This is a genomic window from Mesorhizobium wenxiniae, from assembly GCF_002284535.1.
Classification (GTDB): Bacteria; Pseudomonadota; Alphaproteobacteria; order Rhizobiales; family Rhizobiaceae; genus Mesorhizobium; species Mesorhizobium wenxiniae.
The window spans coordinates 327688-439107 of record NZ_NPKH01000014.1 but is presented as its reverse complement, the minus strand read 5'-3'; the positions used below and the strand labels follow the sequence as shown (position 1 = coordinate 439107).

Here is a 111420-nt window from a genome sequence, read left to right as displayed (position 1 = left end):
GCCAATCTTTCAAGTATCGGCATAGCGATATTTTCGGTGGTGCTCGTTGTTCCCTTTGCGCATCGTGGTACGTGCAAGGACTTTCGGTTCTGGTGCTGGCCTTTCTGGCCTCGTGTCTGGCTGCGTTTGCGATCCGGTCGTTCCTGTTTCAGCCATTCTCAATACCGGCGAGCAGCATGGTGCCAACGCTTGAGGTCGGCGACTATCTGTTCGCGTCCAAATTTGCTTACGGCTACAGCCGCCACAGCGTCCCCTTTGGCTTGCTGCCGATCGAAGGGCGGACGTTCGATACGACGCCGGCGCCAGGCGATATCGCAGTCTTCAGGCGGCCGTCTGATCCGTACCGACTACATCAAGCGCATTGTCGGCCTTCCTGGCGACAAGATCCAGATGACGACGGCGTCCTTCACATTAACGACCAGGCGGTGAAGCTTGAAGAGACCGGTTCTTACTCCTCCGATGAAATCCGGTCGGCCAAAGTGCAGTGCGAAACATTGCAGAACGGCGTCTCCTACTCGGTCCTCGACGTGATCGACGGATCGACGGGCGACAACACCCAGCCTGTTGTCGTTCCGGCCGGCCGCTACTTCATGCTTGCCGACAATCGCGACAGTTCCGCGATAGCCGTTTTGATATGGGCACTATTCCGTATGAGAATTTGGTCGGCAAGGGCGTTCGCCTGTTTTGGAACTCCAGAGGAGTCGACTACTCGTCACGGCACACCTTGGACGGTCTGACAGGCAAATAGCTTCAAGTCGTCGCCGCCTCCACCGCACGCACGACGGCGCGCGGTTCTGCCTCATGTTTTCGCACACTGTATGCCCAGCGCTGTGAAAGCGGCAGCCACGCCGCCCTGGCGCAAGCGTTCGAGATGGGCGCCCGCGAGGTCGATCAGCGTCAGGCGCTCAGCACCGCCCTTGGCGAAGCCGGCCAGGTCGAACACCGCCGCCACCGTTTCGCCCGCCGACAGATGCCGAGTGTCGAGTGCAGCCAGGGCCAAGTCGAGCGGGTCGGTGAAATGGCTTTCCGGCAAGGCTTCGCCGCGCGCCTCGCAAGCGCCGATCCAGGCGGCTACCACCAGCATCAGATGCGCGGGCGGCGCACCGGCACTCATCCGCTCCATTGCCGCGGCAACGATGCGCTGCGGCAGTTTCTGGCTGCCGTCATTGGCGATCTGCGCCGTCCGATGGGCGAGCGCGGTGTTCGAATAGCGCTTGGCAAGCTGGGCCGTGTAGTCGGCCGTGTCGAGCCCGGCGTCTTTCGGTAGCGTTGTGATGGCTTCGGCCCACAATCCGTCGACGAATTGCCGGATCGCCGGATCGGCGAAGGCGCGGTCGACTGTCTCGTAGCCGCTGAGCAGGCCGAGATAGGCGATGGCCGAATGCGAACCGTTGAGCAGGCGCAACTTCATGTCCTCGAACGGCCCGACATCACCGACCATAGTAACGCCGAACTTTTCCCAGTCCGGCCTGCCCGCCGGGAAATCATCTTCGACCACCCATTGGCAGAACGGCTCGGTCATCACAGGCCAGGCGTCCTCGATGCCGAGTTGGTCTGATATCCGTGCCCGGTCGGCATCGGTGGTCGCCGGCACGATGCGATCCACCATGCTCGACGGAAACGCCACCTCGTCGGCGATATGGCGGGCGAGATCGGTGCCGCGCAACGCGGCGAATTCGACCAGCAGCCGGTGCAGCGTGGCGCCATTGGCCGGGAGGTTATCGCAGCACAGCACGGTGAATGGCTGGATACCGGCGGCGCGGCGGCGCGCAAGCGATTCGACCAGAAAACCATGCGCCGTTCGCGGCGTGCGCGGGTTGGCCAGATCGAGGACAATGTCGGGATGGGCTGTGTCCAGTCCGCCACCCGCCGCCCTGAGATAGGCCTTTTCGGTGATCGTCAGCGTGACGATGGAGGTGCGCGGGTCAGTCAGCGCGGCCAGCACCGCACCCGGACTTTCCGGGGCCACCAGCATCGACACGATCGAGCCTACGACGCGCAAGCTTTCGCTGTCGCTGCTCCTGACCGCCAGCGTGTAGAGCCCGTCCTGCGGCGCCAGCGCGTCGCGTGTCTCGGTGCTGCGCAGCGAGACGCCGACAATGCCCCAATCTATCTCTCCCGCCGCCAGGCAATCGTCGACATAGGCTGCCTGATGGGCGCGGTGGAATGCGCCGACGCCGAGATGGACGATGCCGGGTAGGACACGGTTGCGGTCGTATCCTGGGACCGCGACCGAGGCCGGCAATGCCTGCCGCGTAGTGTTGGAAAGGCGTCTGTCTGTCATCGTGCGATGGGTCTGATCGAGCTGGTGCCGGGGTTGGCCAGCATGCGGCGTAACATCCGTTTCCTTCCCGCACAATGGGCTGACGTTGCGTAAAAGTCATCATACAACAATCTATTTTTTGTATGTTGACATAATTTCTTTCCGATCCTACCGATGGCCGGGTTGGGAGGAACGACGTGGCCGCATTGACCGATCCGGATTTGCTGTTTCCCGCGGAGGCGCGTCCGCGTTCGGTTGCCCGCGAGCTTTATGCCGGGGTGAAGGACCTGCCGATCGTCAGCCCGCATGGTCACACCGATCCGCGCTGGTATGCGCTCAACGCGGCGTTTCCCGATCCGGCGCAATTGTTGATCGTGCCGGACCATTACATCTTCCGCATGCTGTTCAGCCAGGGCGTCCGGCTCGAGGACCTTGGTGTGCCGACGCTCGACGGCTCACCGGTGGAGACCGACGGCAGGACGATCTGGCGGCGCTTCGCCGAGCACTATTATCTGTTCCGCGGCACGCCGACGCGCCTGTGGTTCGACCATGTGCTTGCCCATCTGTTCGGCATTGAAGAGCCGCTGAACGCGGCGACGGCCGACCGCCACTACGATATAATTGCGACGCTGCTGCAGTGGGAGAATTTTCGCCCGCGAGCACTGTTCGAGCGCTTCAACATCGAGGTCATCGCGACGACTGAAGGCGCGCTCGACGATCTCAGATGGCACCAGATGATCCGCGACAGCGGCTGGGAGGGCCGCGTCGTCACCGCCTACCGGCCGGATGCAGTCGTCGATCCCGACTTCGAAGGCTTTTCGGCCAATCTCGATCGGCTCGGCGACATCACCGGCTGCGACACCGGCACCTGGGCCGGCTATCTCGATGCGCATCGCCAGAGAAGGGCCTTCTTCAAAAGTTTTGGCGCGACCGCGTCGGATCACGGCCATCCGACAGCGGAGACCGCCAATCTGTCGGATGCCGCCGCACAGGAGCTGTTCAACCGCATCCGCCGGGGCTCGGACGACGAGCGCGAGCGAAAGCTGTTTCGTGCCCAGATGCTGACCGAAATGGCCAAGATGAGCCGCGACGATGGGTTGGTCCTGCAGATCCATCCCGGCTCCTGGCGCAATCATTCGCCTGCCGTCTTCCAGAGGTTCGGCAGGGACAAGGGGTTCGATATCCCGATCCGAACCGACTATGTGACGGCGCTGAGGCCGCTGCTCGACTGCGTCGGGCTGGAGCGCGACCTCACCATCATCCTCTTCACGCTCGACGAGACCAGCTATGCGCGCGAACTGGCGCCGCTCGCCGGCGTCTACCCGGCGCTGAAGCTCGGGCCGGCCTGGTGGTTCCACGACAGCCCTGAGGGCATGCGCCGGTTTCGCGAGATGACCACCGAGACGGCCGGCTTCTACAACACCGTCGGCTTCAACGACGACACCCGCGCCTTTCCATCCATCCCGGCTCGCCACGAGGTGGCGCGTCGGGTCGATTGCGCCTTTCTTGCGCGTCTCGTCGCCGAGCATCGGCTCCGCGAAGACGAGGCGCACGAGCTGGCGCAGGAACTTGCCTATACGCTCGCAAAAAAGGCGTACCGACTCTAAGGGCGCTTGCCGCCATCGTTCAACGGGAGGAAACCAATGCTGCATTTTTCTAGACTGGCGGGAGCTACGCTACTGGCCGCCGCGCTGATGGCCGGAACGGCAAGCGCCCAGACGGTTCTGCGCTCGTCCGACACGCACCCGGACGGCTATCCGACGGTCGAGGCGGTCAAATATTTTGGCGAGCTTGTCAAAGAGCGCACGGCCGGCCGCTATTCGGTCGATGTCTATCATTCCGCGCAGCTCGGCGAGGAAAAGGACACGATCGAGCAGGTGCGCTCCGGCGTGATCGACCTCAACCGCGTCTCGATGGCGCCGTTCAACGGACTCATCCCGGAAACCACCGTGCCCTCGCTGCCCTACATCTTCCGCTCGGAAGACCATATGCACAAGGTCATGGACGGGCCGGTCGGCGACCAGATTGCGGCGGCGTTCGAACAGGTCGGGCTGGTGCTGCTCGCTTTTTATGACGGCGGCGCGCGCTCCTTCTACAATTCGAAGAAGCCGATCAACACTGTAGCCGATCTGGCCGGCATGAAGTTCCGCGTCATCCAGTCCGACATCTTCGTCGACATGGTGGCTGCACTCGGCGCCAACGCGACGCCGATGCCGTATGGCGAAGTGTATTCGGCGATCGAGACCGGGGTCATCGACGGCGCGGAGAACAATTTTCCGAGCTACGACACCGCTAAGCATGCGGAAGTCGCCAAGTTCTATTCGCTCGACGAGCACACGATGGTGCCGGAAGCCTTCGTCATGGCGAAGTCGAGCTGGGACAAGCTGACGCCGGAAGACCAGGCGATCCTCAAGGCGGCCGCCAAGGAAAGCGTCGCCAAGCAGCGTGAGCTGTGGGCCGCCAAGGTCAAGGAATCGCGTGCCAAGGTCGAGGCGGCCGGTTCGCAGATCACGACACCGGACAAGCAGCCCTTCATCGACGCGATGGGTCCGGTCTACGAAAAGCACGTCAAGGACGACAAGCTGAAGGCGATGGTCGAGGCCATCAAAGCCGTGCAGTGATCAAGCGGCGGCGCGGGCATTCCGCGCCGCCATCCTCTTGCGGAGAGAACCGGTGACCTCCAGCTCAGAACAGAGACTGCCCCCGCCCGGCATCGCGCGGGTGATGTCGCGTGTCAGCACGGCGGCGCTGTGGATTGCCGGCGTCGGGCTGGTGCTGATGACCGGCTTCGTCGCCTGGCAGGTGTTCGGCCGCTATGTTCTGAACCGGTCGCCGAGCTGGACCGAGCAGGGCTCGGTGATGCTGATGAGCTGGTTCATTTTCCTCGGCGCTGCCGTCGGGGTGCGCGAGAACTATCACCTCGGCTTCGACGTCCTGCTCTACGTCCTGCCGAAAGGCGGCAAGCGTTGGCTGAGGATGATCTCGGACCTCGTCGCGCTCGCCTTCGGCATCGGCATGATCTGGTATGGCAGCCAGCTGGTTGCATTGACCTGGGGTGCCACCTTGCCGTCGCTCGGCATATCAGGAGGCTGGGACTACGTCCCGCTTGTCGCGGGAGGCGCGCTCATCGTGCTCTTCACGCTGGAGCGCATCGTGCTTCGCCTTTCCGGTGCGCCGATCGACGATGCGCTCGATGAACTGCCGCCGGCGGAAGTCGCAGCCGAACTCGACACAGCGAACGTGAAGGTCTGACGCCATGGAACTCTGGATACTCTTCGGCGTCTTCACCGTTCTGATGCTCATCGGCACGCCGATCGCTTTCTGCCTCGGCGTCGCAAGCTTTGCCACCGTCCTCTACATGGGCCTGCCGCCGCTCATCGTGTTCCAGCGTCTGAATTCCGGCATGAGCGTCTTTTCGCTGCTGGCCATTCCGTTTTTCATCTACGCCGGCGACTTGATGGTGCGCGGCGGCATCGCCAGCAAGATCGTTGCCTTCGCCGGCTCGCTCGTCGGCCACATGCGCGGCGGCCTCGGGCAGGTCAACATCGCGACCGCTACACTGTTCGGCGGCATTTCGGGCTCCGCGGTGGCGGAGGCAGCGGCGGTAGGCGGCTTGATGATCCCGCAGATGAAGGCGCGTGGATATGGAGCGGATTACGCCGTCAACGTCACCTCGATGGCGGCGCTGATCGCGCTGCTCCTGCCGCCGTCGCACAACATGATCATCTACTCGATCTCGGCAGGCGGAAAGATTTCGATCGCCGACCTGTTCACCGCCGGCATTATCCCGGGGCTGCTATTGGCTCTCGCACTGATGATCACCGCCTATTTCGTGGCGCGCTCCCGCGGTTATCCGACCGAGCCGTTTCCGGGCTTCGCCGCCGTCGCGCATCTCTTCGCTATCGCGGTGCCCGGCCTGCTGCTGATCGCGATCATCTTCGGCGGCGTGCGATCGGGCGTGTTCACGGCCACCGAGAGTTCCTGCATCGCCGTCATCTATGCGTTGCTCGTGACGGTCCTGGTTTACCGGCAGATGACCTGGGAAGGTTTCGTTCATGCCACCCATGGCGCGGTGCGCACCACGGCCATGGTGCTGCTTATCATCGGCATGGCGGCGGCGTTTTCGTGGTTGATGGCCTTCCTGAAAGTGCCGGCAGCGCTGATAGCCTCGATGAACGCGATCTCAGAGGATCCGCTGGTCGTGCTTCTCCTGCTCAATCTCTTGATGCTGTTCCTCGGCACGTTCATGGACATGGGGCCGACGATCATCATCTGCACGCCGATCTTCCTGCCCGTGGCGCAGGCCTACGGCGTCGATCCGGTGCATTTCGGCGTCATCATGATCCTCAACTTCGGCATCGGGCTGAACACGCCGCCGGTGGGCGCGGTGCAGTTCGTGGCGTGCGCAGTGGGCAAGATATCCGTCTGGGAAGCGATGCGCTCGATCTGGCCATTCTATGGCGCAGGCCTCGTGGTGTTGGGGCTCGTCACCTACATTCCGGCCATCTCGCTATGGCTGCCGAGCGTCTTCAAATAGGGGTTGGCAATGGCATCGGATACGGCGATCAGCCTGAAGGTCGAACGCAAGCCCAAGCTGTCGGAGACCGTGGTCGCGTCGATCCGCAAGCAGTTGCAGGCGGGCGAGATCCAGCCGGGCCAAAAGCTGCCGACCGAGGGCCAGCTGACCGAAACTTTCGGGGTCAGCCGCACCGTCATCCGCGAAGCGCTGGCCAAGCTTGCCGCCGACGGTCTGGTCGAGCCGCGGCAAGGCGCCGGGGTCTTCGTCACCGAGCATATCTCGACGATGTTCGGCACGCTGGCCGCGGATATGGGCATCAAGGATTCGATCGCCCTCAACGTGCTCGAGGTGCGCCTGGCGATCGAGATCGAGTCCGCCGGGCTCGCCGCTATCCGTCGCAATGCCGCGCAGGAAGCAGCGATCCAGGAGGCGTTCTTCGAGTTCGAGCGGCTGCTCTTGAACAGCGAGCCGACAGGTCCGGCCGACCTTGCCTTCCACCGCGCGATCGCCAGCGCCACCAACAATCCGTTCTATGTCGAGATGCTCGACGTGCTCGGACGGCGCGCCATTCCTTGCGACGTGACGTCGCCGTGGTCCACCGAGCTCGCCCAGTCGGACGCCTATCAGCGCGGGCTGCAAGGCGAGCATCTGGTGATCCTGAATGCCATTATGACAGGCGATGCCGAGTCCGCTCGCGAAGCCATGCGCGCCCATCTCACCGCGAGCCAGCAGCGCTATCGCGAGCGCCTGCACGCACGTCAGAATTTTTATGCCGACTCGGTCAAGGCCGCGGCAACCGAATGACCAATGAGGCAGCCCAATGGGACAGCAATGAATCACACTGACAATCACACCGACTTCACTTCGCGTTTCGCCATCGACCCTGTTACTGCCGCGGCGATGGGGACGGACGAGCTTCGTCTTAATTTCCTGATCGAAGGCCTGTTCCAGCTCGGCCGCATCGGCCTGACCTACACACATTACGACCGCATGATCGTCGGCGGCGCCATGCCCGCGGGCATCCCGCTGCCGCTGGAAGCGATCAAGCCGACCGGGACAAAGAATTTTCTCGATCGCCGCGAACTGATCGCCGTCAACATCGGCGGCGCCGGCATCGTGAAAGCTGGCGGCCGATCCTACGAGCTGCAGCCGCGCGACATGCTATATCTCGGCATGGGCGCCAATGAGGTGTCGTTCGCCTCAGTCAACCCAGCCGAGCCGGCTAAATTCTATCTGCTCAGCGCGCCGGCGCATCAGAGCCATCCCAGCCAGCTGATCCGCATCGGCGATGCCAAGCGGCTCGATCTCGGCAGCCAGGCCACCTGCAACGAGCGCTCGATCTTCCAGTTCATCCATGCCGAAGGCGTCAAAACCTGCCAACTCGTCGTCGGCATGACCCGGCTTGCGTCGGGCTCGGTCTGGAACACCATGCCGTGCCATGTGCATGACCGGCGCATGGAGGCCTACTTATATTTCGACCTGCCGGAAGCGGCGCGTGTGTTTCATTTCATGGGCGAACCGGATGAGACACGCCATCTCGTCATGCGCAATGAAGAAGCGGTGCTGTCGCCGGGTTGGTCGATCCATTCGGGCGCCGGTACGTCCAACTATGCCTTCATCTGGGCGATGGCCGGCGACAATGTCGACTATACCGACGTCGATCCAGTCGCGATGGAAGAGTTGCGGTGAGCGACCTTTCCGCTTTTAGCCTAGCCGGCAAGCGCATCCTCGTCACCGGCGCCAACACCGGCATCGGCCAGGGTATCGCCCTGTCGATCGCCCGCGCCGGTGGTGCGGTGGTCGGCGTCGGCCGTTCGGCGATGGACGAGACGGCGGAAAAGGTCGCTGCGTCGGGCGGACGCTTCGAGGCGGTGCGCTGCGATCTTGCCGACCATGCCGCTGCCCAGGCGATGCTCGATCGCATCTGGGACGAAACCGGACCGCTCGACGGACTGGTCAACAATGCCGGCATCATCCGGCGCGCCGACGCCGTCGATCTGACGCAAGCCGATTGGGACGACGTCATGGACGTCAATCTGAAGACAGTCTTTTTTCTCAGCCAGAGCTTCGCCACGCGCGTGCTTGCCGATCCGGAACGGCGCGGCAAGATCGTCAACATCGCGTCGGTGCTGAGCTTCCAGGGCGGCATCCGCGTCGCCTCCTATACGGCGTCGAAGCATGGCGTGCTCGGCATCACCCGGTTGCTCGCCTGCGAATGGGCGTCGAAAGGCATCAACGTCAACAGCATTGCGCCCGGCTACATCGAAACCAACAATACCGAGGCGCTGCGTGCCGATCCAGACCGCAGCGCCGCCATTCTGGCGCGCATTCCAGCCGGGCGTTGGGGCGGGCCGGAAGATATCGGCGATGCGGCCGTCTTCCTGCTGGCGCCAGCGTCAAACTACATGCATGGCGCAGTGGTGCCGGTGGACGGCGGCTGGTTGGCGCGATGAGGCCAGATGAGGATTTGGCGATGACTGGAACGAAGATATTTTCGCACGCCGGCGAGGGCGCATGGACGCCGACCCCGGATGGCAATCGCAGGCGCGTGCTGCTGCACACGGACGAGTTGATGATGGTCGAGTTCGGTTTCGACAAGGGCGGTGTCGGTGCGCTGCATTCGCACCCGCATGTCCAGGCGAGCTACGTCGCCGAAGGTCGCTTCGAGGTCACCATCGACGGCAGGACCGAGATCCTGGAAACGGGGAGCAGCTTCATTGTCCCATCCAACTTGGTCCATGGCGTCAAGGCGCTCGAGGCCGGGCGCCTGGTCGACAGCTTTACGCCGCACCGCGCCGATTTCCTCGCCTGACGTTACAAGAACGAACGCAGGTCACTACGCAGCGGCAGCTATCTTCGCAAACGAAAAGCCCGCGCCTCCGGAGAGACGCGGGCGTGTTGCCTGGGCGCTTGTGGCGCCGCGGTACTCAAAACATCACCGCAGAACCTGAACCTGCCGAATTATGATGAAGATAGGATTAACCGGCCCGAGCCGACGCGATATTCACAGGCAAAGCGAATAGGGCTGGAATCACCGTCCCATATCCGCCAATGAGGGGATATTCTTTCAGACGGCGCCGACGGAGACAGGACTTGAGGGATGATCAAGTATTCGAATCCGTGGTCAAGCCAGTCACCTGGGGATTAGCCAGGGAGCTTTGGCAAGTCATGTCGCCGCAGTTCCTGGCCGTTCCCACGCTGCCTTTTCAGGCGGCGCCGATCGTAGAAATTCCCTGATGCAGGTATCGGCGGCGAGCGTCCGGGCGGAGGATTCCAAGCGGCGTGTCCTGAAGGATGTGTTCGGCTTCGACGATTTTCGTCCCGGCCAGGATGCTGTGACGGAGGCACTGCTGGCCGGGCGTCATGTGCTGGCTGTGATGCCGACCGGCGCTGGCAAATCGCTCTGCTACCAGGTCCCGGCGCTGGTCCTTGGCGGGCTCACCATAGTCGTTTCGCCGCTGGTGGCGCTGATGCAGGACCAGGTCGCCGCATTGCGCCTTGCCGGCGTGGCGGCCGATACGATCAATTCCTCGCTCGATCGGGATGCCAATGTCGCCGCATGGCGCCGTGTTGCGGCGGGCCAAACGCGCCTGCTCTATCTTGCGCCGGAGCGGCTCATGACCACACGGATGCTCGAGGCGCTGGCAAGGCTCGACATCCGGCTGATCGCTGTCGACGAGGCGCATTGCATCTCCCAATGGGGTCCGGCGTTCCGGCGCGAATATGAAGAGTTGTCGCGCCTGCGCGGCATCTTTCCTGATGTGCCGATCATTGCGCTGACGGCGACAGCGGACGAGACGACGCGCACCGACATCGCCGCACAGCTGTTCGCTGGCTGCGTCGAAACCCTGGTGCTGGGCTTCGACCGGCCGAACATCAAGCTTGGCATCGAGGCCAAGCAGGACGGCAAGCGTCAATTGCTGAGCTTCGTGCAGCGTCATGCCGGCCGCAGCGGCATCGTCTATTGCCTGTCGCGCAAGAAGACGGAAGAGATGGCAGGGTTCCTCGACCGCAACGGCGTGCGCGCCCTGGCCTATCATGCCGGCATGAGCAAGGACGCGCGTGAAGCGAATCAAAACGCATTCATGACCTTGTCCGGCGTCGTGATGGTGGCGACCATCGCCTTCGGCATGGGGATCGACAAGCCTGACGTCGCCTATGTCTTCCATACCGATCTGCCGGGCAGCCTCGAAGCCTATTATCAGGAAATCGGCCGTGCTGGCCGCGACGGGCGGGCTGCCGAGGCACATATGCTCTTCGGTCTCGGTGATATCCGCATGCGGCGGCTTTTCATCGACGACGAGGACGCACCGGCGGAGCATAAAAGACGCGCGCATGGCCGGCTCGACACGCTGATCGGTTATTGCGAAACGGCCCAGTGCCGTCGCCAGATCCTGCTTGGCTACTTCGGCGAAACAGCAATGCCTTGCGGCAATTGCGACAACTGCCTTGACCAGACGCCGCAAGCGGATGGCGAGGCAGAGGCGCGGATCGTCTTCGCGGCCATCGCGCAGACCGGCGAGCGCTTTGGCGCTGCCCATATCGTCGACGTTCTGCTCGGCCATGAAACCGAGAAGGTCCTGGCCAGGAACCACCACAGGCTTGCCAGCTTCGGGACCGGTGTGGCGCACAAGAAGGATGTCTGGCTGTCCTTGGTCCGCCAACTCGTCGCGGGAGGATTTCTGACACTGGACTCAGGCGGCCATGGCGGCCTCGCCATCGCCGAAAAAGGTCGTGAGCTGGCCCGTGGTGACGTCTCGTTCCGCTATCGCGTCGAGGTGCGGAGCCGCGCGTCGCGTGGTAAGACGCGTCCCGCTGCTGCGGGTACGGAAGACCTGGATACCGCCCTCTTGGCCACGCTCAAGGCGGTACGGCTGCGTCTTGCCCGGGAGCGCCAGGTGCCGGCGTTCGTGATCTTCTCCGATCGTACACTGATCGATATGGCCGAACGCTGCCCGCGCGACCTCGACGCCTTCGCCGCAGTCAATGGCGTCGGCGCCGCGAAGCTCAGGGAATTCGGCCAGATATTCCTTGGCGCAATCGCCGCGCACCAGTCGGGGGTGTCGGTCTGAAGATTGCATCAAGGCGATCGCGCCGACGGGTAGCCACTTAGACCACTGCGGCGGCGCAATCAGCACTTGCTTCGTCTCACCGCCGCGATCGCAGCCTCCTGCTGCCGCAGCTGCTCGATTTTTGCGCTCTGGCGGGCAGTGACGGCAGAGGCGACACGCCGGGCGCCCCATAGCCAGTCCGGAATATTGCTTTTCGCGACTTTGCCCCGAGTGATCGCTGTCGCCGACATCTCCTTGGCGACTTCGCCCATGGCCACGTTGAGTTCGACGCAGCTCATCTTGTCGTATTTCGCGGCATCAAAGGATGCGTGGAAGGGCGATGCGCAACCTCCGATAAATACGAGGCTGCAAATCAGGGGCGTGGCTGCAGTGATCGCCTTCATTTTTTATCAAGCAGGTTTGACGCCGACCGGGCGAGTATCAGAGGGTTCTCGATCTCGGGCCGCGGAGCGTTCCCGAGGTTTTGCGTAACGGAAGCATGTGACCTCTACAATACTCTGTTCGACGCGTCATTCCCCCTATTATCGTCGAAGAACTTCGAGAGAGCCGCTCCGGTCTGGTGAGGGTGCTCTTCGGGAAAGAAGTGCCCGCCCGGAACAGGGCGTCCTTCAACCCTGTCGGCCCATTCTCTCCAAATAGCCAGCGGTCCGCCTTCCCTTGCATACCAGGTCTCAAGGCCGCCTTCGCTACTCCACAGTGCCAGTAGCGGGCACTCAATGCGACGACCATTTGCCTGGTCCGCCGCGTCATGCTCACGATCGATCGTGGCAGCGGCCCGATACTCTTCGCAAATCGCATGAATATGAACGGGATCGCGAAGCGCCTCGACATAGGCGTCCCTGACCTCCGTAGAGAACATTTCTGCCGGCGACCCCCACTGCACAATCGCATTGTCGACGATGGCATCCGGCGCGGCGCCTATCAGTCGCTCCGGCAGAGGCTCCGGTTGCGCAAGAAGGCTCCAGGGCCAGAAGCCGAGAGCCAGTCTGGCGTCCGCCCTATCCCAAGCGGCGGCGGTGGGGATGACGTCGAGGACCGCGATCTTGGAGATTTCATCGGGGTGATCGAGCGCCAGGCGATAGGCGACCCGCCCGCCACGATCATGTCCAGCAACCATGAACTGCTTAAATCCCAGCTGTTTCATGACTTGAACCATGTCGCCGGCCATGGCGCGCTTGGCGTATGGGCTATGATCGGCAGAGGAGACCGGGCACCCGCTTTGCCCATAGCCTCGAAGATCGGCGGCGATCACCGTAAAGTCGCGCGCCAAGGCCACGGCGATATCCCTCCACATCAGATGCGTTTCGGGAAAACCATGAAGCAGCAGCAGCGGCGGACCGGTTCCGCCGACCCTTGCGAAAATGGTCGTGTCGTCCAGTTGCAAGCTGGTGGCTCTGAAACCTGCAAACACCGTTCGTCTCCTCGGTGTGCCTCAGGCGACAACGCACAAGGTGGCAGAAGGATCACGGTCGGCTGCCGTGGCTGGAGTCGAGGCGGCCCCGGAATTCTCCTCAATGGCTGAATATGGAGGGTGGGCCCACTGATATTTCGATCGGCGCACCCCATATGAGCGCGAAGAGTATCGCCTAGGGATTTGCCATGATGATTTCGCGTTCGAGCCGGTTTGCAGTTTTGTTTGCAGGACTGTTCCTGGCATTGTCCATGGTCACGGCCGATTACGCTGAGGCGCGGCGTGGCGGCAGCTTCGGCAGCCGCGGCACGCGCACTTTCCAGTCGGTCCCGCCGACCAGGACGGCGCCACAGCCGGCCGCGCCCGTCGAGCGCTCAATGACGCCCAATACCGCAACGAACAATGCGGCCCGCCAGACACAGGCACCCCAACGACCAGGGCTCTTCAACGGCCTCGGCGGTTCGATGATGCGCGGCCTGCTGCTCGGCGGTCTGATCGGACTTCTTTTGGGCCAAGGGTTCGGCGGCTTGGCCGGCATGTTGGGCCTGCTGCTTCAAGGGCTGCTGATCGGCGGCGCGATCATGTTGGCCATCCGCTTTTTCCGGTCGCAATCGGCACGCAACCAAGCGCCCGCCATGGCCGGTGTTCCGCGGAGCATGGGGAACTTTGGGCGAAACGCGGCAGCCCAGCCCGAGTCGGACAACGTCTCATCTTTCGCCATTCCAGGCATCGGATCCGGATTTCGCCGGACGGCTCAAGCCTCCGATGAAATTACAATGACGCAGGCCGACCTCGATATATTCCAGCAGCGGTTGACGGAGGTTCAGGAAGCATTCGGGCGCGAAGATCATGCTGGCTTGCGCCGGCTGGCAACCCCCGAGATGGTGTCATACCTGTCCGAAGAACTTGCCGACAATGCCAAAAAGGGCATCAGGAATGATGTCTCGAATGTCAGCCTGTTGGAGGCCGACATTGCGGAGAGCTGGCGGGAAGATGATCGCGACTACGCGACGGCTGCCTTGCGCTACGAGTCTCACGACGTGATGCGCGATCGCGCCAGCGGCAAGATCGTCGCGGGCGAAGCCGATCGACCGACGGAAACAACCGAACTGTGGACCTTCACGCGCCAGAACGGTGGCGACTGGAAGCTTGCAGCAATACAGCAACCCTGACTGATACCCTGCAGCCGCGGCCGTTCAGGTCCTCTTGCGCGCCACGATGTAGGGACGATTGTCGTTGCCCTTCGTTGCGTGGCTTTCAGTGGCAAGGACGTCGAAGCCCGCGGCAGATATATGCTGGCTCAGGTCTGCAGCGCGAAAGACGCCAGCATAGGGTGCTTTGCCGATCGCGCGCATCGCGGGCAACAAGGCAAGCCGGATGAGTGGGTTCATATCGCCGACGCAAGGTGTCTTGGAGATAAACAGGCCCTCCGCTGCAAGCAAGGCGTGGATGTGGCGCAGCGTGCCAGGCAGGTCGCGGACCAGATGGAGATAGTTGAATCCCAGAACCGCGTTGAAAGGCGCCGCGTCAGGCCTAAGCGCTTCTACGGTCGCGGTGCGGAAGACAAGGCCCGGGATGAGGCCAGCGGCGTGTTTCTCGTTGGCAATCGCGATCATTCCAGCGGAAATATCCGTCGCAAGATAGTCTTGAACATCGCACGCGAGCCGGAGCGCGGTCGTTCCTGTTCCACAGCCCAGTTCCAACACTCTGTCGCCTGATCCCAACAGGGCGCGGGTCCGGTCCAGCGTGCGCTCATAGCCGGCCTGATCTGCAATCGCACCCATGGCGTACTTCCGTGAACTCCGGTCCCAGAAACGGGCGTCGCTCGCTATGCTCATGGTAGTTGCTCCTCAGATCGCGACCTTGCCTATTCGGCATTAAGAATGGTCGGAGGCGAGTCATGTCCGCTCAAGTCACGCCCCGCAGAAGCTCGTACGGCTATCGGCGGTGATTGGGTAGCTATCTCGCAGAATAGCCTAGAATCGGCGGAATGGCGGAGAGGGAGGGATTCGAACCCCCGATGGGCTTGCACCCATGCCGCATTTCGAGTGCGGTGCATTCGACCACTCTGCCACCTCTCCGCGGTCATGGTCCGCCGTTGCCGGCGCGGCGCACTAGATAACGGCTGGGCGGACAGGTTACAAGGGCCAATCTGCCTGATATCAGGCTTCTCTGAGGGCCGTATGGCTCGTTCTTCGACACCTTCGCCGCCTGCGCCACGGCGGCGGCTTGCTTTCGGTTTGCTTCGGCCGTTTGCCTTGACTCGCGCCGCACCTTCGGCTAGGGACAGCGCGCAATCGGCGTGGAGGGTTCTTCCGCGCCGCTTGCTTTTTGAAACCCGCAGACTGACAAAAAGACGGCCGAACCGCCTGAAGCGGTTCATCAAGGCCGACCGAACAGCGAAAGGCAAAAAATGTTCGCAGTCATCAAAACGGGCGGCAAGCAGTATCGCGTCGCCGCCAACGATCTCCTGAAGATCGAAAAAGTCGAAGGCCAGGTCGGCGATATCGTCGAGATCGGCCACGTGCTAGCGCATGGCGAGGGCGAGAATGTGACGTTCGGCGCGCCCTTCGTCGACGGCGCCTTGGTCACCGCCGAGGTCGTCGAACAGGGCAAGAACCGCACCGTCATTGCCTTCAAGAAGCGCCGTCGGCAGAATTCGCGCCGCAAGATAGGCCATCGCCAGCTTTTGACCACCGTGCGGATCGCCGAGATCCTGCTGGATGGTGCCAAGCCGACGAAGAAGGCTGCGGCCAAGACCGAGGCAAAGGCTGCTCCGAAGAAGGAAGCCAAGGCAGAGGCTGCGCCGAAGGAAACCGAAGCCAAGGCAAGCGAAACCGCCGCGCCGCTGTTCAAGGCGCCGAAAGGCGAGCCGGACGATCTGACCGTGATCAAGGGCATCGGCCCGGTTGCGGCCGGCCAGTTGAACGAGCAGGGCATCACGACCTTCGCCCAGCTCGCCAAGCTGTCCGACAAGGATGTCGCCAAGATCGACGAGCATATGCCGTTCAGCACCGACCAGATCACGGACTGGCGCGAGCAGGCCAAGGAATTGGCGAAGAAGTAAAGCGAGCCGGCGCAATCGTCGCCGGATCGGACTTGAAACGGAACGCGAACGCGTTCATAAGACCTTTTAAGCGCCCTTGCGGCGCATCGGAGTTAGTTAGATGGCACACAAGAAAGCTGGCGGTTCGTCGCGCAATGGTCGCGACTCCCATTCCAAGCGGCTCGGCGTGAAGAAGTTCGGCGGCGAAGCCGTGATTCCGGGCAACATCATCATTCGTCAGCGCGGCACGACGTGGCATCCCGGCACCAACGTCGGCATTGGCACGGATCACACGCTGTTTGCGCTCGAAGCTGGCGCAGTCACCTTCAACAAAAAAGCCAATGGCCGAACCTACGTATCGGTGAACCCGATGACGAAGGCCGCGGAGTAGCCGGTTCCGTACGAGAACACCGGCACCCATCTCGGGAACCGGTGTCTGGCCAAGCCAGGAAATGGATCAGGGGAGATGGGTTTCCATCTCCCCTTTTTCTTGTGCCTGGAGGACTGACATGGTTGCCGAAGCGGAAGACACAGACGGTGAAAGTTACGCGATAGATTGCCCGGTCCTGGTGACCGAGCGGCTGGTCCTGCGGGCGCCGCGCGAAAGCGATATCGAGCAACTGGTGGTGCTCGCCGACAACCGCCACGTCGCCGAAATGCTGGCCCGCATGCCCCACCCCTATGGCGAGGCCGAGGCACGCGCCTTCCTGGCAATGACGGCATCGCGCCGGGCCGGGATTGCCTATGCCTTGACGCTGGCCGGTACCGAAACCTTCGTCGGCTGCGCCGGCCTCAACACCACCGATCGCGGGCTGGAGCTCGGCTACTGGATCGGCGAGCCCTACTGGAAGCGCGGCTATGCGACGGAGGCAGCACATGCGCTCGTCGACCTCGCCTTTCAGAAGACGGCGATTCAGGTGCTGCATGCCTCGACGCGGGTCATCAATCCGGCCTCACGCCGGGTCATCCACAAATGCGGCTTCCAATATGCCGGCCAGGGCATGCTGAACTCGATCGTCGCCGGCCAGGTGCCGGTCGAGCGCTACCGCCTCGATCGCAGGACCTGGACCAGCCTGCGAAACTGGGTGCATTTCTGATGGACGCCGGTCAGGCCATCTCGACCCAGACCGGCAGGTGGTCCGAGCCGACCGCTTGCCGGTCGACCCAAAGGCGCTTCAGCGATTTGGCGACCGAGGCGCTGGTGAAGACATAGTCGATGCGCTTGTAGCGGCTGGCGTCGTCAGGTCGCTTGGGGTCGATCCAGGAGACGAGATCGGCGCCTGCGGCGGCAAGGCGCAGGGCCACATCGACGGCAAGGTCGGCGGTCATGGGTATACCGAATTCGTGATCCAGGCGGCCGGCGAGTTCGACATATTCCGGCGATCCGGCCAGCATGTTGAAGTCGCCCATGACGACGAAGGCTTCGGGATAGGGCAGGTCCGGCAGGCCGACCTCGGCAAGCCCCGACAGCGCGCCCCCCTCGATCCCATAGTTCAACAGGCGCTGGCGCAGAAACCGGATCTGGCTGGCGCGTTCGACCGGGCTGCGATGGTCGAGATGGGTGGAATAGAAGCGGATGAAACCAAGCGGCGTCTCGATCAGCGCCTCCAGCGCGCCGCGCTGGAAATTCATCACTTCCAAACTGCGGCTGCGCGGCAAGAGGAGATTGCGCGACAGATGAACGGGCGTTTTCGACAGCACCATGTTGCCGAGCTGAAAGGTGGTGGTGATGGCGCGGCCGTTTTCCAGGCGCGAGCCGACATTGGCCTCGAAATTGCTGCCATAGACGGCGAAGTATTCGGGCAGCGCCTCGCCGAGCTCGGCCACCATGTCGCGGCCGCCATTGTTGGGGTTGTTGCGCGAGACCTCCTGCAGCGCGATCACGTCGGCGCCGCGCACGGCATCGGCGATGCGGCCGACATCGTAGCGGCCGTCGAGGCCGACGCCGTAGTGAATGTTGTAGGTTACGAGCTTCATTGCGACTCCGGCCATGTTCATAAACAGCCCTCGCCCTTCGCCCCGCCTTGGTTTAGAGCAGTGCCGAACATTTAGAGCAATGCCGCAAGGCCACGAGCAGAAACTCAGCAATCCGATGAAATTTCTCGATCAAGCCAAGGTCTACATCCGCTCCGGCGACGGCGGCGCCGGCTCGGTGTCGTTCCGGCGCGAAAAATTCATCGAGTTCGGCGGTCCCGATGGCGGCGACGGCGGCCGCGGTGGCGATGTCTGGGTGGAGGCGGTCGATGGGCTGAACACGCTGATCGATTATCGCTATCAGCAGCATTTCAAGGCCAAGACCGGTACGCACGGGATGGGCCGTAACATGACCGGCGCCAAAGGTGCCGACGTCACGCTGAAAGTGCCGGCGGGAACGCAGATTTTTGCCGAGGACAACGAGACGCTGATTTGCGACCTGACCGTGGTCGGCCAACGCTTCCTGCTTGCCAGGGGCGGCAATGGCGGCTTCGGCAACCAGCATTTCAAGACCTCGACCAACCAGGCGCCGCGCCGCGCCAATCCCGGCCAGCCGGGCGAAGAGCTCAACATCTGGCTCAGGCTCAAGCTGATTGCCGACGCCGGCCTGGTTGGCCTTCCCAATGCCGGCAAGTCGACCTTCCTGGCCGCCGTCACCGCGGCTAAGCCGAAGATTGCCGATTATCCCTTCACTACGTTGCATCCTGGCCTCGGTGTGGCCCGCATCGATGGGCGCGAGTTCGTCATCGCCGACGTTCCCGGCCTGATCGAAGGTGCGCATGAGGGCGTCGGCATCGGCGACCGTTTCCTCGGACATGTCGAACGCACGCGCGTCCTTCTGCACCTCGTCTCCGCGCAGGAAGAAAATCCGGGGAAGGCCTACAAGACCGTGCGCACCGAACTCGACGCCTATGGCCATGGGCTGGTCGAGAAGGTCGAGATCGTAGCACTTTCCCAGGTCGACACGCTCGATGCCGACGCACGCAAGAAGAAGGTGGCTTCGCTGAAACGCGCCGCCGGCCGTGCGCCGATGCTTTTGTCCGCAGTCACCGGCGAAGGCGTCGAAGCCGTTCTGCGCGCACTGATGGCGGTTGTGGCCGAGGCTCGCGAAGCTGTCGCCACGCCGGTCGAGACGCGCTGGAACAAATAGCGATGGCCGCGCAGTCGCTGAGAAAATACCGGCGTATTACCGTCAAGATCGGCTCGGCGCTGCTTGTCGACCGCACGATGGGCCTGAAGCGCGACTGGCTGGCCTCGCTTGCTGACGACATCGCCGTGCTGGCCAAAGGTGGCGCCGAGATCCTCGTCGTGTCGTCCGGCGCCATCGCGCTTGGTCGCACGATTTTAGGCCTCGGCAAGCGGGCGCTGAAGCTCGAGGAGAGCCAGGCGGCGGCGGCCGTCGGGCAGATCGCGCTGGCCGGCGCCTGGTCGGATGCGCTCGGCAAGGGCGGCCTGAAATCGGGCCAGATCCTGTTGACGCTCGGCGACACTGAAGAGCGGCGCCGCTATCTCAACGCGCGGGCGACGATCTCGACGCTGCTGAAGATGAAGGCGGTGCCGGTCATCAACGAGAACGACACGGTGGCGACCTCCGAAATCCGCTATGGCGACAATGACCGGCTGGCCGCGCGGGTGGCGACGATGATGAGCGCGGATCTGCTGGTGCTGCTTTCGGACATTGACGGGCTCTACACGGCGCCGCCGGCCAGGGATCCTGCCGCCAAGTTCATTCCGGTCGTTGACCGCATCACCCCCGAGATCGAGGCAATGGCAGGTGCGGCCGCTTCGGAGCTTTCGCGCGGCGGCATGCGCACCAAGCTCGACGCCGGAAAGATCGCCACCGCCGCCGGCACCGCCATGATCATCACATCAGGCACAAGGCTGTCGCCGCTGATGGCGATCGAGCGTGGCGAGCGGGCGACGTTCTTCCGGCCGAGCGCCAATCCGGTCAAAGGCTATAAGACGTGGATCGCCGGGCAGCTCGAACCGGCTGGCCGGCTGACCGTCGATGCCGGCGCCATCGGTGCGCTGCTGTCGGGCAAGTCGCTGCTGCCGGCCGGCGTCAAACTGGTCAGCGGCAATTTCTCGCGCGGCGACACGGTGGCGATCCTGTCGCCCGAAGGCCGCGAGATCGCGCGCGGACTGGTTGCCTACGATGCCGCCGATGCCGTAAGGATCGCAGGGTTGAAGACAGCCGAGATCGAAACGGTGCTCGGCTACGAGGCGCGATCGGCGATGATCCACCGCGACGACCTTGTGGTGAGCCGTCCCGCAGACCAAGTATGGGCCGGTGACCAAGTAACCAGCGGAGGATGAGCCATGCTGAAGCTGCATGAAAAATCCCGGGACGACACTGCCGCGCTGATGGCCGATATCGGCCGCCGCGCCCGCGCTGCTGCCCGCCCGCTGGCCATCGCCACGACCGCCGCCAAGGACGCTGCACTTATCGCCATGGCCGAGGCGATTATCCGCCGCGAGCAGGATATTCTCGACGCCAATGCCATCGACATCTCGAACGGCCACGAGTCGGGGCTTTCCGCCTCGTCCATGGACCGGCTGAAGCTCGATCCTGCCCGCATTCGCGCAATGGCCGACGGCATCCGCGAAATCGCCGAATTGCGCGATCCGGTCGGCGATGTCATTGCCGCATGGGACCGGCCGAACGGCCTGCATATCGAGCGCGTGCGCACGCCGCTCGGCGTTGTCGGCGTGATCTACGAAAGCCGGCCGAACGTGACCGCCGATGCCGGCGCGCTGTGCCTCAAGGCCGGCAATCCGGTGATCTTGCGCGGCGGCTCGGATTCGCTCAACTCCTCGGCGGCGATCCATGCCTGCCTGATCGAAGGGCTGAAGGCGGCCAATTTGCCGGAGGATGCCGTCCAACTGGTGCCGACCGCCGACCGCGCCGCCGTCGGCGAGATGCTGAAAGGGCTTTCCGGCAACATTGACGTCATCATTCCGCGTGGCGGCAAGAACCTGGTCGAACGCGTCCAGAACGAGGCGCGGGTGCCGGTCTTTGCTCATCTCGAAGGCATCTGCCATCTCTACATCGACCGCTCAGCCAAGCTCGACATGGCGGTCAGGATCGCTGTCAACGCCAAGATGCGGCGCACCGGCGTCTGCGGCGCGACCGAGACGCTGCTGGTCGACCGCGCTGTGGCCTCCACCCATCTGGTGCCGATCCTGGGGGCATTGCGCGCGGCAGGGTGCGAAATCCATGCCGATGCCGAGGTCTTGAAGGTGTTTTTCGACGCGAGGCCGGCCACCGACGCCGACTGGGTGACCGAATATCTCGACGCCATCATCGCGGTGAAGCTGGTCGATGGCGTTGCCGGCGCGATCGAGCATATCGAGACCTTCTCCTCTCATCACACCGAGGCGATTGTGGCCGAGGATCGGGGTACTGTCGAACGCTTCTTCAACGAGATTGATTCGGCGATCCTTCTGCACAACGCCTCGACCCAGTTCGCCGATGGCGGCGAATTCGGCATGGGCGCCGAGATCGGCATCGCCACCGGCAAGATGCATGCGCGCGGCCCGGTCGGTGTCGAGCAACTGACCTCGTTCAAGTACCGCGTGCGCGGGACGGGACAGGTGAGGCCTTGAGCACTGATCTTACCCTCCCCGTTGTGGGGAGGGTGGCGAGCATTGCGAGCCGGGTGGGGGTACGACGCTGAACACTGCAACACCCCCACCCCGCTCTGCTTCGCGGATCGACCCTCCCCACAGGGGGGAGGGTAAGGAGCTCGTTCCCTCCCACTATCTGAAGATGCCGCATGCCGAAAAGGGCCTGGCCGTCGGGCTGTTCGGCGGCTCGTTCAATCCTGCCCATGCCGGCCATGCACTGGTCGCCGAGATCGCGCTCAGACGTCTGGCGCTCGATCAGCTGTGGTGGATGGTGACGCCGGGCAATCCGCTCAAGAGCGCGCGGGAATTGGCGCCGCTGGCCGAGCGGCTGCGCCTGTCCGAGCAGATCGCCCGGAACCCGAAGGTCAAGGTCACCGCCTTCGAAGCGACCCATCATGTCCGCTTCACCGCCGACACGCTGGCCCTGGTCAAGGCCCGCAACCCAGGCGTCGACTTCGTCTGGATCATGGGCGCCGATTCGCTTCGCGATTTCCACCGCTGGCAGCGCTGGCGCCAGATCGTGATGACGTTTCCGATCGCGGTTGTCGACCGCCCTGGCGCGACGCTGTCGTTCCTGTCGTCGGTCATCGCCAAGACCTTCGATTATGCGCGTGTCGACGAGGGCGACGCGCCGCGGCTAGCCCGCATGAAGGCGCCGGCCTGGACCTTCATTCACGGCCCGCGCTCGTCGCTGTCGTCGACTGCGATCCGCAAAATGGGGCAGGACTGAGCCTGCACGCACTGGGTTCTCCCGCAAGAAGGGGAGAAGGCAAGTCCGGCCATGTCGCATTTGCGGCTGCTTTTCGCCGATCCGTAGGCGATCCTGCGCGGGCATGGCGATTCTCGAGCGAAACCAGACCAGACGCGACCCGGCGCAGGGCAGCCCGCCAGCCCCGGCGATCGCCATTGCCAGCGTCGTCCTATCGATGGCGCTGGTTGCGGTCGGCAACGGACTGATGTTCGCCTATATCCCGGTCCGGCTCGGCGCCGACGGCTTCGATCCGACCTGGGCCGGGCTGATCGTCACCGGCCTTTCGGCCGGCGGCCTGGCAGGCTGCATCTTGACCGGTCCGCTGGTGCGGCGCGTCGGCCATGCTCGCGCGTTCATGGTGCTGTCGGCGCTGATCGTGCTGTCGAACGCCGCCGTCGGGGCCGGGCCGCACCCGCTGTCGTGGATCGCGGCCCGCGCGCTCTATGGCTTTGCCATATGCGGCCTGTTCATCGTCGCGCAAAGCTGGCTAAACGACGTCGTCGCCAACGCCATACGCGGCAGGGTCATGGCCTTCTTCTACGTCGCCTATGTCGCCGGGCTCGGTGTCGGCTACTCCACACTGGCGCTGATCGATATAAGGGCTGCGGACGCGCCACTGATCGGCATCGCCTTCACCGCGCTGTCGATCCTCCCCGTCGGGTTGACGCGGCTGGCCCAGCCACCGCCGCCGCAGGCGGCGTCGGTGGCGCTTGGCCGGGCCTGGCGGATTTCGCCGGTGGGCGTCGCCGGCATGCTTGCCGTCGGCGGCCTGTCGATGACGATTTCGGGCTTCGCGCCGATCCATGCCACGGCCAAGGGCTACAGCCAGGCAGATGTGGCACTGCTTTTGTCGGCGATGCCGGTCGGCACATTGATCCTGCAGATCCCGCTCGGATGGATTTCCGACCGCACCGACCGGCGATTTGTGCTGGTCGCCGCTTCGGCGCTTGCCATGGTGGCGGGCCTGTTCGCCCTCGGCTTCGACGGTGGTGCGCTGGCGGCGCTGGTCGTCATCTACGTGGTCTGGGACGGTGCGTCGGAATCGATCTATTCGCTGGCCAGCGCGCATGCCGCCGACCGCGCCGGTAAGGACGACATGGTGGCGCTGTCCAGTTCGCTTCTTTTTGCGTGGTCACTGTCCGGCTTCATCGTGCCCGGCATCGTGACCGGGCTTTCCGCCATCTATGGAACGCAGGCTTTCATCTATGTGGCCATCGTCATTGCCACCGGTTTTTGCCTGTTCGTGCTGTGGCGTGTGGTGGCGATGTCACCTGTCCCCGCCGCCGAGACCGGCAACTTCGCGCCGATGACGGCGCAGGCACCGCTGCCGGTAGACCTCGCTTTCCCATCCGAAGAACAGCGTCGCGCGGACAAGTAGACCTACGCCGGCAATTGATCATATCACTGTCTGGTGGTGGCTTCCTGCCGTGGCGCTTCCGGTGGTGGCGCGGGTATTGAAACGCCTTCGCTGTCGAAAGCCTGCTTGGCGCGTTTGGTGAGATCGATCTGGGTGGCGAAGAAATCCGCAGCCGAGGTCCAGTAGCGCAAGGTGATGGCGACGTTGCTGTCGCCGACGGTCGCTACAAAGGCAATCGGCGTCGCCGGCTCCCGCCTGACGCGTCGGTCGGCGGCGGCGACGCCCAGCATGGTCTTTTGAGCGAAATCGATGTCGTTCCAGGAGCCGATGGTCAGTGTGATGTCGCCACGTCGGGCACCGTTGCGCGTATAGTTGCGGACAGGCTGGTTCCACAGCGTCGAATTGGGGGCGAGGATGTAGACGCCGTCGACGGTTCTCAACGTGGTGGCGAACAGGCCGATTTCCTCGATGGTCCCGGCGATGGGGCCGACCTCGACATATTCGCCGAGGCGGAATGGCCGCAGCGCCAGCAGCATGATGCCAGCGGCAATGTTCTGCAGCGTGCCCTGCAGCGCCAGGCCGATGGCCAGGCCGATGGCACCAATGGCGGCAATGATCGAGGTCGTCTGGACGCCGATCTGGCCGAGCACCATGACGACGACGAGGATCAGGATGGCGTAACGGACGATCCTCGAGAAGAAGTGGCGCAGCGTCGTGTCGAAGCCATGGATATGGCCGAGGCCGGCATAGATCGAGCGCTGGGCAAGGCCGGCGACGGTATAGCCGAGGACCAGCAGGATGACAGCGCCGATGGCCGAGAAGGAGTACGAGACTATCAGCGCGCTGAGCTGCGCAAGGCCGGACTGCACGGTGAGGAGAGCGTTCTGAGGGTCGATAGGCATGAGGGGGATCCGGTTGGTCAATGCGCCGATAACCCAGGCCTGGCGACAAGAGTTCCGATTTTTCTTCAACTGCGGAACCGGAAGAACGGTTCTTCGTTGGCTACGGCAGGGCCGCCGTCTTGAAACTGCAACGCAACTCTGCCTATCTAAGGGGTGTCACCTGCTTTCAAGGGTGATTTGGTTGTTCTTGCTGCGAAAGGAAATACACTGAGAACAGCACTTTGGAAGAAGGCCGACATCGTGCCTTCGCCGGCCGGGATCAGCGTAAACGACGCCGTGTCCCGCGCCATCAAGACAGTCCTTGCCAGTCTGGAAGACTCCAAGGCCGAAAACATCGTCTCAATCGACATTCAGGGAAAATCGAGCCTCGGTGACTATATGGTCATCGCGTCCGGCCGATCGCACCGTCATGTCTCGGCTGTCGCCGATCATCTCCTCAAGGCGCTCAAGGATGCCGGGCTCGGCACGGCGCGCGTCGAGGGACTGGCCGGTGCCGACTGGGTCCTGATCGATTCGGGCGACATCATCGTCCATGTCTTCCGTCCCGAAGTCCGCGACTTCTACAATCTCGAAAAGATGTGGCAAGCGCCGGACCTCGAGGAAGAGACCCTCCACTGAGCCGTATTTGATTGATGCATGTCGTTTCCCAAAACCGGTGACCACTATTGGTGACATGCATTAACGGCTCTTCGAGGCAGGGATGAAAATTGCCGTTCATGCCGTGGGCCGGATGAAAGCCGGCCCCGAGAAGCAGCTCGCCGACCGGTATTTCGAGCGCTTCGCCAAGAGCGGGCAGGCCGTGGGACTCGAATTCTCAGGGGTTGTCGAGATTCCGGAGGGCCGCGCCCAGACCGCCAACGAGCGTCGCCGCGAAGAAGGCCAGAAGCTGCAGACGCAGTTGCAGCCCGGTACCGCGCTGATGCTGCTCGACGAGCGAGGCAAGAACTTTTCCTCCGAGGATTTCGCCGGGCGCATCGGCCTGTTGCGTGATGGCGGCCGCAAGGCGCTTGTCATCGCTATCGGCGGTGCCGACGGTCACGACCAGTCGCTGCGCGATCAGGCCGATCTGATGGTGTCGTTCGGCGCGCTGACATGGCCGCACCAGCTGGTCCGTGTCATGTTGGGCGAGCAGCTTTACCGGGCCGTCACTATTCTTTCGGGTCATCCCTATCATCGCTCGTGAGTCCTTGCCCGCAAATCCAGGGGCAGGTTGCAACCCAAAACCGGTGGATTGGCGTGAGCGCCCGGATTTTCGCCTCAATGCGTCACGAGACTGTTTGTGGTCGGCAGGGCTCTCGAACATGGTTGATGGTTCGTTAACGAAGCCACGCATAGAGTCGGGCTTCAATGTCTGAAGATTGGAAATCGCGAACGGGCTTTTGGCGCGCACGCTGCGGCTTGGCAGCCGCGCTGCTTATGCTGTCGCTCGGTGCGGCGCGGGCTGAGAACAGGCTCGACATGGCGCCTGATCCGGACCAGAGCCGTGCCGAATACGAACGGGTGTCGAAGGAGATCACGCTGTCGTCGGAGCGGTTGGCCAAGCTCGCCGCCGACATGGCGACGGTCAAGAAGGACCATGCCTCGATCACCGCGGCACTGATCCAGTCGGCGATGACCGAACAGAAGCTCGGCCAGGACATCGAGGACATCGGTGCCAAGCTGGAAGGGCTGAAGGGCGAGGAGCAGAAAATCCGCGCCTCGCTGGCCGCCAGACGCGACGTTCTGGCCGAGGTGCTGGCCGCGCTGCAGCGCATGGGGCTCAATCCGCCGCCGGCCATCCTGGTCAAGCCGGAGGACGCGCTGTCGTCGGTGCGCAGCGCCATTCTGCTCGGCGCCGTGGTGCCGGAACTGCGCCAGCAGACCGAGATATTGCTGGCGGACCTCAAGGAGCAGTCGCGGGTGACGGCCTCGATCGAGGCGGAGCGGGCGCGGCTGACGGCGGCAGTCGGCGAGCAGACGGCGGAAAAGAAGCGGCTCGGCATGCTGCTCGAAGCCAAGCAGAAGCTCGAGGCCGAGACGCAAACGGCACTGGCGGCGGAAAAACAGCGATCCGCAGGACTGGCGGCCAAGGCCGGCAGCCTGAAGGAACTGATCGCCTCGCTCGAGGCCGACAAGGCCCGCAAGGCGGCGGACGCGGCGAAGGCAGCCGAGCAGAAGGCCGCGGATGCCGACAAGGCTCCGGCACAGAAGGCCCCGGCACAGACGGAACTGGCGGCCCTGCCGGTCCCGGAAGCCAACCGGCTCACCGCCGCTGCACCGTTTTCGGCGCTTCAGGGGCAGATCGCGCTGCCCGTCACCGGCAAGATCAAGCGGCGGTTCGGGGCCAGCGACGGTAACGGCGCAGTGATGCTCGGTGACATGGTTGCGACACAATCGGGAGCCATCGTCACCGCGCCAGCGGACGGAAATGTGCTTTATGCGGGACCTTTTCGCTCCTATGGTCAACTCTTGATCCTGAACGCGGGTGACGGCTATCATGTCGTTCTCGCGGGGATGAGCAGAATCAGCGTCGCGTCTGGCCAGTCGGTGCTCGCAGGAGAGCCGGTCGGCGCGATGGGAGAGGCCCGGGTGGCGAGCACCTCGGCATCGAAGAATGGAAATGCCACGCCGGAACTCTATGTTGAGTTCCGCAAGGATGGAAAACCCGTCGATCCGACCCCATGGTGGGCGGACCGTTTCTCTGGAAGGACGTGAGATGATGCGGAAACTTTCGCTTCTGTTTGCCGGTGCGCTGATGGGCGCATCCGCGATGAGCCTGGTCTATGGCGCACCCGGCTCGACGGCGAACGCTGCGGGCTCCGAGACCTATAAGCAGCTGGCGATCTTCGGTGACATCTTCGAGCGGGTGCGGGCGCAATATGTGACGCCGCCCGACGACAAGTCGCTGGTCGAAAACGCCATCAACGGCATGCTTACCTCGCTCGACCCGCACTCCTCGTATATGAACGCCGAAGAGGCGCAGGACATGCGCGTGCAGACCAAGGGCGAGTTCGGCGGCCTCGGCATCGAGGTCACCATGGAGAACGACCTGGTCAAGGTGATCACGCCGATCGACGATACGCCGGCCGCCAAGGCGGGCGTGCTTGCCGGCGACTATATTGCCAAGATCGACGGCGAGGAGGTTCGCGGCCTGAGCCTCAACGACGCGGTCGAGAAGATGCGCGGGCTGGTCAACACGCCGATCAAGCTCACTATCCTGCGCCAGGGCGCCGACAAGCCGATCGAGCTGACGGTGGTGCGCGACATCATCAAGGTCAAGGCGGTCAAGTTCCGGGTCGAGAACGACATCGGTTACATGAAGATCACCTCCTTCACCGAAAAGACCCATGACGACCTCGAGAACGCCATCGATACCATCAAGAAGCAGGTGCCGAACGAAAAGCTCAAGGGCTACGTGCTCGATCTGCGCCTCAATCCGGGCGGGTTGCTCGACCAGGCGGTGAGCGTGTCCGACGCCTTCCTCACCCGTGGCGAGATCGTCTCGACGCGCGGCCGCGATCCGAAGGACGTCACCCGCTTCGACGCGCGGCCGGGCGACGACATCGACGGCAAGCCGCTGGTCGTGCTCGTCAATGGCGGCTCGGCCAGTGCGTCCGAAATCGTCGCCGGCGCGCTGCAGGATCTGCGCCGCGCCACGGTGGTCGGCACGCAGTCCTTCGGCAAGGGTTCGGTGCAGACCATCGTCCCGCTCGGCGAGAACGGCGCGCTGCGCCTGACCACGGCGCTCTATTACACGCCGTCCGGCAAGTCGATCCAGGGCAAGGGCATCACGCCCGACATCAAGGTCGACCAGCCGTTGCCGCCGGACCTGCAGGGCAGGGATCTGACGCGCGGCGAGTCGGACCTCAAGGGCCACATCAAGGGCAGCGACGAGGGCGATACCGGTTCGGGCTCAGCAGCCTATGTGCCGCCGGAGCCGAAGGACGACCTGCAACTCATCTTTGCCGAGCAGTTGCTGCGCGGCGAGAAGACCGATCCGGCGTTCCCGCCGAATCCCGATAAGGCCGTGCTGAACCAGTAGGGGCCGTGCTGAACCAGTAGGGGTCGTGCTGAACCAGTAAAGGTCGATCAGCCGGACAACAGGTCTGGCTGCCTGATCGAAGCGATGTAATGCTGCCGGGGCCGCAAGGCCTCGGCAGTTTGATTCGGGGGAACCGCGGCTGGGGATGCGGCTTGGCTGACATCGGCAACGACATCGAACGCCCACTCGGGCAGGCCGTCCGGCCGCCGCGCGCGCCCCGCAGGATCAGCGCGGGTGTGGTCGCGGCCACGCTCCTGGTGCTGGCCGTAGTCGGCGTCTCCGGCGCGATTGCGCTGCGCGAAAGGCCGTTTCGAAAGCCGGGAGAAGTCGCCGTTTCGACGCCGAAGACGACAGCAGTGGTCGAATCCGCAGCGCCGACCACTGAGCCGGCATTGAAGGCGGAAGCAGCATCCAAGACGAGCGGATCCAAGATGGGCAGGCCCAAGACGGGCGAGCCGCAGATCATCCACATGCAGACCGAAGAGGGCAATGGTTCGCCCAGGGCGGCCATTGTCATTCGCGACCCTTCGACGATCGGCCAAAATCTGAGGATCGCGCATATTCCCGACAGGGCGCTGGTCGAGGCCGGCGAAACCGGCCCATTGCCGGTTCGTGCCGCTGACGGCAGGCGGCCGTTCGATCTCTATGCGCGACCGTGGTCCGGTTCACGCGGTGCGCGCGTGGCGATTGTCATCGGCGGGCTTGCCGTGTCGCAGACCGGCACGCAGGCGGCCATCGCAAAGCTGCCGGCCGAAGTGACCCTGGGCTTCGCGGCGCAGGGCAACAGCATCGGCCGATGGATGCAGGCGGCGCGGCAGAGCGGCCATGAGATCGTCATGCAGGTGCCGCTCGAACCGTTCGACTATCCGAACGTCAATCCCGGTCGCAACACGCTGACGGTCGCTGCGACGGCGGACGAGAATTTGAAGAATTTGCGCTGGGCGCTGTCGCGGACGACCAACTACACCGGCGTCATGAACTATATGGGCGCACGTTTTTCGGCCGATGCGGCGGCGATGGGGCCGCTGATGGCAGAGCTCGGCAGGCGCGGCCTGGCCTATGTTGACGACGGTTCGTCGGCGCGTAGCCTGGCACCCGACCTGGCGTTGAAAAACGGCGTCCCGTTCGTTGCCGGCGACACGTCGATCGACGCGGTGCGGGACCGCGGCGCCATTTTGAAGAAGCTGGACGAACTGGAAGCCACCGCGCGGGCGAAAGGCTTTGCCGTCGGCATCGGCTCGGCCTTCGACCTGACGGTCGACACCGTGTCGGCCTGGGTGGTCGAGGCCAAGAAGCGCGGCATCGAGATCGTGCCGATTTCGGCAGTGGCGGTGGATCCGGAAAAAGGTTGAGCATGACGAAGAAAGAACCGGTCGATCCCGAGACGCTGCCTTATCGTCGCTGTGTCGGACTGATGATCCTCAACGGCGACGGGCTGGTCTGGGTCGGGCATCGCATTGCCGAGCCGGACAGCGAATTCGCCGGCACGACGCAGCTCTGGCAGATGCCGCAGGGCGGCATCGACAAGGGCGAAGAGCCGCTGCAGGCGGCACAGCGGGAACTCTACGAAGAAACCGGCATGCGCAGCGTCTCGTTGCTGGATGAGGCGCCGAACTGGATATATTACGATCTGCCGGCCCATCTGGTCGGCATCGCCTTCAAGGGGAAATATCGCGGCCAGACGCAAAAATGGTTCGCCTTCCGCTTTCACGGCGACGTGAGCGAGATTGAGATCAATCCGCCGCCGGGCGGCCACACCGCCGAGTTCGACAAATGGGATTGGCGGCCAATGGAGGAATTGCCCGACCTGATCGTGCCGTTCAAGCGTCAGGTCTATGAGGATGTGGTTGCGGCGTTCCGGCATCTGGTTGCGTAGCTTGGCGCTGGCCGCGCTCGCACCGACCACGGTTGCCGCGTCAGCGCGGTGGCCTTATTGATGGCCAATCCGCTGCAGACGGGGTTGGCATGAACGGCGCTTCCAAAAAATCTCTTTCTGAAAGGGTCGCCGTCAAAGCCGCGCCGATCAGCGAAGCGGCGGCCGGCGCCATATTGACTGTCGATCTCGGCGCCATCCGCGAAAATTATCGGCGGCTCAAGGCGCGTTTAGGCGATGTTGGCTGCGCGGGTGTCGTCAAGGCCGACGGCTACGGGCTCGGCGGGGCCCAGGTGGCGGCGGCGCTGGCGGCCGAGGGCTGCGCTACTTTTTTCGTCGCGCATCTGGCCGAAGGTGTCTTGCTGCGCCAGGCGCTCGGCGCACGGCCGGCGATCTATGTGCTGAACGGCATTCAGCCGGGCGCTGAAAGCGAAGCCGTCGAAGCGGAGCTGGGCGTGGTCATCAACAGCGCCGGCCAACTCGCCGCCTGGCGCTCGGCGGCGCAGCGGGCCGGCCGCAAGCTCAAGGCTGGAATCCAGGTCGACAGCGGCATGTCGCGGCTCGGCATGGCGGCAGCCGAGGTGGAGGCCGTCACTGCCGATCCGCGGGCTTTCGACGGCATCAACGCCACCTTCGTGATGAGCCATCTCGCTCGCGCCGACGAGCCCGAGCATCCGGCCAACGAGCAGCAGCGGCTGGAATTCGAGCGGCTGCGGAGGATGCTGCCACCGGTGCCGGCCTCGCTGGCCAACTCCTCCGGCATTTTTCTTGGGCAGCCCTTTCACTACGACCTCGCCCGGCCCGGTGCGGCGCTCTACGGCATCAATCCGACGCCAGCCGAGGAAAATCCGATGCTGCCGGTGGTGCGGCTTCAGGCAAAGGTCATCCAGACGCGCAGCCTCGATAGGGGCGCCGGCGTCGGCTATGGCCATATTTTTCACGTGACCGATTCGCTGGTCGCCGCAACGATCTCGCTTGGCTATGCCGATGGCTGGCATCGTCGCGCGGCTTCCGCCGCCTGGTTCGAAAATGTGCGTTTGCCGTTCCTGGGCCGTGTATCGATGGATTCGATCGTTCTCGACATTTCGGCCCTGCCGCCCGACAGGCTGAAGGCGGGCGACCTCGTCGAACTGATCGGACCGTCGCAGACGGTGGATCAGGCGGCCGGCCATGCCGGCACCATCGGCTATGAAATCTTGACCAGCCTCGGACACCGTTTTCACCGGCGCTATGTGAATGGATAGCGCGCGGGCTTTTTTACGCATCTCGATGTCCCAAACCGCTGCGTACTTTTGGGCGACATGCTTGGGCACTTGGCGGACGGCGTAAAATCCGGCAGACAGATGTCCACGATGCCCCGCCCCCAAAATCCCTGACAAGACGTCGTTCTGGAGAACTATGCGATGAAGATCTTCGTGCTGGGCGGCGGCGTCATCGGGGTCACCACCGCCTATTATCTGGCCGAGGCCGGCCATGAAGTGACGGTGATCGACCGCCAGAAGGGTCCGGCGCTGGAAACCAGCTTTGCCAATGCCGGCGAGATTTCGCCCGGCTACGCCTCGCCCTGGGCCGGTCCCGGCGTCCCGCTGAAGGCGATCAAATGGCTGTTGATGAAGCATGGTCCGCTGGTGGTGCGGCCGACTCTCGATCCGCATATGTGGGTATGGCTGGTCAGGATGCTGCGCAACTGCACGGCTGAGCGCTATGCGGTGAACAAGGCGCGGATGGTGCCTTTGGCCGAATACAGCCGCGACACGCTGAAAGCGTTGCGCGAGGCGAGCGGTATCGCGTATGACGAGCGCGCCAAGGGAACGCTGCAGCTTTTTCGCACTCAACAGCAGCTCGACGGCACTGCCGGCGATGTCGAAGTGCTGAAGACATATGGCGTTCCCTACGAGATTCTCGATCCCGACGGCTGCATCTCAGCCGAGCCGGGGCTGGCAGGGGTGCGTGAAAAATTCGTCGGAGGCCTGCGACTGCCGGGCGACGAAACCGGTGACTGCAAGATGTTCACCGACCGTCTGGCCGAGCTCTGCGTGGCGCGTGGCGTCACCTTCGAATACGACACGGAGATACGGCGCGTCGTCAAGAAGCGCAACCGTATCGCCAACCTCAGTACGAGCAAAGGTTGGAAGGCTGCCGACGCCTATGTGATGGCGATGGGCAGCTATTCGGCCAAGTTCATGCGCACGCTGAAACGACCCGTCCCGGTCTATCCGGTCAAGGGCTATTCGATCACTGTGCCGATTAAGGATGCTGCCGCAGCACCGGTGTCGACGGTGATGGACGAGACCTACAAGGTGGCGATCACCAGGCTCGGCGACCGCATCCGGGTCGGTGGCACGGCGGAGATTTCCGGCTTCGACCTGACGCTGCATGAATCGCGGCGGCGCACGCTCGAACATTCGCTTGGCGACCTTTTTCCGGGCAGCGGCGATATGAAGTCGGCGACCTTCTGGTGCGGGTTGCGGCCGATGACGCCGGACGGGCCGCCGCTGATCGGCCGCACCGAGTTCTCCAACCTCTATCTCAACACCGGCCATGGCACGCTCGGCTGGACGATGGCCTGCGGCTCGGCCAAGGTCCTGGCCGACATCATTTCAAGCCGGGTGCCGGACATCAATGTCCGCGACCTCGGACCGGAGCGATACCAGCGGTAGGATCGAAAGTGTCCTTCACGCATTCGAGCGCGGTGAGCAACTTGCCCCGCGACTTGGATCAAGCTTCAACACACTTCGCCGCGTCAGATGAATATCATCAGACGAACAGGCTTCGCTCCCGTTCCACCGCCTTGGTGATGAAGCTCGCGACGATCTGGACGCGGCGCAGCGGCCTGACTGATTCGTGATAGACCAACCAGTAGGCGCGGCGGATGGGCGCGACAATGTCGACAGCCACCAGTTCCGGCATCGAACGGGCGACGAAGGTGTGCAGAATGCCGATGCCGGCGCCGGAGCGCACCGCTTCGGCCTGGCCGAGCGCCGAGGAGATGGCGAAGCTCGTGCGCCAGTCGGCGCTGAACTCGGCCGCATAGTCGAGCGAGGGGCTGACGATGAGGTCCGGCACATAGCCGATCAGCGTGTGCCGGCCGAGCTCGGCGGGCGTCTGGGGCAGGCCATGCGTTTCGGTATAGGCGCGGGACGCGAACAGTCCGAGCGTGTAGTCGACCAGCTTCCCCGCCACCAGCCTGCCTTCGGTCGGCCGCTCCACGGTGATGGCGATGTCGGCTTCGCGCCTGGACAGCGAGAAGGAACGCGGCACCGGCACCAGCTGGATGGTGAGTTCGCGGTGAAGCGCCGTCAGTGCGCCGAGGCGTTTGGCCAGGAAGGCGACGCCGAAACCATCAGGCGCGCCGATGCGCACCGTGCCCGAAACATCGTCGCCTTCGCCCGCCACGGTCGAGCGCGCAGCGATCATGTCGCCTTCCATGCGTTCGGCGATGTCGAGAAAGCGCTCGCCAGCCGGCGTCAGCTCACTGCCGGTGGTCAGCCGACGAAAAAGTTTTGTGCGTAGCACATCCTCGAGTGCGGCGACGCGGCGCGAGACGGTGGCGTGGTTGAGCTCCAGCCGCTTGGCCGCGCCAAGGATCTGGCCGGCACGCGCCACCGCAAGAAAGATGCGGACGTCATCCCAGTTCATGAGGATGATCCGTATGACGACGATTACGGCAGCGCTCTACGGCGCCCGCCTCTGTCCTGCCGGACATCTCCCCCACTTGGGGGGAGATCGGCCGGCCGCTCCGGCGGCGACTTCCTTGCAACGTTGCGGGTTGGCGAAAGCCGGGATGACTGCCAATCTCCCCACTCGTGGGGGAGATGTCCGGCAGGACAGAGGGGGGCGCCGTGGAACTCAGTTTCTCAATCCTTGCTGCTAGGGACCTGCATTCTTACCATTTGCGGCAATTGATGCACAGTCGCGCACCGCTATATACTTTCTGCACAACGGTTGCGTTTTCGCTCGCGTTGCCATCGGCCGCGCAAAGGCGGACAATGCTGCATCACAATACAGGGAGAGAAACCATGATCGAATACGGTCATTTTATCGGCGGCAAGCGTGTCGCTGGGACCAGCGGCCGCAAGCAGGACGTCATGCAGCCGATGGACGGCACGGTGCGCGGCACGGTGGCGCTGGCTTCGCAGGCCGAACTGCGCGCAGCGGTGGAAAACGCCAAGGCGGCGCAGCCCGGCTGGGCGGCGACCAATCCGCAGCGGCGCGTGCGCGTCTTGATGAAGTTTCTCGAACTGGTCACCGGGGAGTATGATGCGCTGGCCGACATTCTGGCGCGCGAACACGGCAAGACCATCGCCGACGCCAAGGGCGACATCCAGCGCGGCCTGGAAGTGGTCGAGGTCTGCATCGGCGCGCCGCATATGATGAAGGGCGAGTTCACCGACGGCGCCGGCCCCGGCATCGACGTCTATTCGATGCGCCAGCCGCTCGGCGTCGTTGCCGGCATCACGCCGTTCAATTTTCCGGCGATGATCCCATTGTGGAAGATCGCACCGGCTATCGCTTGCGGCAACGCCTTCATCCTGAAGCCTTCGGAGCGCGACCCCGGCGTGCCGATGCGCATCGCCGAGCTGTTCATCGAGGCCGGCCTGCCGGCGGGCATCCTCAATGTCGTCAACGGCGACAAGGACGTGGTCGACGCCATCCTCGACGATCCCGACATCAAGGCCATCGGCTTTGTCGGCTCGACGCCGATCGCCCAGTACATCTATTCGCGCGGCTGCGCGGCCGGCAAGCGCGTGCAGTGCTTCGGCGGCGCTAAGAACCACATGATCATCATGCCCGACGCCGACATGGACCAGACCGTCGACGCGCTGATCGGCGCCGGCTACGGCTCGGCCGGCGAGCGCTGCATGGCGATCTCGGTGGCTGTCCCGGTCGGCAACGATACCGCCAACCGGCTGATGGAAAAGCTGGTGCCGCGCGTCGAAAGCCTGAAGGTCGGCCCGTCGACGGATTCGTCCGCCGATTTCGGCCCGCTGGTGACGGCGCAGGCGCTGGAGCGGGTCAAGGGCTATGTCGATACCGGCGTCAGGGAAGGCGCCAAGCTGGTCGTCGACGGCCGCGGCTTTTCCATGCAGGGCTACGAGAACGGCTACTATATGGGCGGCTGCCTGTTCGACAACGTGACCGCCGACATGCGCATCTACAAGGAAGAGATCTTTGGGCCGGTGCTCTCCGTAGTGCGCGCGCCGACTTACGAGAACGCGATCAAGCTCGCCAACGACCACGAAATGGGCAACGGCGTCGCCATCTTCACCCGCGACGGCGATGCCGCCCGCGACTTCGCCTCGCGAGTCCAGGTCGGCATGGTCGGTATCAACGTGCCGATCCCGGTGCCGATCGCCTATTATACGTTCGGCGGCTGGAAAGCGTCTTCCTTCGGCGACCTCAACCAGCACGGACCGGACGCGTTCCGTTTCTACACCAAGACTAAGACGGTGACCTCGCGCTGGCCGTCCGGCGTCAAGGACGGCGCCGAATTCGTCATCCCGACGATGAACTAGCCGGACGGTTGCTTGTTTGCGCGTCCTCGCCCTCGGCCGCGCGGGCGGGCGTCAAGGACGGGGCCGAATTCGTCATCCCGACGATGAGGTAGCCGGACGGTTGCTTGTTTGCGCGTCCTCGCCTTCGGCTGCGGGCGCGCGGGCAGGCGTCAAGGACGGCGCCGAATTCGTCGGTTCCGGGCCCAGATCTAAGATTGAACGAAAAGGCCTGGCCAGCGACCGGGCCTTTTTGTTGACCGGTCGCGGCCCGCATCTGCGTGAACGCTAATGTGATGGAACCAGGCGGCGGCAGAAACCTTAATCTGCAATCCTGCCGCGAAGAAGGCGCGGCAGATCGACCAACGGCGCTGGCGACAGCTTCGGGGACATCGGCCGGCGCAAGGAGGTGTCAGATGAGGCGTCTTATGGTGTCGATAGTTGGCGCGGCGGCTGCCGCGTTTTCCGCCGCCCCGGCAACAGCGGCCGAACAATGCGCGCCACGAGCCGACATGATCAAGGCGCTCGGCGAGAAGTTCCGGGAAAATCCGACCGCGCTCGGCGTTGTCAATCCGAATGTGATTGTTGAAGTCTTCGTTTCCGATAAAGGCACCTGGACCATCCTCGCCAGCGACACACGCGGTCAAAGCTGCGTGGTTTCGGTGGGTGAAGGCTGGGAGAGCGCGGTGACGACAGCCGCACTGCCAGGCACCTGAGCCGCTTAGCGCGTGACAGCCGGCCGCGATTCTCGGCGACGATCTTGAACGGATCCACAGGCGTCCCAGCGGGCGCCTGCTTGCGCTTTTTCGTTGCCGACACCAAATACAGAACATAGTGGGAACATCTGGAATCGTCCCCGCTAATGACAGACCGGAACACGGAAAGGAACGACGCGATGGTGACGACGTCGGAACCGGCCTGGATCGTTCCGGCAACATGACGCCTCTTTGCCGGACGTGATGGCAAAGGAGGTGCCCTATGGCACGCAAATCGCTGTTAGTCTGGGTGAAAACCCTGGTTCTTGCCGGCGTATTGGCGGTGGGTACGAACGCCGCAAGCGCCCAATATCATTACTGCGTTGAACATGGCGATCTCGTCGCCCACCTGAGCGAGAAGTTCCAGGAAAGACAGTTTGCTTTCGGGCTGATCGGTCATATGGCGATTATGGAAGTCTATGTCGCCGACACCGGAAGCTGGACGATCATCGTTACCGATGTCGCCGGCAGAAGCTGCATCGTCGCGGCCGGCGAACATTGGGAAAACGTGATGATCCCGGCCGATCAGGACGCATGACGGAAATTAGGCGATGCTCGGCACCTGGCAGCAGCCTCCGGGGCGCTTTGCGGTCTTTTGCTCTTTCTTTTCCCGTCAGACCAGGCGCGCTCGATGCCTTTTGAGATGGGCGGGACACAAAAAGCCTGCCGAAGCTTTGATGCCGACCTGCTAGCGCGTGGCAGCCGCCTCGGCATGGCCGCGCAGCAGCGCCATCAGGCGCTTGGCATCCTTGGCGGCGGCGTCTTCGTCGCCATCGAGGATCGAGCGGATCAGCGCGACATGGTGCTCGGCCGATTCGGCGAGCCCGGTATCGGCCTTGTAGCGGAACCAGAAGCGGCGGCTGTGGGTCTGCAAGGGAGCAGCCAGCCGCGCGGCGAACGGGTTGTCGGCCGCCAGTGCCAGCGCCTCGTCGAGCGCCTTGTCGGCCTGAATGAAGGCTAGCACATTGCCTGATATCACCGCCTTCTGCATGGCAAGCGCGGCATCGTGAAACAGGTCGGCGGCCTCACGGGTGACGAAGCGGGCGGCGGAGCGGGCAAGAACCACCTCGACGCCACGCCGTGCATCGAGAACGCGCAACCAGTCGCCGGGATGGAGCGGGGCAATGGCGATGCCGGCACGCGGCCGGACATCCAGCAGTCCCTCCCACGCCAGTCGCTGGATCGCCTCGCGCACCGGCGTGCGGCCAAGTCCCAGCCTGTCGATCACGGCGCCCTCGGTGATGAAGCTAGAAGGCGCCAGTTCGAGCGTTACGATCATGTGCTCGAGCACCCGGTAGGCTTTCACCGCCACTGGCTCGGACGCCGGGCCTGTTTCATTGAATATCAAACGTGAACTCCTGATATATTTTTGATATATCATAGCGAAATCCGTGTTGACAGTCCGTTTCTTGATAAATATACGACTGATATATCAGATGGAGCGACCGCCATGTGGACTGGAGTTTTCCCCGCCGTCACGACCAAATTCACCGAGGACGACCGCCTCGACCACGCCGAGATGGAGCGCTGCTATGCGCTGCAGATGGAGGCCGGCTGCGACGGCATCATCGTCTGCGGTTCGCTCGGCGAGGGGCCGATGCTCTCGCATAACGAAAAGATCGACGTGCTGAAGACCGCGCAGAAGATCGCTGGCAACAAGCCGGTTCTGCTGACGGTCAACGAACCCGGCACGCGCGAGGCGGCCGCGATCGCGCGCCGCGCCGCCAAGGAGGGCGCCAACGGGCTGATGGTGGTGCCGAGCCCGATCTACCACACCAATGCGGAGGAGACGGTCGCCGCGCTGCGCGCTGTCGCCGAGGCCGGCGACCTGCCGGTGATGATCTATTCCAACCGGCTTGCCTACCGCGTCGACGTCACCGTCGATCAGATGGAGGAACTGGCGAAGGACAAGCGTTTCGTCGCCATCAAGGAATCCTCCGACGACATCCGCCGCTCGACCGAAATCATCAACCGCTTCGGCGACCGTTACGACCTGTTCACCGGCGTCGACAATCTTGCGTTCGAGGCGCTGTCGGTCGGTGCCATCGGCTGGGTGGCGGGACTGGTCACCGCGTTCCCCCGCGAGACGGTCGCGATCTATCAGTTGATGAAGCAGGGCCGCCGCGAGGAGGCGCTAAAAATCTACCGCTGGTTCCGGCCGCTGCTCGACCTCGACGTGTCGACCTATCTGGTGCAGAACATCAAGCTCGCGGAAGTCCTGGCGATCAACACCAACGACCGCGTGCGTATGCCGCGCCAGCCGCTGTCGGGCGAGCGCCGCAAGACGGTCGAAAAGATCGTCAGGGATGCACTGGCGGTGCGGCCGGTACTGCCCCAATTCTAAGGGTGGCAATGTCGCGGACCCCCTCATCCGGCCGCGGAGCCTGTCCTCGGGCTTGCCGGAGGCAAGACGCGAGGGCGGCCACCTTCTCCCCGAGGCGAGAAGAGGTCGCAAACGCTGGCGTCAGCCTCTTCTCCCCGACGGGGAGAAGGCGGCCCGAAGGGCCGGATGAGGAGGCTGGCACCGAGGTGCGGAGCGAGGCGGAGGCCGAGCCATGCAGCGCGGCGCGCAGCCATGAATAGCGATGCGACGCTCGACATCGCCATTATCGGTGGCGGCATCATCGGCATCTGTGTCGCTGCCTATCTGGCCGAGGCGGGGCGAAACGTCACGATCTTCGATCGGACGGGCATCTGCGAGGAAACGAGTTCCGGCAATGCCGCTGCCTTGGCCTTTTCCGATGTGCTGCCGCTGGCCCACAAGGGCATGATCAGGCATCTGCCGAAATGGCTTGCCGACCCGCTCGGCCCGTTCAGCATCCCGCCCCCCTACCTGCCGAAGCTGCTGCCCTGGCTTATCCGCTTCTGGCGCGCCGGACGAAACGACCGCTACGAGGCCAGCCTCGGTGCGCAGGCCCGGATGATGCGGCTCGCCGAGGCCGAATGGGCAGGGCTGATGGCGCGCTCGGGCGCCGGAAACATGCTGCGCGAGGACGGCTCGCTCGAACTTTACGAGAGCGAGGCCGAGTTCAAGGCGTCGCTGCCCGGATGGGCGGCCAGGCAACGCTTCGGCATCGGCTTCAGCCATGTCGAGGGCGATGCTCTCGTCGCCTTGCAGCCCGGCCTGTCGCCGCGTTTCGTCAAAGGCACTTTCGTGCCGGGATGGAAGACCGTTACGGATCCGAAATTATTGGGCAAGGCGATCTGGACCTTTGCTGAGAAGAACGGCGCGCGTTTCGAAAAGGCTCGGATCGACCATGTCGGAGCGGCGCAGCATGGCGCGACGCTGACACTGGCCGACGGTACGGTGCGGCAAGCAAAACGCCTCGTCATCGCCGCCGGCGCGTGGTCGCATCTGCTGGCGAAACAGATCGGCGACCGCATCCCGCTCGAAACCGAGCGCGGCTACAACACGACCCTGCCGAAAACCGCCTTCGACGTGAAGCGGCAACTGATCTTCCCCGGCCACGGCTTCGTCATCACGCCGCTCGAAACAGGTGTGCGCGTCGGCGGCGCGGTCGAGCTCGGCGGGATCGAGCGGCCGCCCAACTACGCCCGCTCGAAAGCGCTGCTCGACAAGGCACAAAAATTTCTGCCGGGGCTTGACCCGGCCGGCGGCCGCGAATGGATGGGGTTTCGGCCGTCCCTGCCGGATTCGCTGCCGGTGATCGGTGGCGCCAGGCATGCCGGCACGATAGTCTATGCCTTCGGCCACGGCCATCTCGGCCTGACCCAGGCAGCTGCCACCGGGCGCCTGGTCCGCGATCTCATTCTCGGCCAAAATCCGGTGTTTGATCTTTCTCCGTTTTCCCCGAACCGCTTCTGACGGGATCTAGACATGGCGCGCCACTCCTTCTTCTGCATCGACGGTCACACCTGCGGCAATCCGGTGCGGCTGGTCGCCGGCGGCGGACCGCTGCTCCAGGGCGCGACGATGATGGAGCGGCGCGCGCATTTCCTGGCCGAATATGACTGGATCCGCACCGGGCTGATGTTCGAGCCGCGCGGCCATGACGTGATGTCCGGCTCGATCCTCTATCCGCCGACGCGGCCCGATTGTGACATCGCCATCCTGTTCATCGAAACCTCGGGGTGTCTGCCAATGTGCGGTCATGGCACCATCGGCACGGTGACGATGGCCATCGAGCACGGGCTGAGCAAGCCGAAGACGCCGGGTTTGCTCAGGCTGGACACACCGGCCGGCCTGGTCACCGCCGAATACAAACAGGTCGGCGAATATGTCGAGGAGGTGCGAATCACCAACGTGCCGTCCTTCCTCCATGCCGAGGGACTGACGGTGGAATGTCCGCAGCTCGGCGAGATCATCGTCGACGTCGCCTATGGCGGCAATTTCTACGCCATCGTCGAGCCGCAGAAGAACTATCGCGACATGGCCGACCATTCCGCCGGCGACCTCATCGCCTGGAGCCCGGTGGTGCGGCAGCGGCTCAACGAGAAGTACGCCTTCGTGCATCCCGAGAATCCTGGCATCGACCGGCTTTCGCATATGCTGTGGACGGGTGCGCCGACCGACAGCCAGGCGGATGCGCGCAACGCCGTCTTCTACGGCGACAAGGCGATCGACCGCTCGCCTTGCGGCACCGGCACCTCGGCGCGGATGGCGCAGCTTCACGCCAAGGGCAAGCTTAGGACTGGCGACGATTTCGTCCACGAATCGATCATCGGCTCGCTGTTCAAAGGCAGGGTCGAGAAGGAAGTCACGGTGGCGGACAAGCCGGCGATCATACCCTCGATCGGCGGCTGGGCGCGCATGACCGGATTGAACACGATCTTCATCGACGACCGCGACCCGTTCGCGCACGGATTCGTCGTCAAATAGAGAGCATCCTGACACAGGGAAATGAAAGGGAACGCAAAGATCGATTTCTCAGGCGGCGCAACGATCCCGCTCATCAACTTATTTTGACGGCGATTCCTTCGAAACGGCGTGCATTTTGACGACGAATCGCCAAAGACATTGTGTTATGCCAATGATAGGGTCCGCGATAGTCCAGAGGCCGGGAAGCGAAGAACGGGCAATCCGATTGCGTGCTTCAAAATCACGCATGCCGATTAAAAAATGACGTTGCAATCCGGGCTCGAAACTTTACGACTAGGGTAAATACGAAAAGGAATGCGTCTGCATGGGCGACATTCCAGGGGAGCCACGACAGCATGCAGTATTTTGTCCAGCAGCTTATCAATGGGCTGACGCTGGGATCGATCTATGGACTGATAGCGATCGGCTATACGATGGTGTACGGCATCATCGGCATGATCAATTTCGCCCATGGCGACATCTTCATGATCGGGGCTTTCGCCGCCCTCATCGTTTTCCTTATCCTCGGCGCGTTGTTCTATTCGGTACCGGTGGTGATCGCGCTCCTGGTCATGATGATCGTCGCAATGCTGTTGACCAGCATGTACAATTGGACGATCGAGAAGGTGGCCTACCGGCCTTTGCGCGGTTCGTTCCGGCTGGCGCCGCTGATCACCGCGATCGGCATGTCGATTGCGCTGTCCAATTTCGTCCAGGTGACGCAAGGGCCGCGCAACAAGCCGGTCCCGCCGATGGTGTCCAAGGTCTACAACATCGAAGGCATCAGCGTGTCGCTGAAGCAGATCATCATCGTCCTGGTCACCATAGTCCTGCTGGCGCTGTTCTGGTACCTGGTCAACAAGACCTCGCTGGGTCGAGCCCAAAGGGCGTGCGAGCAGGACCGCAAGATGGCCGCACTGCTCGGCATCGACGTCGATCGCACCATCTCGATCACCTTCATCATGGGCGCCGCCCTTGCCGCCGTCGCCGGCACGTTGTTCCTGATGTATTACGGTGTGGTGGTGTTTTCCGATGGCTTTACGCCCGGTGTGAAGGCATTTACTGCCGCGGTGCTCGGCGGCATCGGCTCGTTGCCCGGCGCCGTGCTCGGCGGGCTGATGATCGGCTTCATCGAAAGCATGTGGTCGGCTTATTTCTCGATCGATTACAAGGACGTCGCTGCCTTCTCCATCCTGGCGATCGTGCTGATCTTCCTGCCTTCCGGCATTCTCGGCCGGCCAGAAGTCGAAAAGGTCTGAGACAATGGCGGTCACCGCATCTCCGGAGCGCGACATCGTCGCCACCCCCATGCAGCGCGCCACCCGCGAAGCGCTCTATGCCGGCGCCATTGCGCTCGGCCTGTTCGTGCTGTTCATCGGCCTGAGGACCGATCAGAACATCTCCAACGAACTGATCCTTGTACAGCGCTGGTTGCTTCTTGCCGTCGTGGTTGTGCTGACCATGGCCGGGCGTTTTCTCTACGTCGCCTACGGACAGCCCTTCCTGGCAAATCAGCAGATCGTCGACGTCGCCACCGGCCTGCTGCCGGAGAGCGTGGCGACGCGGTTCTTCCGCCTGCCCTATTTCATCGCTGCCATCGCCACAGTGGCCGTGCTGGTTTTCCTTGCCGGCTCCCTTGACGGATTGCTGGGACCCGGTCTGGCCGGTTATGCACGGTTCCTGAGGGCGCTGGCAATCATCTACGCCCTCGCCTCTGTGCTGTTTTATTTCCGAACCTTCATCCATGCCCATTTTTCGGCGCTGGGCATAACGGCACTGGCGCTCTACCCGGTCATTGTCGTGCTGGTGCTTGCTTTGTACGGAGGATCGGTGGCCGCCGGGTTCCAGGGTTCTCTGAAATGGGTCGACAATTTCGGCATCCAGATCCTGATCTACGTGATGCTGGCCTGGGGGTTGAACATCGTCGTTGGCCTCGCCGGCCTGCTCGATCTTGGTTATGTCGCCTTCTACGCCGTCGGTGCCTATGCCTATGCGCTGCTCGGCACGCAATACGGCCTGTCGTTCTGGATCCTGCTGCCTGCCGCCGGCGCCATGGCTGCCTTCTGGGGCGTGCTGCTGGGTTTTCCGGTGCTACGCCTGCGTGGCGACTATCTGGCGATCGTGACGCTGGCCTTCGGCGAGATCATTCGTCTCGTGCTGATCAATTGGCGTGAGGTTACCAACGGCTCGGCCGGTATCTCCGGCATCCCCAAGGTCACCTTTTTCGGCCTGATGACGTTCAATGTCTCGGATCCGAACTATATCGCCAAGGTTTTCGACATCGCCACGTCGAGCGCCTACTACAAGATCTTCCTCTACTACCTGATCCTGGGACTCTGCCTGCTGACCGCCTTCGTCACCATAAGGCTTAGGCGCATGCCCGTCGGTCGCGCCTGGGAAGCGCTGCGCGAGGACGAGATCGCCTGCCGCTCGCTCGGGATCAACACCACCACCACCAAGCTCACCGCCTTTGCCACCGGCGCCATGTTCGGCGGCTTCGCCGGCTCGTTCTTCGCCGCGCGGCAAGGTTTCGTCAGCCCCGAATCCTTCATCTTCCTGGAATCGGCGATCATCCTCGCCATCGTCGTGCTCGGCGGCATGGGTTCGCTGGTCGGCATTGCCGTCGCTGCCATGGTGATGATTGGCGGCACCGAGGTGCTGCGTGAGCTCGATTTCCTGAAGCAGGTTTTCGGTCCCGACTTCACGCCGGAGCTTTATCGCATGCTGTTGTTCGGCATGGCCATGGTCATCGTCATGCTGTGGAAGCCGCGCGGCTTCGTCGGCAGTCGTGAGCCGACAGCCTTTCTCAAAGAGAGCAGGGCCGTATCCGGCTCCTTCACCAAGGAGGGCCACGGCTGATGAGCGATGCGAGCCCATCCATGAACGATGCCATCCTGCAGGTCGAGCATCTGTCGATGAAGTTTGGCGGTCTGGTCGCCATCGGCGACCTGTCCTTCCAGGCCAGGCGCGGCGAGATCACCGCGCTGATCGGGCCGAACGGTGCCGGCAAGACCACGGTGTTCAACTGCATCACCGGCTTCTATAAGCCGTCGGAAGGCATGATCACGCTCAGCCGGCGCGACGGCTCGAGCTTCTTGCTCGAACGCCTGCCGAACCACGAGATTCCGGCGCGCGCCAAGGTGGCGCGCACCTTCCAGAACATTCGTCTGTTCTCGGGCATGACGCTGCTCGAGAACCTGCTGGTGGCGCAGCACAACAAGCTGATGAAGGCTTCCGGCTACACCGTCCTCGGCCTGTTCGGCTTCAGCGGCTACCGGACGGCGTCGGCCGAGTCGATCGACCTCGCCAGGCACTGGCTGGAAAAGGCCGACCTCGTCGATCGAGCCGACGATCCGGCCGGCGACCTGCCCTACGGCGCGCAACGGCGCCTGGAGATCGCGCGGGCGATGTGCACGGGTCCGGAGCTGCTCTGCCTCGACGAACCGGCGGCCGGACTCAATCCGAAGGAATCGATGGCGCTCAACGCGCTTCTGATGGATATCAAGGACAACACCGGCACCTCGATCCTGCTGATCGAGCACGACATGGCGGTGGTCATGCAGATTTCCGACCATGTCGTGGTGCTCGAATACGGGCGCAAGATCTCGGATGGCAGCCCGCATGCGGTACGCACCGACCCGCGTGTCATTGCCGCCTATCTCGGGGTCGAAGACGAGGACGTCGAGACGGTGCTGACCGAGGTCGGCGACGAAGACGTCATCGAGCAACTGGACACGGGCCCGGATTCGGCGCACGGCCCGGGCACATCATCTTCGTATCTCGCCGGACCTGTGACCGACACGGTCGGGCACAGCGAGGGCGAACGGGTCACGGTGTCGAAGGGCGCCTCGAAAGCCGGGCAGGTTGACGCAAGGTCGAGCGCCGCGGCAGCCTCCCCGGCGGCAGCCAAGCAACCCTCTGCGGCCAAATCCTCAGCGGCAAAGCCGGCCACCAAGGCTCAGGTAAAGCCGAATACACCAGGCGTCTCCAAACGGCGCGGAGGGCGTAAATAATGGCCGGCACGACGCTGCTCGATATCAAGGGCGTCCAGACCTACTACGGCAACATCAGGGCGCTGAACGGCGTCGATGTCACCGTCAAGCAGGGCGAGATCGTGGCGCTGATCGGCGCTAACGGCGCCGGCAAGTCGACGCTGATGATGACCATTTTTGGTGCTCCACGGGCGCGGGCGGGGACCATCACCTTCGCCGGCATCGACATCACCCAATTGCCGACCCATGAGATCGCGCGCATGCGAATCGCCCAGTCGCCGGAGGGACGGCGCATCTTCCCGCGCATGACGGTGATGGAAAACCTGCAGATGGGCGCCAGCCTCGACAACCTCCAGCATTACGACGAGGATGTCGAGAAGGTGTTCACGCTGTTTCCGCGCCTGAAGGAACGCATTGCCCAACGCGGCGGCACGCTGTCGGGCGGCGAGCAGCAGATGCTGTCGATCGGACGTGCGCTGATGGCGCGGCCGAAGCTGCTCCTGCTCGACGAGCCGTCGCTGGGCCTGGCGCCGCTGGTCGTCAAGCAGATATTCGACGCCATCCGCGAGTTGAACCGCACGCAGGGGCTGACCGTGTTCCTGGTCGAGCAGAACGCCTTCGGCGCGCTGAAACTCGCCACGCGCGGCTATGTCATGGTCAACGGCAATGTGACGATGAGCGGCACCGGCAAGGAGTTGCTCGCCGATCCGGACGTGCGCGCCGCCTATCTCGAAGGCGGCCATCACTGAGTTCAGGAGTCTTCATCATGCAAGGCATTCTCTATGAGGAACCCTCGGTCTGGCAGTTCTTCTTTGTCACCTGCCTACTTGGCGGCTGGGCGGCATGGATGACAGGCAAGGCCTGCGCCCAAACATGGCGCAGCTTCGTCCAATTGTTCGCTTACATGCTCGGCCTCGGCATCGCCGTAAGGTTCATCCATCACGCACTGTTCGACGGCACGATGTTCTCGCTGCAGTACTACATCGTCGACACCATTGTCCTGATGATATTGGGCTTCATCGGCTATCAATACACGCGTACCAACCAGATGGTGACACAGTATAACTGGCTCTACGAAAGAGCATCGCTTTTGAGCTGGAAACCAAAAGGTTGACGTTCACCATTAACGCCGTTCCGGGGATGAATCGGCGTGACAAGTGCCTGAAAATCGGCAAAGTACGTTTTCTGCGAGTAAAAGTGGGCATCGCATGAAAGCATCATCCACGCCCACTCTGTAAATGGGAGCGTTTTACATGAGAAAATCACTTTTGTCCGCCGTCGCCCTGACCGCGCTCGTCGCGTTCAGCGGAAGCGCGTGGGCTGACATCCTGGTCGGCGTTGCCGGTCCGATCACCGGTCCGAACGCCGCCTTCGGCGCGCAGCTGCAAAAGGGCGCCGAACAGGCTGTCGCCGACATCAATGCGGCCGGCGGCATCAACGGCGAGCAGGTCAAGCTCACGGTCGGCGACGACGTCTCCGATCCGAAGCAGGGCATCTCGGTCGCCAACAAGTTCGTCGCCGACGGCGTCAAGTACGTGGTCGGCCACTTCAACTCGGGCGTTTCGATCCCGGCATCGGAAGTCTATGCCGAGAACGGTATCCTCGAGATCACCCCGGCTGCGACCAATCCGAAGTTCACCGAACGCGGCATGTGGAACACCTTCCGCACCTGCGGACGCGACGATCAGCAGGGCAAGGTTGCTGGCGACTATCTCGCCGCGAACTTCAAGGATGCCAAGATCGCTGTCATCCATGACAAGACGCCTTATGGCCAAGGCCTCGCCGACGAAACCAAGAAGGCGCTTGCAGCCAATGGCGTGACCGAGGCCATGTATGAAGGCATCAATGTCGGCGACAAGGATTTCTCGGCCCTCATCGCCAAGATGAAGGACGCGGGCGTCTCCGTCGTCTACTATGGCGGCCTGCACACCGAAGCCGGCTTGATCATACGCCAGCTCGCCGACCAGGGCCTTAAGGCAACCTTCATGTCCGGCGACGGCATCGTGTCAAACGAATTGGCCTCTATCGCCGGCGACGCCGTCGACGGCACGCTGATGACGTTCGCTCCGGATCCGCGCAAGAATCCGAACGCCAAGGAGCTCGTCGAGAAGTTCCGCGCGGCCGGCTTCGAGCCTGAGGCCTATACCCTCTACTCCTACGCGGCGATGGAAATCATCGCGGCCGCCATCGCCAAGACCGGTTCAGCCGATGACGCTCAGAAGGTAGCTGAGACCATCAAGTCGGCCGGCCCTTGGAAGACCACGATCGGCGAGATCGGATATGATGCGAAAGGCGACATCACCCGTCCGGATTACGTCATGTACACCTGGAAGAAGGGCGACGACGGCAAGTACACCTATGTCGAGAACGCACCCGGCAAATAACCGGACGTTGCTACATAAAATGCCCGGCGCCTCGCGCCGGGCATTTTTCATGGGAGTTTCCCGAAAGCCTGGATCGGGACTGCGGGGCGTCGTCCGGACGGACTCGCAATGTGTCAACGCGATAGATCAAACTAAATCGGTTTAATTGCTTCCTTCGATTTTGTTTGCACTGCAGCATTTTCGCGTTAATCATGGCGCCAGTTCCCTTCCCGTCAGCGTCCGGAGCCTTGTCCTTGGCCATTTCGAAGATCCTTGTCGCCAATCGCTCCGAAATCGCCATCCGCGTCTTCCGCGCGGCCAACGAACTCGGCCTCAAAACCGTTGCGATCTGGGCCGAGGAAGACAAATACTCGCTGCACCGCTTCAAGGCCGACGAAAGCTACCAGGTCGGGCGCGGGCCGCATCTGACCAAGGATATGGGGCCGATCGAAAGCTATCTGTCGATCGGGGAAGTGATCCGCGTCGCCAGGCTGTCGGGCGCCGATGCCATCCATCCGGGCTACGGGCTGCTGTCGGAAAGCCCTGAATTTGCCGAAGCCTGCGCCAAGGCCGGCATCATCTTCATCGGACCCAAGCCGGATACGATGCGCAGGCTCGGCAACAAGGTCGCCGCACGCAACCTGGCGATCGAAGTTGGCGTGCCCGTAATTCCCGCCACCGACCCGTTGCCCGAGGACATTGAGGCGGTGAAGGCACTCGCCAAGACGATCGGCTATCCGGTGATGCTGAAGGCATCGTGGGGCGGCGGCGGCCGCGGCATGCGCGCCATCCGCTCGGAAGCCGATCTCGCCCGCGAGGTGACGGAGGGCAAGCGCGAAGCGAAAGCCGCCTTCGGCAAGGACGAGGTCTATCTCGAAAAGCTGATCGAGCGCGCCCGCCATGTCGAGGTGCAGGTGCTGGGCGACACACACGGCAATGCCGTGCACCTGTTCGAGCGCGATTGCTCGATCCAGCGCCGCAACCAGAAGGTGGTCGAGCGCGCGCCGGCGCCGTATCTCGAGATGTCACGGCGCGAGGAGCTCTGCGATTATGCACTGAAGATCGCTCGCGAGACCAGCTATATCGGCGCCGGCACGGTCGAGTTCCTGCAGGATGCCGACACCGGCAAATTCTATTTCATCGAGGTCAACCCGCGCATCCAGGTCGAGCACACCGTCACCGAGCAGGTGACCGGCATCGACATCGTCAAGGCGCAGATCCACATCCTCGACGGTTTCGCCATCGGTACGCCGGAATCGGGTGTGCCGGCGCAGAAGGATATCAGGCTCAACGGCCACGCGCTGCAGTGCCGCATCACCACTGAGGACCCCGAGCATAATTTCATTCCCGACTATGGCCGCATCACCGCCTATCGCGGCGCCACCGGTTTTGGCATCCGCCTCGATGGCGGCACCGCCTATTCCGGTGCGGTCATCACCCGTTTTTATGACCCGCTGCTGGAGAAGGTGACGGCCTGGGCACCGACGCCGGCCGAAACCATCGCCCGCATGAACCGCGCGCTGCGCGAGTTCCGCATCCGCGGCGTGGCGACCAACCTCACCTTCCTCGAGGCGATCATCAATCATCCGAGTTTCGCCGACAATTCCTACACGACCAAGTTCATCGACACGACGCCGGAACTGTTCGCGAGCGTGAAGCGACAGGATCGCGCGACCAAGCTGCTCAACTACCTGGCCGATGTCAGCGTCAACGGCCATCCCGAGACGCGCGGCCGGCCGCAGCCGAAGGCGGATGCGGCGGCACCCATGGTGCCCTATCTCAACGGCAATGTGCCCGACGGCAGCAAGCAGAAGCTCGAGGCACTTGGGCCGGAGAAATTCGCGGCCTGGATGCGCGCGCAAAAGCAAGTGCTCGTCACCGACACGACGATGCGCGACGGACACCAATCCCTGCTCGCGACGCGCGTGCGCACATATGACATCGCCGGCATTGCCGGCACCTATGCGCGCGCGCTGCCGCAGCTGTTATCGCTCGAATGCTGGGGCGGGGCGACGTTCGACGTCGCCATGCGCTTCCTCACCGAAGACCCGTGGGAACGGCTGTCGCTGGTGCGCGAGGCGGCGCCCAATTTGTTGCTGCAGATGCTGTTGCGCGGCGCCAACGGCGTCGGCTACACCAACTATCCCGACAATGTCGTCGAGCATTTCGTCAAACAGGCAGCCGCCGGCGGCATCGACCTGTTCCGTGTCTTCGACTGTTTGAACTGGGTCGACAACATGCGCGTCGCCATGGACGCGGTCGGCGCCGAGGGCAAGCTGATCGAAGCGGCGATCTGCTATACCGGCGACATACTCGATCCGGCCCGAGCCAAATACGACCTCAAATACTACGTCGCGCTGGCCAGGGAGTTGCGGGCGGCAGGCGCCCATATCATCGCGGTCAAGGACATGGCCGGCCTCCTGAAGCCCGCGGCGGCACGAGTGCTGTTCAAGGCGCTGCGCGAGGCGACCGATCTGCCGATCCATTTCCACACGCACGACACGTCGGGCCTGTCGGCCGCGACGGTGCTGGCGGCGGTGGACAGCGGCGTCGACGCCATCGACGCGGCGATGGATTCCTTGTCGGGCAACACCTCGCAGCCTTGCCTGGGCTCGATCATCGAAGCGCTGAAGGGCACCGAGCGGGATCCGGGTCTCGATCCGCAATGGATCAGGAACATCTCGTTCTACTGGGAGGCGGTGCGCAACCAGTATGCCGCCTTCGAGAGCGACCTGAAGGGGCCAGCTTCGGAAGTCTACCTGCACGAAATGCCAGGCGGGCAGTTCACCAATCTCAAGGAACAGGCGCGCTCGCTCGGTCTGGAGACACGCTGGCACGAAGTGGCACAGACCTATCACGACGTCAATCTGATGTTCGGTGACATCGTCAAGGTGACACCGTCGTCCAAGGTCGTCGGCGACATGGCGCTGATGATGGTAAGCCAGGACCTGACGGTTGCCGATGTCGAAAATCCGGCCAGGGATATCGCCTTCCCGGATTCAGTGGTGTCGATGCTGCGCGGCGATCTCGGCCAGTCGCCCGGCGGTTGGCCGGAGGCACTGCAGAAGAAGGTGCTTAAGGGCGACAAACCGATCACCGTGCGACCTGGCTCGCTGTTGAAACCGGCCAATCTCAAGGCCAGCCGCAAGGAGATCGAAGACAAGCTCGAGCGCAAGCTCAGCGAATTCGAATTCGCCTCTTGGCTGATGTACCCGAAGGTCTTCTCCGACTTTACCGCAGCGCAGGAAACCTACGGGCCGGTCAGTGTGCTGCCGACGCCGACCTATTTCTACGGCATGAAGCCGGAAGACGAGATCTTTGTCGACATCGAGAAGGGCAAGACGCTGGTGGTGCGCTGCCTGGCCATCGGCGATGTCGATGAGAAGGGCATGGTCACCGTCTTCTTCGAGCTCAACGGCCAGCCGCGCCGGGTCAAAGTGCCGGACCGCGCGCATGGCGCTTCCGCCGCCAAGGCGCGGCGCAAGGCTGAGCCGGGCAACGAGGCGCATGTCGGCGCGCCGATGCCCGGCGTCGTCTCGGCGCTTGCCGTTGCCGCCGGCCAGGCGGTCAAGGCCGGCGACGTGCTTTTGTCCATCGAGGCAATGAAGATGGAGACGGCACTGCATGCCGAGCGCGATGGGGTTGTCGCCGAAGTGCTGGTCAAGGCCGGCGATCAGATCGACGCCAAGGATTTGCTGATCGCCTTCAGATGAGACAGAAATGTTGCCCAGGCAGAGTTGTCTGCGTCTGGCGGCAGCCCTCCATGCCGCATCGATAACAGCTTGACCGGTCGCCCCCGGTCGGGCATCGAACCGCTGCAAATTCGCCGCGACAGTTCCTGAGTCGCGGCATGGAAAACGACGCGGAGAAAAAATGGCCGACGACATCACCGAAACCAGCCAGACTGTTGCCGCCGGCCAGCTGCGAGCCTTCATCGAGCGCATCGAGCGGCTCGAGGAAGAGAAGAAGACGATCGCCGACGACATCAAGGAAGTGTTCGCCGAGGCCAAAGGCACCGGCTTCGACACCAAGGCGATGCGGTCGATCATCCGGCTGCGCAAGAAGGATCAGGCCGAGCGGCAAGAGGAGGAAACCATCCTCGACCTCTACAAAGCCGCTCTCGGCATGGTGTAAGGCTGGTAATAGCCCTGGGCGCCGGTTGCGGCGCCCTCAACGGGTCGAACCATGAGCGAATTCGACTTTGGCGTCCGCCGCGCCTCTGAATTCCGCCAACGCGGCTTCTGGACGCTGTTTTTGGAACGGCATCCGGAAGAAAGGGCTCTGATGGCGCGATGCGGACCCTGGTTCTGGCAGCGCGGGCTGCCCGACTTCGCCTTGGTCCTTTCGATGTATGTCGCGCCGGCGCAGAACCATGTCGGCGTCTTCTTCGGCCGCAACGAGAAGTTCGGTGCCACGGAAGCCTGGTCGCGGTTGAAGCCGTTCCAGCCGGCGATCGAAGACAGGTTGAAGCTCAGGCCGGAACAGAGTTGCGAGGGCCTAGGCATCAATTCGCTGTGGCGGGTGAACTGCTTTGCCGAGGACAATTGGCCGGCCATGGCTGACTGGCTGGTGACGGAAGCATCGCGCTTCGAGCGCGCCGTTGCCGAGATTCTCGGCGAGGGTGGCGAGGCCGGTTCGTGAATTCGCCTGCCTGTCAGCGGCTTGAGCTTAAAGCGCGTCGCGTCTGAAGCGATTCGTGCAACGCGCTTTATTTTTGTTTTTATGCAATGTCGTTACCCCAAAACCGCTGCGCACTTTTGGGCGACATGCATTAGTTCGGCTTCGCCGTATCCCGGCCGATCGCATCGAGATGCTGTTGCAGCGCCAGATGGTCGAGTGCATCCACCCGCAGACTGGTGAACAGCGAAATGCGGTTGTTGAGCATGCGATAGGCATCGGCAAAGGCAAGGTGCAGTTCGGCTTCGGTGCCGTCCGCCTTGGCTGGGTCCGGTATAGACCAGAGCGCGGTCATCGGATGACCCGGCCAGATCGGACAAGATTCGTTTGCGGTGCTGTCGCAAAGCGTGAAGATGAGTTCATTTCCGGCGCGTCGGGCTCGGCAAACTCGTCCCAGCCTTTCGAACGCGCGAAGCTCGTATCGTAATTGAGGCTTTCGAGCAGCTGCAGTGCGAAGGGATTGACCTCGCCCTTCGGCTGCGAACCGGCGGAAAAGGCCTTGAACCTGCCGGCACCGATCCGATTGAGGATGGCTTCCGCCATGATGGATCGCGCCGAATTGGCGTTGCAAAGAAACAGCACGTTGTAGACATTATCGCTCATCTCAAGACCTCCCTGTCAGGCGACTGGATGATGGAGGCGGCAAATTCCGGTAAGATACCCTTGCCGAGATGCCGACAAGGGCGACGTAGAAAGGTTTCACGACCGTTTGATGACAATCTGTCAGATCATACGCTTGCGTGCCGATGATCGAGTTGCGTTGACAGGCTTGCTGCTTTGGACATCTCTGCCATCGAATGAGAGAAAGCCGCATCGATGAGTGCGCCAGAGACCTTCGAAGGCGAAGACGGCGAGGCAGGCCGCGCGGCGGGTTTCTTCCGCTCGCGCTGGCAAGGCACGGCCCCGCTCGATCGGCTGTTCTGGCGCGATCTTGTCCTTGTCGGCACGGCGATCAACATCGCAGTGTCGGTGCTGGCGCTCATCCTCCTCGGGCTGAAGCTGCCGCTCGCTCTCGTTCTGGCGGTGCATTTCGCGCCGGTGCCGTATAATTTCTTCCTGACTTTTGCGGTGTGGCGGACCGCCGAAAAATCCGGTGGCGTCAAGGCTTCGCTGATGACGCTGGGGGCTGTGCTGTGGCTGATCCTGGTGGTGGTGATCTGACAGGAAAGTGCTGCCCGGCAAAGGGCGGCCGCAGCCGTCCTTTGCCACCGTCGAATTCCTATCAGGCGGCCGGCTCGAATTTCAGCGCGACGCCATTGATACAATAGCGCAGGCCGGTCGGCGGCGGCCCGTCCTCGAAGACATGGCCAAGATGGCTGCCGCAGCGGGCGCAATGGCATTCGGTGCGGACCATGCCATAGCTGCGGTCGACGGTCGTCTCGACCGAACCGGGCACCGGATCGTTGAAGCTCGGCCACCCGGTGCCGCTCTCGAACTTCAGCTTGGATTCGAACAAAGGCTGGTCGCAGCCGGCACAGGAAAAGGTGCCGGCGCGCTTCTCGTGAAGCAGGGCGCAGCTGCCCGGCCGCTCGGTGCCGTGGTTGCGCATCACCGCATATTGCTCCGGCGTAAGCCGGGCGCGCCATTCGGCATCGGTGCGGGTTACGGGGTAGGTGTGACTATCCATTTTTGCCTCTTAGCTCATGCCGCTATTGGGGTTGTCTTCCCCCAGTTCGCTTAAAATAGGCATTTGTTACGGCGTTTGCCGGTATTTCCGATCCTGCCGCGAAGAATTCCTCAGGCGATCGCCGCGAGATACCGCGCAACCGACGCTGCAAATCCCGTCTTTGCATCTCCGATGACGTTCTGGTTCCACCATGCGCCATAGATATGGTCGAACGCGAAAGGCTCCAGCGCAGCCTCGATGCCGAGCACTTTCGCCGCATTGAGCGGGATGTAGTTGGGGTAGCTGTACATAAAGCTGACATGGCGGCGAGTCGGCGTTACCTGCAAGATGTCGCCGGCCAGGATGGCGTCGCCGCCCTCGCGTTTCCAGTGCAGCACCTGGCCACCGGCAAAGTGACCGCCGCAACGGATAAGTGTCAGCGCGGGGCTTAGGACGCGGGTCTCACCTTCCCAACTGACAACAGCCGGATGCGGCCGCATGATCCACTTGCGATCATCGGCGTGCAGGTAGATCGGCACGCCGCCAAACGCCTCGCTCCACTCGACCATTGCCGCATAATAATGGCAGTGCGAAATGGCGATCGCGGCCAGGCCGCCCCGTCGGTTGATTTCGGCCACCGCCTCGTCGCTGACCATCGAGATGCAGTCCCACAGGACATTGCCATACGCCGTTTGCGCCAGCAGCGCCCGCTGACCGATGGCGAAGCGCGGCTCGACGCCGAAGCCTAGCAGACCGGCGTCGTCCTTGATCACGATCCGATGCCCGGCGGCGAGCTCTTCCGGCGTGATCCAGGCCTGGCCGTCCCAGCGCACATATTGCCGCTCGTCCTCGCAGATCGGGCAATGGTCCGGCGGCGCGGCTGCCGCCGTGAACTGGACGCCACATTGCAGGCAGAGGAAACAGGTCATCGGCCTTCCTGTCTTGCTTGCCGGAAATCCATTCAGTGCTTCCTTGAAAGTTGCTTCGTCGCGGCTTCGAGCCCGGCGAGCGTCAGCGGAAACATGCGGCCGCCAAAGATATCGCGGATCATGGCGATCGAATGGGTGAAACCCCAGTCCTTCTGGTTTTCCGGGTTGAGCCATACCGCGTTCGGCCATTGCTGCAGCAGACGGCCGAGCCAGACGACGCCGGCCTCCGGATTCCAGTGCTCGACCGAGCCGCCGGGATGCGCGATCTCGTAAGGGCTCATCGAAGCATCGCCGACGACGATCACCTTGTAGTCCGGGCCGTATTTGTGGAGGAGGTCGAAGGTCGGGATCACCTCCGCATGGCGGCGGCGATTGTCCTTCCAAACGCCTTCGTAAAGGCAGTTGTGGAAGTAAAAGTATTCGAGCTGGCGGAATTCGGCACGGGCAGCCGAAAACAGCTCCTCGACGCTTTTGATGTGGTCGTCCATCGAACCGCCGACGTCGAAGAACATCAGCAGCTTCACGGCATTGCGTCGCTCAGGTCGCGTCTGCACGTCGAGATAGCCATGTTCGGCCGTGGCGTGGATGGTGCCGGGCAGGTCGAACTCCTCCTCGGCGCCTTCGCGCACCCAGCGGCGCAGCCGCTTCAGCGCGACTTTGATGTTGCGGGTGCCGAGTTCGACGGCATCGTCGAAATTCCTGAACTCGCGCTTGTCCCAGACTTTGACCGCGCGGCGGTTGCGGCTTTCATGCTGGCCGATGCGAACGCCTTGGGGATTATAGCCATAGGCGCCGAAGGGTGAGGTGCCGCCGGTGCCGATCCATTTCGAACCGCCCTGGTGGCGGCCCTTCTGTTCCTCCAGCCGCTTCTTCAGCGTTTCCATCAGCTTTTCGAAACCGCCGAGCGCTTCGACCAGCTTTTTCTCCTCGTCGGTCAGGTGCTTTTCGGCGAGCCGGCGCAGCCATTCCTCCGGAATGTTTTCGACATCGACCGCGTTTTCGCCAGCCAGCGCTTCGACGCCCTTGAAAACGTGCGAAAAGACCTGATCGAAACGGTCGATGTGGCGCTCGTCCTTCACCAGCGCTGAGCGGGCGAGATAGTAAAATCCCTCGACGTCATAGTCGACCAGCCCCGCCTCCAACCCCTCAAGCAGCGACAGATATTCCCGGAGCGAGACCGGAACCCGCGCTGCCTTCAGTTCGAGGAAGAAGGGGATGAACATCGCATTGCCTATAGCAGATCATACTCGATGAAGCCGGTCCGCCGCGCCACGTGGTCGTAGAGCTTGCGCGCTGTGGTGTTGGTTTCGTGGGTCATCCAGTAGACGTTCTTGACGCCGACCTTGCCGGCTTCCTGCTTGACCGCTTCGATCAGGGCCGCGCCGACGCCCTTGCCGCGCACATCCGGGTCGGCGAACAGGTCCTGCAGATAGCAATTGTTCGCCTGCGACCAGCAGGAGCGATGATAGAGATAGTGCGTCAGGCCGACCGCCTTGCCGTCGAGGGTGGCGATGAACCCCTTCGGTTCGAACTCACCCGCCGTGAACAGGCGCTTCCAGGTGACGGCGTAGACCTCCTCCGGCAGTCTGGTTTCGTAGAAGTTGAGGTAGGCAGTCCACAGACGCTGCCAGTCGGCGTGGTCGGATTGTGCCATTGGGCGGACGGTAATCCCGGTCATTTCATTTCCCTCCGAAGCTTTATGCCTAGGCTGCCTCGGTGCCCGGCCGGCGGCAACGGTCCAGCAACGGGAAAGCGCTGTCCGACGCGTATGCCCGGCCTTCGCTATGGCTCCGGGCGTTCGTCGCTCCAAAAGCCAAATCGTTGGCTTTTCGTCGGCCTTTGGCCAACCGCTCCTCACCCCTGCCTTCTCGCCATAAATGCCAGGCGCTCGAACAAATGCACGTCCTGTTCGTTCTTCAAAAGCGCACCATGCAATTTCGGCAGCGCATTCTTCGGATCGGCGCGCAGATCCTCGGGCGCGATGTCATCGGCGACCAAGAGTCTGATCCAATCGAGCGCCTCGGAGGTCGACGGCTTCTTCTTCAGGCCAGGCACGTCGCGGATCTCGTAGAACTGGGTCAATGCGGCGCGCACCAGGTTCTGCTTGATGCCGGGATAGTGCACGTCGACTATCCTGTGCAGCGTCTCGACGTCGGGGAAGCGGATATAGTGGAAGAAGCAGCGGCGCAGGAAGGCGTCCGGCAGTTCCTTCTCGTTGTTGGAGGTGATGATGACGATCGGGCGCACGGCGGCGCGGATCGTTTCGCCGGTCTCGTAGACGAAGAACTCCATCCTATCGAGTTCCTGCAACAGGTCGTTGGGGAACTCGATATCTGCCTTGTCGATCTCGTCGATCAGAAGCACGACCTTCTTGCCTGCGGCGAAGGCGTCCCACAGCTTGCCGCGGTTGATATAGTTCCTGATGTCGTTGAAGCGCTCGTCGCCGAGCTGGCTGTCGCGCAGCCGCGAGACGGCGTCATACTCGTAGAGGCCCTGCTGCGCCCTTGTCGTCGACTTGACGTGCCATTCGATCAGCTCGACGCCGAGCGCCGCCGCCACTTGCCTGGCCAGTTCGGTCTTGCCGGTGCCGGGCTCGCCCTTGACCAGCAATGGCCGCTCCAGCGCGATCGCCGCATTGACTGCCACCATCAGATCCTTGTCGGCGACATAGGCCGCCGTGCCTTCGAAACGCATTCTTACTCCTCGGTTTTGATGGGCAACCGTAAGGAGACAGTCCAGCCTGTGCAAGGCACCGCGGCGAGGCGCGGTGAAACCTCGTGTCGCGCAGGTCCCAGGCAGGGCTTTGTGACGAATTAAGCCGGCGAACATGGCCATCTCTCTGGCGCTTGGTCAATCGTCAGCCTATATTGGTCGTGACGGTCTGCGCTTCCCGGCAGGAGAACATTTTCCCCGGGGCCTTAATGATCCCTAGGGAGCTGTCCCTGGGAAGACCCGTGGGTTTTCTCATACGGCGCCCACCTACTTTGTAGGTTCCCGGGATCGCTCTCTCCACCGGTTGTGTGGATCGTCACCCATCAAAAAGGCCATCTTTGGCGGATTTTGTCGCACCGCTTTGTGCGGTGCTCACGAACGAAAAGTTCGATCCGCTGATCTCATTTCGCATGATCCTTTCACCGAACCGCTGACACTTCGGTGGATCATGCGGTAGAAAACGTCGCTCCTAAAACTCCATCCAAATCTGATCTTTTCTACACGTCCGCGCATGACAACCCCGAAAGACCTGAAAAGACACTTGCGACGCGAAGCACTCGGGCGCCGCGACGCGCTCGATCCATTCTGGCGGGTGGAGGCAGCGCTCGAAATGGCCGAGACGGCGCGGGACAGCATTGCGATGGAGCCTGGCCAGATCGTCTCCGGCTTCTGGCCGATGCGCTCGGAAGTCGATATCCGGCCGCTGATGTTCGCCTTGCGCGAAAAGGGAGCAAGGCTTTGCCTGCCGGCAATTCTCGACAAGACCACCATCGTCTTTCGCGAACTGGTGCGTGGCGCACCGATGGTCGACATGGGGTTCGGCACCGTCGGACCACATGAGGAGGCGGAGGTGCTCGATCCCCAGGTGATGCTCGTGCCGCTCGCGGCTTTCGACGCGCGCGGCCACCGGATTGGCTACGGCGCCGGTTATTACGACCGCGCGATCGCGCGGCTGGTCGACAAGGGGCAACCGCCGCGACTGATCGGCATTGCTTTCGACTGCCAGGAGGTGGCGCTGGTGCCGGACGAGCCGCATGACGTGATCATCTCGGAAATACTCACCGAGAACGGGTTGCGCCGGTTCGCGCCGAAATTGTAGATAAGTTCCTGGACGCATGGTCTTTTCCGAAAGTCATGCAGCTTTTTGGTTCGCTGACCTTCGGTTCGGGATCATTCTTATATGAGACTTCTCTTCCTCGGCGATATGGTCGGCAAGACGGGACGCACGGCGGTGTGGGAACAACTGCCCGGCCTGATCTCGGATTTCAAACTCGACTTCGTCATCGTCAATGGTGAGAACGCCGCCGGCGGTTTCGGCATCACCGAAGAGATCTTTCGCGAGACGATCTCGGCGGGTGCCGATGTCGTCACCACCGGGAACCATGTCTGGGACCAGCGCGACGCGCTGGTTTTCGCCCCGCGCGAGGAGCGGTTCCTGCGCCCGTCCAATTTCCCCAAGGGCACGCCGGGGCGCGGCTCCGGCGTCTACATTGCCAGGAATAGCGCGCGCGTTCTGGTCGCCAACATCATGGGCCGGGTGTTCATGCATCCCGAACTCGACGATCCGTTCCAGGCCGGTGAGCGCGAGCTTGCCGCCTGCCCGCTCGGCGAGCAGGCCGATGCGGTGGTCATCGATTTCCATGCCGAGGCGACCTCCGAAAAAATGTGCTTTGCGCATTTCGTCGACGGCCGCGTCAGCCTGGTCGTCGGCACCCACACGCACCAGCCGACCGGCGACCACCAAATCCTCAATGGCGGCACCGGCTACATTTCCGACGCCGGCATGTGCGGCGACTATGATTCCTCGCTCGGCATGGACAAGGAGGAGCCGCTCAACCGGTTTCTGTCGAAGGTGCCGAAAGGACGCTTCGAGGCGGCGACCGGCCCGGCGACATTGTGCGGCGTCGGTGTCGACATTTCGGATCGCAGCGGCCTGACCGAGCGGATTGCGCCGTTTCGCCGCGGACCGCGGCTCGAGGAAACCGCGCCATCTTTCTGGTCGTGACATTGATATCAACGCCTGCGATACCTAACTGCCGGCGACACTGCTCTAGATCGTAAGAGGGGACGACCTCCATGCAGCTCATCGAATTCCTGGCGCCGCATTTCGCCTTTGTCTCCGATCCGACCGCGTGGGTCGCGTTGCTGACGCTGATTGTGCTGGAGGTTGTGCTCGGCATCGACAATCTGATCTTCATCTCGATCCTGACCAACAAATTGCCGGAGGCACAAAGGGCCCGCGCCCGGCGGCTCGGCATTTCCGCCGCGCTGATCATGCGGCTGGTGCTGCTTGCCACCATCTCGATCATCGTCCAGTTGACGGCGCCGGTATTCACCGCTTTCGGCCATGGCTTTTCCTGGCGCGATCTGATCCTGATCGCCGGCGGCCTATTCCTCGTCTGGAAAGCGACCAAGGAGATACACCACACGGTCGATCTCGAGGATCACCAGGACACGATGATGGGCGAGACGCTGCAGCTTTCGATGGCCGGCGCCATCTTCCAGATCCTGCTGCTCGACCTCGTCTTCTCGATCGATTCGATCATCACTGCGGTCGGCATGACCGACGAGATCGCCATCATGTACATCGCCGTTATCGTGGCAGTCACCGTGATGATGCTGGCGGCCGGGCCGCTCGCCAACTTCATCGCCAAGAACCCGAGCATCGTCATGCTGGCGCTGAGTTTCCTGCTGATGATCGGCATGACGCTGATCGCCGACGGCATGGGCTTCCATGTGCCGAAGGGCTACATCTACGCCGCCATGGGTTTTTCCGCCCTTGTCGAGGGCCTCAACATGCTGGCGCGACGTCGCAGAAAGGCAAAGGCCGGCGGGCACTAAGGTTGGCGCGCCGGTCTGGCGAAGCCGGTGCGTTCTAAGTCGCCGGAACACCCTTCGGATGACGGTCGCCGATCAGACCAAGCGTCAGCCCTTGCTCCAGCCACGCCTTGGCGCCGGCGAGCACGAGCGCGAAGCCATCGGTCGAGCCGATCGCCTGCTTGACCTGTTCATCGGGGCTGCCGGCAAAACCGAAATTGCGAACCTCGACAAAGGTCGTGCCGCCCGGCATCTCGGTAAAAGTCCAGACCACCGTGGTCGGCGGATCGCTCCATTGTATGACGATCTTTTCGTTCCTGACGATCTCGCTGACCGTGACCGGCGCCGAGACGTCGTACATGCGCCATTCCCAGCGAACCTCCTTGCCGCTGTCGAGTCTGTCGCTGCCATGAGTGAACCAGAATTTCCGGGTGATCGCCGGATCGACGATGGCTTCGAACACTTCTGCGACCGGCCGCCGGATCAGCATGCCGGCTTCGGCGGTAGGTGTCTCGCGGATTTCCATTTCGTCCTCCTTCTCAAGTCTATGCCGCCCCTGTCGCCAGGCGTCGGGGTCACCAGGCGTCGGGTTCGCGCACCAGGTGGATAATATTGGCCGGATTGGTGATCCAGCCGCCGCGGAAATCTTCGCCGAGCGCCTCGATGGCGTCGCAGCGCACGACGCCGGCCTTGGCGAGATGATCGGCTGCGGCCGGAAAATCATCGGTGAACAGCTCCAGCCAGACCTCGGCCTGGCTCAGCATCGGCGCTTCGTCGATCCACAGGCGATTGGGGCCGAGTTCGAAACCAACGGCCGGCGCCTTGGCCGTGAACGGCTTCAGCCCGACGACATCCCGATAGAAGGCGATCGTGTCCTGATATTGGTGGGGCGGCACTTTCATGGCGATGTCGATGCCGCCGGTGATCTTCGCAGTCATTCTTTCCTCCGTCTTCTCAGATATTGTCTTCACTGGCCGGTTCGCCCTTCATCTCGCTGCGGTAATAGCCGTCGCGCAAATTGATCCCGTATTCGACATAGGCCTTCATGCAGGCCAGCATCTGCGACCAGCCCTCGCAATTGAGGTAGGACTTCTTCAGGCCGACCGCGTCCTCGTGCCAGCCGGCCTCGGCGATGGTGACGAAGGTGCCGCCGTCGTCCAGCGGCTCGAAATTCATCTCGATGCGCGTCTTGTAAGCCGGCTTGCCGTCGGCGTCGGTGGCATCCCAGCGCAGCACGATGCGGTTGTTTTTCTCCACCTCGTCGACCTCGACCGGGACCTTGCCCCACCAGACGACCTTGGCGCCGGCCACCAGCGGGGCGCTGGCGCCGCCGATGGTGGTGAAATAGCCGCTGAGCTTCTTCGGATTGACGACCGCGTCGAAGACTTCGGCGACCGGTTTGCCGATGCGGCCCGAAACGCTGAATCCAAGAGACATATCCACAGCTCCTTCCTTGATTGGGTCGGTATTATGTTATAAAAGTATAACATGTCAAGCAAAGCGCAGGATGACAATGTTTTCAAGGCGCTGGCGCATCCGCGCCGGCGTGCGCTGCTGGACGAGCTGAAGGACGCGCCGCGCACCACCGGCATGCTGTGCGATGCCTTTCCCGACATGGACCGCTGCACCGTCATGCTGCATCTGAAAGTGCTGGAGGAAGCCGATCTGGTCGTCGCGCGGCGCGAGGGGCGCGAACGCTGGAATCATCTCAATGCGCTGCCGATCAAGCAGATCCACGATCGCTGGATCAGCCAGTACGCCACGCATGCGATCAGCATTCTCGACCGGCTGAAATCCGATCTGGACGGGTGAATGGCCGCAGGAATGCAGCTGGCGGACGTGTTGCGCACCACCGTTACGGCGCGGCTGGACGAATTGAGCCGATTTATCTATAAGCCGGCCATTCCGACATAGAGCGCCGTACGTCCATCCGGACGCACCAGGAACGTTCTGAAATTATGAATTCGAGCATTTTGGCAAAAGGCGAGGTCTCGCTGCAGGATGCTCTGCCAAGAAGACGACAGGGGTGCCATGGCTGGCCATTCACAGTTCAAGAACATCATGCACCGCAAGGGCCGCCAGGACGCGGTGCGGTCGAAAATGTTTTCCAAGCTGGCGCGCGAAATAACCGTCGCCGCCAAGAGCGGCACGCCGGATCCGTCGATGAACCCGCGCCTGCGTCTTGCCGTGCAGAACGCCAAAGCGGTGTCGATGCCGAAGGACAACATCCAGCGAGCCATCAACAAGGCGTCGATGGGCGACGCCGAGACTTACGAAGCCGTGCGCTACGAAGGCTACGGGCCGGGTGGCGTTGCGCTGATCGTCGAGGCGCTGACCGACAACCGCAACCGCTCGGCGTCGAATGTGCGCGCCGCCTTCACCAAGGCCGGTGGGGCGATGGGCGAAACCGGCTCGGTGTCGTTCATGTGGGACCGTGTCGGCGAGATCTTTTATCCGGCGTCAGTCGGCAGTGCCGAGAAGGTCATGGACGCGGCGATCGAAGCCGGTGCCGACGACGTCCAGTCGGACGAGGAAGGGCACACGATCTATTGCGCCTTCGAGAACCTCGGCGAAGTGTCAAAGGCGCTGGAAGGCGCGCTCGGCGAGGCTGAATCGGTGAAGCCGATCTGGAAGCCGCAAACCAACATCGCGGTCGACGAGGAGCGGGCACAATCGCTGATGAAGCTGGTCGCGACGCTTGAGGACGATGACGACGTGCAGAGTGTCTACGCCAATTTCGAGGTCGACGACGAGACCATGGCGAAGCTCAGCGCCGCATGAGCACAGCTCAGCCCAGACATGAGCGAGCTCAGCCCAGACATGAGCGAGCTCAGCCCAGACATGAGCGAGCTCAGCCCGAAGACATGAGCAAAGCTCAGTCTGACATGAGCGAGCTCAGTCCGAGATGACCCCACAGGCGCTGCCTCAGGTCCGCATCACCTATTGCACGCAGTGCCAGTGGCTGCTGCGGGCCGGCTGGATGGCGCAGGAGCTGCTCTCGACTTTCGGAACGGATCTGGGCGAGGTCACGCTGGTGCCGGGCACCGGCGGTATTTTCACCATTTCCTGCAACGACACGCTGGTCTGGGACCGCAAGCGCGACGGCGGCTTTCCCGACGCTGCAAGGCTTAAGCAACTGGTTCGCGACGTGATCGATCCGGATCGCCATCTCGGTCATGCCGATCGTAAGGGCCACAAGTCAAAAGACCCTGCCTGACGCAAGGTCTTTTAGATTTCTGGCCTCATTCACCGCCACGCCACGATGAAGCAGCCCAGCGCCACGATGGCGGTAATGGTGCGGACGTGGTTCCACATCACCCAGTCCCTGAGATAGGTGGCCCACACGGCGGCGCCGTTGGCGCTTGCCGGATCGACGGCGGCCAGCGCGTTGTTGAGCGGCACGTTGAAGATCATGGTCACGATCAGGTTGCCGACGACATAGATCAGGGCGCCGGCGAGAAGCCAGAACGAACCCGGCTGATTCCAGCCGGGAATGGCGCCGACAACGAGGACTAGGCAGACCAGTCCGGTGCCGAAAAGCGCGGTCATGAACATCGGCGTCACCGCAGTGACGTTGATCGAATTCATGGCGGCGATGCCGCCCGCGGCAGGCAAGCGGGCGAGGCCCGGCATGACGAAGCTGGAAAAGGCGAAGAAGACACCAGCGACGACGCCCGAGCCGAGCGCGGCTACGAAGGTTAGGGTAGGGAGCAGTTTCATGATCATGTCAGTTGCTCCAGATGCCCGTAGCGGCGGTTTCGATTGCGTAGGCGGAGAAGTCCCTTGGCGCTCGGCCGAGCACGCGCTCGACGCCGTCGGCCAGCACCTCGTTGCGGCCGTCGAGCACCTCGGTGAACAGTTCGTTGAGCAGCCAGGCAAACTCGGCCGGCAGCGCGTGCGTGGCGATTGCGGCGGCGAACTCGGCATGCGAAATCTGCTTGAAGCCGATGTTGCGGCCAGCTGCCTTGCCGATCGCGGCGACCGCGTCGGCGAAACTCAGCAGCCGCGGCCCGGTTAGCTCGTAAAGCTGGCCGATATGACCTTGCCGGGTAAGCACCGTAACGGCGGCGTCGGCAATGTCCTCGGCGTCGACGAACGGTTCTCCGACATTGCCGACCGGTAGTGCCACTTCACCTGCAAGCAGCGGATCGAGCAAAAAACTCTCGCTGAAGTTCTGGGCAAACCAGGCGCAGCGCAGGATCGTCCAGTCGGCGCCTGAGGATTTCAGCATCTCTTCGGCGCGTTGCGCTTCGGTTTCGCCACGCCCCGACAGCAGCACCAGCCGGCGCACACCGCGCTCCACGGCAAGGTTGGCGAAGGCGCCGACCGCTTCGGCGGCACCCGGCACCGCAAGATCGGGATAGTAGCTGATGTAGACGGCCCCGACACCATCAAGCGCGGGTTCCCAGGTCGTGTTGTTTTCCCAGTCGAAGGGCGGCGTGCCCGAGCGCGAGCCAATCCGCACTGGCAGGCTCTGCGCCGTCAGCCGGTCTGCGAGACGACGGCCGGTCTTGCCGGTGCCGCCGACGATTAAAGTCGGTTTCCGTACTGTGTCGATCATGGGTGATTTCCTTTGTTCACAAACATGAGTAATCCTCACATTTGCAAAACGTGATAAACCCTCGTATTTTGCGAGTCAAGCCAATTTGTTGATCATTCGCTAGGAGACAGTGATGGAAGGCTCGATCGTATCGGGTTCACAGGATGGCCAGATCGCCTCGCCGCGCCGGGCGCCAAGCCAGCAACGCAGCCGCGAACGGGTCGAACGGATGCTTGCCGCCGCCTCCGCTTTGATCGCCGAGCAAGGCAGCGATGCCATGCGCATGGGCGAAGTGGCGGAACGGGCCGGCGTGTCGATCGGTTCGCTCTACCAGTTCTTCCCGGACAAGCGGGCGATCGTCTGGGCGCTGGCCGAGCGCTACACCGCCGAAGGCCAGGCCTGCATCGCGGCAGCACTTGCCGAGGTGAGCGACGCGGAAGGGCTGCGGCGGGCGTTTTCCGAGCTGGTGGATATCTATTACGGGCTGTTCCTGGCGGAGCCGGTGATGCGTGACATCTGGTCGGGCACACAGGCCGACAAGGCGCTGCGCGAACTCGAGCTTGTCGACAGCCGGGCCAACGCCGAATTCCTCACGGCGGTGCTAAAACGGCTGCGGCCTGCCGCCGATCCGGCGGCGCTGGAAACGACGGCGTTTCTCATCTGGCAGATGGGCGAGGCCACCATGCGGCTGGCAATCTCGGTCGGGCGGCAAGAAGGCGACGACCTGGTCGCCGCCTATAAGCGGATGGCGCTGCGCGAACTGGTCGGCGAATAGAGCCGGAGACTACCGGCCGAAATAATCCCGTAGCATTTCCGTGCGCTCATCTTCCGCGCACATCGCCATGCGGCCGAGGCTGAACCGGCCTCTATGAAGGGCGACAACGGCCAATGCGCAGTTTACGGTCGGGTCGTCCGCCAAAACTGCCAGATCCCGCAAGGCCAATTCGAAAAGGATTTGCCACGCAGTTTTGTAGTGTGGTTCGATCCAATCCGGAACCGGCGGGTTCCGGTCGTAGGCCAATCGCGCTTCTTCGATCGTCGCGGCCAGACCGTAAGCTCCCCAATATACGGGAGTTTCGCCTTCGGAGATGCGAGCCAGTTCCACAACCGCGGCGTAAGATGCGTCTCCAACATCGCCCTGATGATGCAGTTCGTTCCAGAGCTCGTCCCAGACCGACTTGTCATCGTAGTGAACGGCCAGCCTTCGCAAGGCCGGCCGTGGATCATAAACGACCTTGTATCCGCCCGTGAGGCCGGACCATCGTTCATCGTTGAATGCCATCATGTCGCCGCCCTTCGCCAACCAGTCGACCCTCCTGTGCCGGGTGGCTCCAGTCAACAAAAAACCCGCCACGAGGGCGGGTTCTTGATCTGCGAAAAGTCTGCGGCTTAGAGGCCGAAACCTTCGAAACGCTTCTTGAACTTCGACAAGCGGCCGCCGCGGTCGAGCAGGGTCTGCTGGCCGCCGGTCCAGGCCGGATGGGTGGTCGGGTCGATGTCGAGGTTCATCGTGTCGCCCTCCTTGCCCCAGGTCGAACGGGTCATGTATTCGGTGCCGTCGGTCATGACGATCTTGATGGTGTGGTAGTCGGGATGGATGTCGGTCTTCATTGTGCTATTCCTGGTTCGCCGGCGCTGCTGACGGGCATAAGCCTGCGTCGATGCGCCCCTTTTTAAAACTCGAAGCCGCAGCTATTGAGGAGCCACGGCTTTTAAAAACGGTCGGCGAGCCTATACATCAGCCGGAATTGAATCACAAGGCCGCGACAAGCGCATATTAAGGCGCATACAAAAAGAGCCAGAGGAAACGGTCATGGCGCACACCAGCGGCGATGCAGACGAGCGTAGGCGCTCGCTCAAGCCGCTGCGGCGCCTGTTCCCCTATATCACCCGCTACCGGAAGATGGTCATTGGCGCGGTCGTCTCGCTGACCGTAGCGGCGGCGACGACGCTGGCGCTGCCGCTGGCCGTGCGGCGCATGATCGACCACGGCTTTTCAGCTTCCGATTCCAGTTTCATCGCCGAGTATTTCGCCATGCTGGTGGTGATGGCTGCCTTGCTCGCCGCGGCGTCGGCCAGCCGCTACTATTTCGTCATCACGCTGGGCGAGCGCGTCGTCGCCGACATCCGCAACGACGTGTTCCGCCATGTCACGACGCTTTCGCCATCTTTCTTTGACACGGCCCAGTCGGGCGAGATTGTGTCGCGGCTCGCCGCCGACACAACGCAGATAAAATCGGCGGTCGGTGCCACCGCTTCGGTGGCGCTGCGCAATGTCATCCTGGGGCTCGGCGCCGTGGCGATGATGGTCTTCACCAGCCCGAAACTGTCGGGCCTCGTCATTGCCGCTATCCCGGTGATCGTGCTGCCGCTGGTCGCCTTCGGCCGCTCGGTGCGGCGCAAATCGCGGCTGGCGCAGGACACGCTGGCCGACGCGACGGCCTATGCCAGCGAGCAGGTCGGCGCGGTGCGCACGCTGCAGGCCTTCACCAACGAGAAACTGGTCACCGGGAATTTTTCATCTGCCGTGGAAGCCGCGTTCGAGGCGGCGCGATCTTCGATCTTTGCCCGATCTTTCCTCACCTTCTTCGCCATCTTCATGGTCTTTTCCTCGGTGGTGGCGGTGCTGTGGTTCGGATCGCGCGACGTGCTTGGCGGCACGCTGTCGCCGGGCACGCTCGGCCAATTCCTGCTCTATTCGGTGTTCGCCGCCGGCGCCCTCGGTGCGCTGTCGGAAGTGTGGGGCGAGCTTGCCCAGGCGGCGGGTGCTGCCGAACGGCTGACCGAGATCCTGGCCGAGAAGCCCGCGATCCAAGCCCCCCTGCATCCGAAACTGCTGCCGGCGACGGCCAGAGGCGCAATAAGTTTCGACGACGTATCCTTCTCCTATCCGGCTGGGCCCGACCGCGCCGCCGTCCACGGTCTGAGTTTCAAGGTCAAGCCCGGCGAGACGGTGGCGATCGTCGGCCCGTCGGGCGCCGGCAAGAGCACCGTCTTTTCGCTGCTTCTGCGCTTCTATGACCCCGAGATCGGCAAGATCATGATCGACGGCGTTAATGTGCGCGAGGCCGATCCCGTCGCCATACGAGAGCGCATCGCCATTGTGCCGCAGGATGTCACCATCTTCGCGGCCAGCGCGCGTGACAATATCGGCTTCGGCCGTCCGGACGCCAGCCAGGCCGAGATCGAGGCGGCGGCCAAGGATGCGCTTGCCGACGAGTTCATCCTGAAGCTCGAGAAAGGCTATGACAGCGAGGTCGGCGAGCGCGGCGTGACCCTGTCCGGCGGCCAGCGCCAGCGCATGGCGATTGCCCGCGCGATTCTGCGGGATGCGCCGATCCTTCTGCTCGACGAGGCGACCTCGGCACTCGACGCCGAAAGCGAGACGCTGGTGCAGACGGCGCTGGAGCGGCTGATGCAGGGCCGCACCACCATCGTTATCGCCCACCGGCTGGCGACGATTCTGAAGGCCGACCGGATCCTCGTCATGGATGGCGGCTGCATCGTCGAGGAAGGCACCCATCAAAGCCTCGTTGCCAAGGGCGGTATCTATGCGCGGCTGGCCAAGCTGCAGTTCGAAACCGGGTCGAATGCTTTCAGAGGTGCCGCGGAGTAGATCCTTCCACTGGCGTCAGTTCGCTTCGGCGTCCGAATAGGCGAAATTGTAGTTCCAAGCCGAGTTGTCGTTGATCTTCTTGAGGGATTTCAAATAAGGGCCGATACTCTTGGCGGGAATCCGGTCATTGAGAGTCTTGAGAAACCAGTCGACCTGAAATTCGGTGGAGGTGCTCGTCCAACGAGCCTTGAATGCAACGTAGGGCGTAATCACGTCGTCATTGTCCTCAGGGCCTACGAAGTGGGCCTTCAAATTTCTGACGGTGCACCGGTGTCGTCGAAAGATCGGGCTGCCTAGCCAGATTGGCGCGCTCCTTTCGAGGAGGTCGGGCTCCGGCAAATATCTGATGCCGACATCCGATTTCAGAGCAAAGTCCTTGGAGAGGTTATCGGCATCGAGATCGCCTGCCGACAGATCGTAGGATTCGGTTACCGAAACCAGATTCTTGTCGCGGCTGTCGTTCGTCACCAGCGGCCCCAGGCTTTTCATTCCGGGATACTGGCGATTGTAATATTTGAGATAGTCGTCCGCGATCCTTGCCGCCGATTGCGAGACAAGCTTATAGCGCATGCTATCGGCATCTGCGCCCCAATAGGTCGTGGTGACGGTCAGTTTGAGCGGCTCGCCTTTGCGTTTGGGGAAATCGAATACCTCATTCACAAAGGTGGTCGGCTGGTAGAGCTCCTTTCGTTCTATCTTTTCCATTCCCGCCTTGTCGGCGACAATGGGCAGAGCAAAGCCGTAGTCGGGCGGTATAAGATTATCTGCCCTGCCTCCCTGCAGATAGTTGGTCGCGTCTATCCAGTAGGTCTGGCTGTCGATGGCGACCTTCACGATAACATGGTCAAACGCCCTTATCGTCGGGAGTATCGTGGCGAGAGCAAGCCCTTCGTCAAGATCGGTGAGAGCCACGTCCGCGTGGATTCCCAGTCGCCGCAGGCTGGAGGCGAGAAGCAGCGCCTTGTCCTTGCAATCTCCGAAGCCGCTTGCCACCACGGTCGTCGGGCTGCGCGGGATATAGGACCCACGGCCCATGGACAGGCTGACATAGCGGATGTTGTCCTGGACCAAGCGCATCGCCTCGATCATCCTGTCTTCTGGCGCATCGTATTTCGCGGCAATGGCATCGAGCTTCGCTGCGAAATCTGCCGGCAGTTCCTGGTCGAGCCGATAATACGGAAGAACCGTGTCGACGATATCTTGCCATTTAGACGTCGAAGAGATTTCGATGGATGGGTATGTGAGAAAGTCCGGCGGCAGATATTCCTGCGATTTCACCGGCGTCGGGTTGGCGCTTTGCCAAAGATAGGTCGTCGTTTCTCCGGTAGACTGGACATGCGGCCGTATGTCCGTCCTGACCTGTCGGACATTCAGGGGCTGCACCGTTGGCCACGTCACTCTTTTGCGGATCAAAGCGATTGGTTCGTCCCAGGCCACGGCAAAGGAATGGAAAAGAAGATCCGTGCCGATGATCGGAGTTCTGACCGTGGTCTTGCCATAATCGACGATGTCTCCGACCCGGACATCGTTGATGTTCAGGTAAGCGGTCAGCCAACCATCGAAGAGGCCCTTCTCCGCATCACTCTCGCGCCGAAACACGTCGAACTCACCATCAGAAAGATGCTGGATCACCACGCCGTCGCGAATGATGTCGATCCAGTTCACGGTGACCTCGGACGTCGCAGGATCGAATTCAAAATTTATGCTGGCGCCGCGTTCCAGGCCGGTGCGGTCGACGATCTTGTAGGCATAGCGGTCGAAGACCTCCAATCCGCCGGGGCGCTTCCGGATCTGATAATCCGACAGCAGGTTGGATATGCCGTTCTTGATCTGGCTGTCGAATTGCGGATCGGCCTTGGGAAGCGCGACTGGCTTGATCCAGTCGCCAACGCTGCCCTTGTGCACGGTTGTACCGGCCATGGCCGGCCAGCAGACCATGCAAATGACAATCAATACGGTGAGTCTTGCCGTAAGACTTGCGGCCACTGTTGTCGCCGCCTGAAAGTGCCTTGCCCGCCCCATGCCCTGCACGTCCCCAGATACAGTCGAATGCCACTAGTGATAGAAAAGTAAATTGCGTCCTGCAAGGCAGGGTGGCTCGGCTAGGACCGAGAATGGTGAATCATCTTCGAGAACCCCAATGATCGGTCAGGTGGGATGGATGGGAGGGGGGTGCCGTCCTATGCGCCGTAGCGCTTCTTCAGGTGATCGGTGAAATGCGCGGCGTTGAGTTTCTCGCTGGTGGCGCGTTCGAGCAGGTCGGGCGTCGACCAGCGCGAACCTTGCGACCAAATCTTTTCACGGCGCCAGCCGTTGATCGCCGCGAAATTTCCCGTGGCGAGGTCTTCGTCGGCAGAAGGATGGTCTCTGGTCAGCGCCGCCCATTGCTGCGCCGCCATCATGGCGCCCAGCGTATAGGACGGGAAGTAGCCGAAGGCGGCACCTGGCCAGTGCACGTCCTGCATCGGCCCGTCGGCCGGGTTGTCGATGGTCGACAGGCCGAGATAGTCGCGCATCTTGGCGTCCCAAGCCTCGGGCAGATCGGCGGCCTCCAGCCGCCCCGAGACAAGCTCCTGCTCCAGCTCGTAGCGCAGGATGACGTGCAGCGGATATGTGACCTCGTCGGCGTCGACGCGGATCAGCCCGCGCTCGACCCTATGAACATGCGGCAGGATGTCGTCGATCGACCAGGTCTCGCCCAGGTGCCGTTCGACCACAGGCAGCGCCCAGCGCCAGAATTCCGGGTTGCGGCCGATCTGCTTTTCGACGAACAGGCTCTGGCTTTCATGCACGGCCATGCCGCGCGCTTTGCCAAGCGGCCAGTGCGCCCATGCCTTCGGCAGGTTCTGTTCGTAAAGCGCATGGCCGGTCTCGTGCAGCACTCCCATCAGTGCCGACAGGAAGTCGGAGGTCTTGTAGCGGGTGGTGATGCGCACGTCGCTCGGCACGCCGCCACAGAACGGATGATGCGAAACCGAAAGCGAGCCGTGGGTGAGGTCGAAGCCGACCGCCGCCATCATGGCGAGGCCAAGCTCGCGCTGCTTTTCGATCGCGTAGCTGCCCGAAAGCGGCTTCAGAGGGTTTTTCGCCAGCCGCTCTTCCTGCACGGCCAGTGCCTCCGGTACGAAATCCCTAAGGAAGGTCTTCAGCTCGGCGAAGACCGGCGTGATGTCGGCGGCGCGGTTGCCGGGATCGTACTGCTCCATCAGCGCGTCGTAGGGATCGAGGCCGAGCACGTCGGCGCGAAGTGCTGCTTCCTCGCGCACTAGCGCCACGACGCCTTCGAGCGCCGGCAAAAATCCTGCCCAGTCGTTTTTCGCCCGCAGGTCGCGCCAGAGCTGCTCGGAGCGCATGCGCGCGGTCGTTTGGCGCTCGACGAATTCAACCGGCAGGCAGGTCAGGTTGGTATACTGCCGCCGGAACTCCTTGACCGCTGCCTGCTGTTCTTCGTTCAGCGTTTCCTGCTCGGCCGCAGCGATCCAGTCGGCGATCTCCGGCGCGGTCGCTCTGGCGTGATGCATGCCGGCCAGCGCCGACATCGCCTCGGCGCGCTTTTCGCCGCCGCCCACGGCCATATGGGTCGCCTCGTCGGCGCCGAGAATGGCGAGCGCATGCTCCAGCGCTTCGAGCTTGTGACCGAGGTCGTCGAGTTTTTGAAAGGACATGATGGGTTCCGCTGAATTTGAACGGCGGGAAAAGATACCAATGCGCGGGCATTGGCAACCCTGAAGGCCGTCAGCGAAGGGCACATTGGTTGCTAGCTGAACGCCGCAATGCGTCTATCAATATCGCAAGGCGGCGCCGTGCCGCGACGGGAGATGAAGCATGATCGCCAACGTGCTGGTCGGGTTGGTGGCGCTGATCCACCTCTACATCGTCTATCTGGAGATGGTGCTGTGGAATACGCCACGCGGCCACAAGGCGTTCAAGCTGACGCCGGAATTCGCCAGCGCATCGAAAGTGCTTGCCGGCCAACCAGGGGCTTTACAACGGCTTTCTCGCAGCCGGGCTGATCTGGGGGCTTTACCTCGGCGAGGCCGGTTTCCAGATCAAGGTGTTTTTCCTGCTCTGCGTCGCCATCGCCGGCCTCTACAGCGCGGCGACGGTCGATAGGAAAATCCTCTACATCCAGACTCTACCGGCAGTGCTGGCGCTGATCGTACTTTGGCTGGGCGCATGACCCCGAAAATCGGAATCAATTTTCGGAGCACGGATCTGCTGCGGGCCTTCGGTGCGGAACGGATCTGCGCAAGAATCAAAGGATCATGCGCAAGATCGAACTGCGGCGCTGTAATGGAGGTTTCAGCCGTTTGGATATTTTGGGCCGTAGCCGTTCGGATAATATCCGCCATCGCCGCCGCTGCCGATGAGGAAGGCGCTGCCGGTGGCAGCCCGCAGCTTCTGACTCACATGATCGAGCTGCGCCAGCAACTGCTGACATTGCGTGATCGGCATCGTCCCATCTCGCGCGGCCCTCTGGGCGGCCCGATCAAGGTGAGCGACCTGCGTGCGCAAGTCACGCGCCTCGTCCGGCTTGATCCTGTTCGCCTGCATGGCGGCGCGGATACCGGTATCCACGCTCTCTATCTGGTTGATCAAGGCTGCATCACGCGGGCCGGCGTAGGCGCCAGCAAACGGAACGGTGACGAGAAGTGCGACGAGCGTTGCAGCCCTGAGGATCTTGGGAGTGAAAGAGCGCATGTTGCGTCTCCTTTTACAGGGGAGGCGGCGATTGGGGGCCACCTTCCAGCCGTGGGCCGTCGGTTCCGTCGGGCGCGATGGACGCTTCCACCGCCGGCGGTTCTCGGCCCGGTGACATAGCTAGGAGCGATCCTCGGCAAAGTGTAATCAAAAAAAGGTAATCCTTTCAGGCCTTGCCGGCACCGCATTGCCACCCTAAATGCGGCCGCCGCTTGGAGCCGGGGCGATCAGCGCTCGGTCAGTTTCAGCTCGATGCGGCGGTTCTTGTTGCGTGCATCTTCGGTGTCGGCGGGGTCGAGCGGCTGGAATTCACCGAAGCCGGCCGCAACCAGCCGGTTGGCCGGCACGCCGTTTTCGATCAGGAACTTCACCACCGAGGTCGAGCGCGCCGTCGACAATTCCCAATTGTCGCGGTAGCGGCCGGTTCCCGATAGTGGCTTGTCATCGGTGTGGCCGTCGACGCGCAGCACCCAGTTGATCTCCGGCGGGATCTCCTTCTGCAGGTCGATAATGGCGTCGGCGAGCTTCTTCATCTCGTCCTTGCCGGCATCGTTGATCACTTCGGAGCCTGTCGGGAAAAGCACTTCCGACTGGAAGACGAAGCGGTCGCCGACGATGCGGATGTTCTCGCGATCGGCGAGGATCTCGCGCAAGCGCCCGAAGAAGTCGGACCGATAGCGGTTCAGTTCCTGCACCCGTTGCGCCAGCGCGACGTTCAGGCGGCGGCCGAGATCGGCGATCTTGGTGTTGGACTCGCGGTCGCGCGTTTCGGATACGTTGAGCGCTTCTTCGAGCGCTCCGATCTGCCTGCGCAGCGCCGCGATCTGCTGGTTGAGGATTTCGACCTGGCTCAGCGCCTGCTGGCTGATCTGGCGCTGGTTGTCGAGTTCACCAGAAAGCGCCGTGGCGCGCTGGTTGGCCGCGTCGCCGGCACCGGCGCCTTGCGCCAGCAATTGCTCGAGCCGGCTCTTTTCCGCCTCCGACGCCGACAGCGACGCCTGCAAATTGGCGAGCGAATCTTCCTTGTCCTGCGTCGTCGAGCGCTCCAGCGCCAGAAGCTGGGTCAGTTCGTTTATCTGCAAGTTGAGGCGGTTGAGTACCGTGTCCTTGCCGGAGATTTCGCGGCCGAGCAGGAACTGCGCCAGCACGAAGACGGTGAGCAGGAACATGATCGCCAGCAGCAACGTCGACAGCGCGTCGACGAAGCCTGGCCAGTAATCGATACGGCGATCGGTACGCCGGCTCCTGGCGAGAGCCATGCTAATGGACTCCGGTCTTCTTCAGGGCGTCGGCGATCTTCTCCAGCGTATTGCGCATAGCCTTCTGCTCGTCCGACTGGGCCTCGACCCAGTCGCGCATGATCTGCTGCTCCGAGCGCATGTTCTTGACCAAGCCCGAAATGCCGTCGGCAAGGTTGGCCATGGCGGTGGCGACACGCGGATTGGCGCCGCCGCCGCTTTCCTGCATGCTGCGCAGTCTTTCCGACAGGACGCGGATCTCGTCGGAGGACTCGGCCTTTGGCGGTTCGGCGACGACGATGTCGGACGACAGGTCGGTGACCGAGGACAGCCAGTTTTCGAGCTCGGTGTAGAAGCGTGTCTGGGCGCGGCCAGCCTGCAGGTCGAGGAAGCCGAGCACCAGGGAACCGGACAGGCCAAACAGCGACGACGAGAAGGCGGTGCCCATGCCGGCGAGCGGCGCGGAAAGCCCCTGCTTCAGCGATTCGAGCACGGCGGCGGCATCGCCGGAGCCGGGATCGAGCGAGTCAATAGTTTCGCGGATCGAGCCGATCGTGTTGAGCAGGCCCCAGAAGGTGCCGAGCAGGCCAAGGAACACCAGCAGCCCGACAAGATAGCGCGAGGTGTCGCGGCTTTCGTCGAGGCGGGTGGCGATCGAATCGAGCATGGTGCGCATCGAGCTGGTCGAGAAGGCGATCGTCGACGAGCGGCCGATCATCGCCTTCATCGGCGCCAGCAGCACCGGTTCGGTGGTTTCGGAGCCGGCCCGAAATGAGTTGACCCAGCGCACTTCGCGAAACAGCCGGCCGACCTGCACGAAGGCCAGCAGGATGCCGACCGCAAGCACGCCGATGATCAGGCCGTTGAGACCGGGATTGGTGGCAAAGGCGTTCGAGATCTGACGGGTCAGGATGGCGGCGATGAAGGCGACGATCATCAGGAAGATGACCATGGTCAGCAGAAAAACCTGCGGGCTCGACAATTTGTGCGGGTCGTACATCAGGACGTCGGAGCGTCTGCCCACGCCGAAGGATTTGAGAAAAGCCATCCGTGCCCCGTTTCCGATGCCGTCAATTCACGTTTGACGGCGACTCTAAACGCAATTGTGACCAAATTGAATGGCGCTTGGCAATATTGCCGGCCGGACCATTGGCGTCAGAGTCGGTTGATGACCAGGCAGTCGACCATGGCGGCAAGATGCAGGCCGGCGCCGGTGACGACAAAGCCGTGCCACAGCGCATTGTGGAAGGGCAGGCCCTTCCAGGCGAAGAAGATGACGCCGCAGGAATAGACGATGCCGCCGGCAACAATCAGCGGGATCGATGTCGTCGGCAATGTCTGGACCAGCGGCTCGACAAGAACGATGCCGCTCCAGCCGATGGCGAGATAGAAGACGATCGCCAGCCGGTCGAAGCGGCCGGGAAGAAGCACTTTGATGGCGATGCCGATCGCTGCCGCGAGCCAGACCAGGACGATCATCGAGATGGCCAACGGCGAGCCGTCGAGCTGGGCGAGGAAAGGCGTGTAGGTCGCGGCGATCAGCAGATAGATCGCGGCATGATCGAAGCGCCGCAATATCCACTTGGCCGGCGACGACACCGGCCACAGGTTATAGGCCAGCGACACCGACAGCACGGTGAGCAGCGAAACCACGTAGAAAGCGGCGGCGATATATTCGCCCGGACCGGCATGGAAGGAGGCCAGCGCCAGCAGCGCCGAGCCGGCGGCAATGGCGAGCACGATGCCCACCGCATGGACGATGCCGTCGGCGATCATTTCGGCGCGCGAATAATGCCAGCGTCCCATGAAGGGGATTTCGATCCGGGATTCGGTGCCGATATGCGTCATGAATGATCCTGCATCCCCTTATCTGGGCGGATCCCGGACAGTATTTCAAGCTTTGGTTGCGATTTTGCGACTGCGGCGGTTCAGCGCGCCAAGTCTGCTAGCTAGAGCTTAGCGCGGCGTCACCGGCTTCCTGACGGTTTTCAACAGCGCGCGCTGGATGATCTCGTTGCCGGCGACGATCGAGCCGCCATCCAGCATGTTCTGCCCGCCGGCGAAGTCGGAGATGAAGCCGCCCGCCTCGCGGATCAGCAGGATGCCGGCGGCGACGTCCCAGGCCGACAGGCCGGTTTCCCAGAACCCGTCCATGCGGCCGGCAGCGACGTAGGCGAGATCGAGCGAGGCAGAGCCGAGGCGGCGCACGCCCGAGACTTCGGCCATCACGTTGCGCAGCTCGACCAGGAAATTGCCATGCTGGCCGCGCCCGAGATGCGGCACGCCGCAGCCGATCACCGCGTCGATCAGCTTGGTGCGGCCGGCGACCCGCAACCGGCGGTCGTTCATAAAGGCGCCGCCGCCGCGCTCGGCAGTGTAGAGTTCGTCCATCGCCGGATTGTAGACGACGCCGGCGACGATCTGGCCCTGACGCTCTAGCGCGATCGAGATGGCGAAGAGCGGAATGCCGTGCAGGAAATTGGTGGTGCCGTCGAGCGGGTCGACGATCCAGCGGTGCTGGCCGTCGTCGCCTTCGATCAGGCCGCGCTCCTCCATCAGGAAGGCGTAGCCCGGCCGCGCCTTCGACAGCTCGGTGAAAAGGATGTCTTCGGCCTTGCGGTCGGCCTGGCTGACATAGTCGCCCGGCCCCTTCATCGAGACCTGCAGGTTCTGGACTTCGCCGAAATCGCGCGACAGCGAGCGGCCGGCCTTCATGGCGGCCTGGACCATTACATTGAGGATCGCGGAACGCGCCATTGTACTTTTTCCTGCTGCGCTTCTTCCTGCTGCCGGCGCTTTAGTCGGCGCGGCGCACGTAAGTGATTTCGTTGGTGTCGACGATGATACGTTCGCCCGACCCGATGAACGGCGGCACCAGCACGCGGATGCCGTTCTCCAGCATCGCCGGCTTATAGGATGAGGCGGCCGTCTGACCCTTCACCACCGGATCGGCCTCGGTGATGGTCAGCGTCACCTGGTCGGGCAGTGAAATGCCGATCGGCCTTTCATCATAGAGCTGGACCGTCACCATCATGCCGTCCTGCAGGAAGGCGGCGCGATCGCCGACGAAATCCTTTTGCAGTTCAAGCTGCTCGTAGCTTTCGGTGTCCATGAACACCAGCGCTTCGCCCTGCTCGTAGAGGTAGGAGAAATCCTTCATCTCCAGCCGGATCTGTTCGACGGTTTCGGCGGAGCGGAAACGCTCATTAAGCTTGGTGCCGTTGATCAGGTTCTTCAGCTCGACTTGGTTATAGGCGCCGCCCTTGCCAGGCTTGACAGTGTTGGTTCTGACCGCCACCCATAGGCCGCCATCATGTTCGATGACGTTGCCGGGACGGATTTCGTTGCCATTGATCTTGGCCATGATGATGTGATCCGGAATGAGATATTCGCGATGAAAGCGATTTGGCGCCTCCAAGACCACAAATCGCCAGGAGAGGCAAGGGAGTGGGCAGGAGGGGGAGTAGGGGCGGAGCCATCCCCTCGTCAGCATTCGCTGCCAGATAATTCACCGTCCGCGACGCTCTACGGCAGGCGGTTGGCCATCTGCAGCGCCTGCTTCGTCTGGTCGTCGGTCAGGCCCCGCAGAAAATCGTCCATCTGCGGATCGATGAGCCCGGCGCGCCGTGCGACAACGTACCAGGCGCCGGCAAGGATCGGATCCGGATCGGTGCCGATGCCGCCCATGTAAAGCTTGGCGAGGCGGTTCTGGGCGGCGACATTCCCGCCCTCGGCGGCCTGTTTCATCCAGCCGAAGCCGGACTTCAGGTCGCGGGCACCACCACGTCCCTCGATCATCCAGGCGGCGAGATCGATCTGCGCCGTATCGTAGTTCTGCCGTGCTGCCTGCGCCAACAGCCCTCGCGCCTGGACCTCGTCGCGCGGCTTGCCGCCGACGCCATTGGCATAGACCTGCGCCATAGCATATTGCGCGTCGGCAAGGCCGGTCGCGGCGGCGCGCTGATAATAGGACACCGCCTTTGCGATGCCGGCATCGCCGGGGTCCTGCTGGACCAGCAGCTGCGCGAAATTGAACTGCGCCAGACGGTTGCCGGCCTCGGCGGCGGCCTGCATCAGCGCGTAGGCCCCTTTCTCGTCCTTTTTGACGTAGCGGCCGTCGAGCAGCATCAGCGCATACTGGAACTGCGATTCTGGTATGCCCTGCTCGGCGGCAAGCGCGTACCACTTTGCCGCCTCCGCAGCGTTGACCGGCACGCCAAGACCGCGCGACAATATCTCCGCGATCAATGTCTGCGCCGCCGGGTCGCCGTTCTGGGCGCGAACCAAAGCGAGGTTGTAGGCCGTCTTGTAAAGGCCGCGCTGGAAGGCGCCATAGGCAGAGTCCGACGGCTTTGCGCCGAAGCGGTCGGGATTGATGGCGTCGGCCGACGGCAGCGGGGCGGTGGTGGCAGGCTGCGGCAGCGGCGTGGCGATCGGCTTGTCCGTGCTTGCACCGATGTCGGGCTTGGGTTGCGGCAACGGGGCGGTTTCCGCCACGGCGGCCTGCACCGTGAGCGCCGCAAGCAAAGCTCCGAAAAGGATTGTCCACGCCGGCACGTCAGTCCTCGAAATGCGGCGCGGTTTCGTCGAGCAGCGCATTGGCGCTGGCGACTGCCATCTTCGGGTCGACGCCGTCGGCAAAGACGGCGCTGGACAGCGCCACGAATTCGGCGCCGGTGGTAGCTACCGCTTCGACCGAGGCGAGGTCGGACCCGGCCATGACGATGCAAGGGATCTGGATCACATCCGCCCACCATTGCCCCAGCGACAGGTTGCGCGGGTGCGGCTCCGGCTTGTTGTCGTAGCCGAAGCGGCCGAAGAAGATGTAGTCGGGCCTGAGCTCGCCGAGTTCCAGCGCATCGTCGCGTGTCTTGGCGCCGCCGGTGCCGACCATCATTTTTGCCTGAAAACGGTCGATCGTCTCGGCGAGTTCGGCCTTGCCGACCTCGACATGGATGCCATCTGCCTGGACGCGGCCGGCGATGCGGGTGTCGCCGGCAATGACGACGGCAACGCCTGCCGCTTGCGCCGCCGGCACGATCTGTTCGGCGAAGGCCTGGAAGGAGGCCTCGTCCATGCCGTTCTCGGGCAGGATCAGCGAGGCGACGTCGCCGCCCTCGAACGCCGCGCCGATGCGCTCAGCCGGCACGCCGGGCGGCGCGATCAGCACGATGCGGCAGCGATTTGGAGGCGTTGCGTCGTTCATTGGTTTTCGATCCCGGTTTTCGCCTATGCCGGGCGAAGATGGTTGCATTGCGGCATAGAGCAAAGTGCCAGCCTTGAACAGGCGGGCGGGGCAGGATCATTGGCGCATGATTGTCGTCCGGCGACGTTCTTCGCTCACTTGATCGCCTGGGTGCTCTCGGCTGGGATCTCCGATTTCCACAGTGTCCAGCCAAGATTCATGCCGGCGGCAGCGACCAGGATGGCGGCGGCGCCGACGATCTGGGCCGGATGCAGCCGGTGGCCGAAGGCGACGACATCGACCAGGATCGCGACCACAGGGTAGATAAAGGACAGCGACCCCTGCAGATGAGTCGGCAGTTTCTGAACGGCGCCGTACATCAGGATGTACATCAGACCAGTATGGACGACGCCAAGCGTCGTCAGCATGCTCCAGCTCCACGCATCGGCGGGAAGGTGGGAAAGGTTGGCGAAGGGTGCCAGCATGACGACTCCGACGCAGACCTGGATCAGGGCGATCAGGTGCGGTGGCGTGCCTTTGAGCTTCTTGGTGACGATGGCGGCCACAGCCCAGAAGAAAGCCGCACCCAGCGCCATTGCGATGCCGGTAAAATAATCCGTACCGAGATTGCCTGTGCCTGTATTAGGACCTGCATCGGGCCCCACATCAGGCGAGGCGTGCACGATCAGCAGCATGCCGGCGAAGGCGATGCCGAGCCAGGCCAGCTTCGTCATGGTCAGCCGCTCTGAGAAGAAGAGCGCGCCAAAGCCGACCAGCATGAAGGGCTGGGTGTTGTAGACTGCCGTGGCGATCGAGATCGAGGCGTGGGAAAACGAACTGAACAACAGCAACCAGTTGATGACGATGGCCGCGCCCCCAAGGGCCGCAATCGCCACGATGCGCAGCGACAGCCTGCCGCGCAGCAATCCCAGGGCAGCGCAGATGATCAGCAGCGTTATCGCGCCGAAGGCGCAGCGCCAGAAGACGACGTCCATGATGGGCTCGCCCGACATGACGACGAACCATCCGATCGTGCCGAGGATGGCCATTGCGGCCGTCATTTCGATTGTGCCGCGCACCGTGCTGTCCATGAAGATTACCTCTCGAATGCTGATGGGTCGATAATCCCATGCGGCACAAGCGCTTCCTATGTCTTGCGATGGGTGATATGCCGGCCGTGCCTAATTAAATAAGGTGGCGGCGGCCTTTTCGTTGGGAATGTCAAATGCTGGACGATCTGGACCGACGCCTTCTCGAAATCCTGGTCAAGGATTCGCGAACCTCGTTGAAGGAACTGGCCCAGCAGGTAGGACTGTCGTCGCCGAGCGTGGCGGAGCGGCTGCGTCGGCTGGAAGATCGTGGCGTTATCAGGGCTTTCACCGTCGAGATCGACCCGCAAGCGCTCGGCTACTCGCTGCAGGCGATTGTTCGCATCCGGCCCTTGCCGGGCAAGCTGCATATCGTCCAGAAGCTGATCGAGGAGATCCCGGAGTTTGGCGAATGCGACAAGGTGACGGGCGACGACTGCTTTGTTGCCCGGCTGTTCGTGCGCTCGATCGGCGATCTCGACAAGCTTCTCGACCGTATCGCCGACAAAGCCGAAACGAGCACAGCCATCATCAAGGCGCAGCCGATCCGGAGGCGCCCACCGCCGCTTGCCGCGACCGCCATCTCAAAACCGTAACAGGCCTCAGCACTCACGACGCATCGCATTGTGTGCACATTTGCGGTCGCGGCGCGAAAGTTTATCGGCTATTCCAGCGTCTATACGCTTTCCCTCCAACTGCTCCCCGCCGATGTCAGGTCTTCTGCTCGATCCCTGGTTCTATGCCGCCGCCATTCCAGCCGTCATCCTGGTCGGTCTGTCCAAGGGCGGCTTTGGCGGTGCGGTCGGTTTCATCGGGGTGCCGCTGATGGCGCTGGCCATGCCGCCGGTGCAGGCCGCCGCCATCCTGCTGCCGATTCTATGCCTGATGGACATCGTCTCGGTGTGGACATGGTGGGGTGTCTACGACCGCAAGATGCTTACGGACATGATGCCCGGGGCGGTGATCGGCATCGGCCTCGGCTGGCTGACCGCGGCGCTGGTGACAGCGGAAATGGTGCGGCTGATCGTCGGCGCGGTGGCCATTCTCTTCGTGCTTCGCTGGGTCTATCTACAGATGCGGCACGGTGCGGGCCACTCGGCCGAGCCCAACCGCGCGGCTGCTGCCTTCTGGGGGACGGTCGCCGGCTTCACCAGCTTCGTCGCCCATGTCGGCGGTCCGCCCTTTCAGGTCTATGCGCTGCCGATCCGGCCTGATCCGAAAGTGCTGTCGGGCACCGCTGCAATCTTCTTTGCCGCCACCAACGCATTGAAGCTCATCCCCTATTTTGCGCTGGGACAGTTCGATACCACCAACCTGACCGCGTCGGCGGTTCTGGTACCGCTGGCGCCGCTTTCGACCATCGCCGGCGCCTGGCTGGTCCGGCGGATGCGGCCGGAACTGTTCTACCCCTTCACCTACGCAACCGTGGCGGTAGTTGCGGTCAAGCTTCTGTGGGACGGGATTTCCGGCCTTCTCTAGATTGCCAGCCATGGAAGCTGCCGGCAGCCGAGCCGCCAGCAGCGTCACGGTGGATTTCAGGCGGCGCTAGGCACCAACCGGCGCGTTCCGCCGAGGGCGAGAGCAATTCCGGTGGTCAGGACCAGCGCCATGCAGCCCAGGATGGTGATGTCGTTCAGCGTCGGCTTCAGCACCATGTCGGCGATGATCACCAGCATCACCGAATAGTCGATGCGTGCACCGTTGAGGATGCGCTGGCCCTCAGCGAGGGCCGCCGGCGTCACGCCGTCCTTGGCGATCATCCCCGCCATGCGGTCGGCGGTCGGCTTGAAGATGAACATGCCGATGCAGAAGGTCGTCGCATAGCCGGCAAGGCCGATCAGGATCCACAGGTCGGAGAAGCCGACCCAGAACCAACACATGATCAGCCCGAAGGCGAGCGTCAGCATCGACATCGGCGCGAAGAACCTGTTGCCCAGCTCGCCAGTGGCGCGCATGGCCTGCAGCATGCCTTCGATGTTTCCAGCGCGATCGGCGCGCATCGCGAGCACCATCAGCGTGAAGCCGCCGCCGACCCAGAGGATCGCCGAGACGACGTGCAGAAATTTGACGATAGAGTACCAATCCATGGTTCCCCATCCTTGGATGTTGACGATTGCGAGCGGCGCATACTTGCTCCATCTCGCTGCGAGGAGCGGGCGTTTAGCGCGGCGCCTGTTTCGGAACGATGTCGCGTGGGCGGCCGCTTTGTTTCGACGTCCTATGAGACACTCCGTAACGGCATCGTTCAACGATTGCGCAAGCGCGTCGCGCCGTTTTCTGCTATCCTGGCAGCGCCGGGGAGGGTCGGGCGCGATGCGGCATCGTCCAGAAACATTGCCGATGCTAATGCGCCGATGCCGGGGACCCGGTGGCGGGTCGACCGCCTGAATTCAACCCATTCCCATGACGGGAAAAGGCAAATCGGGGGATACTATGCAAAAGGTAGCACGAAATTTCTTCACGCTGGCCGTCGTCTATGCACTGTTCGGGATGGCGCTCGGCCTTCAGATGGCGATCAGCAAAGACCATGCGCAGATGCCGACCCACGCCCACATCATGGTGGCCGGATGGCTGATGTCGGCGGTGTTTGCCTTCTTCTACCATCTGTTTCCGGCAGTCGCGGAAAAGAAGCTTGCCACCGTCCATTTCTGGTTGACGGCAATCAGTGGCATCGGCCTGTTGATCGGCCTTTATATCATGCTTGCCGGCAACCCGGCGATCGAGCCGCTGGTGGCAACGTCCTCGATGGGTTTTTACGCGGGATTGCTGCTGTTTGCCTACATCGCACTGCCGGAGGTGTGGAAAGCCGAGCGGCTTCCTGAGGCCCAAAAGGCCTGAGTATTGTGCTGTTACGGCACAGGCGGGCGGCGCTCGATCAAAAAATATCCGTGCCGTTAAGGCTTCATTAAGCTTTACAGGCGTTTACTATGTACATCCAGTGATCTGGATTCTTACCGAGTGGTTGGAGCCACTTTGTTTGACGCCTCCCTGTTAAACTCCTGAGAGCCGCCTTACCCGCGGCTCTTTTTTTGCCCGCGATCCGGATTGCCCGGGGCCTGCGCCGCCGTTAACCGTTTGTTAAACATGTGCTTGCCTTCACCCGCCCCGAAGCGCATTTTCAAGTCTCGGTCATATAGGGTGCAGGACGTGACGGCGATGACGCCGAATCGACCGGCTGTAAGGCAAGTGCAGGGCGTATCGATGAACGACTCTTCGAAGGGAAGCGCGAAAACCATCAAGCTGGCGGAGCGCCGGGTTTTCTCCCAATCCTTCAAGCCGCTCTATCAGGAAGGCATGGGCCTGGTCGAGCAGGCGGCCGAATATCTGGACGGCAAGGGCCGGGCCGAGGCGAAGAAACTGTCCAGGCTGGCGGCGACGCTCTATGCGGCCGAATCGATGCGGCTGACCACGAGGCTGATGCAGGTCGCCTCCTGGCTGCTTTTGCAGCGTGCGGCGAATTCCGGCGAGATGACCCGCGATCAGGTTGCTTCCGAAAAATCCAAGGTGCGTCTCGACACCGCTTCCGCCAACAACGATGCCGCAGGCTGGGTCGAACTGCCCAAGGATTTTCTTGACCTCGTCAACCGCTCGCTGCGACTGCAGGCGCTGGTGCGTCGCATGGACGAGGAAATCTACGGCGGTGCCGTGGCCGATGTCTCGCCATCCGGCCGCCGCGTCAATCCGGTTTCCGACCAGATCACGCTGCTGAACACGGCTTTTGCCCGGGGCTGACAGGCTGCTTGATAATTCTCTCCGACGGACACCTGGCGCCGTTTTCTGCGCTTGCGTACAGCGCCGCGCGTCTGGGGACGCGCATAGGACGCTGTAGCGCTTAGATTTTGCGCATGATCCTTTTCCGAAAATCGACTCCGATTTTGAAGGTCATGCGCGGGCTAACGGACCCAAATGTCCGCTCCGCTTCGGTTCTCGAAAACCACGCCATCTGCCTCGTCAGAGCGAATTCTCAAACAGCCTATGGGACGCTGTGGGAACCCTGTTTCTGGTTTGTTCACATTTCGCTGGCATCGCTGTCCGCCAAGGGTAGACTTGGCGAATGGGGGAAGCGATTCGCATCATCGGCATCGATCCGGGGCTGAGGCGTACCGGCTGGGGCATCGTCGAGAGCCTCGGCAATTCGCTGCGCTTCGTCGCCTCCGGCACCGTGCGTTCCGACGACAAGGCGGCGCTGGCGAGGCGCCTTTGCCAGTTGCATGATGGGCTCGCCGAGATCCTGCATGCCGCCAAGCCGCACGAGGCGGCGGTCGAGCAGACTTTCGTCAACAAGGATGCGGCAGCGACGCTGAAGCTTGGCCAGGCGCGCGGCATCGCCATGCTGGTGCCGGCGCTGGCCGGCCTGGTCGTTGCCGAATATGCGCCAAACGCCGTCAAGAAGGCGGTGATCGGCGTCGGTCACGGCGACAAGAAGCAAATCCACATGATGGTCAAGGTGCTGATGCCGAAGGCGACTTTCGACACCGATGATGCCGCCGACGCCCTGGCCATTGCCATCTGCCACGCCCATCACCGGCAGAGCGTTGCCTATAGGATGGCGCTGGCCGGATAAGTTTGTTCTTGACCTGTTCTCGGTTCGGCAATAAGTAATACCAACGAGGTATTACCATGCGCGTGACAAGCAAAGGCCAAGTGACGATCCCGAAGGAGATACGGGATCATTTGGGGATTGGACCGGGCTCCGAGGTGGAGTTCGTGCCCACAGACGACGGCGCTCGTGTTGTTGCGGTCAACGAAAACATTTCCGAGGAAGAGGCCTCTCGCAAATTCAGCCAGCTGCTTGATCATATGGCCGGCACGTTGGACTTGGGAGGCATGACAACGGACGAGTATATGGAGTGGCTGAGGGGTCCACGTGAAGATCTCGACATTGATTGACACAAATGTCCTGATCGATGTTTGGGGTCCTGCCGGAAAGGAGACGAAGTGGTCGGCGTCAGCGATCACAGCATGCCGGCGCGATGGTACACTCGTCATCAATACAATCGTCTGGTCCGAACTCGCGCCGCTGATAGCGACCGAGCCGGCACTCCGTAAAGCAGTCGAGACGCTTAAGATGGATCGCGAACTCTTGCCATGGGAAGCGGCATTCCTCGCCGGTGTAACGCATTCCCGCTATCGCCGCGCTGGCGGGGTCCGCGAACGAACCCTGCCGGATTTCTTTATCGGAGCCCATGCGGTTGTCGCTGGGCATCGTCTGCTGACGCGCGATGCCGCGCGCTACCGCAGCTACTTTCCGGATCTCGATATCATGTCTCCTGAAACCTATCCATGAGGGGCCTGTATCCATGAGAGCTTTGGCATGATCGGCAAGCTCAAAGGCACGCTGGACGAGATCGACGAGGATTTCTGCATCATCGACGTGCACGGCGTCGGCTATGTCGCCCACTGCTCGACGCGCACGCTGGCCGCCTTGCCGGCCCCCGGCGAGGCGGTGGTGCTGTTCATCGAGACCTATGTACGCGAGGATATGCTGCGACTCTACGGATTCCAGTCGGTGCTGGAGCGCGAATGGTTCCGGCTTTTGATGAGCAATGTACAGGGCGTCGGCGCCAAGGTGGCGCTGGCTATTCTGTCGACGCTGGCGCCGGCCGATCTCGCCAATGCTATCGCGCTGCGTGATATTGCCATGGTCAGCCGCGCGCCGGGCGTCGGCAAGAAGGTGGCCGAGCGGATCGTCACCGAACTGAAGAACAAGGCGCCAGTCTATGCGGGCACTGCCTCCGGCACCATCGGCCTGAAGCAGGAACTCGGCGAAGGCGTCGCACCGGCGCCGATCACCGACGCCGTCTCGGCGCTGGTCAATCTCGGCTATTCGCGCGACATCGCCGCCAATGCGGTGGCGGCTGCGCTGAAAAGCGCCGGCGAGAATGCGGATGCATCGAAGCTGATCCGCTTCGGGCTGAAGGAACTGGCGCGGTGAGACTGTGCTTGTCCCGTTCCCTAGCCTGTGCAAGGAAAGCGGCATGAGCCTTTCGCCACGCCTCATCGCTCCCGATAAGCGCGGCGAGGATGCCGAGCAAACCTTGCGGCCGCAGACGCTCGGCGATTTTGTCGGCCAGGCGGCGGTGCGGGCCAATCTCAAAGTGTTCATCGAGGCCGCCAAGGGCCGCAGCGAGGCGCTCGACCATGTGCTGTTCGTCGGGCCACCCGGCCTCGGCAAGACAACGCTGGCGCAGATCATGGCGCGCGAGCTCGGCGTCAATTTCCGCTCGACCTCCGGCCCGGTCATCGCCAAGGCCGGCGATCTCGCAGCACTGCTCACCAATCTCGAAGACCGCGACGTGCTGTTCATCGACGAGATCCACCGGCTCAACCCCGCGGTCGAGGAAATTCTCTATCCGGCGATGGAGGATTTCCAGCTCGACCTGATCATCGGCGAAGGGCCGGCGGCGCGCTCGGTCAAGATTGACCTAGCCCGTTTCACCCTCGTCGCCGCCACCACCCGGCTCGGTCTTCTGACCAATCCGCTGCGCGACCGCTTTGGCATCCCGGTCCGTCTCGATTTCTACTCCGTCGAGGAACTGGAGCAGATCGTGCGGCGCGGCGCTCGCATTCTTGGCATGCCGCTCGGCGACGACGGCGCGCTGGAGATCGCGCGACGCGCGCGTGGCACGCCGCGCATCGCCGGACGGCTGTTGCGCCGCGTGCGCGATTTTGCCTCCGTCGCCGGCGACGGTCATGTCGACCGGCAGATCGCCGACGAAGCGCTGACGCGGCTGGAGGTCGATGCGCTCGGCCTCGACGCGCTCGACCGCCGCTACCTCTCGATGATCGCGCGGAATTTTGGCGGCGGGCCGGTGGGCATCGAGACGATCGCGGCAGGGCTTTCCGAGCCGCGCGACGCCATCGAGGACATCATCGAGCCCTATCTGATCCAGCAGGGATTCATCCAGCGCACGCCGCGCGGCCGCGTGCTGACCGCCAATGCCTGGCGGCATCTCGGCCTCGATGCGCCGAAGGACTTGGCGCAGCAGCAGATCAGCCTGTTCCAGGAAGAGTAGCGTCCGCGCGGCGTTGCGGCTTCATTCCTGCGCAAAATCTCCTAATCCTGGTCAGCTTGCCGGCGCATTTGCGGGCTCTAACGCTTCGCTGTGGGACCGTCCGTCCGACGGAGCTGAGCGATGATCACCAGACGTGGCTTCCTGCGCCTCATCGGCGGCTCGTTCTTATCGGCCGTGTCGCTCAGCGCTTATGCGGTTGGCCTTGAGCCGATGTTGTTGACGCATGTAAATCGCTATTCATTGACGCCGCCAAACTGGCCTGCGGGATTGCGGCTTCGCGTCGTCGCTCTCGCCGATATCCATGCTTGCCGGCCATGGATGACGCCGGAGCGGATCAGGTCGCTTTCCGAACGGGCGAACAGCCTGCAGCCGGATCTGATTGTCCTGCTTGGCGACTATGCAGCCGGCCCACGCCTGGTTTCGGACTGGGTGGGTTCCTCCGAATGGGCGCCGGCCTTGTCAGGACTGAAGGCGCCGCTCGGCGTGTGGTCAATCCTTGGCAATCACGACTGGTGGGAGGACCTTTCTGCGCAGAAAGCCGGGTTCGGCCCGACGGTGGCGCGCAGGGCGCTCGAAAGTGCCGGCATCCCGGTCCTGGAAAACGATGCGGTGCGCCTGGAAAAAGACGGGCATGGCTTCTGGGTCGCCGGACTTGCGGACCAACTTGCGCTGCGGCCGGGCAAGGCCTGGGGCCGCAGCAGATTCAAAGGACTGGACGACCTGCATGGCACGCTGGCAAAGGTGCGCGACAAGGCTCCTGTTATCCTGCTGGCGCATGAGCCGGACATATTCCCGAAGGTCCCGTCACGGGTATCGTTGACGCTTTCCGGTCATCCCATGGCGGACAGGTGCGGTTGCTCGGGTATTCTCCAGTCGTGCCATCCCGCTTCGGCAACCGTTTTGCCTATGGCCATGTCGTGGAGGAGAACCGTAACCTGATCGTCTCCGGAGGGCTCGGTTTCAGCATCCTGCCGGTGCGTTTTGGGATGCGCCCAGAGATTCTTTCGATCGAACTGGGTTGACCGTCAATGAAGTGACTTGACCACGTCCATCACATCCGGCTCGGCCTTTTCGCCGTCAAACGAGTCGACGATGCCGAAGGCGCCGCCATAGCTCCAGACCGACCATGCGAAGCCATGGGCTTCGGCGCGCCCGATCATGTCCCTGACATAGGCAGCACGGTATTCGGCCGGCATCACGTAGGGATTGCCGTATTCCTGGCGAATCATGCCGAATTCGCCGAGCGTGATGTTCTCCGGCTTGATGCCGTTGGCCTTTGCCCAGGCCTCGACCCTGGCGAACGGCGCATCCATCATCCCGAGTAGTTTCTCATTCGTGTCGATGCTCGCAACCTGCTCGTCGAGATAGGCGAGCAGGCCGCTCTGCCGCGCCCATGGCGCCTCGGCCTTGATCCTTGCGCGGATCGTATCGAGCGCAGCATCCAACTGGGCGCGCGGGACAGCGCTGAGCGGATAGGGCAGGCCGGTCACATAAAGGATGAAGTCGCCGGCCCAGGTCGCGCCCTGATGGGTCAGCAGGAACGGCTCGTAAGAGTGAAAGGTCCAGATGATATTGTCGTCCGGGATCGCCTTCGGATCGATCTTTGCCAGCGATGCTGCATTGGAATAGCAGGCGCCGGTCAGGATCAGGGTGAGCTTCGTGGCCGACGAACGCGCCGCCGCGAACAGTCTCTGCTGGCGCTCCGGCCAGAGGCCGGTGCCGTCGGCGTCGCAGTCGATCACCGGCTCGTTCATTGGCTCGAAAGCGACCTGGCGCGGATCCTCATCGGCCAGCGTGCGGGCCAACCTGCGCACCATTTCGACATAGGCTTCGAAGGTTTTCGGGTCCTCCATCACCTCGCCCATGCCGATCTTGCGGCTGCTGCCGCTGGGGATCAGATGCATGTCGACGACCACTTTCAGCCCGGCGCGATTGACCATGCGCACCGAGTCCAGCACGCTGGCATAGAGCCCGTCGCGCAGCGCTAACGTCTCGCCGGACAGAAATGGCGACGGATCGACCGGCATGCGCAGGAAATCGAAGCCAGCGCTCTTCAGCGCCTTGAGGTCATCGTCATTGAGGAACTTGCGCCACTCGGGATAGGGCAGGATTGCCTGCGGGTCGCTCCATTTGTCCTCGCCAGGCCAGGTCGTCCATTGGTCGAGATTGAGGCCGCGCTTCATCGAAAAGCTCGCTGTTTGGGCCGGCATCACCAGCGCGGCAAGCACGAGTAGCGCCGCCATCAAGGTCTTGATCATCGCCGTCAACAGTGCCATCCGGTTCTTGCGCCAAGCCAGTGCGTGTCGCCCAAGAGTGTGTAGCGGTTTTTGGGACAACGACACGCAAGCAAACAACCACCTAAAGTGCGTCGCGCTTTAGGTGCCCAGTCAGGCCCAAAAAGGAAAGCGCAATGGACGATCATGGTGAATCGGCGGCGCTCGGCGCCGGGCTTTCCGGCGCGCTGACGGAATTCGGCCATCGGCTGATGGCGCGGGTCTACTATGCCGACACCGATTTCTCCGGCGTCGTCTACCACGCGCGCTATCTCGAATTCTTCGAGCGCGGCCGCTCCGACTATCTCCGGCTTGCCGGCGTCCATCACACCGAGCTCGCCGAGGGCAAGCATGGCGAAAAAATAATCTGGGTGGTGCGGCGCATGGAGATCGACTTCCGCGGATCCGCCCGCATGGACGACATCTTGACCATCGAGACGCGCACCGAGGACATTTCGGGCGCCCGCATCTTCATGGCGCAGCAGCTGAAGCGCGGCGGCGAGGTGTTGGTCGAGGCGCGGGTCGAGGCGGCGATCATCGGCGAGAATGGCCGGCCAAGACGCTTTCCGAAGGAATGGATTGCAACCTTCATGCGCAAGACAAATCGGTAGTTCAAATCGGTAAGTTACTGACGCCGGTGATCCGCTGACGATGCCTGGGGGCTCGCCCAAGGCGCGGCAATGCGCCGCGCTGTACGTCCTAACCCATCCTTAACCATAACGGTTCATGAAGAGAGTGGTAAAGATTGGAGGAATCCAGCGCCTTCCTTTCACCAACATTTGCCCCGAAAAGGCCGCCAACGGTGCATTTTGGGGTTTATGCCGCAAGCTTTGCGCGCGAACGGACCACAAGGGATGCCCATGGGCCAGCCGCCAGCCGTGCCCGGAAAATCTTAAGGACGTAACCATGGAAAATATCGCACTCGCCGAACCGGGCGCGCATTTGTCGATTTGGGCGCTGTTCATGCAGGCCGGCTGGGTGGTCAAGCTGGTCATGATCGGGCTGCTCTGCGCCTCGATCTGGACCTGGGCGATCATCGTCGACAAGCTCGTCGCCTATGGCCGCATGCGGCTCGCGCTCAATCGCTTCGAACAGGTGTTCTGGTCCGGGCAGTCGCTGGAGGAGCTCTACCGCACGCTCGCCGACCGCAAAACGACCGGCATGGGCGCCATCTTCGTCGCCGCCATGCGCGAATGGAAGAAGAGCTTCGAGAAGGGCGCGAAATCGCCGCTTGGCCTGCAGACCCGCATCGACAAGGCGATGGACCTGGCGCTGACCCGCGAAATGGAAAAGCTGGAAGGACGGCTTGGCTTTCTCGCCACCACCGGCTCGGCGGCCCCCTTCATCGGCCTGTTCGGCACAGTGATCGGCATCATGACCTCGTTCCAGGCGATCGCCGCATCCAAGAATACCAGCCTATCGGTGGTCGCACCCGGTATTGCCGAAGCGCTGCTGGCCACGGCAATAGGCCTGCTCGCGGCCATCCCCGCCGTCATCGCCTACAACAAGCTGTCGTCGGACGCGAGCAAGATCGCCGTGCGCATGGAGGGGTTCGCGGACGAGTTCTCCGCCATACTCTCGCGCCAAATCGATGAAAAAGTCGCGCAGAAGACCTGAGGAACAATCATGGGAATGTCTGTAGGCGCGGGTGGCGGGGGACGCGGTGGTCGCGGCCACAGGCGGCGCGGCCGCCATCACGCGATGATATCGGAAATCAACGTCACGCCGATGGTCGACGTGATGCTGGTGCTGCTGATCATCTTCATGGTCGCCGCACCATTGCTGACGGTCGGCGTGCCGATCGACCTGCCGGACACGCAGGCCAAGGCGATGAATGTCGACACGCAGCCGATCACGGTCTCCATCAACTCCGCCGGCCAGATCTATCTCCAGGAGACCGAAATCCCGGTTGAGGAACTGGTGGCGAAGCTGCAGGCGATCTCGAAGACCGGCTATGACGAGCGCATCTTCATCCGCGGCGACAAGTCGACGGACTATGGCACCGCCATGAAGGTGATGGCCCGCATCTCGGCCGCCGGATACAAGAATATCGGCCTGGTTTCACTGCAGGAACAGGATCAATAGACGCAAGATGAGGACCGGCCTCACCACATCGGTGATCTTGCATACGGTCGTGATCGGCTTCGGCCTGTTCACGCTGTCGGCGCCGGCTGCATTGCCGGCGTCCGATGCCGAGTCGCTGGCGGTCGAAATCGTGCCGATGGAAGCGATCGCGCAGATACAGAAAGGCGACAAGAAAGCTGCGGTGAGCGAAAAGCCGGCTCCATTGCCGACCCAGCGTCCGGACATCGTGGCCGACGCGCAGACGGTCGGCGAAAACAGCGTCGATACCGACAAGCCGCCGACGCCGGAACCCAAGCCCCAGCCAGTCGATAAGGCTGAGGCGCCGCCGCCCGCGCCGACGCCGAAAGAGAAGCCGAAGCCCGAGGATGTGCCGAAGCCGAAGGAACAGCCCAAGCCTGTTCCGGCGACGGAGGTCGCACCGGTCCCGCAGCCGAAGGAAGAGGTCAAGCCCGAGCCTGTCAAGCAGGCGGAGCCTAAGCCAACACCGGCCAAGGAGCCGGCGCCGACGCCGCCGCAGGACAAGACCGCCGCCATCGACCCGCAGCCTGAGGTCAAGCCGGACGCCGTCGCCGAAGCAATAACGAAAGAGCAGCCCACCGAGACGACGCAGCTTCCGGACTCTGCGCCTGCGCCGCAGGCGCGGCCGAAGCCGCAGCCGGCCCAGGCCGAAAGCGCCAAGGCGCCGGAGCGCAAGGACGCCGACAAGCCGGTCAAGGAGGCCTCGTCCAAGCCGAAGTCGGAAGACAAGCAGTTCAACGCCGACGAGATTTCCGCGTTGCTCGACAAGCGGAAGCCGTCCGGCGGCGGCGCCAAGCGTTCAACCCAGCAGGCGTCGCTCGGCGGGGACAAGAATCAGGGCCAGAAGCTTTCAAGGTCGGAGCAGGGGGCGTTGGAGGCTCAGCTTGGTGGTTGCTGGACCCTGCCGGTAGGGCTCGAGGGTTCCGAGAATTTCATCGTCGTAGTCCGGTTCAACCTCGACGCCTCCGGCAAGCTGGACGGACGGCCATCTGTCGAAAAGTCGAGCGGAAGCCGCCCGTTCGACGAAAGTGCCGTTCGCGCGGTTCAGAAATGCGATGTGGCCGGCCTGCAGGTTCCCGCAGGCAAACAAGACATCTGGGCCGACGTGCGGGTCACGTTCGATCCGAGGGAGATGCTGGGCCTATAGGTCTGGCGCCCGTAGAATCATTGAAGAGAAGCGAGAAGACATGAAATCCATCCTCAAGCCGCTCCTGATGATCGTAGCGATGGCGCTGGGCATGACTGCCGCCGCCACCTTGCCGGCGCGGGCGCTCGTTGAGCTCAACGTCAACAAAGGCAATGTCGAGCCGCTGCCAATCGCCATCACCGATTTCCAGGGCGGCGATGCGTTGGGCGCGGAGATTTCCGGCATCGTCAGCGCAGACCTGAAACGCTCCGGCCTGTTCGCGCCGATCGACAAAAGCGCTTTCATCGAAAAGATCTCCAATCCGGATGCCACGCCCCGCTTCGAGGACTGGAAGGTGATCAATGCCCAGGCGCTGGTCACCGGCAGCGTCAGCAAGGAGGCCGATGGCCGCGTCCGCGCCCAGTACAGGCTGTGGGACACCTTTGCCGGCCAGCAGATGTCGGGCGAGCAGTTCTTCGCCAACGACGCCAATACGAGGCGCGTCGCTCATATCATCGCCGATGCGATCTATGAGCGGCTGACCGGCGAGAAGGGCTATTTCGACACGCGCGTCGTCTTCATCGACGAATCGGGCGCAAAGAACGCGCGCAAGAAGCGCCTCGCCATCATGGACCAGGACGGCGCCAACGTCCGCTATCTGTCGGATGGCAGGTCGATCGTGCTGACCCCGCGCTTCTCGCCAAACCGGCAGGAAATCACTTACATGTCCTACGAAAGCGGCCAGCCGAAGGTCTATCTGCTGCAGATCGAGACCGGGCAGCGCGAACTGGTCGGCGACTTTCCCGGCATGACCTTTGCGCCGCGCTTTTCGCCCGACGGCCAGAAGGTGATCATGAGCCTGCTGCGCGACGACGGCAATTCCAACATCTTCGCCATGGACCTGAGAAGCCGCTCGACGACCAGGCTCACCAATTCGACGGCCATCGACACCTCGCCGTCCTATTCGCCGGATGGCAGCAAGGTGGTGTTCACCTCCGACCGCGGCGGCCGCGCGCAGATCTATGTGATGGGCGCCGACGGTTCGGGCCAGACCCGCATCTCCTTCGGCGACGGCGTCTATTCGACGCCGGTATGGTCGCCGCGCGGCGATCTCATCGCCTTCACCAAGCAGACTGCCGGCGAATTCCAGATCGGCGTCATGCGCGTCGACGGTTCGGGCGAGCGCATCCTTTCAACCGGCTTTCAGCAGGAGGGGCCGACCTGGGCGCCCAACGGGCGGGTGCTGATGTTCTTCCGCGATTCAGCCGGCGGGCCGAAACTCGTTTCGGTCGATCTCACTGGGCGCAACGAGCAGTCGATCCCGACCGCGAATTTCGCGTCGGACCCGGCCTGGTCGCCGCTGCTCGAGTAAGCGAGGAAATGAAGAATTGAAGAGATGGAGACGACGGGATTCCTCATTTCTTCAATTCGCTCCTTTCCACGGCTTGGTCGCGTTTTAGCCGCATTTCCGCCTAGGGTCCGCGCACATTGTTGCCCCCTCTGGTGGCCTCTGGCAAAACGGCTGCGGACGGCAGCCGAAACCAAATTTTAACCGTGTTTCTTGAACGCCGGTTAACCCAAACGTGGTTACTGGACGATCAACGAAATCACTCGAATTGCGAAGGAGAGGCGGCATGGGCCGTATCGCAGCACTTACTAGAAACCCGGTGATGATCGCGCTGGTGGCGTCGCTCGCCATTGCGGGTTGCGCCTCGAAGAAGACCCCGAACAGCGCCGCCGATCTCGGTCTCAGCGGCGCCGGGGCGGCAACGCCCGGATCGGCCCAGGACTTCACCGTCAACATCGGCGACCGCATCTTCTTCGATACGGATTCGTCCTCGATCCGCGCCGACGCGCAGACGACGCTTTCGCGCCAGGCGCAGTGGCTGAACCAGTATAGGCAGTATGCCATCGTTATCGAAGGCCATGCCGACGAGCGCGGCACGCGCGAATACAATCTGGCGCTCGGCGCCCGCCGTGCCGCCGCCACCCGCGACTTCCTCGTCGCCAGGGGTGTTTCCGCCCAGCGCCTGAAGACCATTTCCTACGGCAAGGAGCGTCCGGTTGCGGTTTGCGACGACATCTCCTGCTGGTCGCAGAACCGCCGCGCTGTCACCACGCTCGGCGGCGCCGGTTCTTGATCGGCAATTTCTGATCGGCAGAAATGCAACACATATGTGTGAAAGGCGGCCGCGGCCGCCTTTTTCACGTCCGGCGCCCGTATATGGGACTTGAAACAAAATTTGGCCGAAGTCCTGCGTCCTGCTAAGAGCCGAGGCGCCTGACGGTCCCACTCCGATCGGAAGGCATGCAACAGGCAAACCACGGCGAGAGGCACATGCATTTCAGATCGGTCTTGAGCGGCACGCTTGCGCTGCTGCTCGTATCAAGCGTCGCCGCACTTGGTGGCGGTACGGGGGCAAGCGGCAACGAGCAACAACCGCCGAAAGGCGGCTTTTCCTTCCATTTGCCGAAGATCAACTTGCCCGGCGTCTTCGGCGAAAGAAAGAAACCGGATCAGGTTCAATTCGCCCAGGATGGCACCGGTACTACGGCGCTGGAGGAACAGCTGCGCCAGATGAACGGCAAGATTGAGGAGCTCAACTTCCAGGTGCTGCAGATGCAGGAGCAGATCCGCAAGCAGCAGGAAGACAACGAGTTCCGCTTCCAGCAGCTGGAAGGCGGGTCGCAAGGCGCGCAGCAACCGGCCGAGCAGAGGAAGTCGGACGCCACCACCAACACCGACAGCAGCGTCGCCGAGGCTCCGGCGACGCACGCGCCGGGCGATGCGGGCTCACCGCCCGCCGGCGACCAGAGCGGGGAGGTCATCGTCGAATCGCCGACGGGCGAACCCGGCACGGTGATCCCCGGCACGCCGCCGAAGACGTTCGGCACCATCACCGTCGACAAGAACGGCAATGTGATCGACGCCGACGGCAACACGCAGGCACATGCACCGGTGCAGAACACTGCCCCTGCCACCAGCGACCAAGCCCCCGGTGACCAAGGTGCTGGCACGCAGGCCGGCAAGTCCGACGACACGGTGGTCGCGGCGCTGCCCGCCACCGACGACCCCGAGGAGCTTTACCGCAACTCCTACCAGTTCATCCTGTCGGGCGACTACAGCACTGCCGAACAGGGCTTTCGCGACCACATCGCCCGCTTCCCCAAGAACGCCAAGGCGGCGGACGCGCATTACTGGCTGGGTGAGTCGCTGCTCGGCCAGCAGAAATACCGCGACGCGGCCGAGACGTTCCTCGCCGCCAGCAAGGACTATCCGAAGGCCAAGAAAGCTCCCGACATGCTGCTAAAGCTCGGTGTCTCGCTGGTCGGATTGAATCAGCGCGACGTGGCCTGCGCCACTTTCGGCGAGATCGGTAAGCGCTATCCCAACGTTTCCGGCACGCTCAAGGAACGCGTCAAGCAGGAAAGGGCGCTCGCGGCGTGCTGACGCTAGAAACCGAGCCTGACCCTTCGGTTTTTTCGCAGATCGACTTTACCAACGGCGCTGTTGCGGCCGTGTCCGGCGGCAGCGACTCGACCGCCCTTCTCCTTCTCCTCAAAGATCACCTCGACCGTACCGCGCCCGCAACGAAATTGCTGGCTGTGACGATCGATCACGGTCTGCGGCCGGGCTCGGCAGCGGAAGCGCAAGCCGTGGCCAGGCTTTGCGTCGGGCGCGGCATTGCCCACCGCACCGTGGTCTGGTCCAGGCGCAAGCCGTCGACCGGCCTGCCGGCTGCCGCGCGAGAGGCACGCTACCGGCTGCTGGCCGAGGCAGCGCAGGCGGAAGGTATCGGCCTGGTCCTGACCGGCCACACTGCCGACGACCAGGCCGAGACCGTGCTGATGCGGAAAGCACGCGAGGATGGGGCACGCCAAGATGGGCGAGGTCTCGCCGGCATGGCGCCCGCGACTCTTTACGACTGGCGGATCTGGATCGCACGGCCGCTTCTCGGCACACGGCGGGCGGCGCTGCGCGAAGTCCTGCAGCGCGCGAATGTCGGCTGGGTCGAAGACCCGACCAATGAAGACGAGGCTTTCGAGAGGCCGCGTATCCGCGCGGCACTTGCCGACCGCAATGGTACCCAGCGCGTGGAAGACGCGGTGGCGCTGGCCGCGCGGGTTGCGGTGGAGCGCGAACAACTTGGCCATCGCGCAGCCGCGCTGATCCGCGGCTTTGCCAGCAGGCCCACCGCCGGCCTTATCCGTCTCGATCCGGGCTTTGCGACGGCCGGCGACGAGGCGGCGGCCGTCTATGCGCTGCGCATCCTGCTGGCGACTGTCGGCGGCGTTGCCTTTCTGCCCGACCAGGTTCGCAGCAAGGCGCTGCTCGATCGGCTGAGGGCCGGACCATCTGGCACAACCCCATTTTTCGCGACCCCGTTTTGCGCCACATTGTCGCGGACGGTGGTCGATGCACGGCGTGCCGGCATCTTCCTGCGTCGCGAAACCCGCAACCTGCCGCCCGCTGCTCCTGCCGTGGACAATGCCCTCTGGGACGGCCGCTGGAGGATCACATTGGACGATGAACCAGGTGCATTTTTGATCGCGCCGCTCGGTGCGGCTCGTGCCGCAAAACGGCCAATTGCCGACGACGGCACGCCGCCAAGCCTTGTCCGCGCGGCCTTGGCGGCCGAGCCGGTGCTGTGGCGCCCAGATGAACTTCTTGGCGAATGCCTCGGTTCGGCGCAGGACAGCCAGGTCCTGCCGGGAATGGCGGTATGCCCGGTGGTCGCGCCCTTTGCCCGCTTCCTGCCGTCCTTCGACCTGGCGCCGGCCGGAACGGTCGCCGCGCTGATCGGCGCGCCGCTTCTTCCTGCCACGCCTTTTAGCGGCCACACTGCCAGTTGATCGTGGGCGAAAGCTTAACCGCGACATGCTGTTCTGCTTGGCAAGGGAAGGCGCCATCCCTATGTTAGACCCAAGTTTCCTCTCACGACGCGTGTCCGCCAGCGGACACCAACGGGACAATTGATGAATCCGAATTATCGCAATCTCGCGCTCTGGGCGATCATAGCGGTCCTGCTCATCGCTCTCTTCAATCTGTTCCAGACGCCGCAGACGCGCGGAGCAGCGAGCGATGTCCCCTATTCGCAGTTCCTGCAGGATGTCGCAGCCGGCCGGGTCAAGACGGTGACCATAGCGGGTGCCCGCATCTCGGGCACCTATACCGACACCTCTACCGGCTTCCAGACCTATTCGCCGGGTGATCCGTCGCTGGTTTCGAGACTCCAGGACAAGAACGTCACCATCAACGCGCGCCCCGAATCCGACGGTTCCAATTCGCTGTTCGGCTATCTCATCTCCTGGCTGCCGATGATCCTCATCCTTGGCGTCTGGATATTCTTCATGCGCCAGATGCAATCCGGCTCCGGCCGCGCCATGGGTTTCGGCAAGTCGAAGGCCAAGCTTTTGACCGAAGCGCATGGCCGCGTCACCTTCCAGGACGTCGCCGGCGTCGACGAAGCCAAGCAAGATCTTGAAGAGATCGTCGAATTCCTACGTGATCCGCAGAAGTTCCAGCGGCTTGGCGGCAAGATCCCGCGCGGCGTGCTGCTCGTCGGCCCTCCCGGGACCGGCAAGACGCTGCTTGCACGTTCGGTCGCCGGTGAGGCCAACGTGCCGTTCTTCACCATTTCCGGCTCGGATTTTGTCGAGATGTTCGTCGGCGTTGGCGCCAGCCGCGTCCGCGATATGTTCGACCAGGCCAAGAAGAATGCGCCCTGCATCATCTTCATCGACGAAATCGACGCGGTCGGCCGCCATCGCGGCGCCGGCCTCGGCGGCGGCAACGACGAACGCGAGCAGACGCTGAACCAGTTGCTGGTCGAAATGGACGGCTTCGAATCCAACGAAAGCATCATCCTGATCGCCGCCACCAACCGGCCGGACGTGCTCGACCCGGCGCTGCTCAGGCCCGGCCGTTTCGACCGCCAGGTGGTGGTTCCGAACCCCGACATCGTCGGCCGCGAGAAGATCCTGAAGGTGCATGTGCGCAACGTGCCGCTGGCGCCCAATGTCGACCTCAAGGTGATCGCACGCGGCACGCCGGGCTTTTCCGGCGCCGACCTGATGAACCTCGTCAACGAATCCGCCCTGATGGCGGCGCGGCGTAACAAGCGCCTTGTCACCATGGCCGAGTTCGAGGACGCCAAGGACAAGATCATGATGGGCGCCGAGCGCCGCTCGTCGGCGATGACCCAGGCCGAGAAGGAACTCACCGCCTATCACGAGGCCGGCCACGCCATCCTGGCGCTGAACGTGCCGTCGGCCGATCCGCTGCACAAGGCGACCATCATCCCGCGCGGCCGGGCGCTTGGCATGGTTATGCAGCTGCCGGAAGGCGACCGTTATTCGATGAGCTACAAATACATGATCTCGCGCCTCGCCATCATGATGGGTGGCCGCGTCGCCGAGGAGTTCAAGTTCGGCAAGGAGAACATCACCTCGGGCGCCTCCTCGGACATCGAGCAGGCAACCAAGCTGGCGCGCGCCATGGTCACGCGCTGGGGCTTCTCCGACAAGCTCGGCCATGTCGCCTATGGCGATAACCAGGAAGAGGTCTTCCTCGGCCATTCGGTGGCGCGCACGCAGAACGTCTCGGAAGAGACGGCGCAGATCATCGACGCCGAAGTGCGCCGGCTGATCGACGAGGCCTATTCGACGGCGAAATCCATCCTGACCAAGAAGAAGAAGGAATGGATCGCGCTGGCGCAGGGGCTGTTGGAATATGAGACGCTGTCCGGCGAGGAGATCAAGCAGCTGATCGCCGGCCACAAGCCCGCCCGCGATCTCGGCGACGACACGCCACCGAGCCGTGGCTCGGCCGTGCCGAAGTCCGGCAGCCGCCGCAAGAAGGGCCCGGAGCCCGAAGGCGGCATGGAGCCTCAGCCGTCAAGCTAGGGTCCGGCTCATGAGATTGATTTCGAAAATCGCCGCGGTGTTGATCGCGGCGGTTTCATTTGGAGGGCTGCCAGCAGTCGGTCGCGGCCTGAAAACTCCATCGCTTCACCCAGTGCCGGGGACTTCTCCACATGGGAGGTAGACGCTGAAGGTTTGCGGAGGCCGTGATGAGGGCCGATCTCCCGCAAGGGGGCCGGCACAATTTATCGCCGGCAACAGGAAGGCCCGCGAACCTTGCGGTTGGCGGGCCTTCCTGTCTTCAGGTATTACTGCCGATCAGCTCTTCAGCGCGGCATTGCAAAGGCTGTAGAAGCCGCCACCCTTCTGGATCCACTTGAGGCCACCCAGCGTATCGGCCTCCTTGTTGGCGTGGTACTGGTCGCGGCAGGTGTGCATGCGGCCCTTCGCCGGGGTTTCGCTGCTATACTTGGTGGAGATCGCCTTCGGAAACGTCACACCCTGGGGAGCGGTGACGGTCGGCGTTTCCGGGTGGCTGGTGAGGCTTGCCTGATCGGCTGCCGGCATGGTGTCGTCGTCGGAACCACTGGCACCGCACTGGCTCATGCGGAAGTCGTTCCACTTCATGCCGTTCAGCGTGTTGCCGGTCTTGGCCGCCTGATACTTGGCGCTGCAATCCGCCCTGCTAAGGCCGTTGCCTGCGTTGGCAGTCGCCGCTGCCTTGGGCGTCTCTGCGGCGGGTTCCACCGTCGCGCTGGCGCCGGCGGCGCATTCGCTCTTGCGGAAGTCACTCCACTTCGTGCCGTTCAGCGTGCCGGCGGCCTTTGCGGCCTGGTATTTGGTGCTGCATTCTTTCGCCGTCGGGCCCGGTGCCGCGTCGGTAGTTGCAGCGCTGGTGCTTTCCGCCGCGGCTGGCGTGGCGTCGGCGGCGTCGGTACCGCATTCTGCCTTGCGGAACTGGTTCCAGTTCTGCCCGCCAAGTGTTCCGGCGTCCTTTGCCGCGTTATACTTGGTGCTGCATTCAGTCATGGTCAGCGCATTGGCGGGCGCCGTCAGGAATAAAGTCACGACGGCGAGACCCGTCAAAGTGGCAAGTCGATGGATGAGCATGCGTCTTCTCCCTCAGATGTTCACGATATGTACCAAGCAAGCAGTAACACTCAACGGCTGGTTGCGCCAGAGGCTAAATGGCGAAAAGGCTGTCGGAAAGTGCATTATTTCGATAAAGTCGTAGCCAGCTCCTGTCCGCCAGGTAGATTTTCCCGAGCGCTTTTGCACGGAAAGCGCGCATAGAGCGGCCCACAGTGAGGGACTGCCTGACATGGCGGTTGGATCGAGTGTCGCCGCTGCGGCGCAACTGAATGCCCGATCCAGGGCCACTCGACCCGCGGATTGCGAGTTCAGTGCCTACTGACTGAGACAACAAAGAATCCAGATGCAGTCTGAAGTTCCTGAACGCTGCTGCCGCAACCAGGCAGGGAACTTGAAAATCCACGCACGAGCGTGACACAAAACACACAAAACAACAATTTTCTAAGGATTGGTGACCTATAATCATGCATTGTGATGATAGGGCTCGGGCCAATTTATGGCATGACGTGCCGGAAAAGAACCATCGGGAAGCTGGCTAGCATGGCAGGAAGTTATTTCGGTACGGACGGCATTCGCGGGCGCGCCAACAGGTTTCCAATGACGGCGGAGGTCGCCATGAGGGTCGGCATGGCCGCCGGCCTTTCGTTCCAGCGCGGCAACCATCGCCACCGAGTCGTGCTCGGCAAGGACACCAGGCTTTCCGGTTACATGATCGAGAATGCGATGGTGTCGGGTCTGTGCGCCGCCGGCATGGACGTGTTCCTGCTCGGCCCGATTCCGACGCCCGCGGTCGCCATGCTGGTGCGCTCATTGCGCGCCGACATCGGCGTGATGATCTCGGCCTCGCACAATCCCTATTACGACAACGGTATCAAGCTGTTCGGCCCAGATGGCTACAAGCTCTCCGATGAGATCGAGGAGCGAATTGAGGGGATGCTCGACAAGGATATCGACCTGGCGCTCGCCGATTCGGACGGGCTCGGCCGCGCCAAGCGCGTCGACGGCGTCCATGACCGCTACATCGAATTCGCCAAGCGCACGCTGCCGCGCTCGATGTCGCTTTCGGGCCTCCGCATCGTCGTCGATTGCGCCAACGGCGCTGCCTACAAGGTGGCGCCCGAGGCGCTGTGGGAACTCGGCGCCGAGGTCGTCGCTATCAATGTCGAGCCCAATGGCTTCAACATCAACAAGGAGTGCGGCTCGACCCATCCGGCCGGCCTGCAGAAGAAGGTCCACGAAGTGCGCGCCGATATCGGCATCGCGCTCGACGGCGATGCCGACCGCGTCGTCATCGTCGACGAGAACGGCGCGATCGTCGATGGCGATCAGATCATGGCGCTGATCGCCGAGTCCTGGCATCAGAGCGGACGGCTGGCCGGAGGTGGCATCGTCTCGACGGTGATGTCCAATCTCGGCCTCGAACGCTTCCTCGGCGACATGAACCTGCAGTTGCACCGCACCAAGGTCGGCGACCGCTATGTCGTCGAGCACATGCGTGCGCACGGCCTGAATGTCGGCGGCGAACAGTCGGGCCACATCGTGCTGTCCGATTTTTCCACCACCGGCGACGGCCTCGTCTCGGCGCTCCAGGTGCTCGCCTGCATCAAGCGGCAGAACCGGCCGGTCAGCGAACTGTCGAAGAAGTTTGCGCCGGTGCCGCAGCTGCTGAAGAACGTCCACATTGCCGGCGGCAAGCCGCTCGAGGAAGCCCTGGTCAAGGCGGCGATCGAAGATGGACGGCACCGCCTGGGCAAGGCCGGGCGCCTGGTCATCCGGCCATCCGGCACGGAACCGCTCATCCGCGTCATGGCGGAAGGCGACGATCAGCAACTGGTCGAGGCCGTCGTCAACGATATCGTCGAGGTCATTTCGGAAACGCGCAGCGCCGCCTGATCCTGAAGCTTTTGCCAGTTTGAAAGCCCGCCTCCGGCGGGCTTTTTTCGTTGGCTTGCACGCAAATTCTCCGCAGAAATGACGCGAAACTCTGAAAGATTTAGAGGTACATGGTTAAGCGATACGGTTAAACGCGTTTTAACTTTTCCAATTCATTATCCACGACTGAAGCCAATCAGATTCGGACGCGTTCGCTGTGCCGAGGGTTCTCAGGGGTGACAAGCATGTTCAATACAGCAAGAATGGCCCTCTTTGCCGCGCTGCTCGCGGGCGTGGCCGGACCAGTGTTCGCCGCCGACTTCGTCGAGCCGCCCGTGGTCGAGCCGGCCCCGCCGCCGCCCGTCTACGAGCAGCCGGTCGAATATGGCGGCTGGTACATTCGCGGCGACATCGACTATCACTGGTCGAAGTTCCGCGGCGGCGACTACATCACCTACGGGCCGGCTCCAGGCACCGGCCGCTTTGACAGCGGCAAGCTGGAGGGCGCCTTCTCGGCTGGCGCCGGCGTCGGTTACCAGATCAACCAGTATTTTCGCACCGACCTGACCGCGGACTGGATGAGCAAATCCGATTTCCGCGGCTCGACCAGCGGCATCTGCCTTGATGGAGATCCCTGCACTTCGACCGACACCTCGTCCTATACGGCGCTGCTGCTTCTCGCCAACGCCTATGTCGATATCGGCACATGGCACGGCATCACGCCCTATGTCGGCGCCGGCATCGGCGGCGCCTGGGTCAAGTGGGATACGCTGCATAACGTCACTGAGGACGGTTCGTTTGAGCATAGCGGCGGCAAAGGCTGGCGTTTTGCCTATGCCGCCATGGCTGGCGCATCCTACTGCCTGACCGATCGTGTCAAGCTCGATATCGGCTACCGCTACAGCCATATCGAAGGCGGTAAGATGTTCGACTTCGCCAGCGGCGTCGGTCCGGGCCATGACAAAGGCATCAATGTGCACGAAGTGCGCGGCGGCCTGCGCTACCAGTTCGGCAACTCGGGCTGCGCCCAGCCGGAGCCGATCGCCTACGAACCCGAACCGGTCTACACCAAGTAATCGCTTCGAGAGCAGGGTTGCGGACCGCCCGGCGAAAGCCGGGCGGTTTTCGCTTGGGTCAGGAAAGCGCATCAAATCAAATTGCTAACGCCTTGTTATCCTTAACCGCCACTTAACCACTATGGTTAACAATGCTCTGAACGGCGCTCGCGATCGCGAATGGCGCCACCTTCGGGAGCCAGGGATCATGACATTCAAATCGCGCATAGCGCTGGCGCTTGCAGCAATCGCCCTGATGCCGCTGTCTCAAGCGCTTGGTGCCGACTACGATCCGCCGATCTATGTCGACCAGGCGCCGGATTATGTGCCGGTCGAAGTCGGTTCGGGATGGTATCTGCGGGGCGATGTCGCTTATTTGCCGGAAAAGAGTTTCGAAGATGAGGACTTCGCCTTCACACCGGCGAGCTTCAGCGACAATGAAGATCCGATCTTTGCCAGCATCGGCTTCGGCTACCATTTCAACGACTATCTGCGGGCCGATCTCAATTTCGGCTATCTGCCCGGCAACAAGATCGGCGTCGGCTATGATGACGGAACGACCGTGGCATCAGCGTCCCTGAAGAACTACGCCTTCTCGGGCATGCTCAATGGCTATGTCGATCTTGGCACCTATGTCGGGATCACGCCCTATCTCGGCGCGGGTATCGGAATCGTCCAGAGCAATCGCAAGCTTTCGGCGAGCTATTTCACCGACAACAATGACCCTACCGACGATTTTGTTCTGCAGGACGACAAGACCCAGTATTCCTTTGCCTATACGCTTAATGCGGGCCTTGCCTATCAAGTGTCCAAGAATGTTTCCGTCGATCTGGGCTATCAGTATTTTTCCGCGCCCGACGCCGAATATGCGACTGCCGAGAGTCTAAATTCCTATCCGATCGACAAAGGGATCAGCAATCATCAGGTTAAGCTCGGGTTGCGCTACGACCTCTGGTAGGAGCTGCGCGGGCGACAAATCAAGACGGCGGATCTTCGGGTCCGCCATCGTGTTTCGAGGCCCACGACATTCTCATCACAGGTGATCAGTATCCTGCCAGCGACAAAAACTTTCCCCTTGACGCCTGACGCCTGAACGCATATCGCCGTCCGTGGGCCACCCCTCCCCAACGAGGGGCCACTATCTGGAAGGATAGACCACAATGACGACGCGTACGAAGCCCGGACTCCGTCCGGAAAATCCCAATTTTTCCTCAGGTCCCTGTGCAAAACGTCCCGGCTGGTCGGTCGAGGCGCTGACCAATGCCGCGCTCGGACGCTCGCACCGCGCCAAGATCGGCAAGACCAAGCTCGAACAGGCGATCGAGCTGACGCGGGAAATTCTCCAGGTTCCGGCAGACTATCGCATCGGCATCGTGCCGGCGTCGGACACCGGCGCGGTCGAGATGGCGCTGTGGTCGCTGCTCGGCCAACGCGGCGTCGACATGGTCGCCTGGGAGAGTTTCGGTTCCGGCTGGGTCACCGATGTGGTCAAGCAGCTGAAGCTCGCTGACGTGCGCAGGATCGAGGCCGGCTACGGCGCGCTGCCGGATCTGACAAAAATCGACTTCGACCGCGATGTGGTCTTCACCTGGAACGGCACGACATCAGGCGTGCGTGTCCCGAACGGTGAGTTCATTCCGGTCAGCCGCAAGGGCCTGACCATCTGCGACGCGACGTCGGCGGCCTTTGCGCAAAAGCTCGATTTCCAGAAGCTCGATGTCGTCACCTTCTCCTGGCAGAAGGTGCTGGGCGGCGAAGGTGCGCACGGCATGCTGATCCTCAGCCCGCGCGCCGTCGAGCGGCTGGAAAGCTACAAGCCCGCCTGGCCGCTGCCGAAAATCTTTCGCCTCACCTCGGGCGGCAAGCTCATCGAAGGCATCTTCAAGGGCGAGACCATCAACACGCCATCGATGCTGTGCGTCGAGGACTATCTCGACGCGCTGCGTTGGGCGAAGTCGATCGGCGGCCTCGACGCATTGATTGCCCGCGCCGACGCCAATGCCGCCGTTATGGACGGTTTCGTCGACAGATCCGCATGGCTCGGCCATCTGGCCACCGACCCGGCGACGCGGTCGAACACGTCCGTCTGTCTTTCCTTCACCGACCCGGATGTCGCCGCGCTTGATGCCGACGGACAAGCGGCGTTCGCCAAGGGCATCGTCTCGACGCTCGACAAGGAAGGCGTCGCCTACGATATCGGCGCCTATCGCGATGCGCCGCCCGGCCTGCGCATCTGGTGCGGCGCGACGGTCGAGACCTCCGACCTCGAAGCGCTGCTGCCGTGGCTCGACTGGGCCTTTGCCGCACAAAAGGCGTCGCTCAAGGCGGCCGCCTGAGTTTCCCGTGGCGGCCCTCGGGGCCGCCCATTCCCAAACGGATCAAATCTCATTTGAAGGAGGCCGCCATGGCGCCCCGCGTTCTCGTCTCAGACAAACTCTCCACCACCGCCGTTCAGATCTTTAGGGATCGCGGCATCGACGTCGACTACCTGCCCGATCTCGGCAAGGACAAGGAAAAGCTGCTCGAAGTGATCGGCCAGTATGACGGCCTCGCCATCCGGTCGGCGACCAAAGTCACCGAAAAGCTGATCAACGCCGCCACCAGGCTCAAGGTGGTCGGCCGCGCCGGCATCGGCGTCGACAATGTCGACATCCCGGCGGCGAGCCGCAAGGGCATCATCGTCATGAACACGCCGTTCGGCAATTCGATCACCACCGCCGAGCATGCCGTCGCCATGATCTTCGCGCTAGCCCGCCAGATACCGGAAGCCAATGCCTCGACCCATGCCGGCAAATGGGAAAAGAACCGCTTCATGGGCATCGAGATCACCGGCAAGACGCTGGGCATCATCGGCTGCGGCAATATCGGCTCGATCGTGGCCACGCGCGGCGTCGGCCTGAAGATGCACGTCATCGCCTTCGACCCGTTCCTGTCGGACAGCCGCGCCGAGGAGCTCGGCGTCGAGAAGGTCGAACTGGACGAGCTGTTCACCCGCGCCGATTTCATCACTCTGCACACGCCATTGACCGACAAGACGCGCAACATCATCGACGCCGCGGCGATCGCCAAAATGAAGACCGGCGTGCGCATCATCAACTGCGCCCGTGGCGGGCTGATGGTCGAGGCCGACCTGATTGCGGCGTTGAAAAGCGGCAAGGTGGCGGGCGCTGGCATCGATGTGTTCGAGGTCGAGCCGGCGGAGAAAAGTGAGCTGTTCGGCATGGAGCACGTGGTGGCGACGCCGCATCTCGGTGCGTCGACGATGGAGGCGCAGGAGAATGTCGCCCTGCAGGTCGCCGAGCAGATGGCCGACTATCTGATCAAGGGCGCTGTTTCCAACGCCATCAACATGCCGTCGATCACCGCTGAAGAAGCGCCGCGCCTGAAGCCTTTCGTCAAGCTTGCCGAAGTGCTCGGCGCCTTTGTCGGCCAGGTCACCGAGGATCCTATCAAGGAGGTCGAGATACTGTTCGACGGCTCGACCGCGACGATGAACACGCGCGCGCTGATCAGCGCCACTCTTGCCGGGCTGATCCGGCCGCAGGTCTCCGACGTCAACATGGTGTCGGCGCCGATCATGGTGAAGGAGCGCGGCATCATCGTTGCCGAGGTCAAGCGCGACAAATCCGGCGTGTTCGACGGCTACATCAAGCTGACGGTCAAGACCGAGCATAGGACGCGTTCGATCGCCGGCACCTGCTTCTCGGACGGCAAGCCGCGCTTCATCCAGATCAAGGGCATCAACCTCGACGCCGAGGTCGGCCAGCACATGCTCTACACGACGAATGCCGATGCGCCCGGCATCATCGGCCTGCTCGGCACGGTCTGCGGCGAGAACGGCGTCAACATCGCCAACTTCCAGCTCGGCCGCAACCGGCCTGGCGGCGATGCCATTGCACTGCTTTATCTCGATGCGCCGTTCCCGGAAAACGTGCTGGAACAGGTGCGGGCGCACAAGTCGATCGACTCCGCCAAGCGGCTGCATTTCGATGTGGGCGCCTGAATAATGCCCGCGCGCCCCGCGTGCTCTGCAAGCGCGCGGGGCGCTTCGACAATGTGGCTAACAGGCTCTGGATTGCACCATGCGGCGTCGAATATTGCCGGCTAAATCGCCATCTTCCTTCCGCTGTATTCGGCGAGGCTGATACCGCCAAGCACCAGCACCAGGGCCTGTCCCTGATAGAGCTGGAATGTCTCACCGACGATCAGCACCGACAGGAGCGTGCCGAAGATCGGCACCAGGTTGATGAACAGGCCAGCCCGGTTGGCGCCGATCAGTTCGTTGCCCCTGATGTAAAAGATCTGCGAGACGACTGAGGCGCCGATCGCGGTGTAGAACGCTATCGCCCAGCCGCGCGCATCGGGGACGATGACCTTGCCGGCGGCCACTTCCCACAGGAAGAAAGGCAGCGAGGTGACAAGTGCGGCAATCGACAGCGCCAGCATCAGGCTTTGCCAGCGTATAGCCGGCTTCAGCCGCAGCCCGACCGAGTAGAAGCTGTAGCAAAGCACCGCGATCAGCATGATGGCGTCGCCGAAGTTGAGATCCAGCTTGAGAAGCTGGCGCAGATCGCCATGGCTGGCTGTCAGGGCGACACCGACAATCGTCAGCACGACGCCGGCGATCTGCACCCGGTTCACACGCAGGCGAAACAGCACGAAATTGGCGAGGATGATCACGATCGGTATCGCCGCCTGCTCGATCGAGACGTTGATCGCCGTCGTGTAGTTGAGCGCCGTGTAGAAGATCGCGTTGAAGAAGGTGAAGCCGCAAGCGCCGAGCCCGCCAAGCAGCAACCAATGCTTGCGCACCACCGGCCAGTCCTCGCGCAGCGTTCGCCAGCCGAGCGGCAGCATGATCAGAACGGCCAGAACCCAGCGTAGGAAGACCAGCGTCATCGGCGAGATGTGGTCGACCGCCAGCTTGCCGGCCACGGAGTTGCCGCCCCACAGCAAGGTGGTGAACAGCAGGAACAGATAGGCGGTTCGATGCATGGCTAAAATTTCCAGCCGGGAGGGCAGGCGAAGGGTCTTTTGCCGACCTATTGTGGTGGTTCGCCCAAGTAAATGAAGTCAAAGGCGAAAATTGTTGTGCCTGAGGGCGCTTTCGGCGGTAAAGAATGGTCGCGCTCGCCGGGTCTTGACGTTATAGAGCGACGTGCGTCCACTGGACGGACAAAGTGCGTCTCAAGGCTTGAATGTTCGCATCGTGCTTTCCGAAATCGATTCCGATTTTCGGGCCTATGCGATAGAAGCCTGTCGTTTCGAACTATTTCAAGCCGCTCCGAGCGGCGCCTCAAGGGAAAAGAAACATGGCCAATGTGGTGGTCGTCGGCTCGCAATGGGGCGACGAGGGCAAAGGCAAGATCGTGGACTGGCTGTCGGAACGCGCCGACGTCGTCGTACGCTTCCAGGGCGGCCACAATGCCGGCCATACGCTGGTCGTCGACGGCAAGGTCTACAAGCTGTCGCTGCTGCCGTCCGGGGTGGTGCGGCAAGGCAAGCTGTCCATCATCGGCAATGGCGTCGTCTTCGATCCGCACGCCTTCGTCGCGGAAGTTGCGAAATTGAAGGCGCAAGGCGTCGGGGTGACGCCGGAGCGCCTGAAAATAGCCGAAAACACCGCGCTTATCCTGTCCTTGCACCGGGAGCTGGACGGATTCCGCGAAGACGCTGCCACCAATTCCGGGACGAAGATCGGCACGACCCGTCGTGGCATCGGCCCCGCCTATGAGGATAAGGTGGGCCGGCGCGCGGTCAGGGTGATGGATTTGGCGGATTTGGAAACGCTGCCCTTGAAGGTCGACAGGCTGCTGACGCACCACAATGCGCTTCGCCGTGGGCTCGGCCACGCCGAAGTCACGCATGACGCAATCATGAGAGAGCTGATTTCGGTCGCCGACGAGATCCTGCCCTATATGGACCGTGTCTGGAAGATCCTCGACGACAAGCGCCGCGCCGGCGAACGCATCCTGTTCGAGGGCGCGCAAGGCACGCTGCTCGACATCGACCACGGCACTTATCCGTTCGTCACCTCGTCCAACACGGTAGCTGGTCAAGCCGCCGCCGGATCCGGCGTCGGCCCGGGTGCCATCGGCTATGTACTCGGCATCACCAAGGCCTATACGACGCGTGTCGGCGAAGGTCCGTTTCCGACCGAACAGAAGAACGAGATCGGCGAGTTCCTGGGCACGCGTGGCCATGAGTTCGGCGTCGTCACCGGCCGCAAGCGCCGCTGCGGCTGGTTCGATGCCGTGCTGGTTCGTCAGGCCGTGGCCGTCAACGGCATCAAGGGCATTGCGCTGACCAAGCTCGACGTGCTCGACGGGCTGGACGAGATTAAGGTCTGCACCGGCTACCGTCTCGATGGCGAGGCGATCGATTATCTACCGGCCAGCCAGGGTGCGCAGGGGCGCGTCGAACCAGTCTACGAGACGCTGGAGGGCTGGAAAGGCACCACCGCCGGCGCCAGAAGCTGGAACGATCTGCCGGCCCAGGCAGTCAAATATGTCCGTCACATCGAGGAGCTGATCGGCGCGCCGGTCGCACTCCTTTCCACCAGCCCTGAACGGGACGACACAATACTTGTGACCGATCCGTTTCAAGACTAGATTCTCAGCCGTTCCGGGCATCGCGGCCGATTTGCGGGGGCCGGCCCAGAAACGAAATGCAG

Annotated in this window: 109 protein-coding genes, 1 tRNA gene, 1 other RNA gene and 5 pseudogenes; 79 read left to right on the top strand and 37 right to left on the bottom strand. The window is 62.7% G+C overall.

The window, feature by feature from the left end:
- Positions 1–92: 92 nt before the first annotated feature.
- Complete coding sequence (gene lepB, locus CIT31_RS07475; RefSeq protein ID WP_165778370.1) at positions 93–737, top strand: signal peptidase I; 645 nt, start codon at positions 93–95, stop codon at positions 735–737.
- A 62-nt stretch (positions 738–799) separates the two neighbouring features.
- Here lepB and CIT31_RS07470 read toward each other — a convergent pair whose 3' ends face one another.
- Complete coding sequence (locus tag CIT31_RS07470; RefSeq protein WP_095518123.1) at positions 800–2284, bottom strand: mannitol dehydrogenase family protein; 1485 nt, start codon at positions 2282–2284, stop codon at positions 800–802.
- A gap of 176 nt (positions 2285–2460) precedes the next feature.
- Here CIT31_RS07470 and uxaC point away from each other — a divergent pair, with 176 nt between their 5' ends.
- The 9 genes from uxaC to recQ all read left to right on the top strand — a co-directional run bounded on the left by uxaC (position 2461) and on the right by recQ (position 11854).
- The gene (uxaC, locus tag CIT31_RS07465) at positions 2461–3870 is read left to right on the top strand and encodes a glucuronate isomerase (protein ID WP_095518049.1); all 1410 of its coding nucleotides are present in this window, start codon (positions 2461–2463) and stop codon (positions 3868–3870) included.
- A 36-nt stretch (positions 3871–3906) separates the two neighbouring features.
- Complete coding sequence (locus CIT31_RS07460) at positions 3907–4884, top strand: TRAP transporter substrate-binding protein (protein WP_095518048.1); 978 nt, start codon at positions 3907–3909, stop codon at positions 4882–4884.
- A gap of 103 nt (positions 4885–4987) precedes the next feature.
- Positions 4988–5515: a TRAP transporter small permease gene (locus tag CIT31_RS07455; RefSeq protein ID WP_095518047.1), complete on the top strand. Its 528-nt coding sequence runs from the start codon at positions 4988–4990 to the stop codon at positions 5513–5515.
- Positions 5516–5519: 4 nt separating this feature from the next.
- Positions 5520–6800, top strand: coding sequence for a TRAP transporter large permease (locus CIT31_RS07450; RefSeq protein ID WP_095518046.1), 1281 nt, complete (start codon positions 5520–5522; stop codon positions 6798–6800).
- 9 nt (positions 6801–6809) lie between these two features.
- Positions 6810–7586 carry a FadR/GntR family transcriptional regulator gene (locus tag CIT31_RS07445; protein WP_095518045.1) on the top strand — a complete coding sequence of 259 codons (777 nt, stop codon included), beginning with the start codon at positions 6810–6812 and terminating at the stop codon, positions 7584–7586.
- Between the two features lie 27 nt (positions 7587–7613).
- Positions 7614–8471, top strand: a complete 858-nt coding sequence (gene kduI, locus CIT31_RS07440; RefSeq protein WP_095518044.1) for a 5-dehydro-4-deoxy-D-glucuronate isomerase — start codon at positions 7614–7616, stop codon at positions 8469–8471.
- A complete protein-coding gene (kduD, locus tag CIT31_RS07435) occupies positions 8468–9235 on the top strand; it encodes a 2-dehydro-3-deoxy-D-gluconate 5-dehydrogenase KduD (RefSeq protein WP_095518043.1) in 768 nt (255 codons plus the stop codon). Before kduI ends, kduD begins: the two co-directional genes overlap by 4 nt.
- 20 nt (positions 9236–9255) lie before the next feature.
- Positions 9256–9594, top strand: coding sequence for a cupin domain-containing protein (locus CIT31_RS07430; protein ID WP_065011190.1), 339 nt, complete (start codon positions 9256–9258; stop codon positions 9592–9594).
- A 424-nt stretch (positions 9595–10018) separates the two neighbouring features.
- A complete protein-coding gene (recQ, locus tag CIT31_RS07425) occupies positions 10019–11854 on the top strand; it encodes a DNA helicase RecQ (RefSeq protein ID WP_095518042.1) in 1836 nt (611 codons plus the stop codon).
- A gap of 59 nt (positions 11855–11913) precedes the next feature.
- Here the strand turns inward: recQ and CIT31_RS07420 are convergent, their stop codons facing one another.
- Positions 11914–12237, bottom strand: a complete 324-nt coding sequence (locus tag CIT31_RS07420) for a hypothetical protein (protein ID WP_095518041.1) — start codon at positions 12235–12237, stop codon at positions 11914–11916.
- Positions 12238–12341: 104 nt separating this feature from the next.
- Entirely contained in the window at positions 12342–13265 is a 924-nt protein-coding gene (locus CIT31_RS07415; RefSeq protein ID WP_095518040.1) for an alpha/beta fold hydrolase, read from the bottom strand.
- 191 nt (positions 13266–13456) lie between these two features.
- Here CIT31_RS07415 and CIT31_RS07410 point away from each other — a divergent pair, with 191 nt between their 5' ends.
- A complete protein-coding gene (locus CIT31_RS07410) occupies positions 13457–14437 on the top strand; it encodes a Tim44 domain-containing protein (RefSeq protein WP_095518122.1) in 981 nt (326 codons plus the stop codon).
- A 24-nt stretch (positions 14438–14461) separates the two neighbouring features.
- On the opposite strand, the gene CIT31_RS07405 is transcribed toward CIT31_RS07410, so the two are convergent.
- On the bottom strand, positions 14462–15103 hold the full coding sequence (locus tag CIT31_RS07405; RefSeq protein WP_095518039.1) for a class I SAM-dependent methyltransferase: 642 nt from the start codon (positions 15101–15103) through the stop codon (positions 14462–14464).
- Between the two features lie 153 nt (positions 15104–15256).
- Positions 15257–15346, bottom strand: a tRNA-Ser gene (locus CIT31_RS07400).
- A gap of 332 nt (positions 15347–15678) precedes the next feature.
- On the opposite strand from CIT31_RS07400, the gene CIT31_RS07395 reads away from it, so the two are divergent.
- From CIT31_RS07395 to CIT31_RS07385, 3 genes are all read left to right on the top strand, one after another.
- On the top strand, positions 15679–16332 hold the full coding sequence (locus CIT31_RS07395; RefSeq protein WP_095518038.1) for a 50S ribosomal protein L21: 654 nt from the start codon (positions 15679–15681) through the stop codon (positions 16330–16332).
- Positions 16333–16432: 100 nt separating this feature from the next.
- The gene (rpmA, locus tag CIT31_RS07390) at positions 16433–16702 is read left to right on the top strand and encodes a 50S ribosomal protein L27 (protein ID WP_023678077.1); all 270 of its coding nucleotides are present in this window, start codon (positions 16433–16435) and stop codon (positions 16700–16702) included.
- 118 nt (positions 16703–16820) lie between these two features.
- Entirely contained in the window at positions 16821–17408 is a 588-nt protein-coding gene (locus CIT31_RS07385; RefSeq protein ID WP_065011195.1) for a GNAT family N-acetyltransferase, read from the top strand.
- A gap of 10 nt (positions 17409–17418) precedes the next feature.
- Here the strand turns inward: CIT31_RS07385 and CIT31_RS07380 are convergent, their stop codons facing one another.
- Positions 17419–18288, bottom strand: coding sequence for an endonuclease/exonuclease/phosphatase family protein (locus tag CIT31_RS07380; protein WP_095518121.1), 870 nt, complete (start codon positions 18286–18288; stop codon positions 17419–17421).
- Between the two features lie 115 nt (positions 18289–18403).
- On the opposite strand from CIT31_RS07380, the gene obgE reads away from it, so the two are divergent.
- The 5 genes from obgE to CIT31_RS07355 all read left to right on the top strand — a co-directional run bounded on the left by obgE (position 18404) and on the right by CIT31_RS07355 (position 24041).
- Complete coding sequence (obgE, locus tag CIT31_RS07375; RefSeq protein ID WP_095518120.1) at positions 18404–19435, top strand: GTPase ObgE; 1032 nt, start codon at positions 18404–18406, stop codon at positions 19433–19435.
- A 2-nt stretch (positions 19436–19437) separates the two neighbouring features.
- The gene (gene proB / locus CIT31_RS07370; RefSeq protein ID WP_095518037.1) at positions 19438–20601 is read left to right on the top strand and encodes a glutamate 5-kinase; all 1164 of its coding nucleotides are present in this window, start codon (positions 19438–19440) and stop codon (positions 20599–20601) included.
- Positions 20602–20604: 3 nt separating this feature from the next.
- Complete coding sequence (locus CIT31_RS07365) at positions 20605–21891, top strand: glutamate-5-semialdehyde dehydrogenase (protein WP_095518036.1); 1287 nt, start codon at positions 20605–20607, stop codon at positions 21889–21891.
- A 163-nt stretch (positions 21892–22054) separates the two neighbouring features.
- Positions 22055–22642 carry a nicotinate-nucleotide adenylyltransferase gene (locus CIT31_RS07360; protein ID WP_095518035.1) on the top strand — a complete coding sequence of 196 codons (588 nt, stop codon included), beginning with the start codon at positions 22055–22057 and terminating at the stop codon, positions 22640–22642.
- Between the two features lie 103 nt (positions 22643–22745).
- Positions 22746–24041: an MFS transporter gene (locus CIT31_RS07355; RefSeq protein ID WP_095518034.1), complete on the top strand. Its 1296-nt coding sequence runs from the start codon at positions 22746–22748 to the stop codon at positions 24039–24041.
- Positions 24042–24064: 23 nt separating this feature from the next.
- On the opposite strand, the gene CIT31_RS07350 is transcribed toward CIT31_RS07355, so the two are convergent.
- Complete coding sequence (locus CIT31_RS07350; protein ID WP_095518033.1) at positions 24065–24922, bottom strand: mechanosensitive ion channel family protein; 858 nt, start codon at positions 24920–24922, stop codon at positions 24065–24067.
- A gap of 240 nt (positions 24923–25162) precedes the next feature.
- Here CIT31_RS07350 and rsfS point away from each other — a divergent pair, with 240 nt between their 5' ends.
- The 8 genes from rsfS (at position 25163) to CIT31_RS07310 (ending at position 33476) form a co-directional block, all read left to right on the top strand.
- Positions 25163–25540, top strand: coding sequence for a ribosome silencing factor (rsfS, locus tag CIT31_RS07345; protein WP_023800052.1), 378 nt, complete (start codon positions 25163–25165; stop codon positions 25538–25540).
- Positions 25541–25622: 82 nt separating this feature from the next.
- Positions 25623–26105 carry a 23S rRNA (pseudouridine(1915)-N(3))-methyltransferase RlmH gene (gene rlmH, locus CIT31_RS07340; RefSeq protein ID WP_095518032.1) on the top strand — a complete coding sequence of 161 codons (483 nt, stop codon included), beginning with the start codon at positions 25623–25625 and terminating at the stop codon, positions 26103–26105.
- A 164-nt stretch (positions 26106–26269) separates the two neighbouring features.
- Positions 26270–27616, top strand: a complete 1347-nt coding sequence (locus tag CIT31_RS07335) for a murein hydrolase activator EnvC family protein (RefSeq protein ID WP_095518031.1) — start codon at positions 26270–26272, stop codon at positions 27614–27616.
- Between the two features lies 1 nt (position 27617).
- Positions 27618–28943, top strand: coding sequence for a S41 family peptidase (locus CIT31_RS07330; RefSeq protein WP_095495435.1), 1326 nt, complete (start codon positions 27618–27620; stop codon positions 28941–28943).
- Between the two features lie 152 nt (positions 28944–29095).
- On the top strand, positions 29096–30295 hold the full coding sequence (locus CIT31_RS07325; protein ID WP_095518030.1) for a divergent polysaccharide deacetylase family protein: 1200 nt from the start codon (positions 29096–29098) through the stop codon (positions 30293–30295).
- A gap of 2 nt (positions 30296–30297) precedes the next feature.
- Entirely contained in the window at positions 30298–30819 is a 522-nt protein-coding gene (locus CIT31_RS07320; RefSeq protein WP_095518029.1) for an RNA pyrophosphohydrolase, read from the top strand.
- 89 nt (positions 30820–30908) lie between these two features.
- Positions 30909–32060, top strand: coding sequence for an alanine racemase (gene alr, locus CIT31_RS07315; RefSeq protein WP_095518028.1), 1152 nt, complete (start codon positions 30909–30911; stop codon positions 32058–32060).
- Positions 32061–32219: 159 nt separating this feature from the next.
- A complete protein-coding gene (locus CIT31_RS07310) occupies positions 32220–33476 on the top strand; it encodes a D-amino acid dehydrogenase (protein WP_095518027.1) in 1257 nt (418 codons plus the stop codon).
- A 97-nt stretch (positions 33477–33573) separates the two neighbouring features.
- Here CIT31_RS07310 and CIT31_RS07305 read toward each other — a convergent pair whose 3' ends face one another.
- Positions 33574–34455 (bottom strand): LysR family transcriptional regulator, encoded by an 882-nt coding sequence (locus tag CIT31_RS07305; RefSeq protein WP_029348985.1) that lies wholly within the window; start codon positions 34453–34455, stop codon positions 33574–33576.
- Between the two features lie 380 nt (positions 34456–34835).
- Here CIT31_RS07305 and CIT31_RS07300 point away from each other — a divergent pair, with 380 nt between their 5' ends.
- The 3 genes from CIT31_RS07300 to CIT31_RS07290 all read left to right on the top strand — a co-directional run bounded on the left by CIT31_RS07300 (position 34836) and on the right by CIT31_RS07290 (position 37601).
- Positions 34836–36332 carry a CoA-acylating methylmalonate-semialdehyde dehydrogenase gene (locus tag CIT31_RS07300; RefSeq protein ID WP_065011209.1) on the top strand — a complete coding sequence of 499 codons (1497 nt, stop codon included), beginning with the start codon at positions 34836–34838 and terminating at the stop codon, positions 36330–36332.
- 488 nt (positions 36333–36820) lie between these two features.
- Positions 36821–37024 carry a hypothetical protein gene (locus CIT31_RS07295; RefSeq protein WP_245316133.1) on the top strand — a complete coding sequence of 68 codons (204 nt, stop codon included), beginning with the start codon at positions 36821–36823 and terminating at the stop codon, positions 37022–37024.
- Between the two features lie 262 nt (positions 37025–37286).
- Positions 37287–37601: a hypothetical protein gene (locus CIT31_RS07290; RefSeq protein ID WP_095518025.1), complete on the top strand. Its 315-nt coding sequence runs from the start codon at positions 37287–37289 to the stop codon at positions 37599–37601.
- A gap of 150 nt (positions 37602–37751) precedes the next feature.
- Here CIT31_RS07290 and CIT31_RS07285 read toward each other — a convergent pair whose 3' ends face one another.
- Complete coding sequence (locus CIT31_RS07285; RefSeq protein ID WP_095518024.1) at positions 37752–38444, bottom strand: GntR family transcriptional regulator; 693 nt, start codon at positions 38442–38444, stop codon at positions 37752–37754.
- Positions 38445–38513: 69 nt separating this feature from the next.
- Between CIT31_RS07285 and CIT31_RS07280 the strand changes: the two genes are divergently transcribed.
- From CIT31_RS07280 to CIT31_RS07225, 13 genes and pseudogenes are all read left to right on the top strand, one after another.
- Positions 38514–39407: a dihydrodipicolinate synthase family protein gene (locus tag CIT31_RS07280; RefSeq protein WP_095518023.1), complete on the top strand. Its 894-nt coding sequence runs from the start codon at positions 38514–38516 to the stop codon at positions 39405–39407.
- Between the two features lie 231 nt (positions 39408–39638).
- The gene (locus CIT31_RS07275; RefSeq protein WP_095518022.1) at positions 39639–40889 is read left to right on the top strand and encodes an NAD(P)/FAD-dependent oxidoreductase; all 1251 of its coding nucleotides are present in this window, start codon (positions 39639–39641) and stop codon (positions 40887–40889) included.
- A gap of 12 nt (positions 40890–40901) precedes the next feature.
- Positions 40902–41903 carry a 4-hydroxyproline epimerase gene (locus CIT31_RS07270; protein ID WP_095518021.1) on the top strand — a complete coding sequence of 334 codons (1002 nt, stop codon included), beginning with the start codon at positions 40902–40904 and terminating at the stop codon, positions 41901–41903.
- Between the two features lie 335 nt (positions 41904–42238).
- Positions 42239–43141 (top strand): branched-chain amino acid ABC transporter permease, encoded by a 903-nt coding sequence (locus CIT31_RS07265; protein WP_065011217.1) that lies wholly within the window; start codon positions 42239–42241, stop codon positions 43139–43141.
- Positions 43142–43145: 4 nt separating this feature from the next.
- A pseudogene (locus tag CIT31_RS35860) lies at positions 43146–43424 on the top strand (DUF3382 domain-containing protein); the annotation flags it as partial.
- A gap of 195 nt (positions 43425–43619) precedes the next feature.
- A pseudogene (gene livM, locus CIT31_RS07260) lies at positions 43620–44741 on the top strand (high-affinity branched-chain amino acid ABC transporter permease LivM); the annotation flags it as partial.
- Positions 44741–45895, top strand: coding sequence for an ABC transporter ATP-binding protein (locus CIT31_RS07255; protein ID WP_095518020.1), 1155 nt, complete (start codon positions 44741–44743; stop codon positions 45893–45895). The pseudogene livM and the gene CIT31_RS07255, both read left to right, overlap by 1 nt.
- Entirely contained in the window at positions 45895–46623 is a 729-nt protein-coding gene (locus tag CIT31_RS07250) for an ABC transporter ATP-binding protein (protein ID WP_065011220.1), read from the top strand. The genes CIT31_RS07255 and CIT31_RS07250 overlap by 1 nt, the downstream gene beginning before the upstream one ends.
- Before the next feature lie 17 nt (positions 46624–46640).
- Positions 46641–46988 (top strand): DUF6867 family protein, encoded by a 348-nt coding sequence (locus CIT31_RS07245; protein ID WP_065011221.1) that lies wholly within the window; start codon positions 46641–46643, stop codon positions 46986–46988.
- 139 nt (positions 46989–47127) lie between these two features.
- Entirely contained in the window at positions 47128–48258 is a 1131-nt protein-coding gene (locus CIT31_RS07240; protein ID WP_029348955.1) for a branched-chain amino acid ABC transporter substrate-binding protein, read from the top strand.
- 233 nt (positions 48259–48491) lie between these two features.
- A complete protein-coding gene (gene pyc, locus CIT31_RS07235; protein WP_095518119.1) occupies positions 48492–51950 on the top strand; it encodes a pyruvate carboxylase in 3459 nt (1152 codons plus the stop codon).
- A gap of 160 nt (positions 51951–52110) precedes the next feature.
- Entirely contained in the window at positions 52111–52371 is a 261-nt protein-coding gene (locus CIT31_RS07230) for a DUF2312 domain-containing protein (RefSeq protein WP_023800031.1), read from the top strand.
- A gap of 51 nt (positions 52372–52422) precedes the next feature.
- The gene (locus CIT31_RS07225) at positions 52423–52878 is read left to right on the top strand and encodes a hypothetical protein (protein WP_095518019.1); all 456 of its coding nucleotides are present in this window, start codon (positions 52423–52425) and stop codon (positions 52876–52878) included.
- A 130-nt stretch (positions 52879–53008) separates the two neighbouring features.
- Here the strand turns inward: CIT31_RS07225 and CIT31_RS07220 are convergent.
- Positions 53009–53517: pseudogene (locus CIT31_RS07220) on the bottom strand (arsenate reductase ArsC).
- 213 nt (positions 53518–53730) lie between these two features.
- On the opposite strand from CIT31_RS07220, the gene CIT31_RS07215 reads away from it, so the two are divergent.
- Positions 53731–54075, top strand: a complete 345-nt coding sequence (locus tag CIT31_RS07215; RefSeq protein WP_029348948.1) for a hypothetical protein — start codon at positions 53731–53733, stop codon at positions 54073–54075.
- Positions 54076–54136: 61 nt separating this feature from the next.
- Here CIT31_RS07215 and msrB read toward each other — a convergent pair whose 3' ends face one another.
- From msrB to CIT31_RS07190, 5 genes are all read right to left on the bottom strand, one after another.
- Positions 54137–54541 carry a peptide-methionine (R)-S-oxide reductase MsrB gene (msrB, locus tag CIT31_RS07210; RefSeq protein ID WP_095518018.1) on the bottom strand — a complete coding sequence of 135 codons (405 nt, stop codon included), beginning with the start codon at positions 54539–54541 and terminating at the stop codon, positions 54137–54139.
- A gap of 110 nt (positions 54542–54651) precedes the next feature.
- Complete coding sequence (locus CIT31_RS07205; RefSeq protein ID WP_095518017.1) at positions 54652–55449, bottom strand: MBL fold metallo-hydrolase; 798 nt, start codon at positions 55447–55449, stop codon at positions 54652–54654.
- Between the two features lie 32 nt (positions 55450–55481).
- Positions 55482–56672, bottom strand: coding sequence for a vWA domain-containing protein (locus CIT31_RS07200; protein WP_095518016.1), 1191 nt, complete (start codon positions 56670–56672; stop codon positions 55482–55484).
- An 8-nt stretch (positions 56673–56680) separates the two neighbouring features.
- Entirely contained in the window at positions 56681–57127 is a 447-nt protein-coding gene (locus CIT31_RS07195) for a GNAT family N-acetyltransferase (protein ID WP_095518015.1), read from the bottom strand.
- Between the two features lie 176 nt (positions 57128–57303).
- On the bottom strand, positions 57304–58143 hold the full coding sequence (locus CIT31_RS07190) for an AAA family ATPase (protein WP_095518014.1): 840 nt from the start codon (positions 58141–58143) through the stop codon (positions 57304–57306).
- 181 nt (positions 58144–58324) lie between these two features.
- Here CIT31_RS07190 and ssrS point away from each other — a divergent pair.
- From ssrS to CIT31_RS07170, 4 genes are all read left to right on the top strand, one after another.
- Positions 58325–58480, top strand: a non-coding RNA gene (ssrS, locus tag CIT31_RS07185) — 6S RNA.
- A gap of 192 nt (positions 58481–58672) precedes the next feature.
- Complete coding sequence (locus CIT31_RS07180; RefSeq protein WP_095518013.1) at positions 58673–59260, top strand: 5-formyltetrahydrofolate cyclo-ligase; 588 nt, start codon at positions 58673–58675, stop codon at positions 59258–59260.
- Between the two features lie 81 nt (positions 59261–59341).
- Complete coding sequence (locus CIT31_RS07175; protein WP_095518012.1) at positions 59342–60166, top strand: TIGR00282 family metallophosphoesterase; 825 nt, start codon at positions 59342–59344, stop codon at positions 60164–60166.
- A gap of 71 nt (positions 60167–60237) precedes the next feature.
- On the top strand, positions 60238–61002 hold the full coding sequence (locus tag CIT31_RS07170) for a TerC family protein (RefSeq protein WP_029348937.1): 765 nt from the start codon (positions 60238–60240) through the stop codon (positions 61000–61002).
- Positions 61003–61036: 34 nt separating this feature from the next.
- Here CIT31_RS07170 and CIT31_RS07165 read toward each other — a convergent pair whose 3' ends face one another.
- The 3 genes from CIT31_RS07165 to CIT31_RS07155 are packed head-to-tail and all read right to left on the bottom strand — an operon-like array spanning position 61037 to position 62415.
- Positions 61037–61504 carry an SRPBCC family protein gene (locus CIT31_RS07165; RefSeq protein WP_095518011.1) on the bottom strand — a complete coding sequence of 156 codons (468 nt, stop codon included), beginning with the start codon at positions 61502–61504 and terminating at the stop codon, positions 61037–61039.
- Between the two features lie 49 nt (positions 61505–61553).
- Complete coding sequence (locus tag CIT31_RS07160; RefSeq protein WP_095518010.1) at positions 61554–61916, bottom strand: hypothetical protein; 363 nt, start codon at positions 61914–61916, stop codon at positions 61554–61556.
- A gap of 16 nt (positions 61917–61932) precedes the next feature.
- The gene (locus CIT31_RS07155) at positions 61933–62415 is read right to left on the bottom strand and encodes an SRPBCC domain-containing protein (protein WP_095518118.1); all 483 of its coding nucleotides are present in this window, start codon (positions 62413–62415) and stop codon (positions 61933–61935) included.
- 51 nt (positions 62416–62466) lie between these two features.
- Here CIT31_RS07155 and CIT31_RS07150 point away from each other — a divergent pair, with 51 nt between their 5' ends.
- From CIT31_RS07150 to CIT31_RS07140, 3 genes are all read left to right on the top strand, one after another.
- Positions 62467–62790 (top strand): ArsR/SmtB family transcription factor, encoded by a 324-nt coding sequence (locus CIT31_RS07150; RefSeq protein WP_065011234.1) that lies wholly within the window; start codon positions 62467–62469, stop codon positions 62788–62790.
- 219 nt (positions 62791–63009) lie between these two features.
- Positions 63010–63759, top strand: coding sequence for a YebC/PmpR family DNA-binding transcriptional regulator (locus tag CIT31_RS07145; protein WP_023800014.1), 750 nt, complete (start codon positions 63010–63012; stop codon positions 63757–63759).
- Positions 63760–63883: 124 nt separating this feature from the next.
- A complete protein-coding gene (locus tag CIT31_RS07140) occupies positions 63884–64195 on the top strand; it encodes an Rdx family protein (RefSeq protein ID WP_065011235.1) in 312 nt (103 codons plus the stop codon).
- A gap of 29 nt (positions 64196–64224) precedes the next feature.
- Here the strand turns inward: CIT31_RS07140 and CIT31_RS07135 are convergent, their stop codons facing one another.
- Both CIT31_RS07135 and CIT31_RS07130 read right to left on the bottom strand, forming a co-directional pair.
- Entirely contained in the window at positions 64225–64704 is a 480-nt protein-coding gene (locus CIT31_RS07135) for an anthrone oxygenase family protein (protein WP_095518009.1), read from the bottom strand.
- A 1-nt stretch (position 64705) separates the two neighbouring features.
- The gene (locus tag CIT31_RS07130; protein WP_095518008.1) at positions 64706–65539 is read right to left on the bottom strand and encodes a Rossmann-fold NAD(P)-binding domain-containing protein; all 834 of its coding nucleotides are present in this window, start codon (positions 65537–65539) and stop codon (positions 64706–64708) included.
- A 112-nt stretch (positions 65540–65651) separates the two neighbouring features.
- Here CIT31_RS07130 and CIT31_RS07125 point away from each other — a divergent pair, with 112 nt between their 5' ends.
- Positions 65652–66293, top strand: a complete 642-nt coding sequence (locus tag CIT31_RS07125; RefSeq protein ID WP_095518007.1) for a TetR/AcrR family transcriptional regulator — start codon at positions 65652–65654, stop codon at positions 66291–66293.
- 9 nt (positions 66294–66302) lie between these two features.
- Here CIT31_RS07125 and CIT31_RS07120 read toward each other — a convergent pair whose 3' ends face one another.
- Both CIT31_RS07120 and rpmE read right to left on the bottom strand, forming a co-directional pair.
- On the bottom strand, positions 66303–66803 hold the full coding sequence (locus CIT31_RS07120; protein ID WP_095518006.1) for a hypothetical protein: 501 nt from the start codon (positions 66801–66803) through the stop codon (positions 66303–66305).
- Between the two features lie 104 nt (positions 66804–66907).
- Positions 66908–67129: a 50S ribosomal protein L31 gene (gene rpmE, locus CIT31_RS07115; RefSeq protein ID WP_065011237.1), complete on the bottom strand. Its 222-nt coding sequence runs from the start codon at positions 67127–67129 to the stop codon at positions 66908–66910.
- A gap of 202 nt (positions 67130–67331) precedes the next feature.
- Between rpmE and CIT31_RS07110 the strand changes: the two genes are divergently transcribed.
- Complete coding sequence (locus CIT31_RS07110) at positions 67332–69134, top strand: ABC transporter transmembrane domain-containing protein (RefSeq protein ID WP_095518005.1); 1803 nt, start codon at positions 67332–67334, stop codon at positions 69132–69134.
- Positions 69135–69149: 15 nt separating this feature from the next.
- Here CIT31_RS07110 and CIT31_RS07105 read toward each other — a convergent pair whose 3' ends face one another.
- Positions 69150–71156 (bottom strand): DUF3857 domain-containing protein, encoded by a 2007-nt coding sequence (locus CIT31_RS07105; RefSeq protein ID WP_095518004.1) that lies wholly within the window; start codon positions 71154–71156, stop codon positions 69150–69152.
- Between the two features lie 158 nt (positions 71157–71314).
- Complete coding sequence (locus CIT31_RS07100; protein WP_095518003.1) at positions 71315–72799, bottom strand: carboxypeptidase M32; 1485 nt, start codon at positions 72797–72799, stop codon at positions 71315–71317.
- Positions 72800–72959: 160 nt separating this feature from the next.
- Between CIT31_RS07100 and CIT31_RS07095 the strand changes: the two are divergent.
- A pseudogene (locus tag CIT31_RS07095) lies at positions 72960–73314 on the top strand (DUF1304 domain-containing protein).
- A gap of 122 nt (positions 73315–73436) precedes the next feature.
- On the opposite strand, the gene CIT31_RS07090 reads toward CIT31_RS07095, so the two are convergent.
- The 9 genes from CIT31_RS07090 to CIT31_RS07050 all read right to left on the bottom strand — a co-directional run bounded on the left by CIT31_RS07090 (position 73437) and on the right by CIT31_RS07050 (position 81349).
- Positions 73437–73835: a hypothetical protein gene (locus CIT31_RS07090; RefSeq protein WP_095518002.1), complete on the bottom strand. Its 399-nt coding sequence runs from the start codon at positions 73833–73835 to the stop codon at positions 73437–73439.
- Positions 73836–74062: 227 nt separating this feature from the next.
- Entirely contained in the window at positions 74063–75094 is a 1032-nt protein-coding gene (locus CIT31_RS07085; RefSeq protein WP_029348904.1) for a peptidoglycan -binding protein, read from the bottom strand.
- A gap of 1 nt (position 75095) precedes the next feature.
- Positions 75096–76121: a MotA/TolQ/ExbB proton channel family protein gene (locus CIT31_RS07080; protein ID WP_065011243.1), complete on the bottom strand. Its 1026-nt coding sequence runs from the start codon at positions 76119–76121 to the stop codon at positions 75096–75098.
- Positions 76122–76228: 107 nt separating this feature from the next.
- Positions 76229–76921 carry a PAQR family membrane homeostasis protein TrhA gene (trhA, locus tag CIT31_RS07075; protein WP_095518001.1) on the bottom strand — a complete coding sequence of 231 codons (693 nt, stop codon included), beginning with the start codon at positions 76919–76921 and terminating at the stop codon, positions 76229–76231.
- A 108-nt stretch (positions 76922–77029) separates the two neighbouring features.
- Positions 77030–77830: an inositol monophosphatase family protein gene (locus CIT31_RS07070; protein WP_095518000.1), complete on the bottom strand. Its 801-nt coding sequence runs from the start codon at positions 77828–77830 to the stop codon at positions 77030–77032.
- A 40-nt stretch (positions 77831–77870) separates the two neighbouring features.
- Positions 77871–78437 carry an elongation factor P gene (efp, locus tag CIT31_RS07065; RefSeq protein ID WP_065011342.1) on the bottom strand — a complete coding sequence of 189 codons (567 nt, stop codon included), beginning with the start codon at positions 78435–78437 and terminating at the stop codon, positions 77871–77873.
- 161 nt (positions 78438–78598) lie between these two features.
- Positions 78599–79672 carry a tetratricopeptide repeat protein gene (locus CIT31_RS07060; RefSeq protein WP_095517999.1) on the bottom strand — a complete coding sequence of 358 codons (1074 nt, stop codon included), beginning with the start codon at positions 79670–79672 and terminating at the stop codon, positions 78599–78601.
- On the bottom strand, positions 79632–80279 hold the full coding sequence (locus CIT31_RS07055) for a thiamine phosphate synthase (RefSeq protein ID WP_095517998.1): 648 nt from the start codon (positions 80277–80279) through the stop codon (positions 79632–79634). The genes CIT31_RS07060 and CIT31_RS07055 overlap by 41 nt, the downstream gene beginning before the upstream one ends.
- A gap of 134 nt (positions 80280–80413) precedes the next feature.
- Complete coding sequence (locus CIT31_RS07050; RefSeq protein WP_095517997.1) at positions 80414–81349, bottom strand: DMT family transporter; 936 nt, start codon at positions 81347–81349, stop codon at positions 80414–80416.
- A gap of 134 nt (positions 81350–81483) precedes the next feature.
- On the opposite strand from CIT31_RS07050, the gene CIT31_RS07045 reads away from it, so the two are divergent.
- Together CIT31_RS07045 and CIT31_RS07040 are read left to right on the top strand one after the other, a co-directional pair.
- Complete coding sequence (locus CIT31_RS07045) at positions 81484–81942, top strand: Lrp/AsnC family transcriptional regulator (RefSeq protein WP_095517996.1); 459 nt, start codon at positions 81484–81486, stop codon at positions 81940–81942.
- 112 nt (positions 81943–82054) lie between these two features.
- Complete coding sequence (locus CIT31_RS07040; protein WP_095517995.1) at positions 82055–82825, top strand: sulfite exporter TauE/SafE family protein; 771 nt, start codon at positions 82055–82057, stop codon at positions 82823–82825.
- Between the two features lie 56 nt (positions 82826–82881).
- On the opposite strand, the gene CIT31_RS07035 is transcribed toward CIT31_RS07040, so the two are convergent.
- Complete coding sequence (locus CIT31_RS07035; RefSeq protein ID WP_095517994.1) at positions 82882–83433, bottom strand: DUF2269 family protein; 552 nt, start codon at positions 83431–83433, stop codon at positions 82882–82884.
- A gap of 346 nt (positions 83434–83779) precedes the next feature.
- On the opposite strand from CIT31_RS07035, the gene CIT31_RS07030 reads away from it, so the two are divergent.
- The 8 genes and pseudogenes from CIT31_RS07030 (at position 83780) to CIT31_RS06995 (ending at position 89384) form a co-directional block, all read left to right on the top strand.
- On the top strand, positions 83780–84184 hold the full coding sequence (locus tag CIT31_RS07030; protein ID WP_095517993.1) for a hypothetical protein: 405 nt from the start codon (positions 83780–83782) through the stop codon (positions 84182–84184).
- Between the two features lie 363 nt (positions 84185–84547).
- Positions 84548–85078 (top strand): protease adaptor protein RcdA, encoded by a 531-nt coding sequence (rcdA, locus tag CIT31_RS07025; RefSeq protein WP_029348882.1) that lies wholly within the window; start codon positions 84548–84550, stop codon positions 85076–85078.
- A gap of 322 nt (positions 85079–85400) precedes the next feature.
- Positions 85401–85910 (top strand): crossover junction endodeoxyribonuclease RuvC, encoded by a 510-nt coding sequence (ruvC, locus tag CIT31_RS07020; protein WP_029348881.1) that lies wholly within the window; start codon positions 85401–85403, stop codon positions 85908–85910.
- 56 nt (positions 85911–85966) lie between these two features.
- Positions 85967–86236 carry an AbrB/MazE/SpoVT family DNA-binding domain-containing protein gene (locus CIT31_RS07015; protein WP_095517992.1) on the top strand — a complete coding sequence of 90 codons (270 nt, stop codon included), beginning with the start codon at positions 85967–85969 and terminating at the stop codon, positions 86234–86236.
- Complete coding sequence (locus tag CIT31_RS07010; protein ID WP_095517991.1) at positions 86214–86633, top strand: type II toxin-antitoxin system VapC family toxin; 420 nt, start codon at positions 86214–86216, stop codon at positions 86631–86633. Before CIT31_RS07015 ends, CIT31_RS07010 begins: the two co-directional genes overlap by 23 nt.
- A gap of 27 nt (positions 86634–86660) precedes the next feature.
- Positions 86661–87281 carry a Holliday junction branch migration protein RuvA gene (ruvA, locus tag CIT31_RS07005; RefSeq protein WP_095517990.1) on the top strand — a complete coding sequence of 207 codons (621 nt, stop codon included), beginning with the start codon at positions 86661–86663 and terminating at the stop codon, positions 87279–87281.
- A gap of 43 nt (positions 87282–87324) precedes the next feature.
- On the top strand, positions 87325–88362 hold the full coding sequence (gene ruvB, locus CIT31_RS07000) for a Holliday junction branch migration DNA helicase RuvB (RefSeq protein WP_095517989.1): 1038 nt from the start codon (positions 87325–87327) through the stop codon (positions 88360–88362).
- 120 nt (positions 88363–88482) lie between these two features.
- Positions 88483–89384: pseudogene (locus CIT31_RS06995) on the top strand (metallophosphoesterase).
- 3 nt (positions 89385–89387) lie between these two features.
- Here the strand turns inward: CIT31_RS06995 and CIT31_RS06990 are convergent.
- A complete protein-coding gene (locus CIT31_RS06990; protein ID WP_095517988.1) occupies positions 89388–90638 on the bottom strand; it encodes a glycoside hydrolase family 5 protein in 1251 nt (416 codons plus the stop codon).
- Between the two features lie 134 nt (positions 90639–90772).
- Between CIT31_RS06990 and ybgC the strand changes: the two genes are divergently transcribed.
- From ybgC to ftsH, 9 genes are all read left to right on the top strand, one after another.
- A complete protein-coding gene (gene ybgC, locus CIT31_RS06985) occupies positions 90773–91246 on the top strand; it encodes a tol-pal system-associated acyl-CoA thioesterase (RefSeq protein ID WP_095517987.1) in 474 nt (157 codons plus the stop codon).
- 295 nt (positions 91247–91541) lie between these two features.
- Entirely contained in the window at positions 91542–92252 is a 711-nt protein-coding gene (gene tolQ, locus CIT31_RS06980) for a protein TolQ (RefSeq protein WP_029348869.1), read from the top strand.
- A gap of 9 nt (positions 92253–92261) precedes the next feature.
- The gene (tolR, locus tag CIT31_RS06975) at positions 92262–92720 is read left to right on the top strand and encodes a protein TolR (RefSeq protein ID WP_065011259.1); all 459 of its coding nucleotides are present in this window, start codon (positions 92262–92264) and stop codon (positions 92718–92720) included.
- A 7-nt stretch (positions 92721–92727) separates the two neighbouring features.
- A complete protein-coding gene (locus CIT31_RS06970) occupies positions 92728–93885 on the top strand; it encodes an energy transducer TonB family protein (protein ID WP_095517986.1) in 1158 nt (385 codons plus the stop codon).
- Between the two features lie 67 nt (positions 93886–93952).
- Positions 93953–95236: a Tol-Pal system beta propeller repeat protein TolB gene (gene tolB / locus CIT31_RS06965; protein ID WP_240992820.1), complete on the top strand. Its 1284-nt coding sequence runs from the start codon at positions 93953–93955 to the stop codon at positions 95234–95236.
- A gap of 262 nt (positions 95237–95498) precedes the next feature.
- Positions 95499–96005 carry a peptidoglycan-associated lipoprotein Pal gene (gene pal / locus CIT31_RS06960; RefSeq protein WP_095517985.1) on the top strand — a complete coding sequence of 169 codons (507 nt, stop codon included), beginning with the start codon at positions 95499–95501 and terminating at the stop codon, positions 96003–96005.
- 197 nt (positions 96006–96202) lie between these two features.
- On the top strand, positions 96203–97315 hold the full coding sequence (ybgF, locus tag CIT31_RS06955; RefSeq protein WP_095517984.1) for a tol-pal system protein YbgF: 1113 nt from the start codon (positions 96203–96205) through the stop codon (positions 97313–97315).
- Positions 97309–98718: a tRNA lysidine(34) synthetase TilS gene (gene tilS / locus CIT31_RS06950; RefSeq protein WP_095517983.1), complete on the top strand. Its 1410-nt coding sequence runs from the start codon at positions 97309–97311 to the stop codon at positions 98716–98718. Before ybgF ends, tilS begins: the two co-directional genes overlap by 7 nt.
- A gap of 123 nt (positions 98719–98841) precedes the next feature.
- Positions 98842–100770 carry an ATP-dependent zinc metalloprotease FtsH gene (gene ftsH / locus CIT31_RS06945; RefSeq protein ID WP_065011263.1) on the top strand — a complete coding sequence of 643 codons (1929 nt, stop codon included), beginning with the start codon at positions 98842–98844 and terminating at the stop codon, positions 100768–100770.
- Between the two features lie 276 nt (positions 100771–101046).
- Here the strand turns inward: ftsH and CIT31_RS06940 are convergent, their stop codons facing one another.
- The gene (locus tag CIT31_RS06940) at positions 101047–101838 is read right to left on the bottom strand and encodes a hypothetical protein (protein WP_095517982.1); all 792 of its coding nucleotides are present in this window, start codon (positions 101836–101838) and stop codon (positions 101047–101049) included.
- Between the two features lie 522 nt (positions 101839–102360).
- On the opposite strand from CIT31_RS06940, the gene glmM reads away from it, so the two are divergent.
- The 5 genes from glmM to serA all read left to right on the top strand — a co-directional run bounded on the left by glmM (position 102361) and on the right by serA (position 108750).
- A complete protein-coding gene (gene glmM / locus CIT31_RS06935) occupies positions 102361–103713 on the top strand; it encodes a phosphoglucosamine mutase (protein WP_095518117.1) in 1353 nt (450 codons plus the stop codon).
- A 224-nt stretch (positions 103714–103937) separates the two neighbouring features.
- The gene (locus CIT31_RS06930; RefSeq protein ID WP_095517981.1) at positions 103938–104768 is read left to right on the top strand and encodes an outer membrane protein; all 831 of its coding nucleotides are present in this window, start codon (positions 103938–103940) and stop codon (positions 104766–104768) included.
- Positions 104769–104955: 187 nt separating this feature from the next.
- Positions 104956–105705, top strand: a complete 750-nt coding sequence (locus CIT31_RS06925) for an outer membrane protein (RefSeq protein ID WP_065011266.1) — start codon at positions 104956–104958, stop codon at positions 105703–105705.
- Between the two features lie 202 nt (positions 105706–105907).
- Complete coding sequence (locus CIT31_RS06920) at positions 105908–107083, top strand: phosphoserine transaminase (RefSeq protein WP_095517980.1); 1176 nt, start codon at positions 105908–105910, stop codon at positions 107081–107083.
- A 68-nt stretch (positions 107084–107151) separates the two neighbouring features.
- The gene (serA, locus tag CIT31_RS06915) at positions 107152–108750 is read left to right on the top strand and encodes a phosphoglycerate dehydrogenase (RefSeq protein ID WP_095518116.1); all 1599 of its coding nucleotides are present in this window, start codon (positions 107152–107154) and stop codon (positions 108748–108750) included.
- A gap of 101 nt (positions 108751–108851) precedes the next feature.
- On the opposite strand, the gene CIT31_RS06910 is transcribed toward serA, so the two are convergent.
- A complete protein-coding gene (locus tag CIT31_RS06910) occupies positions 108852–109742 on the bottom strand; it encodes a DMT family transporter (RefSeq protein ID WP_095517979.1) in 891 nt (296 codons plus the stop codon).
- A gap of 317 nt (positions 109743–110059) precedes the next feature.
- On the opposite strand from CIT31_RS06910, the gene CIT31_RS06905 reads away from it, so the two are divergent.
- A complete protein-coding gene (locus CIT31_RS06905; RefSeq protein WP_095517978.1) occupies positions 110060–111358 on the top strand; it encodes an adenylosuccinate synthase in 1299 nt (432 codons plus the stop codon).
- Positions 111359–111420 lie beyond the last annotated feature (62 nt).

Bases quoted from the DNA above. Each gene is read 5' to 3' on its own strand.
- CIT31_RS07470 (WP_095518123.1), bottom strand. From the start codon at position 2,284: ATGACAGACAGACGCCTTTCCAACACTACGCGGCAGGCATTGCCGGCC.
- CIT31_RS07460 (WP_095518048.1), top strand. From the start codon at position 3,907: ATGCTGCATTTTTCTAGACTGGCGGGAGCTACGCTACTGGCCGCCGCG.
- CIT31_RS07455 (WP_095518047.1), top strand. From the start codon at position 4,988: ATGTCGCGTGTCAGCACGGCGGCGCTGTGGATTGCCGGCGTCGGGCTG.
- CIT31_RS07450 (WP_095518046.1), top strand. From the start codon at position 5,520: ATGGAACTCTGGATACTCTTCGGCGTCTTCACCGTTCTGATGCTCATC.
- CIT31_RS07445 (WP_095518045.1), top strand. From the start codon at position 6,810: ATGGCATCGGATACGGCGATCAGCCTGAAGGTCGAACGCAAGCCCAAG.
- kduI (WP_095518044.1), top strand. From the start codon at position 7,614: ATGAATCACACTGACAATCACACCGACTTCACTTCGCGTTTCGCCATC.
- CIT31_RS07430 (WP_065011190.1), top strand. From the start codon at position 9,256: ATGACTGGAACGAAGATATTTTCGCACGCCGGCGAGGGCGCATGGACG.
- recQ (WP_095518042.1), top strand. From the start codon at position 10,019: ATGCAGGTATCGGCGGCGAGCGTCCGGGCGGAGGATTCCAAGCGGCGT.
- CIT31_RS07420 (WP_095518041.1), bottom strand. From the start codon at position 12,237: ATGAAGGCGATCACTGCAGCCACGCCCCTGATTTGCAGCCTCGTATTT.
- CIT31_RS07410 (WP_095518122.1), top strand. From the start codon at position 13,457: ATGATTTCGCGTTCGAGCCGGTTTGCAGTTTTGTTTGCAGGACTGTTC.
- CIT31_RS07405 (WP_095518039.1), bottom strand. From the start codon at position 15,103: ATGAGCATAGCGAGCGACGCCCGTTTCTGGGACCGGAGTTCACGGAAG.
- CIT31_RS07395 (WP_095518038.1), top strand. From the start codon at position 15,679: ATGTTCGCAGTCATCAAAACGGGCGGCAAGCAGTATCGCGTCGCCGCC.
- rpmA (WP_023678077.1), top strand. From the start codon at position 16,433: ATGGCACACAAGAAAGCTGGCGGTTCGTCGCGCAATGGTCGCGACTCC.
- CIT31_RS07385 (WP_065011195.1), top strand. From the start codon at position 16,821: ATGGTTGCCGAAGCGGAAGACACAGACGGTGAAAGTTACGCGATAGAT.
- CIT31_RS07380 (WP_095518121.1), bottom strand. From the start codon at position 18,288: ATGAAGCTCGTAACCTACAACATTCACTACGGCGTCGGCCTCGACGGC.
- obgE (WP_095518120.1), top strand. From the start codon at position 18,404: ATGAAATTTCTCGATCAAGCCAAGGTCTACATCCGCTCCGGCGACGGC.
- proB (WP_095518037.1), top strand. From the start codon at position 19,438: ATGGCCGCGCAGTCGCTGAGAAAATACCGGCGTATTACCGTCAAGATC.
- CIT31_RS07365 (WP_095518036.1), top strand. From the start codon at position 20,605: ATGCTGAAGCTGCATGAAAAATCCCGGGACGACACTGCCGCGCTGATG.
- CIT31_RS07360 (WP_095518035.1), top strand. From the start codon at position 22,055: ATGCCGCATGCCGAAAAGGGCCTGGCCGTCGGGCTGTTCGGCGGCTCG.
- CIT31_RS07355 (WP_095518034.1), top strand. From the start codon at position 22,746: ATGGCGATTCTCGAGCGAAACCAGACCAGACGCGACCCGGCGCAGGGC.
- CIT31_RS07350 (WP_095518033.1), bottom strand. From the start codon at position 24,922: ATGCCTATCGACCCTCAGAACGCTCTCCTCACCGTGCAGTCCGGCCTT.
- rlmH (WP_095518032.1), top strand. From the start codon at position 25,623: ATGAAAATTGCCGTTCATGCCGTGGGCCGGATGAAAGCCGGCCCCGAG.
- CIT31_RS07335 (WP_095518031.1), top strand. From the start codon at position 26,270: ATGTCTGAAGATTGGAAATCGCGAACGGGCTTTTGGCGCGCACGCTGC.
- CIT31_RS07330 (WP_095495435.1), top strand. From the start codon at position 27,618: ATGATGCGGAAACTTTCGCTTCTGTTTGCCGGTGCGCTGATGGGCGCA.
- CIT31_RS07320 (WP_095518029.1), top strand. From the start codon at position 30,298: ATGACGAAGAAAGAACCGGTCGATCCCGAGACGCTGCCTTATCGTCGC.
- alr (WP_095518028.1), top strand. From the start codon at position 30,909: ATGAACGGCGCTTCCAAAAAATCTCTTTCTGAAAGGGTCGCCGTCAAA.
- CIT31_RS07310 (WP_095518027.1), top strand. From the start codon at position 32,220: ATGAAGATCTTCGTGCTGGGCGGCGGCGTCATCGGGGTCACCACCGCC.
- CIT31_RS07305 (WP_029348985.1), bottom strand. From the start codon at position 34,455: ATGAACTGGGATGACGTCCGCATCTTTCTTGCGGTGGCGCGTGCCGGC.
- CIT31_RS07300 (WP_065011209.1), top strand. From the start codon at position 34,836: ATGATCGAATACGGTCATTTTATCGGCGGCAAGCGTGTCGCTGGGACC.
- CIT31_RS07295 (WP_245316133.1), top strand. From the start codon at position 36,821: ATGATCAAGGCGCTCGGCGAGAAGTTCCGGGAAAATCCGACCGCGCTC.
- CIT31_RS07290 (WP_095518025.1), top strand. From the start codon at position 37,287: ATGGCACGCAAATCGCTGTTAGTCTGGGTGAAAACCCTGGTTCTTGCC.
- CIT31_RS07285 (WP_095518024.1), bottom strand. From the start codon at position 38,444: ATGATATATCAAAAATATATCAGGAGTTCACGTTTGATATTCAATGAA.
- CIT31_RS07280 (WP_095518023.1), top strand. From the start codon at position 38,514: ATGTGGACTGGAGTTTTCCCCGCCGTCACGACCAAATTCACCGAGGAC.
- CIT31_RS07275 (WP_095518022.1), top strand. From the start codon at position 39,639: ATGAATAGCGATGCGACGCTCGACATCGCCATTATCGGTGGCGGCATC.
- CIT31_RS07270 (WP_095518021.1), top strand. From the start codon at position 40,902: ATGGCGCGCCACTCCTTCTTCTGCATCGACGGTCACACCTGCGGCAAT.
- CIT31_RS07265 (WP_065011217.1), top strand. From the start codon at position 42,239: ATGCAGTATTTTGTCCAGCAGCTTATCAATGGGCTGACGCTGGGATCG.
- CIT31_RS07255 (WP_095518020.1), top strand. From the start codon at position 44,741: ATGAGCGATGCGAGCCCATCCATGAACGATGCCATCCTGCAGGTCGAG.
- CIT31_RS07250 (WP_065011220.1), top strand. From the start codon at position 45,895: ATGGCCGGCACGACGCTGCTCGATATCAAGGGCGTCCAGACCTACTAC.
- CIT31_RS07245 (WP_065011221.1), top strand. From the start codon at position 46,641: ATGCAAGGCATTCTCTATGAGGAACCCTCGGTCTGGCAGTTCTTCTTT.
- CIT31_RS07240 (WP_029348955.1), top strand. From the start codon at position 47,128: ATGAGAAAATCACTTTTGTCCGCCGTCGCCCTGACCGCGCTCGTCGCG.
- CIT31_RS07230 (WP_023800031.1), top strand. From the start codon at position 52,111: ATGGCCGACGACATCACCGAAACCAGCCAGACTGTTGCCGCCGGCCAG.
- CIT31_RS07225 (WP_095518019.1), top strand. From the start codon at position 52,423: ATGAGCGAATTCGACTTTGGCGTCCGCCGCGCCTCTGAATTCCGCCAA.
- CIT31_RS07215 (WP_029348948.1), top strand. From the start codon at position 53,731: ATGAGTGCGCCAGAGACCTTCGAAGGCGAAGACGGCGAGGCAGGCCGC.
- msrB (WP_095518018.1), bottom strand. From the start codon at position 54,541: ATGGATAGTCACACCTACCCCGTAACCCGCACCGATGCCGAATGGCGC.
- CIT31_RS07205 (WP_095518017.1), bottom strand. From the start codon at position 55,449: ATGACCTGTTTCCTCTGCCTGCAATGTGGCGTCCAGTTCACGGCGGCA.
- CIT31_RS07200 (WP_095518016.1), bottom strand. From the start codon at position 56,672: ATGTTCATCCCCTTCTTCCTCGAACTGAAGGCAGCGCGGGTTCCGGTC.
- CIT31_RS07195 (WP_095518015.1), bottom strand. From the start codon at position 57,127: ATGACCGGGATTACCGTCCGCCCAATGGCACAATCCGACCACGCCGAC.
- CIT31_RS07190 (WP_095518014.1), bottom strand. From the start codon at position 58,143: ATGCGTTTCGAAGGCACGGCGGCCTATGTCGCCGACAAGGATCTGATG.
- CIT31_RS07180 (WP_095518013.1), top strand. From the start codon at position 58,673: ATGACAACCCCGAAAGACCTGAAAAGACACTTGCGACGCGAAGCACTC.
- CIT31_RS07175 (WP_095518012.1), top strand. From the start codon at position 59,342: ATGAGACTTCTCTTCCTCGGCGATATGGTCGGCAAGACGGGACGCACG.
- CIT31_RS07170 (WP_029348937.1), top strand. From the start codon at position 60,238: ATGCAGCTCATCGAATTCCTGGCGCCGCATTTCGCCTTTGTCTCCGAT.
- CIT31_RS07165 (WP_095518011.1), bottom strand. From the start codon at position 61,504: ATGGAAATCCGCGAGACACCTACCGCCGAAGCCGGCATGCTGATCCGG.
- CIT31_RS07160 (WP_095518010.1), bottom strand. From the start codon at position 61,916: ATGACTGCGAAGATCACCGGCGGCATCGACATCGCCATGAAAGTGCCG.
- CIT31_RS07155 (WP_095518118.1), bottom strand. From the start codon at position 62,415: ATGTCTCTTGGATTCAGCGTTTCGGGCCGCATCGGCAAACCGGTCGCC.
- CIT31_RS07150 (WP_065011234.1), top strand. From the start codon at position 62,467: ATGTCAAGCAAAGCGCAGGATGACAATGTTTTCAAGGCGCTGGCGCAT.
- CIT31_RS07145 (WP_023800014.1), top strand. From the start codon at position 63,010: ATGGCTGGCCATTCACAGTTCAAGAACATCATGCACCGCAAGGGCCGC.
- CIT31_RS07140 (WP_065011235.1), top strand. From the start codon at position 63,884: ATGACCCCACAGGCGCTGCCTCAGGTCCGCATCACCTATTGCACGCAG.
- CIT31_RS07135 (WP_095518009.1), bottom strand. From the start codon at position 64,704: ATGATCATGAAACTGCTCCCTACCCTAACCTTCGTAGCCGCGCTCGGC.
- CIT31_RS07130 (WP_095518008.1), bottom strand. From the start codon at position 65,539: ATGATCGACACAGTACGGAAACCGACTTTAATCGTCGGCGGCACCGGC.
- CIT31_RS07125 (WP_095518007.1), top strand. From the start codon at position 65,652: ATGGAAGGCTCGATCGTATCGGGTTCACAGGATGGCCAGATCGCCTCG.
- CIT31_RS07120 (WP_095518006.1), bottom strand. From the start codon at position 66,803: ATGATGGCATTCAACGATGAACGATGGTCCGGCCTCACGGGCGGATAC.
- rpmE (WP_065011237.1), bottom strand. From the start codon at position 67,129: ATGAAGACCGACATCCATCCCGACTACCACACCATCAAGATCGTCATG.
- CIT31_RS07110 (WP_095518005.1), top strand. From the start codon at position 67,332: ATGGCGCACACCAGCGGCGATGCAGACGAGCGTAGGCGCTCGCTCAAG.
- CIT31_RS07105 (WP_095518004.1), bottom strand. From the start codon at position 71,156: ATGGGGCGGGCAAGGCACTTTCAGGCGGCGACAACAGTGGCCGCAAGT.
- CIT31_RS07100 (WP_095518003.1), bottom strand. From the start codon at position 72,799: ATGTCCTTTCAAAAACTCGACGACCTCGGTCACAAGCTCGAAGCGCTG.
- CIT31_RS07090 (WP_095518002.1), bottom strand. From the start codon at position 73,835: ATGCGCTCTTTCACTCCCAAGATCCTCAGGGCTGCAACGCTCGTCGCA.
- CIT31_RS07085 (WP_029348904.1), bottom strand. From the start codon at position 75,094: ATGGCTCTCGCCAGGAGCCGGCGTACCGATCGCCGTATCGATTACTGG.
- CIT31_RS07080 (WP_065011243.1), bottom strand. From the start codon at position 76,121: ATGGCTTTTCTCAAATCCTTCGGCGTGGGCAGACGCTCCGACGTCCTG.
- trhA (WP_095518001.1), bottom strand. From the start codon at position 76,921: ATGACGCATATCGGCACCGAATCCCGGATCGAAATCCCCTTCATGGGA.
- CIT31_RS07070 (WP_095518000.1), bottom strand. From the start codon at position 77,830: ATGGCGCGTTCCGCGATCCTCAATGTAATGGTCCAGGCCGCCATGAAG.
- efp (WP_065011342.1), bottom strand. From the start codon at position 78,437: ATGGCCAAGATCAATGGCAACGAAATCCGTCCCGGCAACGTCATCGAA.
- CIT31_RS07060 (WP_095517999.1), bottom strand. From the start codon at position 79,672: ATGCGCTGCTCGACGAAACCGCGCCGCATTTCGAGGACTGACGTGCCG.
- CIT31_RS07055 (WP_095517998.1), bottom strand. From the start codon at position 80,279: ATGAACGACGCAACGCCTCCAAATCGCTGCCGCATCGTGCTGATCGCG.
- CIT31_RS07050 (WP_095517997.1), bottom strand. From the start codon at position 81,349: ATGGACAGCACGGTGCGCGGCACAATCGAAATGACGGCCGCAATGGCC.
- CIT31_RS07045 (WP_095517996.1), top strand. From the start codon at position 81,484: ATGCTGGACGATCTGGACCGACGCCTTCTCGAAATCCTGGTCAAGGAT.
- CIT31_RS07040 (WP_095517995.1), top strand. From the start codon at position 82,055: ATGTCAGGTCTTCTGCTCGATCCCTGGTTCTATGCCGCCGCCATTCCA.
- CIT31_RS07035 (WP_095517994.1), bottom strand. From the start codon at position 83,433: ATGGATTGGTACTCTATCGTCAAATTTCTGCACGTCGTCTCGGCGATC.
- CIT31_RS07030 (WP_095517993.1), top strand. From the start codon at position 83,780: ATGCAAAAGGTAGCACGAAATTTCTTCACGCTGGCCGTCGTCTATGCA.
- rcdA (WP_029348882.1), top strand. From the start codon at position 84,548: ATGAACGACTCTTCGAAGGGAAGCGCGAAAACCATCAAGCTGGCGGAG.
- ruvC (WP_029348881.1), top strand. From the start codon at position 85,401: ATGGGGGAAGCGATTCGCATCATCGGCATCGATCCGGGGCTGAGGCGT.
- CIT31_RS07015 (WP_095517992.1), top strand. From the start codon at position 85,967: ATGCGCGTGACAAGCAAAGGCCAAGTGACGATCCCGAAGGAGATACGG.
- ruvA (WP_095517990.1), top strand. From the start codon at position 86,661: ATGATCGGCAAGCTCAAAGGCACGCTGGACGAGATCGACGAGGATTTC.
- ruvB (WP_095517989.1), top strand. From the start codon at position 87,325: ATGAGCCTTTCGCCACGCCTCATCGCTCCCGATAAGCGCGGCGAGGAT.
- CIT31_RS06990 (WP_095517988.1), bottom strand. From the start codon at position 90,638: ATGGCACTGTTGACGGCGATGATCAAGACCTTGATGGCGGCGCTACTC.
- ybgC (WP_095517987.1), top strand. From the start codon at position 90,773: ATGGACGATCATGGTGAATCGGCGGCGCTCGGCGCCGGGCTTTCCGGC.
- tolQ (WP_029348869.1), top strand. From the start codon at position 91,542: ATGGAAAATATCGCACTCGCCGAACCGGGCGCGCATTTGTCGATTTGG.
- tolR (WP_065011259.1), top strand. From the start codon at position 92,262: ATGGGAATGTCTGTAGGCGCGGGTGGCGGGGGACGCGGTGGTCGCGGC.
- CIT31_RS06970 (WP_095517986.1), top strand. From the start codon at position 92,728: ATGAGGACCGGCCTCACCACATCGGTGATCTTGCATACGGTCGTGATC.
- tolB (WP_240992820.1), top strand. From the start codon at position 93,953: ATGATCGTAGCGATGGCGCTGGGCATGACTGCCGCCGCCACCTTGCCG.
- pal (WP_095517985.1), top strand. From the start codon at position 95,499: ATGGGCCGTATCGCAGCACTTACTAGAAACCCGGTGATGATCGCGCTG.
- ybgF (WP_095517984.1), top strand. From the start codon at position 96,203: ATGCATTTCAGATCGGTCTTGAGCGGCACGCTTGCGCTGCTGCTCGTA.
- ftsH (WP_065011263.1), top strand. From the start codon at position 98,842: ATGAATCCGAATTATCGCAATCTCGCGCTCTGGGCGATCATAGCGGTC.
- CIT31_RS06940 (WP_095517982.1), bottom strand. From the start codon at position 101,838: ATGCTCATCCATCGACTTGCCACTTTGACGGGTCTCGCCGTCGTGACT.
- glmM (WP_095518117.1), top strand. From the start codon at position 102,361: ATGGCAGGAAGTTATTTCGGTACGGACGGCATTCGCGGGCGCGCCAAC.
- CIT31_RS06930 (WP_095517981.1), top strand. From the start codon at position 103,938: ATGTTCAATACAGCAAGAATGGCCCTCTTTGCCGCGCTGCTCGCGGGC.
- CIT31_RS06925 (WP_065011266.1), top strand. From the start codon at position 104,956: ATGACATTCAAATCGCGCATAGCGCTGGCGCTTGCAGCAATCGCCCTG.
- CIT31_RS06920 (WP_095517980.1), top strand. From the start codon at position 105,908: ATGACGACGCGTACGAAGCCCGGACTCCGTCCGGAAAATCCCAATTTT.
- serA (WP_095518116.1), top strand. From the start codon at position 107,152: ATGGCGCCCCGCGTTCTCGTCTCAGACAAACTCTCCACCACCGCCGTT.
- CIT31_RS06910 (WP_095517979.1), bottom strand. From the start codon at position 109,742: ATGCATCGAACCGCCTATCTGTTCCTGCTGTTCACCACCTTGCTGTGG.
- CIT31_RS06905 (WP_095517978.1), top strand. From the start codon at position 110,060: ATGGCCAATGTGGTGGTCGTCGGCTCGCAATGGGGCGACGAGGGCAAA.